The 115,343-nt window shown below is 42.1% G+C and carries 82 protein-coding genes, 4 pseudogenes and 2 riboswitches (2 of these 88 running past the window's edge); of the genes and pseudogenes, 14 read left to right on the plus strand and 72 right to left on the minus strand.

The features are described 5' to 3' along the window. Positions 1 to 1,511 carry the 5' portion of an alpha-glucoside-specific PTS transporter subunit IIBC gene (locus C6W21_RS17420; RefSeq protein WP_106051855.1) on the minus strand. It extends 79 nt beyond the left edge of the window, so 1,511 of the gene's 1,590 nt are visible here — the first part of the coding sequence; it begins with the start codon at positions 1,509 to 1,511; its stop codon lies beyond the left edge, outside the window. Positions 1,512 to 1,659: 148 nt separating this feature from the next. Here C6W21_RS17420 and C6W21_RS17425 point away from each other — a divergent pair, with 148 nt between their 5' ends. Continuing rightward, a complete protein-coding gene (locus C6W21_RS17425) occupies positions 1,660 to 2,424 on the plus strand; it encodes a MurR/RpiR family transcriptional regulator (RefSeq protein WP_106051858.1) in 765 nt (254 codons plus the stop codon). A 189-nt stretch (positions 2,425 to 2,613) separates the two neighbouring features. Here C6W21_RS17425 and C6W21_RS17430 read toward each other — a convergent pair. From C6W21_RS17430 to C6W21_RS17440, 3 genes and pseudogenes are all read right to left on the minus strand, one after another. Then, positions 2,614 to 3,063, minus strand: a pseudogene (locus C6W21_RS17430) (SMI1/KNR4 family protein); the annotation flags it as partial. 107 nt (positions 3,064 to 3,170) lie between these two features. Then, complete coding sequence (locus C6W21_RS17435) at positions 3,171 to 4,145, minus strand: tRNA dihydrouridine synthase (protein ID WP_017366774.1); 975 nt, start codon at positions 4,143 to 4,145, stop codon at positions 3,171 to 3,173. Positions 4,146 to 4,560: 415 nt separating this feature from the next. Next, complete coding sequence (locus tag C6W21_RS17440; protein ID WP_106051862.1) at positions 4,561 to 5,688, minus strand: Rap family tetratricopeptide repeat protein; 1,128 nt, start codon at positions 5,686 to 5,688, stop codon at positions 4,561 to 4,563. A 364-nt stretch (positions 5,689 to 6,052) separates the two neighbouring features. Between C6W21_RS17440 and C6W21_RS17445 the strand changes: the two genes are divergently transcribed. Continuing rightward, positions 6,053 to 6,625 (plus strand): hypothetical protein, encoded by a 573-nt coding sequence (locus C6W21_RS17445; protein WP_106051866.1) that lies wholly within the window; start codon positions 6,053 to 6,055, stop codon positions 6,623 to 6,625. A 246-nt stretch (positions 6,626 to 6,871) separates the two neighbouring features. Here C6W21_RS17445 and rlmD read toward each other — a convergent pair whose 3' ends face one another. Together rlmD and C6W21_RS17455 are read right to left on the minus strand one after the other, a co-directional pair. After that, complete coding sequence (gene rlmD, locus C6W21_RS17450; RefSeq protein WP_106052118.1) at positions 6,872 to 8,251, minus strand: 23S rRNA (uracil(1939)-C(5))-methyltransferase RlmD; 1,380 nt, start codon at positions 8,249 to 8,251, stop codon at positions 6,872 to 6,874. A gap of 60 nt (positions 8,252 to 8,311) precedes the next feature. Continuing rightward, complete coding sequence (locus C6W21_RS17455; protein WP_034664632.1) at positions 8,312 to 9,220, minus strand: diacylglycerol kinase; 909 nt, start codon at positions 9,218 to 9,220, stop codon at positions 8,312 to 8,314. A 181-nt stretch (positions 9,221 to 9,401) separates the two neighbouring features. Between C6W21_RS17455 and C6W21_RS17460 the strand changes: the two are divergent. Continuing rightward, positions 9,402 to 10,374 (plus strand): annotated as a pseudogene (locus C6W21_RS17460) (nucleoside hydrolase). Between the two features lie 13 nt (positions 10,375 to 10,387). On the opposite strand, the gene C6W21_RS17465 reads toward C6W21_RS17460, so the two are convergent. Beyond that, positions 10,388 to 13,612, minus strand: coding sequence for an efflux RND transporter permease subunit (locus C6W21_RS17465; RefSeq protein ID WP_106051871.1), 3,225 nt, complete (start codon positions 13,610 to 13,612; stop codon positions 10,388 to 10,390). A 131-nt stretch (positions 13,613 to 13,743) separates the two neighbouring features. On the opposite strand from C6W21_RS17465, the gene C6W21_RS17470 reads away from it, so the two are divergent. Then, positions 13,744 to 14,589 carry a TetR/AcrR family transcriptional regulator gene (locus C6W21_RS17470; protein ID WP_106051874.1) on the plus strand — a complete coding sequence of 282 codons (846 nt, stop codon included), beginning with the start codon at positions 13,744 to 13,746 and terminating at the stop codon, positions 14,587 to 14,589. 187 nt (positions 14,590 to 14,776) lie between these two features. On the opposite strand, the gene gatB is transcribed toward C6W21_RS17470, so the two are convergent. From gatB to gatC, 3 genes are read right to left on the minus strand one after another with little or no spacing between them, the layout of a single operon-like run. Beyond that, positions 14,777 to 16,207: an Asp-tRNA(Asn)/Glu-tRNA(Gln) amidotransferase subunit GatB gene (gene gatB / locus C6W21_RS17475; RefSeq protein ID WP_060700090.1), complete on the minus strand. Its 1,431-nt coding sequence runs from the start codon at positions 16,205 to 16,207 to the stop codon at positions 14,777 to 14,779. A gap of 13 nt (positions 16,208 to 16,220) precedes the next feature. Beyond that, positions 16,221 to 17,678: an Asp-tRNA(Asn)/Glu-tRNA(Gln) amidotransferase subunit GatA gene (gatA, locus tag C6W21_RS17480; protein WP_034664650.1), complete on the minus strand. Its 1,458-nt coding sequence runs from the start codon at positions 17,676 to 17,678 to the stop codon at positions 16,221 to 16,223. 14 nt (positions 17,679 to 17,692) lie between these two features. Next, complete coding sequence (gene gatC / locus C6W21_RS17485; protein WP_003213898.1) at positions 17,693 to 17,983, minus strand: Asp-tRNA(Asn)/Glu-tRNA(Gln) amidotransferase subunit GatC; 291 nt, start codon at positions 17,981 to 17,983, stop codon at positions 17,693 to 17,695. A 409-nt stretch (positions 17,984 to 18,392) separates the two neighbouring features. Between gatC and putP the strand changes: the two genes are divergently transcribed. The 3 genes from putP to C6W21_RS17500 all read left to right on the plus strand — a co-directional run bounded on the left by putP (position 18,393) and on the right by C6W21_RS17500 (position 22,255). Further along, positions 18,393 to 19,874 (plus strand): sodium/proline symporter PutP, encoded by a 1,482-nt coding sequence (gene putP / locus C6W21_RS17490; RefSeq protein ID WP_012009183.1) that lies wholly within the window; start codon positions 18,393 to 18,395, stop codon positions 19,872 to 19,874. 168 nt (positions 19,875 to 20,042) lie between these two features. Next, positions 20,043 to 20,735, plus strand: coding sequence for an MgtC/SapB family protein (locus C6W21_RS17495; RefSeq protein WP_034664661.1), 693 nt, complete (start codon positions 20,043 to 20,045; stop codon positions 20,733 to 20,735). Between the two features lie 113 nt (positions 20,736 to 20,848). Further along, entirely contained in the window at positions 20,849 to 22,255 is a 1,407-nt protein-coding gene (locus C6W21_RS17500) for an alkaline phosphatase (RefSeq protein ID WP_106051878.1), read from the plus strand. A 42-nt stretch (positions 22,256 to 22,297) separates the two neighbouring features. On the opposite strand, the gene C6W21_RS17505 is transcribed toward C6W21_RS17500, so the two are convergent. The 21 genes and pseudogenes from C6W21_RS17505 to pcrB form a co-directional block, all read right to left on the minus strand. Then, a complete protein-coding gene (locus C6W21_RS17505) occupies positions 22,298 to 23,305 on the minus strand; it encodes a phosphotransferase enzyme family protein (RefSeq protein WP_106051882.1) in 1,008 nt (335 codons plus the stop codon). Next, positions 23,298 to 29,705 (minus strand): type I polyketide synthase, encoded by a 6,408-nt coding sequence (locus C6W21_RS17510; protein WP_106056784.1) that lies wholly within the window; start codon positions 29,703 to 29,705, stop codon positions 23,298 to 23,300. Before C6W21_RS17510 ends, C6W21_RS17505 begins: the two co-directional genes overlap by 8 nt. Beyond that, positions 29,698 to 36,930 carry a type I polyketide synthase gene (locus C6W21_RS17515; protein WP_223260996.1) on the minus strand — a complete coding sequence of 2,411 codons (7,233 nt, stop codon included), beginning with the start codon at positions 36,928 to 36,930 and terminating at the stop codon, positions 29,698 to 29,700. The genes C6W21_RS17510 and C6W21_RS17515 overlap by 8 nt, the downstream gene beginning before the upstream one ends. Positions 36,931 to 36,948: 18 nt before the next feature. Then, the gene (locus tag C6W21_RS17520) at positions 36,949 to 41,454 is read right to left on the minus strand and encodes an SDR family NAD(P)-dependent oxidoreductase (protein ID WP_106056788.1); all 4,506 of its coding nucleotides are present in this window, start codon (positions 41,452 to 41,454) and stop codon (positions 36,949 to 36,951) included. Further along, positions 41,447 to 44,116, minus strand: coding sequence for a non-ribosomal peptide synthetase (locus C6W21_RS17525; protein WP_106056790.1), 2,670 nt, complete (start codon positions 44,114 to 44,116; stop codon positions 41,447 to 41,449). The genes C6W21_RS17520 and C6W21_RS17525 overlap by 8 nt, the downstream gene beginning before the upstream one ends. A 20-nt stretch (positions 44,117 to 44,136) precedes the next feature. Next, entirely contained in the window at positions 44,137 to 53,226 is a 9,090-nt protein-coding gene (locus C6W21_RS17530; RefSeq protein WP_106056792.1) for a hybrid non-ribosomal peptide synthetase/type I polyketide synthase, read from the minus strand. 19 nt (positions 53,227 to 53,245) lie between these two features. Beyond that, entirely contained in the window at positions 53,246 to 54,388 is a 1,143-nt protein-coding gene (locus C6W21_RS17535) for an acyl-CoA dehydrogenase family protein (protein ID WP_106051905.1), read from the minus strand. Continuing rightward, positions 54,375 to 54,644, minus strand: a complete 270-nt coding sequence (locus C6W21_RS17540; RefSeq protein ID WP_034664694.1) for an acyl carrier protein — start codon at positions 54,642 to 54,644, stop codon at positions 54,375 to 54,377. The genes C6W21_RS17535 and C6W21_RS17540 overlap by 14 nt, the downstream gene beginning before the upstream one ends. A 27-nt stretch (positions 54,645 to 54,671) precedes the next feature. Further along, complete coding sequence (locus C6W21_RS17545; RefSeq protein ID WP_106051909.1) at positions 54,672 to 55,727, minus strand: HAD-IIIC family phosphatase; 1,056 nt, start codon at positions 55,725 to 55,727, stop codon at positions 54,672 to 54,674. Positions 55,728 to 55,741: 14 nt separating this feature from the next. Then, entirely contained in the window at positions 55,742 to 56,599 is an 858-nt protein-coding gene (locus tag C6W21_RS17550; RefSeq protein WP_106051914.1) for a 3-hydroxyacyl-CoA dehydrogenase family protein, read from the minus strand. Next, a complete protein-coding gene (locus tag C6W21_RS17555) occupies positions 56,596 to 57,306 on the minus strand; it encodes a thioesterase II family protein (RefSeq protein ID WP_095286019.1) in 711 nt (236 codons plus the stop codon). Before C6W21_RS17555 ends, C6W21_RS17550 begins: the two co-directional genes overlap by 4 nt. Beyond that, positions 57,303 to 58,283: a C39 family peptidase gene (locus C6W21_RS17560; RefSeq protein ID WP_106051916.1), complete on the minus strand. Its 981-nt coding sequence runs from the start codon at positions 58,281 to 58,283 to the stop codon at positions 57,303 to 57,305. Before C6W21_RS17560 ends, C6W21_RS17555 begins: the two co-directional genes overlap by 4 nt. Then, positions 58,246 to 59,787, minus strand: a complete 1,542-nt coding sequence (locus C6W21_RS17565) for a serine hydrolase domain-containing protein (protein WP_106056794.1) — start codon at positions 59,785 to 59,787, stop codon at positions 58,246 to 58,248. Before C6W21_RS17565 ends, C6W21_RS17560 begins: the two co-directional genes overlap by 38 nt. Continuing rightward, positions 59,784 to 61,715, minus strand: a complete 1,932-nt coding sequence (locus C6W21_RS19520) for a condensation domain-containing protein (protein ID WP_411266047.1) — start codon at positions 61,713 to 61,715, stop codon at positions 59,784 to 59,786. Before C6W21_RS19520 ends, C6W21_RS17565 begins: the two co-directional genes overlap by 4 nt. Next, positions 61,692 to 62,969 (minus strand): annotated as a pseudogene (locus C6W21_RS19525) (non-ribosomal peptide synthetase); the annotation flags it as partial. The gene C6W21_RS19520 and the pseudogene C6W21_RS19525, both read right to left, overlap by 24 nt. After that, positions 62,964 to 64,253, minus strand: a pseudogene (locus C6W21_RS19530) (condensation domain-containing protein); the annotation flags it as partial. The pseudogenes C6W21_RS19530 and C6W21_RS19525, both read right to left, overlap by 6 nt. A 91-nt stretch (positions 64,254 to 64,344) precedes the next feature. Further along, entirely contained in the window at positions 64,345 to 65,544 is a 1,200-nt protein-coding gene (locus C6W21_RS17575; protein ID WP_223249626.1) for an MFS transporter, read from the minus strand. A 133-nt stretch (positions 65,545 to 65,677) separates the two neighbouring features. Then, positions 65,678 to 66,865: a CamS family sex pheromone protein gene (locus C6W21_RS17580; RefSeq protein ID WP_106051930.1), complete on the minus strand. Its 1,188-nt coding sequence runs from the start codon at positions 66,863 to 66,865 to the stop codon at positions 65,678 to 65,680. 15 nt (positions 66,866 to 66,880) lie between these two features. Further along, complete coding sequence (gene ligA / locus C6W21_RS17585; RefSeq protein WP_106056797.1) at positions 66,881 to 68,887, minus strand: NAD-dependent DNA ligase LigA; 2,007 nt, start codon at positions 68,885 to 68,887, stop codon at positions 66,881 to 66,883. A gap of 44 nt (positions 68,888 to 68,931) precedes the next feature. Continuing rightward, positions 68,932 to 71,154: a DNA helicase PcrA gene (pcrA, locus tag C6W21_RS17590; RefSeq protein WP_106051936.1), complete on the minus strand. Its 2,223-nt coding sequence runs from the start codon at positions 71,152 to 71,154 to the stop codon at positions 68,932 to 68,934. Positions 71,155 to 71,211: 57 nt separating this feature from the next. Next, a complete protein-coding gene (gene pcrB / locus C6W21_RS17595; RefSeq protein WP_106051938.1) occupies positions 71,212 to 71,904 on the minus strand; it encodes a heptaprenylglyceryl phosphate synthase in 693 nt (230 codons plus the stop codon). A gap of 282 nt (positions 71,905 to 72,186) precedes the next feature. On the opposite strand from pcrB, the gene C6W21_RS17600 reads away from it, so the two are divergent. After that, the gene (locus C6W21_RS17600) at positions 72,187 to 72,579 is read left to right on the plus strand and encodes a DUF2283 domain-containing protein (RefSeq protein ID WP_106051940.1); all 393 of its coding nucleotides are present in this window, start codon (positions 72,187 to 72,189) and stop codon (positions 72,577 to 72,579) included. Between the two features lies 1 nt (position 72,580). Here C6W21_RS17600 and C6W21_RS17605 read toward each other — a convergent pair whose 3' ends face one another. Then, a complete protein-coding gene (locus C6W21_RS17605) occupies positions 72,581 to 72,811 on the minus strand; it encodes a hypothetical protein (protein WP_003214314.1) in 231 nt (76 codons plus the stop codon). Between the two features lie 139 nt (positions 72,812 to 72,950). Between C6W21_RS17605 and C6W21_RS17610 the strand changes: the two genes are divergently transcribed. After that, the gene (locus C6W21_RS17610; protein ID WP_106051942.1) at positions 72,951 to 74,531 is read left to right on the plus strand and encodes an FMN-binding glutamate synthase family protein; all 1,581 of its coding nucleotides are present in this window, start codon (positions 72,951 to 72,953) and stop codon (positions 74,529 to 74,531) included. A 241-nt stretch (positions 74,532 to 74,772) separates the two neighbouring features. Here C6W21_RS17610 and C6W21_RS17615 read toward each other — a convergent pair whose 3' ends face one another. Continuing rightward, positions 74,773 to 75,087: a YerC/YecD family TrpR-related protein gene (locus tag C6W21_RS17615; RefSeq protein ID WP_003214053.1), complete on the minus strand. Its 315-nt coding sequence runs from the start codon at positions 75,085 to 75,087 to the stop codon at positions 74,773 to 74,775. A 522-nt stretch (positions 75,088 to 75,609) separates the two neighbouring features. Next, on the minus strand, positions 75,610 to 77,352 hold the full coding sequence (locus C6W21_RS17620) for an adenine deaminase C-terminal domain-containing protein (protein WP_106051944.1): 1,743 nt from the start codon (positions 77,350 to 77,352) through the stop codon (positions 75,610 to 75,612). Positions 77,353 to 77,476: 124 nt separating this feature from the next. Here C6W21_RS17620 and C6W21_RS17625 point away from each other — a divergent pair, with 124 nt between their 5' ends. After that, positions 77,477 to 77,698: a YgaP family membrane protein gene (locus C6W21_RS17625; protein ID WP_060595694.1), complete on the plus strand. Its 222-nt coding sequence runs from the start codon at positions 77,477 to 77,479 to the stop codon at positions 77,696 to 77,698. A 40-nt stretch (positions 77,699 to 77,738) separates the two neighbouring features. Here the strand turns inward: C6W21_RS17625 and C6W21_RS17630 are convergent, their stop codons facing one another. The 4 genes from C6W21_RS17630 to C6W21_RS17645 are packed head-to-tail and all read right to left on the minus strand — an operon-like array spanning position 77,739 to position 81,723. After that, entirely contained in the window at positions 77,739 to 79,004 is a 1,266-nt protein-coding gene (locus C6W21_RS17630; protein ID WP_106056799.1) for a peptidase, read from the minus strand. Between the two features lie 14 nt (positions 79,005 to 79,018). After that, positions 79,019 to 79,684: a 3-oxoacid CoA-transferase subunit B gene (locus C6W21_RS17635; protein ID WP_106056801.1), complete on the minus strand. Its 666-nt coding sequence runs from the start codon at positions 79,682 to 79,684 to the stop codon at positions 79,019 to 79,021. Then, a complete protein-coding gene (locus C6W21_RS17640; protein ID WP_106051949.1) occupies positions 79,660 to 80,346 on the minus strand; it encodes a CoA transferase subunit A in 687 nt (228 codons plus the stop codon). Before C6W21_RS17640 ends, C6W21_RS17635 begins: the two co-directional genes overlap by 25 nt. A 12-nt stretch (positions 80,347 to 80,358) precedes the next feature. After that, positions 80,359 to 81,723, minus strand: coding sequence for an aspartate aminotransferase family protein (locus tag C6W21_RS17645; protein ID WP_106051951.1), 1,365 nt, complete (start codon positions 81,721 to 81,723; stop codon positions 80,359 to 80,361). Between the two features lie 190 nt (positions 81,724 to 81,913). On the opposite strand from C6W21_RS17645, the gene C6W21_RS17650 reads away from it, so the two are divergent. Next, a complete protein-coding gene (locus tag C6W21_RS17650; protein WP_106051953.1) occupies positions 81,914 to 83,572 on the plus strand; it encodes a PucR family transcriptional regulator in 1,659 nt (552 codons plus the stop codon). Here C6W21_RS17650 and ablB read toward each other — a convergent pair. The 21 genes from ablB to C6W21_RS17750 all read right to left on the minus strand — a co-directional run bounded on the left by ablB (position 83,567) and on the right by C6W21_RS17750 (position 103,000). Further along, on the minus strand, positions 83,567 to 84,412 hold the full coding sequence (gene ablB / locus C6W21_RS17655) for a putative beta-lysine N-acetyltransferase (RefSeq protein WP_106051955.1): 846 nt from the start codon (positions 84,410 to 84,412) through the stop codon (positions 83,567 to 83,569). The genes C6W21_RS17650 and ablB overlap by 6 nt on opposite strands. 22 nt (positions 84,413 to 84,434) lie before the next feature. Next, entirely contained in the window at positions 84,435 to 84,626 is a 192-nt protein-coding gene (locus C6W21_RS17660; RefSeq protein WP_106051957.1) for a hypothetical protein, read from the minus strand. A 113-nt stretch (positions 84,627 to 84,739) separates the two neighbouring features. After that, positions 84,740 to 86,014 (minus strand): phosphoribosylamine--glycine ligase, encoded by a 1,275-nt coding sequence (gene purD / locus C6W21_RS17665; RefSeq protein WP_106051959.1) that lies wholly within the window; start codon positions 86,012 to 86,014, stop codon positions 84,740 to 84,742. A gap of 12 nt (positions 86,015 to 86,026) precedes the next feature. Further along, positions 86,027 to 87,565, minus strand: coding sequence for a bifunctional phosphoribosylaminoimidazolecarboxamide formyltransferase/IMP cyclohydrolase (gene purH / locus C6W21_RS17670; RefSeq protein ID WP_106051961.1), 1,539 nt, complete (start codon positions 87,563 to 87,565; stop codon positions 86,027 to 86,029). 15 nt (positions 87,566 to 87,580) lie between these two features. Continuing rightward, positions 87,581 to 88,150: a phosphoribosylglycinamide formyltransferase gene (purN, locus tag C6W21_RS17675; protein ID WP_106051963.1), complete on the minus strand. Its 570-nt coding sequence runs from the start codon at positions 88,148 to 88,150 to the stop codon at positions 87,581 to 87,583. Further along, on the minus strand, positions 88,147 to 89,187 hold the full coding sequence (gene purM / locus C6W21_RS17680) for a phosphoribosylformylglycinamidine cyclo-ligase (RefSeq protein ID WP_106051965.1): 1,041 nt from the start codon (positions 89,185 to 89,187) through the stop codon (positions 88,147 to 88,149). The genes purN and purM overlap by 4 nt, the downstream gene beginning before the upstream one ends. Before the next feature lie 95 nt (positions 89,188 to 89,282). Next, entirely contained in the window at positions 89,283 to 90,713 is a 1,431-nt protein-coding gene (gene purF, locus C6W21_RS17685) for an amidophosphoribosyltransferase (protein ID WP_106051967.1), read from the minus strand. After that, a complete protein-coding gene (gene purL, locus C6W21_RS17690; protein ID WP_106051969.1) occupies positions 90,689 to 92,920 on the minus strand; it encodes a phosphoribosylformylglycinamidine synthase subunit PurL in 2,232 nt (743 codons plus the stop codon). The genes purF and purL overlap by 25 nt, the downstream gene beginning before the upstream one ends. Continuing rightward, positions 92,904 to 93,587 carry a phosphoribosylformylglycinamidine synthase subunit PurQ gene (purQ, locus tag C6W21_RS17695; protein ID WP_106051971.1) on the minus strand — a complete coding sequence of 228 codons (684 nt, stop codon included), beginning with the start codon at positions 93,585 to 93,587 and terminating at the stop codon, positions 92,904 to 92,906. The genes purL and purQ overlap by 17 nt, the downstream gene beginning before the upstream one ends. After that, complete coding sequence (gene purS / locus C6W21_RS17700; protein WP_003214349.1) at positions 93,584 to 93,838, minus strand: phosphoribosylformylglycinamidine synthase subunit PurS; 255 nt, start codon at positions 93,836 to 93,838, stop codon at positions 93,584 to 93,586. The genes purQ and purS overlap by 4 nt, the downstream gene beginning before the upstream one ends. Next, positions 93,831 to 94,553, minus strand: a complete 723-nt coding sequence (gene purC, locus C6W21_RS17705) for a phosphoribosylaminoimidazolesuccinocarboxamide synthase (protein WP_106051973.1) — start codon at positions 94,551 to 94,553, stop codon at positions 93,831 to 93,833. Before purC ends, purS begins: the two co-directional genes overlap by 8 nt. A gap of 72 nt (positions 94,554 to 94,625) precedes the next feature. Beyond that, positions 94,626 to 95,921: an adenylosuccinate lyase gene (gene purB / locus C6W21_RS17710; protein ID WP_106051975.1), complete on the minus strand. Its 1,296-nt coding sequence runs from the start codon at positions 95,919 to 95,921 to the stop codon at positions 94,626 to 94,628. Continuing rightward, a complete protein-coding gene (purK, locus tag C6W21_RS17715; protein WP_106051977.1) occupies positions 95,918 to 97,060 on the minus strand; it encodes a 5-(carboxyamino)imidazole ribonucleotide synthase in 1,143 nt (380 codons plus the stop codon). Before purK ends, purB begins: the two co-directional genes overlap by 4 nt. Then, entirely contained in the window at positions 97,053 to 97,541 is a 489-nt protein-coding gene (gene purE, locus C6W21_RS17720) for a 5-(carboxyamino)imidazole ribonucleotide mutase (protein ID WP_106052120.1), read from the minus strand. Before purE ends, purK begins: the two co-directional genes overlap by 8 nt. Positions 97,542 to 97,710: 169 nt before the next feature. Then, positions 97,711 to 97,812: riboswitch (purine riboswitch) on the minus strand. 79 nt (positions 97,813 to 97,891) lie between these two features. Next, entirely contained in the window at positions 97,892 to 98,092 is a 201-nt protein-coding gene (locus C6W21_RS17725; protein WP_099727399.1) for an NETI motif-containing protein, read from the minus strand. Further along, positions 98,089 to 98,643, minus strand: coding sequence for a DUF2179 domain-containing protein (locus tag C6W21_RS17730; protein ID WP_003214176.1), 555 nt, complete (start codon positions 98,641 to 98,643; stop codon positions 98,089 to 98,091). The genes C6W21_RS17725 and C6W21_RS17730 overlap by 4 nt, the downstream gene beginning before the upstream one ends. 202 nt (positions 98,644 to 98,845) lie before the next feature. Next, a complete protein-coding gene (locus tag C6W21_RS17735) occupies positions 98,846 to 99,637 on the minus strand; it encodes a hypothetical protein (protein ID WP_106056803.1) in 792 nt (263 codons plus the stop codon). A gap of 216 nt (positions 99,638 to 99,853) precedes the next feature. Next, entirely contained in the window at positions 99,854 to 100,036 is a 183-nt protein-coding gene (locus tag C6W21_RS17740) for a YezD family protein (protein WP_034282845.1), read from the minus strand. 11 nt (positions 100,037 to 100,047) lie between these two features. After that, entirely contained in the window at positions 100,048 to 100,209 is a 162-nt protein-coding gene (locus C6W21_RS19105; protein ID WP_166644707.1) for a hypothetical protein, read from the minus strand. Between the two features lie 206 nt (positions 100,210 to 100,415). Continuing rightward, positions 100,416 to 101,741, minus strand: a complete 1,326-nt coding sequence (locus tag C6W21_RS17745) for an NCS2 family permease (protein ID WP_106056805.1) — start codon at positions 101,739 to 101,741, stop codon at positions 100,416 to 100,418. A 145-nt stretch (positions 101,742 to 101,886) separates the two neighbouring features. After that, a riboswitch (purine riboswitch) is annotated at positions 101,887 to 101,988 on the minus strand. Positions 101,989 to 102,103: 115 nt separating this feature from the next. Next, a complete protein-coding gene (locus C6W21_RS17750; RefSeq protein ID WP_106056807.1) occupies positions 102,104 to 103,000 on the minus strand; it encodes a LysR family transcriptional regulator in 897 nt (298 codons plus the stop codon). Between the two features lie 101 nt (positions 103,001 to 103,101). Between C6W21_RS17750 and C6W21_RS17755 the strand changes: the two genes are divergently transcribed. Next, positions 103,102 to 104,289, plus strand: coding sequence for an MFS transporter (locus tag C6W21_RS17755; protein WP_106051987.1), 1,188 nt, complete (start codon positions 103,102 to 103,104; stop codon positions 104,287 to 104,289). 18 nt (positions 104,290 to 104,307) lie between these two features. Here the strand turns inward: C6W21_RS17755 and C6W21_RS17760 are convergent, their stop codons facing one another. Both C6W21_RS17760 and C6W21_RS17765 read right to left on the minus strand, forming a co-directional pair. After that, positions 104,308 to 105,753, minus strand: coding sequence for a DUF4179 domain-containing protein (locus C6W21_RS17760; RefSeq protein ID WP_106051989.1), 1,446 nt, complete (start codon positions 105,751 to 105,753; stop codon positions 104,308 to 104,310). Continuing rightward, a complete protein-coding gene (locus tag C6W21_RS17765; RefSeq protein ID WP_106051991.1) occupies positions 105,722 to 106,267 on the minus strand; it encodes a sigma-70 family RNA polymerase sigma factor in 546 nt (181 codons plus the stop codon). Before C6W21_RS17765 ends, C6W21_RS17760 begins: the two co-directional genes overlap by 32 nt. Before the next feature lie 179 nt (positions 106,268 to 106,446). Between C6W21_RS17765 and C6W21_RS17770 the strand changes: the two genes are divergently transcribed. Next, positions 106,447 to 106,620 carry a Fe3+ hydroxamate ABC transporter substrate-binding protein gene (locus tag C6W21_RS17770; protein ID WP_106051993.1) on the plus strand — a complete coding sequence of 58 codons (174 nt, stop codon included), beginning with the start codon at positions 106,447 to 106,449 and terminating at the stop codon, positions 106,618 to 106,620. 44 nt (positions 106,621 to 106,664) lie between these two features. On the opposite strand, the gene C6W21_RS17775 is transcribed toward C6W21_RS17770, so the two are convergent. Further along, the gene (locus C6W21_RS17775) at positions 106,665 to 107,234 is read right to left on the minus strand and encodes a hypothetical protein (RefSeq protein WP_106051995.1); all 570 of its coding nucleotides are present in this window, start codon (positions 107,232 to 107,234) and stop codon (positions 106,665 to 106,667) included. 137 nt (positions 107,235 to 107,371) lie between these two features. Here C6W21_RS17775 and C6W21_RS17780 point away from each other — a divergent pair, with 137 nt between their 5' ends. Beyond that, positions 107,372 to 107,944: a GNAT family N-acetyltransferase gene (locus C6W21_RS17780; protein WP_106051997.1), complete on the plus strand. Its 573-nt coding sequence runs from the start codon at positions 107,372 to 107,374 to the stop codon at positions 107,942 to 107,944. Positions 107,945 to 108,037: 93 nt separating this feature from the next. Here the strand turns inward: C6W21_RS17780 and C6W21_RS17785 are convergent, their stop codons facing one another. From C6W21_RS17785 to C6W21_RS17805, 10 genes are all read right to left on the minus strand, one after another. Continuing rightward, complete coding sequence (locus tag C6W21_RS17785) at positions 108,038 to 108,328, minus strand: YfzA family protein (RefSeq protein WP_106051999.1); 291 nt, start codon at positions 108,326 to 108,328, stop codon at positions 108,038 to 108,040. A gap of 171 nt (positions 108,329 to 108,499) precedes the next feature. Further along, positions 108,500 to 108,637 (minus strand): class III lanthipeptide, encoded by a 138-nt coding sequence (locus C6W21_RS19535; RefSeq protein ID WP_181286159.1) that lies wholly within the window; start codon positions 108,635 to 108,637, stop codon positions 108,500 to 108,502. 67 nt (positions 108,638 to 108,704) lie between these two features. Beyond that, on the minus strand, positions 108,705 to 109,343 hold the full coding sequence (locus C6W21_RS17790; RefSeq protein ID WP_106052002.1) for an ABC-2 transporter permease: 639 nt from the start codon (positions 109,341 to 109,343) through the stop codon (positions 108,705 to 108,707). Continuing rightward, positions 109,340 to 110,197, minus strand: a complete 858-nt coding sequence (locus C6W21_RS17795; RefSeq protein ID WP_106029992.1) for an ABC transporter ATP-binding protein — start codon at positions 110,195 to 110,197, stop codon at positions 109,340 to 109,342. The genes C6W21_RS17790 and C6W21_RS17795 overlap by 4 nt, the downstream gene beginning before the upstream one ends. 130 nt (positions 110,198 to 110,327) lie before the next feature. Next, entirely contained in the window at positions 110,328 to 110,462 is a 135-nt protein-coding gene (locus C6W21_RS19115; RefSeq protein ID WP_317615088.1) for a class III lanthipeptide, read from the minus strand. Between the two features lie 14 nt (positions 110,463 to 110,476). Then, positions 110,477 to 110,593: a class III lanthipeptide gene (locus tag C6W21_RS19120; protein ID WP_189282668.1), complete on the minus strand. Its 117-nt coding sequence runs from the start codon at positions 110,591 to 110,593 to the stop codon at positions 110,477 to 110,479. A 39-nt stretch (positions 110,594 to 110,632) separates the two neighbouring features. Next, a complete protein-coding gene (locus C6W21_RS19125; protein ID WP_189282669.1) occupies positions 110,633 to 110,752 on the minus strand; it encodes a class III lanthipeptide in 120 nt (39 codons plus the stop codon). Between the two features lie 59 nt (positions 110,753 to 110,811). Further along, positions 110,812 to 110,931 carry a class III lanthipeptide gene (locus C6W21_RS19540; protein WP_189282670.1) on the minus strand — a complete coding sequence of 40 codons (120 nt, stop codon included), beginning with the start codon at positions 110,929 to 110,931 and terminating at the stop codon, positions 110,812 to 110,814. Positions 110,932 to 110,991: 60 nt separating this feature from the next. Further along, positions 110,992 to 113,601 (minus strand): class III lanthionine synthetase LanKC, encoded by a 2,610-nt coding sequence (gene lanKC, locus C6W21_RS17800; protein ID WP_106052005.1) that lies wholly within the window; start codon positions 113,599 to 113,601, stop codon positions 110,992 to 110,994. A 37-nt stretch (positions 113,602 to 113,638) separates the two neighbouring features. Continuing rightward, on the minus strand, positions 113,639 to 115,343 hold the 3' portion of the coding sequence (locus tag C6W21_RS17805; RefSeq protein ID WP_106052009.1) for an ABC transporter ATP-binding protein. Its footprint extends 59 nt past the window's final position; only the last 1,705 of its 1,764 coding nucleotides appear in the window; the start codon falls outside the window, past its right edge; the stop codon is at positions 113,639 to 113,641.

Genomic DNA, 115,343 nt, shown 5'->3' on the forward strand with positions numbered 1-115,343 from the left:
CCACTCTTAGCCATTCCGTGTGCCATCTTATGTTTTGTAAAGTATTCCCTATCTTTCACCAAGCTAGGGTCAATCACTGTAATACGCAGACGCGTGGCACAGTTTGTCACATCTTTAATGTTTTCTTTACCGCCAAGGCCTTCTAAGAAATAAACGGCTTTCTCTTCATACTCAGACGCATAAACGGGCGCTTCCTTTTTGTCATGAGCTTTTTTATTAGCATTCTCATAATCTTGTTTTGTATATAGTCTAGTCTCCTCCTCATGTTTTCGTCCTGGTAATGGAATATCAAATTTCACAATCATCCATCTAAATATGACAAAATACAATGCTGTAAATAGAAGTCCCATCATGGCTTGGATCAGATAAATCCCTCCATGATTTGAAGAGAGCGGAATCCAGTTCAATGCAGCTATCTCAATAAGCCCGGAACCCATCATTCCGACAACACCAAACATATTCATGATTGTCACCATGGTGGCTCCAAGAAGTGCATGTATTACAAATAAATAAGGTGCGAGAAATAGAAATGTAAATTCAAGTGGTTCTGTAATTCCGGCAAATATTGCTGTTAATGTGGCGGGTAACACCAATGCCAAAACCTTTTTTCTATTTTCATTCGGGGTAGAAAAATACATCGCTAGAGCTATCCCTAAACAGCCGAACATCTTAATATTTCCATGCAGTAAAAATCCGTATGGATAAAGATTTTTCAAATCGGAAGTTGAGGTCGCAAATTCATTTAAGTGAGCAATCCAATATGGTTTTAACCCCCCATCTACAGCCGCTGGACCAAACTCAAAAGGTGTATAAATAAAATGGTGAAGTCCTGTTGGAATTAACACCCTTTCCAAGAAATGAAACAGCCAGACACCAATATAACCGGACTGTGACATGAACCCTTGGAGAGATTGAATTCCCTGCTGAACATAGGGCCATACAAAAGCAACGATAAAAGCAATAGGAATCATCACAAAGAATCCGATGATGACAACAAATACAAGACCCTGGAAAATGCCTAGCATTTCAGGCAGCTTTTGATCATAAAAACGATTATGGATCCAAATCACGATTCCAGATATCATCACCGCACCAATGATACTTGTATCCAGTGTAGGTATACCCGCAATTTCTTTTACACCCGCTACGTTCTCGACACCTTGCGATAAATCTACACCAAAAGTGGACGGCCAAAGTGTCAAAATAGCATAAATATAATTGTTAAACACAAGATAAATCATCAAAGCTGCGAGCGTAGCACGTGCTTGCGCTTTTTTTGCAAGAGAGATGGGCAAGCCAATCACAAATGCCAGCTCCATATGATTGAAAATCGTCCATCCCCCGCTTTCAATCAGTGCCCAAACCTTATACCACATCGTACCTTCTGCAGCCATTTCCCCCATAATCGCTGGATTCTTACATAAAGTCGCAAGGCCAACAACAATACCAAAAAATGCGAATAAAAGTACAGGAACTACCATAGCACTGCCAAATCGCTTGATTGCATTCATAAGCATAACCCCTTTGTTTGATCCATAAGACCACTGTAAAGGGAGCGCTTACAAAAACCAATAGGTTTGACGTATTTAGAAATCAAGTTGTAACATTAGATTATATTTTCACAGGAAGAAAATATTTTCATGTTGGAGGGCACATCGCATGATATTGGACAAGCTGGTAAATGAATACTTCGAAGATTTAAATAAGAATGACCTGCACATTATTAAAACGATTCACGATCACCTTGAAGAAATGAAGACAATGAAAATTCAGGATCTTGCTCATTATGCTCATACTTCCATCTCATCCATCCATCGGCTTGCCAAGAAAATAGGTTTCGACGGCTACAGTGACTTAAAGTCTTATGTGAAATTAAATAATCTTACTGAAGAAACAACACAAGATTTAATGAAGCTGCTCGATCAAGATATCCAGCAGACGAGGAAATATATGGAGCAGCTGGACTTTCATCAATTAAATCAACTGATTGATCGCGCACCGTATATTTATATTTATGGTACAGGAACAGCACAGCTCGATTTGGCCAATGATGTACAACGACAGTTATGGTCCCTGCATAAGAAATCTCAAGTTTTACGAAGTAAGCGAGACTTAACAGATGGAATCGTTGAATTTGGTGAGGATGACCTTTTATTTATTATTTCTTTATCAGGAGAATCGAAGAATTTAGATGAAATCATTCAACTGGTGAAAACAAGACATATCAAATTTATCAGCATGACCACATTGAGGAATAACCTCCTTGCACAAAATGCCATGTTTAACATCTATGTAAGCAGCACCCCGTTTCCCTTGTATAACAAAGTGGACAACTCCAGCTTTCTGCCATTTTACATTGTGGCAGATATTATTGTTAGGAAATTTAGTGAGTGGAAATGGAACCAATTGAATAATAGGACTTAAAAATAACAGGTACAGTTTTGGAGTGAAATGGTGAAAGAATCCATATTGCTTCACAAAAAAAGAGAGACACTTTTGTCTCTCTCAAAAAACACCAAAACATTTTTCTGAAATAAGTGATGACTGCGACCTTCTGTCTAACAGATTTGATGTAACATATCTATTTGCGGCTGTCTTTTCCTATTAATGTTATTCAGCCGTATAATGCCCAGCAAGCAGTTCATCAAACGAATTCGCTAATTTGAAATCTGTCTCATATTCTAAATCAAAGTAATGAACCGGTGGATGTTCTTTTGTTTCTCTATAGTCCAATGCGATCCACGTATGTCCATCACCACAGATGAGCACAAGCCCCTCAGGCAATTCCCATTCTTCTATTAAATAATCACTATCCATGATGCCTTCGCCTTTGGCAATTCCTCTTAAATGATCAAATGACACATGATCCTCTGCCCATCCATTCGGTTGATCCGTTGGAAAAGCGTTATGCAGGGTATAACCGCCATTTTGTTCAAGGATGAGCTTCTTATATGTATCCGGCAGCATGACACCTAGCTTCTTTTCCGCTTTTGCAATTCCTTTTTCATTAATTTTCTTAAATGTTTCTTCACTTTCTATGTCTTTATCCCAAAATGATTTCAAATAAAATACCTCCAATTGTTATTTCTATCTCATTTTACCATTTGAGTGAACTAGTTTAATAGTCCTATTTATAAAAAAAGAGAAGGGCTTCCCCTCCTCTTTTTGAATCATGATTGTTCTTGATTTCTCGCTTCAAATTCATCTAGCATTGCACGCACTTCATCTGTTGATGATGTGTTCATTAATTGATTTCTTAGGAAACTCGCTCCTCTGAATCCTTTTACATAAATCTTAAAGAATCGATGCAGTGCCTTGAATGGACGCAAACCTAGTGAGGAGTATTGATCATGAAGATCAAGATGCAACCTTAAAAGCCCTAGCAGCTCATCACTCGTATGCTCCTTCGGCTCTTTTTCAAAAGCAAATGGGTTATGGAAAATCCCGCGCCCAATCATCACACCGTCCACTCCATACTGCTCAGCGAGCTTTAAGCCTGTTTGACGATCAGGAATATCACCATTAATCGTCAAAAGAGTATCAGGTGCTACTTCATCACGAAGTTTTTTAATCTCAGGAATGAGCTCCCAATGCGCATCCACCTGGCTCATTTCCTTTCTTGTACGAAGGTGGATCGATAAATTCACAATGTCTTGCTCCAATATGTGTCTGAGCCAACCGCGCCATTCATCGACCTCTGTAAAACCAAGTCTCGTTTTCACACTGACAGGTAATCCCCCAGCTTTTGCAGCCTGAATCAGCTCTGCCGCAACGTCTGGGCGAAGAATCAAGCCACTGCCCTTCCCGTTTTGCGTGACATTCGGAACAGGACAGCCCATATTAATATCAAGCCCCTGAAACCCTAACTCCGCCATTCCAATGCTCATTTGTCTAAAGTTCTCAGGCTTGTCTCCCCAAATATGAGCAACAATTGGCTGCTCATCCTCTGTAAACGTTAAACGCCCTTTCACACTTTGAATGCCATCAGGGTGACAATAGCTCTCACTGTTCGTAAACTCTGTGAAAAACACATCCGGTCTCGCCGCCTCACTCACAACATGACGAAACACAACATCTGTCACTTCTTCCATTGGTGCTAATATAAAAAATGGCCGTGGTAAATCACGCCAGAAATTTTTACTCATCTTTCATCCAATTCCTCTCATGACATAGCGCCTTAAAGGGCATGTCCTTCTATAAAATCTTTCAGCAATTTTTATCATTATATACTTTAGTAAGGATTCAACGCAAAAGGAGCGTAAAATGAACATTAACAAAATACGATCAGCACTATATAAAATATCAAAAATTTGAGGAGACGTAAACGTTGTTCAAAAAGGTACTACTGGGAAACTTGTCATGCGACGGGTAGTAGGTAAAGCATCCGCTAAACTAATGAAAAAGATATTCAAATAAAAAAAGCCCTATGCAGGGGCTTTTTTTATATTGTAATTGCCTTTTCTGTTACATGATAAGTTTTAGAAGTAATGATTTTATCAAGTGACCAACCGGCAGCGAATAACACAGAAAAAATTGTTAAACTGATAAATAACTTTTTCATTATAACGCCTCCGCCATTTTTAGTATTTGTTGTTGAGCTTTAATGGTCTTTTTTAGATATTCTCTATTCAATTCAAAATTCCCTTTTTGATAATGATAATCTGCAAGTTTTTCTGATAACTCTGCAACATCTTGCCATAGAAGTTTACTTTCTAAATAACCGAGGCTTTCTTTTATCTCCAATTGATTATACTCTTCAAAAAGTGCATAAATGATTTTTAATTTAGCTATATATTCTTGATCGTCTGCAAGGTTTGCTCTATTTATGCCACAAATAAAATATTGATTTCCTTTATCTTTTTTACCTTGTTCGTAGAATACCCATGACAACATATAAAGAGTTCTAATTCCCGAAACCGTTTCGGCGTGTTCTTTAATTTGAATTGAATTTTGAAATTCATTCTCTGCGGTTTCAATTTTCCCAGCTCTCTTTTTTACTAATCCTATATTATGATGTATTACACCAATGATTCTTCGTGCTGTATCCTCTTTAAGCTCTTGAGCCAAACTCAAGGCTTCCCGATAATAAGATTCTGCCTCATCTAAGCGGTATAAGTCGTACATATTCGCTCCAAATTTGATATTACAACCGACTACTTTCGCTTTGTAAAACTCGCTTGTTGAATACATTTCTTTTGCTTTTTCCAAATGGTTTAATGATACGAAATGTTGATCAATGCGATAATAAGCATCAGCCAGTTTATAATGAAATTCCGCTCTTTCTATATCATCAGGTACATTCTTTAAATGTTCTTCAGCAATCTTATAAAAATTTATAGCAGCAACATAATTTTTGTGATGGAATTCGTGCATACCTCTAAAGAAGTTTGAATAGTAGTCAAGCGTTCCTTTGACATGGGGTTGTTTGTTCTCTATTTCTTTGAGTAAGTTGGGTAAAGTGGGGCGTTGTTGATTCATTTCAATAGGCTCAAGACTCTCAAGCATGAGTCGATGCCTAAACTCCATTAATTGATAATAAAGTAGTAAATCTTGATCCTCTTCCATGTTCTCTATTTCTCTTTCAACCTGTTCTTTTAAAATCTCTGCATCCGGCACGCTGAATGTTCTTATAAATCTATACCAATCATTTATCAAGATACCAACTTGAGAAGAAAGAATTTTCTCCACTCCCGCTATCCCCTTCCTTAATATCCCTTATAATGACACATATTATCATTTTCGGTATGACTCCACACCGAAAAGAAACCGCAATTATTTCATAAATGAAATCGACACTTAGAAATATCACATTATAAAAATAGTACAAAAATATCTTTCAACCTTAATAAGGATATTGTTACGATTTTTGTGTATTTTATAGAAAGGAGTGATTATTTTATAGTAAAGACCTATATGGATAAAGGAGAAAAGTGGACAGAAAAACAGTTCACTATGCTTTTATTAAAAGTTGCTAAAACTTTGGCAAAATTCATTATTAATCTTCTTTAAATAAACAATAAGTGCTAAATAGCGCTTTTTTATGGAGGTATTCATGTCTTTTTCTTACGTGATTTCATTGACTTTTTTAATACTCCTATTAGTGTCTATCATATTCTATACTTTTTTAAGGAAGAAAAACGTTGTAGATGAAGCCCCTGGCGCTATTGTTGCCATTCTTCTTATTTTACTAATATTTTTTTCCCTTAGTATCGTTATTGCCCTTCCAACTGCCATGCTCTATTTAGTCACATTGGGAGTGAATTTTCTTTTCGGTGAATACATCACTTATGATTCTTTCTTCTCTTTGATCACCTTTTCATTGTTAGTCAGCATCATCGTAGTTTTTTGGTCATTTATCGTTTTATTTATAGGGAAAGGAATCACTTTTTTGTTAAAGGTCCCAAAATGGATAACTTATATTTCAGAATTTTTTGCTTCGTGGGCTCTTATTTACTTCTCGATTAAATATGTACTAAATTTGGAGAAAATTGAAGTTTCTATATGGGGGAATGGTGTATTAATTTTATCTTTCTTTGTTAGCTTTTTATACATTGGCCTTGATATCATATCCTCTGCGCTGGATCAAAAAAATAAGAACATAGAAGAAGAACCTCCTATCCATTAATGGAGATGGGGTTATATTCATTTCATAGCTTTTTCTATCTATATTCATATGTCTATAGAGCTTTATTTTAATAGCATTTCTAACAAATTACGGAAGTTAGATAAAACTACTTTTCAAAGAGAAATCCATTCGTTTTACCTACTTCCGTTTGACTCCTCAAATTACAAGAGTGAATTTTTTATTCTAACGGAGGGGAAGCAAAAATATCCCGATATCGATATTTTTCACGAAATCGGGACATCTCAATTACTGATGAATCACAAGACTTGCCACGCACTCCACATGACTCGTATGCGGAAACATATCCACAGGCTGCACTTCCTCTGTCACATACCCGCCATCTTCAAGAATACGCAAATCACGAGCTAGCGTCCCGGGATTACAAGACACATACACAACACGGTTTGGTTTCATCTTTAAAATGGTGTCAAGCAGTGCTTCGTCACAGCCTTTTCTTGGCGGATCGACGACGAGGGTATCTGCTTTGATGCCTTCTTTGTACCAGTTTGGGATGACGGCTTCTGCTTCGCCGACTGCGAATTCGACGTTGTTGATCCCGTTTAAGGCAGCGTTGCGTTTTGCATCTTCAATCGCTTCTGGCACAATTTCCACGCCATATACTCTGCCTGCTTTTTGTGCGAGAAATAAGGAAATCGTACCGATTCCGCAGTAGGCATCGATGACGGTTTCTTCGCCTTGCAGCTCTGCATATTCAAGCGCTTTATCATAAAGCACCTTTGTTTGAGCTGGATTCACTTGATAAAACGAGCGGGCTGAAATAGCAAATTTGATGTCGCCAATCGTGTCATAAATGTATTCTTCTCCCCATAAAACAGTCGTTTCGTCTCCGAAAATGACATTTGTTTTCTTTGAATTCACGTTTTGCACAATTGACCGAACATGTGGGAATCGTGTTATCATCTGCTCAATCACCTGCTGCTTTTGCGGAAAGTCAGCCGTTCTAGTGACAAACACAACCATCATTTCACCTGTTGCAATGCCGTAGCGAACCATCACATGTCGCAGCCAGCCTTTGTGCCGCTCTTCGTTATATGCTTTCATGCCAAACGCATTGCATATGTCTTTTACTGCCTGTACCACTTCGTCATTTTCTGATTGCTGGATCAAACATTTTTCCATATCGATGATTTCATGGGTACGCTGCTGATAAAATCCTGCAACAAGTCCGCCTTCCCGTTCGCCAACTGGAACTTGTGCTTTGTTTCGATAATTCCAAGGGTCTTCCATGCCGAGTACAGGATGAACTTTTACACGGCTCATATCAAGCTTACCGATCCGCTCTAATACGTCCTTTACTTGTTTCTGCTTAAATAGCAGCTGGCCTTCATAGCTCATATGCTGAATTTGACAGCCTCCGCACTGCTTGTAGATAGGACATGGCGCATCTTGCCTGTGCTGACTTTCCTTTGTCAGCTCCATGAGTCGCCCAAAAGCAAATCCTTTTTTGACACGTGTGACTTTGATTTTCCCTTGCTCGTCAGGCAGGGCATTCGGTACAAAGACAGGGAACCCTTCAATTTTCGCTACACCTGCACCTTCGTGCGTTAAGTCTTCGAAGGTTACATTGTAGTATTCATTCTTTTCAACAGGCGGTTTCATTTTCACCAATTTTATCACCTCATTTGCAAAGAAAAACTTGGCGCCATAAGGAACCAAGTTCAATCTCTACCCTATTTTTTCAGCTGTTGCTTTTGGCACTATAAATTCAATATGACGATACAGGTTTTCAAATTCACCTGGCAGCATGCCGCCGAATTCGCCATCTAAATTTAATTGCATTTTATCTTTTACATCTACCTTCACGCGATTCGCTTTTGCGTAGATGACATTGTTATCATGAATATGCTCGCCTCGCAGTGCAAGGCTGACTACTCGAATGGCTTCTGCTAAATTGACCTTCTTTAAAATAATCAGGTCAAACATTCCATCATCTAAAATGGAATCTGGCGCTAGCTTTTCAAAGCCGCCTACTGAATTTGTGAGTGAAACAAGAAACAGCATGATTTCTCCATGAAACAATTTGCCGTCATATTCAATTTCGACTTCTGTCGGGCGGATAGAAGGAAGCATCTCCATGCCTTTTAAATAATAAGCAAGCTGTCCGAGCATTGTCTTCAGCTTACTAGGCACTTCATAGGTGAGCTCTGTTAACCGGCCGCCGCCTGCAATATTAATAAAATAATGGCCATTGACTTTACCGATATCAAGCGGCTTCGCTACACCATCAATAATGGCATCTGTCGCTTTTAAAACACCTTCTCGTGGAATTCCAAGTGCTCTTGCGAAGTCATTTGTTGTTCCAACAGGAATGATTCCTAGTTTTGGTCTTTTTTCAAGCGGTGCTAGTCCGTTGACGACTTCATTGATCGTGCCGTCTCCACCTGCTGCTACAATTAAATCAAAGTCTCTCTGTGCAGCTTTTTCGGCTGCTTGTGTCGCATCTCCTGCACATGTCGTCGCATGACAAGATGTTTCATAGCCAGCTTGTTCAAATTTTTGCAAAACCTGCGGCAAATTCTTCTTGAAGAGTTCACGCCCAGATGTCGGATTGTATATAATTCGAGCACGTTTCATTCATCATCATCCTATATTCATTATGCAATCTATTTTCACCACTAACAACCTTTAATTATACTATGAGATTTGAAAATGGCAACAGAACAACACCCTAATATGAGAAATCTCCTGCCACATTTCCCTAAGCAAGAAAGCATTCTGATAAGATAAAAGAAAACGCTGTAAAGGATGATATACGATGAAAAAACCTGTCTATTTTAATCATGACGGCGGTGTTGATGACCTTGTCTCGTTATTTCTTCTCCTTCAGATGGAACATCTGAAAGTGATCGGGACGTCTGTGATTCCTGCTGATTGTTATTTAGAGAGAGCCTGCTCTCAGTGCGTCTCAAAAAATCATTGATCGATTTAGCCCATATGAAATTGAAGTCGCTGCTTCAAATTCTAGAGGCGTCAATCCTTTTCCAAAAGAGTGGCGCATGCATGCTTTTTATGTAGATGCCTTACCTATTTTAAACGAGAAAGGCACTGTTGATACAAAAGTATCCAAGCTTCCAGCCCACCTTCATCTAATTGAAACGGTTAAAAAGGCAGCAGAACCTGTCACGCTGCTCTTTACAGGTCCGCTCACAGACCTTGCTCGCGCCTTAGAAGAAGATCCTTCAATCTCTAATAAAATTGAAAAATTGGTATGGATGGGCGGTACGTTCCTTGAAAAAGGCAATGTCGAAGAACCCGAGCATGATGGGACAGCAGAATGGAATGCCTTTTGGGACCCTTATGCTGTCAGCACTGTCTTCAAGGAACGCTTTCCTATTGAAATGGTCGCACTTGAAAGCACGAATCAAGTTCCGCTTACACTAGATGTGCGTCAGCGCTGGGCTTCCCTTCGTTCTCATATTGGAATAGATTTTATCGGACAGTGCTACGCCTTTTGTCCACCGCTCATTCATCATGAAACGAATTCGACGTATTACTTATGGGACGTGCTGACTACGATGACTCTTGCTTCTTCATCATTTACCCGTTCAAAAGAAGTGAATGCGATCGTTTATACTGAGACGCCAAAGCAAGGACGCACAGAAGAGCATCCAGATGGAAAGTCACTACAAGTGATTGACCATGTCAATCGTGATGCCTTTTTCCACGCATTTGAAGGTCTCATGAGAAAAGCTGTTTGTCAGATTTCAAATAAAAAACCCCGCCAATGAGCGGGGCTTCCTCTTATTCTTCTTCAGCGTACTTTTTCTTACGTCTGAACTTGCTTAAAATTTCATACACGATTGGGACGATGACCAATGTGAGAAGTGTAGAACTTGTTAAACCGCCAATTACGGTGACACCAAGTCCTTTTGATACGATCTGGCTTCCGCCTTCAAATCCTAATGCGAGTGGCAGCAGTGCACCGATCGTTGCAAGTGCCGTCATTAAGATTGGACGTAATCTTATTGTTCCTGCTTCAAGTAAAGCCTCTCTTGTTGAAAGACCTTCTTTTTCTTTATGAATCACTCGGTCAATCAAGACGATCGCATTTGTCACAACAATTCCGATCAGCATGAGCAGTCCAATCATGGCGTTTAAGCTGATGGTTTCTTTTGCTAAAAACAATCCAACGAGTGCGCCAATAATTGTAAATGGAAGTGAGAAGAGAATCGCAAATGGTGCAAGACCTCCGCCAAATGTGATGACGAGAACGAGGTACACAATGGCAATCGCTGCGAGCATTGCGAGACCAAGCTGTGTAAAGGATTCCTCAATATCCGCACTTACGCCGCCTGTGTCAATCGTTACGCCAGATTTCAAATCAAGCTTGTCGACTTTCTTCTGAACATCCTGCGTCACACTTGAGACGTTGTCTGTTGTCATGTCACCAGACACTTCTGCGTAGATTTTCCCATCACGTTTTGTCACCGTATTTGCTGTCGTACCATCTTTTACTTTTACGACATCACCAATTCGGACTTCTTGCCCTGTTGGTGTTGTGATCTTTTTATTTTCTAAATCTTTTTTGCTCTTATATTCATCTTTTTCAGTTTGAAGCTTCACATCTAGTTCTTTGCCGTCCTCTGTAACTTTCGTCAGTGTTGTTTCACTATTTTGAGGGGCAATCGCTTGAGCGATTTGTGAAGCAGTTAGACCCAGCTTCGCCAGTTTTTCTTGATCTGCATTAAACGTATATTCGTCGTATTTCTCAGATAAGCTTGTGCTGACATTTTTCAGGTTTTTCTCATCTTTTAAGATGTTCTCGACATCTTTTACTGTGCCTTCAATATCGCTTACTTTGTCACCGTAGACATAGTACGTTACTGTATTGCTTGCGCCAGCAGATGAGAAGTCTTGTGATTTCCATTCCCCTTTAGACGTTTTGTCTTGCAGGGCTTTGACCACTTTATCTTTTTCTTTATCAAAGTTTGGCGTGTCTTCATCATATTGTACGAAGAATAACGCACCGTTAGAGTTGCCGCCTACACTTGCTGTCAGGGCATTTGAAGAGCCTAGTGAATATTGAACAGTATTGACATGGTCACGTTTGATCAAATATTCTTCTGCTTTTTTCGTTTCATCGATAGCTTGTTCTCTCGTTTGTCCAGGTTCAGGTGTATAAGTCACCATCGCCGTCTTCTCTGCTTCCTGTGGTAAGAAGCTGACACCGACAAGGGGTGCTAAGAATAAGCTTCCGACAAGCATAAGAATGGCAATTCCTGATGTGATCCATTTGTGGTTCAGTGTCCAATTGAGTATACGTCTATAACCGCCAGCAAGCTTACTTGGTTTATGCTCTTTTACTTTTTTCGCTGTGCCGTACAGGTCCTTTTTAAATAGACTGTGTGCCATCATTGGAACAATCGTAATGGCGACAAGCAGTGATGCAAGTAAAGCAAACACAATCGTTAGAGCAAATGGGATGAATAGTTCACCAATCATTCCACCTACTAATGCTAACGGTAAGAATACCGCAATGGTAACAATTGTCGAAGACATGATTGGGATAAACATTTCTTTTGTGGCTTCTCTGACGAGTGCTTTGCCTTTTAACGGTTCATCCTTTAACGCCATTCGCCGATAGATATTTTCTATGACCACAATCGAGTCATCGACCACACGTCCAATGGCGACGGTCATGGCACCAAGCGTCATGATATTTAATGTAATATCCAGCTGATTTAATAATAAAACAGCAATCAACAGAGATAACGGAATGGAGATGACCGAAATTAATGTTGATTTGATATCTCGAAGGAACAATAGGATGATAATGATCGCAAAGATTGCTCCGATGATTGCCTTGTTTAGCATTGTGCTGACAGACTCTTTAATCGGCTCTGCTTGATCATATGTCGTGCTGACTTTAATTCCTTTGTTGTCTTTTTTGAATTTCTCAAGCTCTTTTGTCACTTCTTCTGCCACACTCACGGTGTTGGCATCAGAGCCTTTGACAATTTGCAGACCAATGCTGTCTTTTCCATTCGTTCTAGAGATCGATTCTGCATCTTTCACGACTTTAATATCCGCAATTTCAGAAAGCTTGATCGTCGGCAGCTCTACAGATTGACCGCTTGCTGCACCTCCACCAGTTTGCTGCTGAGCTGCTGCTTGCTGTTGACTAGCATTTCCAGCCTGCTGCTCTGCACCTTGCGCACCTGGGTTTCCAGCGCCGCTAGATGGTGCTCCAGCTCCAGCGCTTCCCGCAACGCCGCTTGCATTTGGTGTGACAGGGATTCGCATGTTTTTCAAATCTTTGACGCTTAAAATATTGCCGTCCACGACAACTGATTTTTGTTTGTTGCCAAATGTGTATAGACCTAATGGTACGTTGACATCAGAGCCTTTGATCATGTTTTGGACGGTTTCTTCATCTAAACCGTATTCTTTCAATTTCTTTTGTTTAAAAGAAAATTCCACTTCTTTGATTTGCTGTCCTGAAGCTTCGACAGAAGAGACACCATCTAATCCTTCAAGAGAAGGAACAAGGTCGTTTTCTACTTTCTGTGTAAGGTCTTCTAATGATTCTTTATCACCAGAGACACTGAGTGCTAAGATTGGAATCGCGTTGATGCTAAAGCGTGCGATTTTTGGTTTTTCTGCATTTTCCGGAAAATTGATATTAGTAATGGCATCTTCAATTTCCTTCTTTGCTTCATCCATGTCTTTGTTGTAATCGTACTCGACTTGAATGGATGATGCATTTTCAAAAGAATTAGAAGTGACCACCTTGACCCCATTGAGGTTTTGAATAGACTTCTCAATTGGGTCGGTCACCTTATCTGATACTTCGTCCGGCGTTGCGCCAGGATACGTTGTAGAAACCGTAATGACTGGAGTGTTGATATTCGGGATTGATTCTTGTTTCATATTCAATCCGGCATATAGACCAGCAACTGTTACGATAATCGTCATGAGCCATACAGCGAACTTATTCTTTAATACAAAATTGATGATCGAATTCATTATGTCCTCCATTTTCCTTTATGTATTGACTGACTGGTCATTCTATATCATAATAAACGGTGATATACAATGCCGTCAACCATTTCACTTGCGTTTGACGTAACATTCTAAAGCTGAAGGGGCCTTATTTCATGAACGAAAAAAAAGAAAAAATCATTAAAGCAAGCATTCAGTTGTTTGCGAAAAAAGGTTTTTCTTCTACGACCATTCAGGAAATTGCAGATGAGTGCGGAATATCAAAAGGCGCATTTTATTTACATTTCAAATCAAAAGAACAGCTTTTCAATCGAGCCTTTGAATATTATATCGACACTTCAATGCAAAGTATTGAAACGATTCGAAAAGAGAATCAGCATCTCGCGCCGAGAAAGATCTTCCAGAAACAAATCGCTGAACAGTTTCAGCATTTTGCAGAGAACAAGGATTTTATCATTTTGATCCTCAGCGAGAACATTATTCCAGAAAATCAGCAAATTAAAAAGTATTCAAAAACTGTGAAAAAGCAAATGAATGATGAAATTCAAATTTCCATCTTGACCACTTATGGACAGGAGATCGAACCATATATAACTGACCTGTCAGTCATGATTCAAGGAATCATCCAATCGTATGTGCAGGTCCTACTTTTACAAGATCAGATGCAATTATCATTTGATGAGCTCTCTTCCTTTATACTCGAACGATTCGATGATTTGGTCCAAGGCTTGCTTCGTTCTCAGACGAAACCGATCTTAAAGCCAACCATTTGGGATGATGAAGCGCCGAGTGCTGCTTCCCTTCAAGAGGAGCTTCGTTTGTTAAAGCTTGAGCATCTGCTTTCTGATGATACCCTTGTATCCATTGAAGTCATTGAAGAAGAACTGGCGAAAGCTGAGCCTCGTAAGCCAGTCATTCAAGGGATGCTGACGAATTTAGAAAAGTGTGAGGACCCGGCTGTCTTAAAGGTAGTGGAACAATTGAAGCTGTTTCTTCAATAACATTACGTGCTGTTTTTCCGGTTAGTTCACCTTTATCCCCCTTCGAATGTGCACTTTCGCTTATGCTTCATTATAAGAAAAGAATCTCCGAATTGATATACGGCGGTGGTCTGAATCTATGATAAGACCCTGTCATTTCAAGCAAAAAAACCGCCTCTTCTCATGAGACGGTTTTTGCTATTTCTAATTAGCGTTTTTTGATTTCTTCTAGGAGAATCTTGTTGACCATCGGCGGGTTTGCTTGTCCCTTCGATGCTTTCATGATTTGTCCGACTAAGAAACCAATCGCGCGGTCTTTTCCATTTTTAAAGTCTTCGATGGATTGCGGGTTGTTATCAAGTGCTTCTGTGACAAGTTTGAGCAGTGCACCTTCGTCTGAAATTTGGACAAGTCCTTTTTCTTTGACGATTGTTTCTGCGTCTCCCCCATTTTCAATCAGCTCTTTGAATACCTTTTTGGCAATCTTAGAGGAAATTGTTCCTTTTTCAATGAGCTGGATCATGCCAGCCAGCCCTTGCGGCGTTAGCTTTGTATCTTCCAGCTCTTTTTGAGCTGAGTTTAAGTAGGCAGATACTTCACCCATCAGCCAGTTTGAAGCTTGCTTCGCTTCTGCACCTTCTGAAATGGTTGCTTCAAAGAAATCAGACATTTCCTTTGTCAGCGTCAGCACCATGGCATCATATGCAGGAAGTCCAAGCTCATCGATGTAGCGTTTGCGGCGCTCGTCTGGAAGCTCTGGAATGGATGCTCTTACGCGTTCTTTCCACTCGTCATCAATGTATAGCTCCACCAAATCTGGTTCTGGGAAGTAGCGGTAATCATCAGAGCCCTCTTTGACACGCATCAGGATCGTCTTTTTAGACGCTTCGTCATAGCGGCGCGTTTCCTGCTCGATCAAGCCGCCAGAAAGCAATACTTGCTCTTGGCGTTTCTCTTCGAATTCAAGGCCCTTTTGTACGAAAGCGAATGAGTTCAAGTTCTTAAGCTCTGTCTTTGTACCAAACTCTTCACGGCCGATCGGACGAAGGGAAATATTGGCATCACAGCGAAGTGAGCCTTCTTCCATCTTACAGTCAGATACGCCTGTATATTGAATAATGGATTTTAGTTTTTCTAAGTAAGCATACGCTTCTTCTGGAGTGCGAATGTCGGGCTCAGATACGATTTCAACAAGCGGTGTGCCTTGACGGTTGAAATCGACAAGTGAGTAACCGTCGCCTGTGTGCGTCAGTTTACCTGCATCCTCTTCCAAATGGAGACGCGTAATACCAATTCGTTTTGTTTTGCCGTCTACTTCAATTTCAATCCAGCCGTTTTCACCGATTGGTTTATCAAATTGAGAAATTTGATACGCCTTTGGGTTATCAGGATAGAAGTAGTTTTTACGATCAAATTTTGTATCTGTTGCGATCTCACAGTTCAGCGCCATTGCCGCTTTCATCGCAAAGTTTACCGCTTCTTTGTTCAATACAGGCAGTACGCCAGGATATCCAAGGTCGATGACACTTGTTTGCGTGTTGGCAGCTGCACCAAAAGGTGTCGGCGAGCTGGAGAAAATTTTTGATTGTGTTTTTAGCTCAACGTGGACTTCAAGTCCAATTACCGTTTCAAAGTTCATTCTGATTCACCCCTTACAGTTCAGGTTTTGCTTTATGATGATCTGTTGCTTGCTCGAAAGCGTGAGCGACGCGGTAAACCGTTCCTTCATCAAAGTGCTTACCGATGATTTGCAGTCCTAACGGAAGACCGTTTGCAAATCCACAAGGCACACTGATTCCAGGAACACCTGCAAGATTCACAGGGATCGTTAAAATATCGTTCGCGTACATAGTCAATGGATCGCTTGTCTTTTCACCAATGTTAAATGCAGGAGTTGGCGTTGTTGGCCCTACAATGACATCATACTTTTCAAAAACATCTTCAAAGTCTTTTTTGATCAATGTACGGACTTTTTGCGCCTTCTTATAGTATGCATCATAATATCCTGAGCTAAGAGCGAATGTACCCAGCATAATGCGGCGTTTCACTTCGTTTCCAAAGCCTTCAGAACGTGTATTTTTATATAAATCAATCAGGTTGTCTGCGTTATCTGTACGGTAGCCATAGCGGATGCCGTCAAAGCGCGCAAGGTTCGCAGATGCTTCTGAAGAAGACAGTAAGTAGTAAGTCGCAAGCGCATATTTAGAATGCGGGAGAGACACTTCTTCCCATGTTGCACCAAGTCCTTCTAATACTTTTAACGCTTTAAGAACAGACTCTTTTGCTTCTTCGCCAACACCTTCTCCAAGGTATTCTTTTGGCACTGCAATTTTCATGCCTTTGATGTCGCCAGTTAATGAAGAAAGAAAATCTGGGACGTCGACATTTGCGCTCGTTGCGTCCATTTGATCGACACCAGCAATCGCTTGAAGAACGTATGCATTGTCCTCTACGTTACGCGTAATCGGCCCAATCTGATCTAATGAAGAAGCAAATGCGATTAAGCCGTATCTAGACACACGGCCATATGTCGGCTTCAGTCCCACAACGCCGCAGAATGATGCCGGCTGGCGTATCGAACCGCCTGTATCTGATCCAAGTGAGAATGGTACTTCTCCTGCTGCAACAGAAGCAGCTGAGCCACCACTTGATCCACCTGGAACAGTGTTCAAATTCCATGGGTTTTTTGTTGCTTTGTAGCCTGAGTTCTCTGTAGAAGATCCCATCGCAAATTCGTCCATATTTAATTTACCAATTGTGACTGCTTCCGCATCTCTCAGACGATTGACAACCGTTGCATCATAAATAGGATCAAAGTTTTGCAGGATTTTACTTGATGCTGTTGTACGTAAATCCTTTGTGACGATATTATCTTTCACACCGATTGGCATACCGAACAATAGACCAAGCTCGTCCTTTTCACCAACTGCCTCGTCCAATTCCTTTGCATACGCACGAGCTTTCTCTTCGTCCAGTGCAAGGAATGCTTGTACTTTCCCGTCTACTTCATTGATTCGTTTATAAGACTCGTCCACTAAATCAGAAACAGACAGTTCCTTTTTATGTAAAAGCTCTTTTAATTCAGAAATTTTGTGATCAAACAGTGACATGTCTCAGGCCTCCTTTAGTCCAAAATTGATGGCACACGAATATAGCCGTCTTTATGATCAGGCGCGTTTTTGATGACTGCCTCAATGGAAAGACCTTTATTCGGAACATCTTCTCTCATGACGTTTTTCATTTTTAATACGTGTGTTGTTGGTTCAACGTTTTCCGTATCTACCTCGTTTAACTGCTCTGCAAATGAAATGATGCTATCAAGCTGTTCAGTAAACATCTCAGCTTCTTCTTCTGTAATTGCAAGCCGTGCCAAATGCGCCACGTGCTTTACTTCTTCTATTGAAATTCTAGACATGCAGGTTCACCTCCAAAAATGATACGTGTTCGTGGTCATGATCATAAGTCATATACACTTTATCATATCAAATTTTACTGTTCTAAAGCAACTTTGCAAAGGCTTGAGAAGGGAGCTATTCACCCAATTACCTTTTAAAACTAGAAAGTATGAAAATCATTTGTATCAGGAATTGATTATTTTTCAGAAATTTTTTCTTTTAAATATATTTGGTAGCGCTTACATATAGATTCTCATCAATAATTCACGCATTTTTTTATGTGAGAAAGAAGTTTAAGAAGGTTGATCAGCAGGGAATACTCTGATAGGTTAAGTAACCATAGCAGTGAGCAGACAGACGAATCGGATGTTCTGTGTATATTTCGAATGAGGTGATGTCAAATTAATACGAAAAAGGTGATATGGAAACATGAGTATTGAGATTGGAATTTCTCTATCTATTTATTTTATTGGAATGCTGGCCATTGGCTGGTATGCATTTAGAAAAACAAATGACTTGAATGATTATATGTTGGGCGGACGCGGGCTGGGTCCTTACGTGACAGCTCTATCTGCTGGTGCTTCAGATATGAGCGGGTGGATGCTCATGGGACTTCCAGGCGCGATGTATACAACAGGGCTTTCGTCAGGATGGCTTGCTGTTGGTTTGATTAGTGGAGCTTACTTGAATTATCTATTTTTAGCTCCGCGCTTACGATCGTATACTGAGGTTGCTGATGATGCGATTACCATTCCAGACTTTTTTGACAAACGATTTAAAGATTCTTCTACTTTATTAAAAGCTGTCTCAGCTGTCATTATTATGATTTTCTTTACACTGTACACCTCATCAGGTATGGTATCTGGCGGACGTTTATTCGAATCTGCGTTTGGTGCGAATTATATGTTTGGTTTAATTTTAACCTCTAGTATCGTGATCCTATACACTTTATTCGGCGGCTTTTTGGCAGTTAGTTTAACTGATTTTGTTCAAGGGGCCATTATGTTTTTAGCATTAGTGCTCGTGCCGATCGTTGCCTTTACTCAATTAGGTGGTCCAATTGCCACGTATCAAGATATACAACAAATTGATCCAAAATTGCTTGATATATTCAGAGGAACGAGCGTCATTGGCATTATTTCCTTCTTAGCATGGGGGCTTGGTTACTTTGGACAGCCGCACATCATTGTTCGATTTATGGCCATTACGACCGTAAAAGATTTAAAGCCAGCACGTCGTATCGGTATGAGCTGGATGATTGTGTCTGTCATTGGTTCACTGTCTGTTGGATTAGTCGGTGTCGCTTATGTACATGAGACTAGTACCACTTTAGCAGACCCAGAAACCATCTTTATTGTGTTTTCTAAGGTGTTATTCCATCCGTATATTACTGGATTTTTACTCTCTGCCATTTTAGCTGCGATTATGAGTTCGATTTCTTCACAGCTGCTCGTGACTGCAAGTGCAATGACAGAGGATTTATACCGGACCTTCTTTAGAAGGAAAGCGTCAGACAAAGAACTGGTGATGATTGGACGTATGTCTGTACTAGTCGTTGCCATTATCGCGCTTTGTCTTTCACTTAATCCAAGTGATACCATTCTTGACCTTGTTGGTTATGCTTGGGCAGGCTTTGGATCTTCATTTGGTCCAGTTATCCTTCTATGCCTATATTGGAAGCGTATGAACCATCACGGTGCACTAGCAGGAATGGTTGTAGGAGCAGTTGTTGTCTTAACATGGATTTCAACTGGCTTGAATAATACAACTGGCTTGTACGAAATGGTTCCCGGATTTATTTTGAGTGGTTTGACTGCCATCATTGTCAGCCTCTTGACCAATAAACCATCTAAAGCTTCTAAGAAGCTTTTTACCAAAATGGAAAATCATCTTGAAGAAGAAACAAAATAAAGAACATGAAGGGTCATCTGCCTTATGCGGATGACTCTCTTTTTTAAATAAAATAAAAAGCTTTTCTTTCTTCTGATTCTGAATAAAATAAGAGTTGTGCAGCCATATGGGCTGTGAGAAGATCATATACATGATGTGAAACGTACATGAAGTGAAGGAGCGATACGCATGTTTTGGACAATTGAATGGGATACGGTCTTAAAATTAGCCGTGGCCACCTTAATCGGTTTGATTATCGGGCTTGAACGAGAGCTGAAGAAAAAGCCCCTCGGCTTAAAAACGTGTATTGTCATTGCTGTCAGCTCCTGCGTATTAACCATCATCAGCATTGATGCAGCCTACAATTTCCCTCGAGTCTCTAAGCTTCAAATGGACCCACTCAGGTTACCGGCGCAAATTATATCTGGTGTTGGTTTTATTGGAGCAGGTGTGATTCTGCGAAAAAGCAATGATGTCATCTCAGGTCTCACGACTTCTGCGATGATCTGGGGAGCAGCAGGACTTGGGGTTGCAACAGGTGCAGGATTTTATAAAGAAGCCTTCCTCAGTCTTTTCTTTATTCTGATCAGTGTCGAATTTCTACCATGGCTCTTCCAGCGGATCGGACCGATTCGCTTACAAGAAAAAGAAATCCGCATCAGAATGTCTCTTTCTGATCGAAACCGCATGACGGATATTTTAAAAGAAATGAAAGCCCTCAATATTCGCATTCATTCTGTTCGAATTGATGATTTAACAGAAAAGAACTATCCGATTATGGAAGTTCGCGTACGCGTGCATAAAGATCGCTATACAACCGATGTGTACTTTGATATTAAAGATCTAGAAGGCGTCGTTGGCGTGAAGTGTGATACGGTATAAAAGTTGATGAGACAAAAGTCTCATCAACTTTTTTTATAGGAAAAGGGGTTGAACCATCGCCTTCATTCAAATAAAATACAAATTATGAAATAAATGATAAAAGGGGATTTTTCATGGGCTCTATGGATCGTAAAAATCGTATTTTTCTTATGAGTGGGATTCTAGCGGTACTCGTCTTATCTGCTTTATTGACCTCACATGATGTCACTCCCGTATCAACAAATGCAGTAGACAAGAAACAAACGAAAACACCAAAAAATATTATTTTTATCGTTGGCGATGGAATGGGGATGCCCGTGATCAAAGCCTACCGCACATTCAAGCAGGAAAAACATGCTTCTACAAAAGCACAAACCGTCTGGGACCCGTATTTAGTCGGGATGCAGACCACACATCCAGATGATCCTCGAGATAATATTACCGACTCAGCTGCCGCAGCCACGGCCATGGCGACTGGGAAAAAGACATACAATGATGCCATCGCCGTCAACCATGAAAAAAAACCTCTTAGAAGCGTCGTCGAAGCAGCAAAGGAAGCAAAAATGAAAACAGCCTTTGTTGTCTCATCTGACATCACCGATGCAACACCTGCCGCTTTTGGCACACATAACGTCTCCCGAAAAAACAAAGAACAAATTGCAGACCACTTTTTTGATGAGAAAATAGGCGGAGAGCACAAAGTTGATATCCTTCTAGGTGGCGGAATGCAATATTTTGACCGAAAAGACCGTGATCTTGTGCAAGAATTTAAGAAGAGCGGGTATTCCATTCTGCGATCAAAAGATGATTTAACCTCTCAATCATCTTCGAAAATGCTCGGCTTATTCCAAGAGGACGAGCTGGATCGAGCCATCGATCGTCCAAAGCATGTGCCTACTTTAAAAGACATGACGCAGGCAGCATTAGCCCAATTAAATCAAGACAATCCGCATGGATTTTTCATGCTGCTTGAAGGCAGTACCATTGATTCTGCTGGACATGAAAATGATGTGGTCGGCGCAATGAGTGAGATGGAGGATTTTGAGAAAGCAGTTCAAGCGGCTCTTCAATTCGCTAAAAAGGATCAAGAAACCCTCGTTGTCATCACAGCAGATCATGCGACTGGCGGCTTTTCGTTTGGCGCAGATGGTATGACTAGTGAGACCGGCTATAAATGGGACCCAGCACCCATTCTAGCTGCAAAGAAAACGCCTGTGTATATGGCAAAGAAAATTGCAGGCGGCCAATCTGTACGTGATGTCCTTCACACCAATATTGATTTCGCGCTCACAAAAGAGGAAATCTCACAGGTGGAGAAAGCGGCAAAATCAGGGAAGGCCAGTACGATTCAACTCAGCATTCAACATATCTTTGATCAGCGTTCTTTCTCAGGCTGGACAACCTTTGCCCATACAGGTGAGGATGTCCCTGTCTATGCATATGGACCTGGTAAAGCAGCATTTCAAGGCTGGATCGATAATACAAAGCAAGGAAAGAACCTGTTTCACATCATTGAATCACCATCCACCTATCGCCCTTAAAAAAACAATCCCCGCCTCATCACATAGGCGGGGATTTTCATTTTAAGATTGACTTAGCTTTGTAAAGTCAAACGTCGTAATCGGTGCTGCTTGCTCAATGTCGGAGCGGAAGCCAGCGAGCATGGCCTTCTCTTCTTCTCCGATGGTAGCCAAATCAAATGCTTGATGCAGCAAGCCATAGATCAGCATGTGACGTAAGCGAAGGAAGTCAGGAATGTAGGCAAGCCACTCATCCCCAAGCTCATTCTCTTCACGATAGCCTTTAAGAAATTGCTTCATAAAGTTTCCTGCAAAAGCAGCTTTGTCTTCGTATGGAATCACTGGGTACCACAACACATTGTATAGCAAAATGCTAATGTCATTCATAAACCAGTTGTACCCGATATCATCGAAATCAAAGGTCGTAATTTTCCCTTGATCCCAGTGGAAGTTTCCGTGATGAAGATCCGCATGAACCAATCCGTACGTATCCTGGTTTTTCGGAAGCTTTGCCAGCTTTTCCATCAACCGATCCGCTTGTTCAAACACAATGGTCTGATCGGCCGGGACATACTTACGCAGTTTTAGCTGCTCCTCTTCATCCCACTCTTGTCTTTTATAACTTGGGTCTGACAGCTGATAGCTTTTTGTCAGTTTATGCATGCGGCCTGTGTACTGTCCAAGGGCATAAAATAATTCATCGTTCCAGTCTGCCTCTTCAACTTTATGGCCTGGTGCTTTTTCATAGACTCGAAGTAAAAATGAACCGCCTTGCCCATCGTCTACTTGCTCGATATCACGGCCATTTAATGAAGCAATTGGTTTCGCTACCGAAAGTCCGCCTTTTGCTAAGTGATGGAGCCATTCCATTTCACCTAAAATATAATCAGGTGATCTGCGGATGGTATGGGTAATTTTTAAAATGAAAGACTCTCCGTCTTTTTTCAGTTCATACACATAGTTTTCTGCATCTGCGATAAAATGGATGTCACTTCGCTGGACCCCGTATAAATGAGTGGCCTCATCTAAAATTTTTGATTCTTCATATATGGCTTTTACATCTTTATGCATGCTGATTCTCCCTCTTCATATATTTTGCTAATTCTCGAATGGTGTGTTTTTCAGCAAAATTCAAATCATCAACATACCAACCCTTCTTTTCAATCTCTACTTCCATTTTGACAGCAAGTAAAGAATTTCCTCCTAGATCGAAAAAGTCGTTGTCAATTCCTACTTTTTCCACATGAAGAATGTCACACCAAATATCAAAAAGCAGTGCCTCGCGTTCATTGGTTGGCTGTGCATAAAGTCCATGATCCTGTACAAGTTCCGTCTTTAATAATGCACGAAGACCTTCTTGATCATGTACCTTAAGGGCTTTTACATAACCGCTGTGCAGCGTTTGATCTGGTTGAACCGTTTCCCATGTATAACCTTTAGAAGCTGAATGACTTTCTGCCTCCACCCTTTGATCCTCTATTTCTTCTGCCGAGTGCTGACGAGATGACAATTGGTCGACGATCTCAATGTGATTGCTCAGTGAATCAATTTCTTCCACTTGTATACGATATGTTTGCTGCCCCTCAACCTCCTGCATCTGGTGCTCTTTCATAAATGACTTGAACAGCTCATTACGTCCAGTCGATGCAAACGTAAATTCAATGGAAGAAAGCTGGTGCTGACGGCTGTATTCAGCGAGCCATGTCAGACATTTTTGCTCAATCCCTTTCCCTAGAGCACGGCAGCTTAGCATCCATGCATCAATTTTCAAGGTGTCGTCTGCATGATGAGCCAAGATAGCCCCTACAATCCCTTCATGACTAAAGCGATCCGCTGCCTCAATGACCCAGCCCTGGACATGCTCATTTTCCATCCGCTCTCTCAGCTGATGTTCATCAAAGCGCTGATCATTTAAGCGGAATTGGTTAATACGACTGCTCATTTGCGCCACGCGGGCAAGGTGCTCTTCTCCCCACTCTGTTACACTCATGGTCAAATTTAAATCTTGTAAAAATTGCTCCATTGACGGCGACTCTGCTTTCTCTTTTTGACGAGCCTTTTCAGCCTTGTAGCTCGTTGTTCGTCCTCTATCTTCATCTGTGACATCATAGCGGTCGAATGCCCAAGCATGCTGAGCGAATAATGGAATCGCTTTTTCATTGGCAGGTAACAGCAGCGTCATTACTTCAGGCAGCTCTTCATTCATACGCAAGCACTGAGCTGGATCATCGTCTAAGAAAATAAACTGAGATAATGAAAGGTTCAGAGAATCTGCCATCTCTTTTAGATGTGCCGGTTTACTTTCCCAATTGATGCGCCAGTCGACGATATCGTCTTTTTGCAGGATCATATCTGGGTGGTTTTCAAACACGCGCCACACATCTTCTTCATTGTTCCTGCTGCTTAAGACAAGCAGGAGCCCTTCTTGCTGCTTTTGTTTTAAAAAGCGCTGAAGCATTTGATGTTCTGGCGTAATGTCGATGCCTTCCACACCGTCTTCTGAAACGACACCTCTCCAAAGCGTATGATCACAGTCAATGGCCGCTACCTTAAATGGTGCACCTTGCCATGCAATGATCTCGCGTGCGACTTTTGTACCGATGGCTCCACAAAAGACTTCAGTGAATGGGAGGTGTGCGGCTTGCTCTCCTTTTTCATCAAAGATGTCATCCATCTGAAATTGCTGAGCAAGCTGACGACAATCGATCAACTGAACACCGCCTATCTCAGATAATTGAGCAATCCACTCTTGTTCCACGTCTTGCAGGGTGTCTTTAAGAGCAGCACTTATCGGCAGAATCCCAACAAAATATAGGTTATGTTTCGTTTTTGATTTCAGAACGTTTGCAAGTTCTTCAGCATGCTCTGAAGCCAGTTTTTTCTTTTCTTCCAGTGAAAGATGAGCTGGACCAGTGATATCCTCTAAACGAATGAGCAGAAGGTTCGCACCGTTTTTCTTCTGTGAAATAAGACTGCGCTCATTTAGTAATTCCTGATATACCTGTCCATACGGTGCAAATTGAACATCAAGCTGCACATCAAACTGCTTGGTCCAGTACTGAATATAAGGTGCGACTGGATCTGCTGTAAATGTCGAGCTGACTGTCAGTACGAGCGGTGCTTTTTCCTCTGCACGCTCCCTTTTCTCTTTTGCTGCTTGTTCTTCTTCCTGTGAAAGCACATCGAAATCCTTGAGCAGTTGATCAGGTGTTCGAACAGCCTGTTCGACCAGGTGCTGGAAGTGGTTGACGAAAGCTTGCATCGTCTCATGTTTAAACAGCGCAAGATTGTATTGAAGCACGCACTTTAATTCACCCGTTACCTCTCTGACAACATCCATTTTCATATCGAGTTTGGAAATTCCCTTTGCAAACTCATGTGTTTCAAATGTCAGTCCATCGGCTTCAATTTTAATATTCGGATCGTACTCATTATGATAGATGAGCATCGTATCAAAGAATGGATTGCGATGCGGTCTTGTTTTTGGATTCAGATGCTCAACCATTTGGTCAAATGGGTACTCTTGATGGTCATACGCATCAAGCAGCACTTGCTTTGTCTGAGCCAATTGCTCTGTAAAGGTTGCTTCTTGTACCATGTCTAGTTTAATTGGCAGGAAGTTCGTAAACATGCCAATTGTATGCTCGATATCTGCATGACGTCTTCCAGCCACAAGTGAACCGACAATCAGTTCCTGCTGATCCGCATAACGTGAGAGCAGCAGCCCATAGAGCTGGAACAAGATGACGTTATTTGTCAGCTGATACCGTTCAGCGAGCTGTTCAATTTTCTCAACGATGTGCGGTTCAATATTAAATTTGATCGCTCTTCCTAAGAAGGATTGTTCCTTCCGTTCAAAATCATATGGCATTGTCAAAGTTGGCACATTTGAGCCAATTTGCTGCTTCCAATAATCCTGCTGCTTTTGAAACATTTCGCTGCGGAAATATTTATCTTGCCATTGTGCATAATCTTTATATTGAACGGTCAGTTCCGGCAAGGTTTCCCCTCGATAGAGCTCAGTAAATTCTTTAATAAAGATGTTCATGCTTGCTCCATCGGCCACAATATTATGCATATCGACTAATAAGAGATGATCATGTGCTGCGATTTTCACAAAACGCACACGGATCAATGGTGCAGCCTTTAAGTCAAATGGACGAATGAATTCATCGATTTGTGCTTCTAATCCATCTTCATCAGCCTCTGTCATTTCAACAGCAAACTGGAAATCATCATGGACCCGCTGAACCGGTTCTCCATCTTTTAATTCAAAGGTCGTTCGCAAGGTTTCATGACGATCAATTAATTGCTTGAAGGTCTGCTCAAAGCGCTCGACGTCAATTTCACCTTTACATCTTAGTGCCATCGGCATGTTATATGAGGTCACTTGACCAATACGCTGATGAATGAGGAATGTCCGTCTTTGAGCAGCAGATAATGGATACGTATCTTTCTTTTCCACTGGTTCAATCTTGAAATATTGATGCTTCTCTGCCTTTTCGATGAATGCTTGTAGCTTTTCAATCGTCGGATTGTTGAACATGTCTGTGAGCGTAAGTTCTACACCAAACTCTTTGTGAATTTGAGAAATCAGACCGGTCGCATTTAACGAATGTCCGCCAAGCTCAAAGAAGTGGTCGTCTCTTTCTACCTTTTCGATTCCTAAAATGTCTTTCCACATCCGCTTTAGTGTTGCTTCAATGTCGCTTGTTGCAATGGCTTGTCCTTGATTGCTTTCTTCTGTTTCCTGCCCCTTGTTTTCCTTCGGCACAACCATTTGAACACCTGAAGACGAGGATAGTGCCGATGTATCTACCTTTTCAATCCAATATCTTTGTCGTTCAAATGGATAGGTCGGCAAGGATACTTTTTGATTTGATGTCTGATTTCGTAATTTTGTCCAGTCAACCGGCACCCCTTGAAGCCAGATGTCACCCAGCCTGCCCAGCAGATAGCGATCGTCTGCTGCCTCTTCTTTCGGGTGACGCATTAATGGAATCGGCTGCTGATGGTGTTCCTTTGAGGCTTGGCGAATAAAGGCGCTTAACGTATTCCCCGGCCCGACTTCAATGAAAATAGGATCAAGCTCCGTTAATAATGTCTCCGCTCCATCACGGAAACGTACCGCTTGCCGCAAGTGATCAGCCCAATATGCCGGGTCTTGCACTGCTTCATGATCAATCCACGTACCTGTGACGTTAGAAATATACGGGATAGACGGCGCATTCAATTGATACTCAGCTACCTTTTCTTTGAATGATGGCAGGATGTCAGCCATCATTTTAGAATGGAAGGCATGAGAGGTGTGAAGCTTTCTACACCCATGTCCAGCAGCCTCCAGCTTCTCAGCAAGTGCATCAATAGCTGACGTCTCACCTGACACTACACATAACTCAGGACCATTTACTGCTGCAAGTGAAAGATCATCTGTTAAATATGGCAGCACGTTCTGTTCACTCAAAGGAACGCTCAGCATAGAGCCTTTTGGAAGCTGGCTGATGAGCTGTCCGCGATAAGACACGAGATCTACGGCATCTTCAACAGATAGTAAACCAGATACGGCAGCAGCTGTGTATTCTCCAATACTGTGACCGATCATCGCCTGCGGTTTGACGCCAAAATGAATCAGCAATTTAGCCAAAGCGTATTCCATACTAAATAGAAGCGGCTGCGTATATTCTGTTTGGTTGATCAGTTGATCATCACTTGCTTCTGTTGAGAATAAAATGCTGAATGGGTCAACTGAGACATGCTGTTTGAATTGATTCAAGCATTGATTCAGCGCTTCCTTAAAGACTGGATACTTGTCATAAAGCTGACGCCCCATGTCTACATACTGAGATCCTTGGCCTGGGAAAAGAAAGACGACTGGCCGGCTCGATGTTTGGGAGCTGGCCGTCTTGACCACCTCTTTTGACCTTTGATTCAGCGCCTGTAACATGTCAGCCGTGTTACTTCCAAGAATGACACGTTTATGCGGAAAATGATGGCGCCCTGTTTGTAGCGTATAGGCAACGTCACTTAGACGAACTTGCTGCTGATGCTGGAGTAAATAGTTCGCAAGGCGACCCGTCATTTTCTCAAGAGCTGCTGGTGTTTTGGCAGATAATAAAAGAAGTTCACTATCCTCAGGGCTATCTGCGGCGACACGTGTAGCAGGTGCTTCTTCTAAAATGACATGAGCATTTGTTCCACCAATCCCAAATGAGCTTACACCTGCCCGGCGAGGAGATTCCTGCTTGCTCCATGGCGTCAATTCGGTATTTACAACGAAAGGCGAATTGGCAAATTCAATTTTTTCATTCGGCGTTTCAAAATGAATCGTCGGCGGAATCACTTGATGCTTTAAGCTTAAAACGGTTTTAATAAAGCCCGCGACACCTGACGCATCATTCAAATGACCAACATTTGATTTGACAGAACCAATGCGGCAAAAGCCTTTTTTATCTGTATCAAATGCTTGCTTGAGCGCTTCAATTTCGATCGGATCTCCGAGGGTTGTCCCGGTTCCATGTGCTTCAATGTACGAAATGGTTTCAGGTTCCACCTCAGCCATTCGAAGTGCTGTCTTAATCGCTGATACTTGACCTTTCGTACTCGGCGCTGTATATCCTACTTTTCTATTTCCGTCATTATTAATAGATGATCCTTTAATGACAGCATAAATGTGATCGCCGTCTTCAATGGCATCCTCTAAATTTTTTAAAATAACCGCTCCTGCACCATCACCAAAAACGGTTCCATCGGCTTTGTTATCAAAGACGCGGCAATGTCCGTCAGATGAATGGATCATGCCTTCTTGATACAGATAGCCCGATTTTTGCGGCAGGCGAATGGACACGCCGCCTGCAACAGCCATATGACAGTCGCCGCTTAATAAAGCCTGAACGGCTAAATGAATCGACACCATTGAAGTCGAGCAGGCGGTTTGCACCACCATACTCGGTCCCTTCAGATTTAATTTATATGAAATCATCGTCGCTAAATAATCACGCATATTCAGAACTGCAGCTTCCAGTGTTTTCGAATCCTCACCTTGAGCCGCCCCTTGAAGTGCTCTCATGACCCATTCTGTATTGATCCCTGCACCTGTATAAAGACCAATTTGCCCTTTATATTCAAACGGATCGTACCCAGCATCTTCAAGCGCTGTCCACACACATTCATGAAACAGTCTAAACTGTGGGTCCATCATGGCCGCTTCCTTTGGTGTATAGTCAAAGAAATCTGCATCAAATAAATCAACATCATCTAGCATCCCTTTTGCTTTGACAAAACGGGGGTTTTTCAATAAAGCTTCATCTGTACCTTCACGCCGTAATTCTTCCTCTGTAAAAAAAGAGATGGTTTCTTTTCCCTTTTTCAGATTCTCCCAGTACTCTTCTACATTTTTGGCCCCTGGAAAACGACCTGCAAGACCGATAACAGCAATTTCTGCGCCATGATAGTGATTCGTTGTATCATTCATTCTCGATTCCGCCTCTCAATCTTTTATTCCGTTGCTGTTTAAAACGAGCTCTTCGATCACCTGAAGTGACGACGGCCAGTTCTTCTTCCATCGTTTCTTCCTTCGAGTCCTCAGAAGGCTGGATATATTTTGCAAGCTCTGCAACAGATGGGTACGTAAACAACGTCACAACCGCTTCATTTGTTTGAAGTGCTTGATTTAACCGATTGGTGACTTGAACAATATCCAGCGAGGTTGCGCCGAGATCAAAGAAGTTGTCGTGAATGCCCACTTGTTCCATGCCCATAAAATCCTGCCATACTTGACAGATCGCTTTTTCAGTTTCATTGCGAGGAGCCACATAGGGATTGCCCAGCTCTGGTCTTTCGTGCTTAGACACTTCATATGAATCCTCATCCGCTGCGGCCTTTGACTCTAGTGACAGCCATTGATCTATCCGTTCATCAAGATTTCCTGTGGACACGAGCATATGTCGATTCTGCCGGCTAGACAGAATATACTGGAACAGCTCAGCACCCTCTTCTGGTAAAATCGCAAGCTCATTGATCGATTCACCAATTGTGGATTCTAGCTCACCCCAGAAATTCCACGCATCCCAGTTCACACACATCCACGGGGTTTGACTATGTTGATTAAGTCTAGCTGCAAATGCATCCATATATAAGTTAGCCGCTGAGTAAGCGGAGAATCCTAAGCCCCCAAGCAATGCACTAATGGAAGAAAAGAGAAGACAAAAATCTGCTTGTTCTTGTTCCAGCAGCTGCTCTAGCACATCGAGCCCTTTCACCTTTGATTGGAATTGATCCTCTCCCTGCGCCAGTGTAGAAGGGATTTCTTTGATTGCACGGAAGGATGTACTTCCTGGTAATCCTGCCGCATGGAATACACCGTGAACGCCGCCATGCTTTTTGCGAATGGCATCAAATACACCTTTCATCTGATCCAGATCTCCTGCATTCGCCTGCACCGCTTCTACTGTTGCACCTAATCGTTCGAGCTCAAGCACCTTCTCAATTCTCGTGCGCTGCGCTTCATCGGCATTTACTTGTTGAACGTATGACGCCCATTCATTTCTTGGCGGCAATGACGTTCTTCCAGTTAAATAAAGATGTACATTTCCTTCCTTCGCCAGCATCTTTGATAGAACAAATCCGATGCCGCCTAAACCTCCTGTGATCAGATACACACCATTTGGCCTGATCATCTTCGGAAGTCTATCTTCTTTTTGGAGCGGCAAATGTTTGTAGCTCTGCACCCAGCGCTTTCGATGACGATACGCCACAAGCTGGTCCTTTCCAGGCTGCATGATTTCCTGCACAATAAGATCGACAAGTACTTGTTCCTTCCAAGACATGACTTCTGGCACATCTTCCACATCAATATTCCAGCATTTGATATGATGGTATTCCTGTGAAATCACTTTACACGGTCCAAGCATTGCACTTTTCTCTGCACATATCGTCTCATTACCTGTGACTGGCTGAATTCCGCTAGTGATCGTAAACAGACGGCATTCTCGAATATTTTTTTGGGCAGCAATCGCTTGAGATAAGAAAATTAAGCTGTAATAGCCTTTTTCAATGTGCGCCTGAAAAGCGGCTTGACGATTCGAGTTGTCATCTTCTTTCGCAGCTTCCCATAAATGCAGAATCCGATGGATATTGATACCTCTATGAGACAATGAATCTAGCATGTTACGGTAGTGCTGGCCTTCTGCCGGATTGATCGTAAACGATTGATCTAGCTCTTGATAAGCTTCACCCTTTGTGACAGAAATGATCTTGATACCTTGTTGCTTAAATGAATGGGTAAACAGTTCATGAAAAGCATCCTGTTCCCTGAAAATGAGCCACGTTTGTTCTTCTGTTTCTTTTTCGAAAACTGGTTTTAGCGGCTGCTGCTCCCATGAAGGCAGGTAGAACCATTCCTCCATCTCTTTCTTCTTCGTTTCCTTAGGAGCGGATAGCTGCGGAGAAGCGGGCTTTCCTGCCTCAACCCAATATCGCTTACGCTCGAATGGATAGGTCGGCAGCGATACGAGCTGACGCTCCTCTTGAGTTGGATGTTGCTGCGCTTTGACCTCGTAACCGCCTGCCCATAGCTCTCCTATTCTTTTTAAGAAATATGCATGGTCATCCGCTTGTTCCCTTGTATGCCTCACCATATTCAGAACATCATGATGAGACTCTTTGTTTTCATGACGTTTCGCTAGTGCCGTCAAGCTGTTTCCAGGCCCAACTTCTATGAGCGCTCGTACTTCATCGGTTAACAGCTGAGATAGACCTTCATGAAAACGAACGGTTCCACGCAAGTGGTTCGTCCAATAAGATGCTGTCATCACCTCTTCATTTGTCGCCCAGGTGCCTGTCACATTCGATATAAACGGAATCTTCGGCTCATGCAATTCTACTTTCTCTACGAATTGTTGAAACGCCTCAAGCATCGGCTCCATCATATAGGAATGAAAGGCATGAGAAGTATGGAGCTGTCTTGTGACAATTCCTTTGTCTTGCAGTTTCTTTTCAAATGCAGCGATATGCTCTTCTCTTCCAGAAACGACACAAAGGTCTTTTGCATTGACAGCAGCAACAGAAAGCGATTCATCGATCATTGAGACGAGCTCTTCCTCGGGTAATTGCACACTAAGCATCGCGCCTTTTTCCATGTCTTGCATCAATCTGCCTCTTGCCATTACGAGTGTTAATGCAGACTCCAGAGAAAAGACCCCTGACAAACAAGCGGCAACGTATTCGCCGATACTGTGTCCAATCATTGATTCTGGCTCAACACCGCTATGCTGAAGCAATTTTGCTAATGCATACTCAAATATAAAGAGAAGCGGCTGGGCATTTGACGTTTTTGTGATGTCTTCGTTCGTTTCATTCTCGGAAAAAACAATGCCCTTTAAATCCACTTGCTCCGTTTCCATTACATATTTAAAGCATCTATCTACTTCCCATTTGAAGACTGGTTCTGCATCGTATAATCCGTGCATCATACCAGCATACTGAGCGCCTTGACCCGAAAACATAAAGGTCGCTTTACGCCATTTTTTGCTTCGGAACACACTCGTTTCAAGCTGTTTCTGCTGCATCCATTCATCAGCAGACGCGAGCACGATGGCTTTTCTGTATGGAAATTGCTTTCTGCCATACCGTAATGTATAAGCAATATCTTCAAGCGGGACTTGAGGATGCTGGATCACATACTGCTTTAATTGCTCTGTCATTTTCGCTAAAGCAGTATCCGTTTTTGCTGATAAGACGAGCAGCTGCTTTTGGTTAGAAGCTGGTTTTTGCTTCGCCTGTATGCCTTCTTCTATGATCATATGGGCATTCGTTCCGCCGATACCAAAAGAGCTAACTCCCGCTCTTCTCGGACCATCTGTTTCCTTCCAATACAACGCCTTTTGATTCACATAAAACGGTGTATCTTTGAAAGGGATCTCCTGATTGGGTGATTCATAATGAATGGTTGGCGGGATCGTTTTATGCTGGAGGGCCAAAATGGCTTTAAACAGACCTGCAATCCCTGCCGCACTATTTAAGTGGCCGACATTACTTTTCACAGAACCGATCGGAATCGTCAGCGGATCTGTCCCTTTGAACACTTGACTAAGGGCAGATACCTCAATTGGATCTCCCATTTTTGTCCCCGTACCATGTGCTTCTACATAACCAATGGATGCGGGATCGATACCTGATTTTTCATACGTTTCTTTTAAAACCTCTGCCTGTCCTTCCACACTCGGAGCGGTAAAACCAGCTTTTCGGCTGCCATCATTGTTCACACCAACTCCTTTGATGACCGCATGAATCGGGTTGCCGTCTCTCATCGCATCTTCATAACGTTTGAGCAAAACAATCCCCGCTCCATCTCCAAAAATGGTTCCGCTCGCCTCTTGGTCAAACGGACGGCAATGTCCATCTTTTGATTGAATCATCCCATCTTGATAGATGTAGCCGATATTTTCTGGAGAGCTGACCGTCACACCGCCAGCCAGTGCTGCATCACATTCTTGATTCAATAATGCTTGACAGGCCATGCCAATGTTGACAAGTGAGGTCGAACAAGCTGTCTGCATGGTCACACTAGGCCCGTGTAAATTCAATTTATAAGAAAGCTGCGTACTAAAGAACTCACGATCATTTAACAGCATTGCGCTGAATTGCTCAGTTGCTTCCATTTGATGGGCAAAGCGCGTCAGCCACTCATGATTTGGACTCGTTCCTGTATAAACACCAATTTTCCCTCCCATTCGATCAGGGTCACAGCCAGCATCCTCCAGCGCCTCCCAAGCACATTCATGCAAAAGCCTGAACTGCGGATCCATTAGCTCTGCCTCTCTAGCAGAATAGTTGAAGAAGTCTGCATCAAAGCCTTCGATCTCTTGTAAACGGCCTTTTGCTCCAATGAAATTCGGATGCTGATAAACAGACGCATCCAGCCCTGCTTCCTTGAGCTCTTCTTCTGTGAAAAAGTGAATCATTTCCTCGCCATTCACAAGACGCTGCCAAAAGTCTTCTAGCGACGAAGCTCCTGGAAATCTTCCAGCCATTCCGACAATCGCAATATCCGTATGCTCCTGTGACGTGTTCTTTACTGGGCGAGAAGCAGGCGTTTGAATCTGTTCCGACTGTTCTTCAAACAAATATTCAGCAAGGCTTGCCACTGTAGCAAACCGATACAATTGAACAGTGTCAATTTGTTGATCCATTCGCTCAGATATTTTCGCTGCAAGCTGAGATATATCAAGTGATGTCGCACCAAATTCAAAAAATGGCGATTCATCATCCATTTGATCAAATCCAAAATGAGTTTGCACAATGTCGTGAATATCTTTTTGTAAAGAAGCGAGCGAAGTAAAAACACGCTTTTCATTCTGCGGCTTTTGCGTTTCAATGGCTGCCAGCGTATTTGTTTGTGCAGAGAAATCCGTTTTATGAAATGGATACCCAGGTAGCGGAATGCGCTGCCTGTTGTTCTCCTCTGTTAAAGGAAAGGCTAAGCCGACACCCATTTCCCAAAGTACACCGGCGATTTGAAGAATGTTTCCATCAAGTGGTTCGGTTGTTTTTTCTACTCCCTTTTCATTCACAATGCTTTGTTTTATTGAAAGATCAATGATCAAGGCTGTTGATTCTTGCTCAATCATTGGCGATATTTCAGGTTGATCCATATCAAGGAAACGCTTTGCAGACGATGGGTGGAAAGTGGTTAGTTCCTCCCCGGTTTGCTGCAAGTAAACAGGCTGTTTTAGTGTCCTCTGAGGCAGGGAAGCCAGCCTTTGATTCACCGTCTCGGTGTCATGAAGATGGTATACAATAGATGCCGCATCTTTTAGCTCAAGCCCGCCTGCTGCATATAAAGCTGTCCAGACTCCGCTGCCTTCTCCAATCCATTCATCTGGTTCAATTCCGAGTGACCTTAGCATGTTGGCAAAAGCCGATGTCATGATGAGCATTGCCACTTCTGATTGACTGCTTTGTTTGGAATGGAACAGCTTGTCTTTTTTGATAGGTACCACGGATTGGACGAGGCTCATGAATCGATCCACTTCTGTTTTGAAAGAATGATCTTTCTCATACAGCTTGATGTAATCACGTAAACCTGCCTCATGGTACCCGGTCAGCCTCATGCTGATCCGTTTATAAAGAAGACTTTCTCTGCCTGCTGTCTCTTCATTCAGCACTTGTAGCTGCTCTAATAATTCATCCCGCGTGGAACAGACAAACGCTTTTCGATATTTGAAGGCTTTTCTTCCACTTTGTAAGGTATAAGCCGCTTCACCAAGTGAGAGGTCAGGATATGAGGAGACATATTCCTTCAAGTTCTTTGTCATGTTCTTCATGTCATGCGTTGATCTAGCTGACAGCACGATTAATTCTTTGGACGAGGCCGTGCTATTTGCTTTTCTTGGCTTCGCCTCTTCTAAGATGACATGAGCATTTGCTCCCCCTATACCAAAAGCACTGACTCCAGCTCTCCTTGGCAAATGAGATGTCTTCCACTCCTCTTTGTCTGTCCCAACATAAAATGGGGTTTGATCAAATGAAATGCGGTGATTCGGTTTCTCAAAGTGCGGCATCGGGGCAAATTGACGATGATGCAGCATCATGACTGTTTTGATAAAACCAGCTACGCCGCTTGCGGCATCTAAATGCCCAATATTGGCTTTGACTGATCCAATCCGGCAATAGCCTTGTTGATCTGTTTGAAAAGCACGAGTAAGCGCCTCAATCTCAATCGGATCTCCAACAGGCGTCCCCGTTCCATGTGCTTCGATATAAGAAATCGTCTCTGGTTCTGTCTCAGCCATTTCTAACGCAGATTCAATGACACTTGCCTGTCCACTCACACTTGGGGCTGTATAGCCGACTTTATTGCTTCCATCATTGTTCGTTGCAGATCCTTTTACGACAGCATAAATAAAATCTCCGTCTTCTATCGCATCTTTCAATCGTTTTAGCGCAACCACGCCTGCACCTTCACCAAAAATGGTTCCTTTTGCTTTTTCATCAAACGGACGGCAATGACCATCAGGAGAATAAATCATTCCTTCTTGGTATTGATATCCTGTGATTTGCGGCTGATGGAGTGTGACACCTCCTGCTAACGCAAGGTCACATTCACCGCCGATTAATCCTTGACAGGCCATATGGATAGCAACAAGCGACGTGGAGCAAGCCGTTTGTACCGATACGCTTGGACCTTTTAGATTTAATTTATAAGCAATCCGCGAAGCAAAGGACGGGTCATTGAGATGCATGATTTGAAACACATCTTCGCTCTTTGCAAGTGACGACATATGCTGCCCCATCCACGATAGATTGCTAGATGCCCCGGCATAAAGACCAATTAATCCTTCGTATTGCTCTGGCTCATAGCCTGCATCCTCTAGCGCATGCCATGTGCATTCATGCATCAATCGAATTTGCGGATCCATAATGGATGCCTCTCGCGGAGAGTAGCCAAAAAAGTCTGCATCAAATGATGATGCATGTTGTAAAAATGGCTTTGCCTTCACATAATCAGAACGTTTTAGCAGCGTCTCATCTACACCCGCTGCCTTTAATTCTTCATCAGTGAAAAACGTAACGGATTCTTTCCCTTGCGATACATTTTCCCAAAACGCTTGCACATTCGGTGCTCCGGGAAACGTACCTGCTAATCCTACAACTGCAATTTCAAGTCCAGATTCGGTCCATTGCTCTTGATCAGACATACGCTGCATTTCTCCCATCTATTTTCGTTTTAATCTCTGTTTACGGCGGTTTTTCCCATCTGCCATCGCCTGTTTACGGAGATTAGATGATTCAGTGACAGCTTGCTTTTCTTCCTTTACCCCATGTATCTTCTTCAGTTCGGCAGCCAATGACGCGATGGTCGGGTGGCTATACATCATGACCACCGGAACCTCTATACCATAAACTGATTTAATATGACCGCTCATCTGCAGCAAATCAAGGGATGTCGCACCCATTTCAAAGAAATTCTCATTCACATCCGGCTCATGAGGAAAAAAGGAGCTAAGTACATCACTCAATGATGCTTCTAGACGATCATCTATGACCTGCGCTATTTGTTGAGACGGCTCTTCTTCCTGCTGCATAGGTGTTAAGCGATGTTTCATTCTCTCACCCATGTCCTGAACGGAAACAAGAATTTGCGGATAATCTAGACGCAGCACTTCCTGGAAGGCCTTTATCCCTTGTTCTGGCGAAATTCCCACCTGCTCCTCAAGTGCCATCATGTCATTGACTTTGGCAGCCAATGCTGAGTCGTGTGCCATACCGACTTTTTCCCAGCGATCCCAGTTTAAAGAAATCACTGGCTTCCCTTCCTGCCTCTTCGCATGAGCAAAGCTGTCCATAAAAGCATTGGAAGCCGCATAAGCCACTTGTCCAGCCGCTCCAAGAAAGGACACTAGGGAGGAACAAAGCAAAAAGAAGTCAAGCGTTTCATCCTTGAGTGCTTCATTCAGCACGTAGGTCCCGTTGATTTTTGCCTGACACATGCGAATTTCATCGTCTGCTGTTCTTGCTTGGATGATCTTCCCATCTGCCTCTCCTGCCGCATGAATGACACCGTGTAAATCACCAAATGACGTATGAGCCAGCTGGACTGCTTTCTGCACAGCGTCTTTATCTGACACATCACCGTGTACAGTTTGTACATCAGCTCCTAACTCTTCAAGAGTCATCAGCTTTTTCACGGTCTCAGCTTCTTTCCCATCTGCATCACGCAGCTCCTGCCATGCAGAGCGTTCACGTATTTGTACTCGGCTCATGAACACAAGTTTCGCTTGATACGTTTCTGCTAAATGTTGAGCTAGTGTGAAGCCAATGCCCCCCATACCGCCGGTCAGGAGGTAAACACCATGAGTCCTGAAAGCCTGCTTGGACGATTCCTCTTTGCTTAAAGATGTGCTTGAAGCTTTTCGAACCCACCTGCTGTTCACCCGATACGCCACGACCGCATCTTGATCGTGCATTGCAACCTCGTATGAAAGAAAGAGCGGCCAATCCGCCTTTGTTTCCTGACATAAATCAATGTGCTGACACGCAATATGCTGATATTCTTGAGGAATGGTCAGAGCTAGTCCAGTACATGTTGCTTGAAGAGGATTGACCTTCTCCATCCCGATTACATCATGCGCTTGGTTTGTCACGAGATGAAGACGCAAGGTTGTGTTATGATGCTGGCTGATCAGCCTGACGAGATCGAGCACAGATAAGTAGTTTGGCTGATCATCGGTATCTTCTGTTAGTTCATCATGCATCCAGATGATCTCTTCCGGTATAAATCCAGATTGCTGCAGTTCAGCCATCACCCACTCTAAGTGTGACAGCATATGAACGTCAGCCTTCATCAACTGGTCATTTTCTTTGATCGTATGATCACTTTGACAGACGCTGACAACCTCTGCATGCCGCTCTTTCAAATAGGCGCCAATATGGCCATTTTTCTCAAAAACCAAGATACGCTTCCCTTGATGATGCTGCTCTTTTAGTACAGGTGTAGAGCGCTCCCATACCGGAATGTAAAACCAGTCTTGAAAATCAGCGGAGAGTTTCTCCCCCTTTTCTGATGGCGCTAAAGCGGTCATCAGCTGATCCGCTTTAAACTGCGGAGAGGGGAATATTTGATGCTCAAATGGATATGTTGGCAGTGACACTCGATATGGGGCCTTTTCTTTTCTGACAGCGCTCCAGTTCGGTTCCACTCCGAAAGTCCAAAGCTTCCCTATGGCCTTTTTCATATATTCATCATCAGCAGCTTGTTCTTTTGGATGTCGCACCAATGAAACAGCCGCTGCTTTGTTCACATCATAGTCATCATGTCGTCTCACAAATTGAGTCAACGTATGACCTGGCCCCACTTCAATGAAAACCACTTCTCCGAGTCCAAGTAACGTCTCTAATCCTTGACTAAATAAAACAGGCTGCCTAATATGAGATGCCCAGTAATCAGGCGATAAGGCTTGCTCATTTGTTAACCAGCTGCCTGTCACATTCGAAAGAATCGGTACCTTGCCCTGCTGATAGGTGATCTCTGAGAGAACGTCCTTAAACTGTTTGGACGCTTCAGCCATCATACTTGTATGAAAGGCGTGAGAGGTTTTCAGCTTTTGGACAGAAGCTCCTCTTTTTTCAGCTTGTGCGAGGTAGATCTGTAACTGTTCTGAAGGACCGGAAACAACGGATAATTGTGAGCTATTCACCGCAGAAAGCTCGACACCTTCTGGAAGATCATGTTCAATCTCTTCGGCAGGGAGTGACACTCCGGCCATTTCACCTGGAGGCATTTTTTGCATCAAACTGCCTCTTTTTAAAACGATCCGGATGGCATCTTCAAGGTTGATCATACCGGCCACGCAGGCAGCCGTAATTTCTCCAATACTATGACCAATGAAATAATGCGGACGTATGCCTAGTCCCATCAGCTTCGATGCGAGCGCATACTCAAAACTAAACAAGATGATTTGTGTATATGATGTTTGCTGCATGAGTTGTTCTGCTTTTATGAACTCTTCTTCGGTTGTTGGATATAAGACGTTCTCGATCTCAACACCTGATAAGGATAAAATGATGGCAAAACATTTCTGAAGCATTTGTTTAAATTCAAGGTCTTTCTCATATAAATCCTTGCCCATATTCACATACTGAGCACCTTGTCCAGAAAACATCCAAACGACTGCAGGCTGTTGAAAGGCCTTTTGCGGCTGTCCGGCTGACTGGAATGTGCGGCCCGGACTTGCAAGAAAAGCTTGTCGATAAGGAAAATGCTTTCGTCCCTCTTGCAGGGTAAAGGCAGCATCGGATAGCGTGACATGCTTTTGTTCTTTTAAATAAGATGTCATTTGTTCAGCAGACGTTTGAACCGCTTGCTTCGATCGTGCCGAAATCACCATTAGTTCATGATCTCTTTCTACTGACGGTTTGTCGGCGGCGGGTGCCTCTTCCATGATCAGGTGTACATTCGTTCCACCAACTCCAAATGAACTGACCCCGGCACGCAGCGGCTGCTCTGGTTTCGTCCATGGTACGGGTGTTGTATTTACATAAAATGGGCTTGATTCAAAATCAATTTTCGGATTCGTTTTTTTATAATGAAGGCTAGGCGGCAGTATCTGATGGTACAGACTAAGCGTTGTCTTGATAAAACCTGCAATCCCTGCGGCTGAGTCAAGATGACCAATATTGGTTTTCACAGACCCAATCGCACAAAACTGTTTTTTATCCGTTTGAAAAGCTTGCTTAAGTGATTCAATTTCAACTGGATCTCCAAGAGTCGTACCTGTGCCATGTGCTTCAATATAAGATATACTCTCAGCTTCTACACGACTGATGTTGAGCGCCTTTTTAATCACTTCGCTTTGTCCTTCTATACTTGGTGCTGTGTAGCCAACTTTCCGCCCGCCGTCATTGTTATAGGCTGAACCTTTAATCACGCCATAGATATGGTCCTTATCCTTTAGTGCCTGCTTTAATGATTTGAGCACAACAACTCCACAGCCCTCACCGCCAACGGTTCCTTCTGCCTGTTCATCAAAAGCCCGGCAGTGCCCATCCGGCGACATGATCATGCCCTCTTGATACATGTATCCTTTTTTGTGAGGGGTCGTAATGGTGACGCCGCCGGCGAGTGCCATTTTACATTCTCCAGTAATCAGGGCGCGCGCCGCCATATGAATGGCAGTCAAAGAGGAGGAACAAGCTGTATCAACAGCTACGCTCGGTCCCTTCAAATTCAATTTGTAGGATACCTTTGTATTCATGAAATCTTTATCTGTTAACTGAACAGCCGCAAATTGTTCAGATGAGTGATTCGTTCTCATCAGCATGGAAGCAGCTTGCCAAAATAAATTAGCAGAAGCAGCTCCAAATAAACCAATCGGCTCCTGATAGGTTTCAGGGTTATAGCCTGCATCTTCAAGGGATTCCCACGCCACCTCATGAAACATGCGGATCTGCGGGTCCATTACTTCTGCCTCACGCTGTGAATAACCAAAGAAATCCGCATCAAAGTGATCATGCTGATCTACTGCTCCTTTGGCACGTACATACTGCTCATGGTCTAATGCTTCTTTCTCAACCCCTGCCTCAAGCAGCTCTTCCTTCGAAAAGAACGTAATGGACTCTCTTCCATTTGCAAGGTTGTCCCAAAAGTGATGAATATTCTTTGCTCCCGGAAAACGGCAGGCCATCCCAACCACTGCAACCTCTAATCCTGTGAACTTACTCATCTATCATCCCGCCTAACAGTTGTGCGGCACTTTCTAAGTCATCCGCTTCATTTTCTCCATCATCTTCCATTTGTTTCTCTTGCCCTGATGCTTTGTTTTTTAATTGAGCAGCTATTTGCGAAACAGTTGTATATTGGAACAGCTCCATCACTGTCAGCTCCTGCTGAAATTCCTCTTTCACTTTATTGGACAGCTCAACGATATTAAAAGAGTTCCCGCCTAAATCGAAAAACGGTTCATCTAATCGAATGTGAGAAGCAGGGACTTGTAAAATAGATGCGAAAATGCGAACAAGCTTCTGCTCTGTTTCATTATGGGCTTGAATGGTCAACGGCTCTTGATTGTCTGCCGCCTGATCTTCTGGACTCGGCAGTGCTTGGATATCCAATTTCCCTGATAGATTCAAAGGAAATTGCTCTATTTGAATGACATGCCTCGGCACCATATAACCTGGTAATCTTTCACTTAAAGACTGACGAAGCACACGCTGATCTATCGCTTGTTTTGCCATCATATATGCGCAAATGTATTGGTCCTGATCCTTTGTTTCCTTAGGAATGACAATGACATCTTGAATCAGTCCTTGCATGTTCGGGTCATCAAGAATGGCTCTGCGGATCTCCTCGAGCTCAATTCGATATCCTCTGATTTTCACTTGGCCATCGTTTCTTTTAGCAAATTCTATCAATCCATCAAACCGCCATCGTGCAAGGTCTCCCGTACCGTATAACAACCCGCTGCTCAGCTCTGGTTTTTTGATAAATTTCTCCTTGCTCAGATCAGGGTGATTGATGTACCCACGACCTACACCATCGCCTGCTATATATAGTTCGCCAAAGACGCCAATCGGAACTGGCTCCCCTTGCGCGTCACATATGAAAATATGCTCATTCGGCATCGGCTGCCCAATAGGAATGACTTGTTCGTCCCAGTCATGTGGAATCAAAAAGGATGATGACTGTACCGTACATTCAGTCGGCCCATACGCATTAATCATGATCGGTTTTTCACCTAATACATGCTGTAAAAATTGATCCATCAGCTCTTTTGTGAACACCTCTCCGCCCACCAGCAGCATGTTCAAAGCAGGCAGATCTTGTTTCGATTGCCCTGCTGCCTTGTTCATCAGCTTTAGATGAGAGGGTGTCACATCTGACAGCTGAATGTGGTTTTCTTGGTAAAACGACCATAACGCATGCCCATCCATACGGACTTCATCTTTGGCAATATGCAGCGTATGCCCGAGGAGCAATGCCGGGAACAATGTTTGAACAGACGCATCAAAAATGTGTGAAGCCAGCATCCCTACTTGCAAAGGATCAGGGAGCAGGTCAAAAAAGCGCGTTTTCATCCCATATACCAAATTAATGACATGACGATGTTCAATAACGACTCCTTTCGGATGCCCTGTCGTACCTGATGTATACAGGACATACGCCATATCCGAAGGCAAGATAGACCAAGTCAGATTCTCTTTTATTGGTGATTCTTGAAGCATGTATTGAATCACATGAACCTCGACATCCAATCCTTCATGTCCTTCTGCATCCGAGACAATAGCTGCAGCGCCGCTGTTTTTGAGCATATACCGAATTCTTTCAATCGGCAGATGGACATCAATCGGTAAATAAGCATAGCCAGCCTTTAAGATGCCAAGAATGGCAATGACCAGTTCAGCGGACCGGTTCATTCTGAGACCAACTGGAGTCTCACGTGTCATCTCACTTTGAGACAGTCTAAGCGCAATGCGATCCGATAAATCATCTACCTCTTCATATGTATAGGAGGTGGTGCCAAACACAACGGCCGTTCGTGCTGGATGCAATTGGACTTGTTCTTGAAATAACGACACAATATCACGATCCACTGGATAAGCGAGCGACTCTCCTTGAAACGAATCAAACAGCTGACTTTTCTCCATATCAGATAAAAATGAGTGTGTGCTCATCGCTTGTTCAGGCGTTTTGAGACATTGCTCTGTGAGTGTCATGAAATGTCTGGAGAACTGCTCCATCATTTGATCGTCATAAATGGAAGCATCCCAATGAACTTCAGTATGAAGGTGATCTTGTTCTTTCTTCCAAACAATGAGCACATCCGCATGCAGCTGCTCTCGGTCAGCATGCCCATGCAATGTCTCAAACGCACATGCCAGATTGACACGCTTCTTGTCATCTCCTACTGAATGCCAAAGCTCATCCATTAAAATATGAACAGGATAGTTTTGATGACGCACTGCCTCCTGAAACGATTGTTTCACAGCCTCTAGCCCTGCACTAAAGCTCATATGAGGCTCTATCTCTGCCTTAAGCGGCAGCATATGATTAATGGCTGATTGATTGGCAGACTGTTCCATTGTAGGAACAGTCACCATCAACTCAGTTTTTCCGCTATAACGTTGAAGCAAGCCAAAAGCAGCTGTGGTCAGCACGATAAACAGGCGCAAATCAGAATTTCCACATAATTGCTTTAACGAATGGTTCATAGCCACCGGGAAGGACGAATGAAGCGATCGGTTCATTGCAGCAGAATGGGCTTGTGAAACCGTATGAGGAATACGGCCATCCAGTTGGACACCTGATAAGACAGATGTCCAGTAGGCTCTTTCTAACGCCCTTTCCTTCGCCGCTGCTTTCAGTTGAAAATCATCATGTTCAATCACTCTTCCATTCACCTCTTTACTTATATTTTTAAGTCATCTAATTCGAAAAGAGATACGTCGTCTAATTGCTTGAATGAAGAAGTCAGTTCGATTTCCTCTATTCTCACAGCATCTGCTGAAACAGCCCGCATGATGTCTTTCAGCAAGCCGGCAATCCGCTCTATGGTTTCCTCTGTGAAAAGCTCGGTATTATATTCAATCGTTGAAGAAAGACCGTCTTCCTGTTCATACGCAATCCAGAGTAAATCAAATCTCGACGTTCCTGTCTCATACGGATAATCACTAAAGGTTAAACCGCCTACCTTCAGTTCTGGCTGATTCATATTTTGCAAGGCAAACACAGCATCAAACAATAGATTCCGGCTGACACTCCGGCTTAATTGGAGGTCTTGTACCATTTGTTCATATTGATATTCTTGATGTCCGAAATCACCGATGACATGTGCCTTCACATCCTGTAGGAATTGCTGGTACGTTAGCTCTGCTTTAGGATATAAACGAAGTGGCAGCATATTGACAAAGATACCGATGACTTGCTGCAGCTCCTCTTGTTTTCTGCCTGCTACCGGAACACCGACCGTGATATCTGATTGTCCGCTTAATTTATGAAGCAAAATCTGATATACACTTAACAGACCCATAAACAGCGTAGCGTCTTCCTTTAAAATCACCTGCTTAAACGCGTTCAGCTCCGCTTCTTCTATACGGAATGTATAATGTCCGCCGCGGAATTGTCTCACCTCTGGCCGGTCGAAATCTGTTGGCAGATCAAGTAGCGGAGCACCCTCTAACCGGTTTTTCCAGTAATCACTCGAATCTTTCAGTGCTTCAGACGCAAGCATGTCATTTTGCCATTCTGAAAAATCTTTATATTGCAGAGCGAGGGGCTCAAGCGTCCTGCCGTCATATAACTGCATAAAATCGTTGACCAAAATATCTTGAGAAAGACCGTCTGAGATAATGTGATGCATGTCCAGCATGAGCACGAATTCCTCTTCTGCCAGCTTCATCACACCGACTCTCATCAATGGAGCCTCACTTAACGTAAAGGCAGTCAAAAATTGTTCAATCACTTGTTTCTGACCTTCCTCAGATCCTTGTGTCGATCCCTTTGTGAGGTCAAACAATCTGACTGCAAAGGGTACCTCTTCTTCAATCTTTTGATAAGGGACGCCATTCTCTAGTACAAACGCTGTCCGCAAGCTTTCGTGTCTCTTAATGAGCTGCTGAAATGCCCATTCCAATCTGCTGATATCAAGCTTTCCTTTGATTCGTCCCGCTTTAAACTCGTTGTATCCTGTGCTGTTTACATCCATTTGCTGCATGAGATACAACCGTTTTTGCGCAGACGACAGAGGATAATGCTCCTTCACTTCGGCTTTTTCAATCGCATGATAAGCAGCAGTATCTGCTTGGTCGATATATGCTGCCATTAATCGTATCGTAGGTATTTGGAAAAATTGTGGCAGCGTCAGCTCTACACTAAATGCACGATGAATGATGCCAATGAAGGTAATCGCCTTTAGAGAATCTCCACCCATTTCAAAGAAATGATCATCTATGCCAATTTCATCAATTTTAAAGAATGCTTGCCAATGTTGACTTAATTCCTTCTCCAGCTCCGTTTCAGGTGCCGCATAATTCGTTGAAAGCGCTGGCCGAGAATACAAGTTTCCATCTTGTACATGCTCTCCGCCGCTCTCTTCTTCACGAGATAAACGGTCTACATATCGGTGAATACGGTCATGTAAAGAGGTTGTCGAAATAACCATTTGTTCCACTTGATCCAGTGAAAGCAATCGTTCAAAGATCATTCTTCCTTCTTTTTCTGTAATTAACGTTTCGGTAACATCATCTCCGATTGGAAGATCGAGCTGCTTCCCCTGCTCAAATTCCCAGCCGTCAAAGCTAATGACAGACCACTGTGTTTCTGAACGTAGATTGCGTTCATACACGTACGCATCGATGAAATGATTCACAGCTGTATAGGCTGTAAAACCGAGCCCGCCCAAGATCGGTGACAAAGATGACAGGACAAAACAGAAATCAAGGGATCGATCACCTAAGGCGGCATCAAGATGATGTACACCATTCATCTTCGCTTCAAAATGCGGCTCCGAAAATGTGACATCTGTTTGCTCCATCACCCGGAAAGATTGGTCGCCTGTCACTCCAGCTGCATAAATCACACCGTCGATCTGTCCATATGACGCATCCACTGTGTTGATCAATTGCTGGATATCTTCCTTGTGACGAACATCTACTTTCTGTATGAGAACGTCTGCGCCCGTCTCTTCCAGTGCCATTACCTTTTGTATTTTTCTCTTTGTTGGATCCTGTTCATCATGCGTAGACAGCCATTCTTGCCATCTGCTTCTATCAGGGAGTCCAGATCTGCTCGTTAAGATCAATGTTCCCTGCGTTTGCTCAGCTAAAGTCTGGGCGATATTCAATCCAATAAACCCAAGTCCACCAATTAAAATGTATACCCCATCTTTTTTAGCTAAATGAGCATGTCCAGTTTCGGGAACTGAACCTTTCGCATACTTTTTCACATATCGTTTATTTCGCCGATAGACCGTGAGAAGCTGTCCATACGCTCGATCTAGCTCATCGCTTATTTGCTTCAGCAATCTTTTTTCCTGAACCCCATTTTCCACCGGGCGATCAATATCAAGAATGCGGTAACGCAAGTTCGGTGTTTCTTGTGAAATAACCATGGCAGGTCCTAGATGGATCGCTTTTTCAGGATAAAGTACAGGCTCCCCGCCAACGGCATACGTCAATGAGGAAAGAACTGTAATCGATACCTTTTGGTCCAAAACATATTTTTTCAATGCCTGGCCGATATAAAGCAAGGAGTAATAAGCATCTTGCTGCGTTTGCTTCACCCATTCTTCTTCCGTGTGAGATGGCTGTCGTTCTGAAAGCCCCCATAGATGGAAAACTTCTGACACGTTGATTTCGTCATCTGCCAGATTTGATATGAGCCTTTCATAATCAGATGGCTCATATGACCGAATGGTATAGCTTTTTTCGTCATGCTTCGTAAATTCATTTCCTTTATGAACCACTACGAACTCGTTCCGTTTCGTCAGGAGCTCAGCTGCAACCTTCTCTCCGAAAGCAGATGGATCTGCAAACAACAGCAAGGCTCCGCCAGACGCATCTTCTGATGGCACGCAAGGTAAAAGATCCGCTTCCCAATGAGGGGTATAGAACCATTCATCCATTTGCTGCTTTCGTCCAGACTGCTTTGGTTTTTCGTGCTCTACACGATCTGCGGCATCATACCAATAGGAGGTTTGATCAAACGCATACGTTGGGAGCGGCATTTTCCGCGGCTGACGGTTTAGATGGAACCTGTCCCAATCGATGGATAATCCGTTTGTCCATAGACGGCCAATTTGACCAAGTAAAAATTCAGTATCCGTCACATCTTGTTTTGCATGTCTGAGCACATGACATACATGCTGATTCAAGCCGTTCAGCGACCGGTTGACCATCACGCTTAAATCTTGCCCTGGTCCAATCTCAATTAATTGAATATTGTCCTCTTGTAAAATATTTGTGATGCCTTCAGCAAAGCGAACTGTATCGGTCATATGCCTTTTCCAATAAGACATCTCTTTCGCACTCGTATCTGTCATCCAATCTCCTGACAAATTCGAAATGAATGGAATACGAAGCGACTTGGCTTTCATATGCTTTAATTTTTCTCCGAATTGCTCCGCTGCCTCCTTCATGACATGTGAGTGGGCAGCAATGGTTCCACCTAACCGCATACACATCAATCTGTTGCTTTTCAGCTCTTGTTCAAATTCACTTATCGCCTCTTCTAGACCTGACACGATACATGAAGAATCATTGACAACCGCGAGAGAAATATCTTTTGGAAGCATCGGTTTTAGCTCTGCCTCAGGTAATGGAACACTCATCATGACGCCAGCTGGTGACGATTGCATAGCGTTCGCACGATAGGCGACCATGGACATTGCGTCCTTTAAGCTGAATAACCCTGATATAGCGGCTGCCGTTAATTCGCCAAAGCTATAGCCGATCATTGCATCAGGACGAATCCCCCATTCAATGAAGAGCATGGATAAGGCATATTCAATGGCAAAAATGGCTGGCTGTGCATATTGAGTACTTGCCAATTTTTCGCGCGCCTTTTCTGTTTCAGCCGCTAATGGGTAAAGAATACGGGCAAGACTTCGCCCCGCTGCTTCTTCATATGCTTGAAAACAAGCATCCATTTGCTTCTTAAAGTAAGGCTCTTCCCGGTACAAATCTAAACCCAAATTGAGATATTGATTGCCTTGTCCAGAAAACATAAAAATAATCTTTTGTTTCTCCACATGCGAATGCATGAGCTTTCCAATGCCTTTGCCTTGCTTTTCTGTTAATACTCTTAGAGCATCTTCTCTGCTTGCCGCAACAAATGCCTGACGGAAACCAAAGGATTGTCTTCCTGTTTGCAGAGTATAAGCTGCGTCTGCCAAATTGATAGAAGGCGTGTTTTCTATTTGGTTTACGAGTTGGTCTTTCATCCGTTCCAAGCTCGTTTTGCTCTTTGCTGAAAGAACAAGCAGCTCAGCAGAACGAGGCATTTGCTGACGATCTCTTTGTGGTGTTTCTTCTAATATGACATGTGCATTGGTTCCACCCATTCCAAATGAGCTCACCCCTGCCCGGCGCAAATGTGAAGCTGGCTGCTTCCAGTCGGTCAGCTCAGTGTTGACAAAGAAAGGGCTATGCTCAAATGCAATGTTTTCATTGGCTTTTTTGAAGTGAAGACTAGGTACAAATGTGTGATGCTGAAGCGAAAGCACAGCTTTGATCAAGCCAGCTGCTCCTGCCGCTGCATCTAAATGTCCAATATTTGTTTTCACAGACCCAATACGGCAAAATTGTTTTTTCTCTGTGTTGAAAGCCTTTGTGAGCGCCTCTATTTCAATCGGATCACCAAGTGATGTGCCAGTTCCATGTGTTTCTACATACTCAATCGTATCTGGTGAAACATCTGCTTGATGCAGGGCATCCTGAATGACACGTGTCTGTCCTTCAACGCTTGGAGCATTGAAACCAACCTTTTGATCACCATCATTGTTGATGGCAGAGCCTTTAATGACCGCATAAATATGGTCACCATCTTCTATGGCTTCACTCAGTGCTTTTAAAGCAACAAGACCAACACCATCTCCGCCAACCGTTCCATCTGCTTGATCGTCAAAGGCGCGGCAATGGCCATCGCTTGATTTCACCATGTTCTGCTGATAAACGTAGCCTGATTTCACTGGGTGCAGGATCGACACACCTCCCGCAAGTGCTACATCTGAATCACCATTTGCAATGGATTGACAGGCCAAATGCAAGGCGACCAAAGAAGTCGAACAAGCGGTTTGCAGCGTGAGCGCCGGTCCTTTCAAATTCAATTTATGGGCAATTCTTGTACTTACGGTATACGTATCATTGAGTGAACCCACTTCAAACAGCTCTGACATGCTGCTGTCAAGGGAAGCTGCAAAACGCTGAATCCATTGAAAGTTCGATGTGGATCCAGTAAACAACCCGACCTTCCCCGTATAATCTTCCTGCACATACCCCGCATCTTCCAGCGCCTTATATGCGTATTCATGCAGGAGGCGTATTTGAGGATCCATCATTTCTGCCTGACCTGGCGAATAGCCGAAGAAGGATGCATCAAATAAATCAGGTCCATCAATGACACCTTTTGCCCTTACATAATCGGATCGTTCGAAGGTTTGACGGTCAATACCAGCTTCAAGCAGTTCTTCATCGGAAAAGAAGGAAATCGATTCTTCTCCATTCTTCAAATTTCGCCAAAATGCCTCAACATTTTTCGCACCAGGGAATTTACCGGCCATTCCAATAATGGCAATCGGCTCATTGGCTTTTCTTGTCTTTTGTTTCGCAGGCTGCGTGCCTGCCGCTACCTGCTCTGAATCGCCGGTTAAATATGCGGCAAGCTCTCTAATCGTTGGACGGCGGAACATTTCGACCATTGGAATGCTTTGATTCAATTGCTTAGCGAGCTGTTGATTGACGTGGATTAAGTTGAGTGAATGCCCGCCAATGTCAAAGAATTTGTCATGAACACTTACCTCATCTAAGCCGAGGACTTTTTTCCAAATGTCTTGAATGACTTTCTCAGTATCAGAAAGATGGTCAGCGCCCGCCTGTTTTTTCGTTTGCTGCGCCTGTTTCAAAGCAGGTAAAGCTCGTTTATCTAGTTTGCCATTGGCAGTCAGCGGCATATCGTCCAATTGAACAAAGTGAGTTGGGATCATATAATCCGGCAGCTGATCAGACAACGCTTGCTTCATTTCAGCTTGATCAAGTATGGCTGTCGTGACAACATATGCGGCCAAACATGGTGTACCGGAAGCATCTGGCTTTACAACAACAGCTGCTGCTTTTATTCCTGGCTGTTCATTCAGCCAAAATTCAATTTCACCTGTTTCAATACGATAGCCTCTCAGCTTCACTTGATCATCATTTCGACCTAAAAATTGAATGAGCCCATTAGGCAGAATACGAGCTGCATCACCTGTTTTATAAATTTTTTCATCTGGCTGGAAAGGGTGGTCGACAAACCTTTCTTCGGTCAGTTCTGGGCGATTCAAATAGCCTTTTGCTACACCTTTCCCGCCAATATATAACTCACCGACTGTTCCTTCCGGCATGAGATTCATATGTCTGTCAAAAAGAAGAATATCTGTATGCTGTGCAGGCTTTCCAATCGGTACATACACGTCTTGATCAAGATCCTGGTCATATCGATGAATCATGCAGCCAACCACCGTTTCAGTTGGTCCATATTCATTCACAATTTCAATTGGCTGCGGGAAGGACTGCTGAATGGATTTCGCTAAGGATGTTTCCAGCTGTTCTCCGCCTAAAATGAAGCATTTCATTTGGCTGTCTGGGAAAGACAAATGCTTAATAAACTGTAAATGAGATGGTGTCAGTTTCATCACATGTACGCGATTATCTTTTATGATGTCTTCGACGAGCAGCTGCCGGTTTTCATGGTGATAAATCATGATGGTGTTTCCTGAAATGAGCGGCGTGAAAATAGAAGTAACCGTCAGGTCAAAGGACAGTGAAGTATACAAAGCAAAATGCCTTGTTTCTCCTCGAACATATACTTGTTTCGCCCAATCAATATAGTTGGCTAAGCCAAGATGATGAATGAGTACACCTTTAGGTCTTCCTGTCGTACCTGATGTATAAATGCAGTAGGCTGTTTGGTCTGAGGTGATGGCTTCTGCCAAGTTGTCTGATGGTCCGGTGTATAGATCCGGCTGTGTGATATCAATTTTTTCTCCATGATAGGCATAGGTGAGCCCTTTAATTGGATGGGTTAAGAGCCATTCTACTCCGCTGTCTTCTAATAGATATTCTATTCGTTCCTGCGGGTATTCAGGATCAATCGGCACGTAAGCACCGCCAGCTTTTAAGATCGCTAAGCATGCTATCACCATTTCAATGGAATGCTCTGCTAAAATGCCGACACGCTGCTCCTGTTTGACTCCTTTGTTTTGTAAATAATGTGCGAGCTGATTCACTCTCTTGTTGAGTTGTTCATATGTAACCGTCGTATCGCCAAACTCAACTGCGGCTGCCGCTGGCGTTCGTTCCACTTGTGCTTCAAATAGGTCAATCACCGTTGGCTCATGGCTAGATGTTGCCCCGCCATATTGCTGAAAGACCGCTAACTGCTTTTCTTTCTCTTCTTCTGATAGCAGCTGGAGCTGAGCAGCAGTTTTGTGCGGATGAGCACAGGCATCAGACAGGAGATGAAGAAAATGCTGACACCACTTTTCGATCTGTTCAGCTGAAAAGCTGACAGGGTTATACACCAATGAAAAGTGCAGCTGATCATCAAATGCCTGGACACTAAGCGTGAGATCGAATTCTGTCTGCTCTGTCATCTCAAATCCACGAATACGAATTGGCTGATCGTTTTTCGTGAGCATTTGATCTAATGGATAGTTTTCAATGACAACGATTGAATCAAATAACGATTGCTCTGCTGTCATTCCTGCATATTTCTTTAAGTCAGATAGCGGGGTATGTTCATATTCATTTCTTACAGCTATCTCACGGCTCACTTCCTGCATCTGTTCAAGAATCGGCCGCTCCTGTTCGAATGAGACTCGCAGCGGTAATGTATTAATGAACAGCCCTGTCATCTTTTCAATATGTGGAACATCCGCATTTCTCCCTGATACTGTTGTCCCAAAGACAATATCATCTTGATTGGCATACTTAGATAGCAAAACTCCCCACAGCGTATACATCACAGATGCCAGCGTCACGTCATATTGTTTCGTGAATTTGCTCAGGCGCTCCGCAATGGAAGTATCCACTTGATGTTCATATTGATGAAAAACTTCTGAATTTTCATATGCGCCGCTTGACTTCGGAAGCAGTTCTGCATAATTCCAGCCGTTGAAAACATTTTTCCAATAGGCGGCTTGTGCTTCTGTCTGTTGAAGGTTTTTCTGCTGCCATTTGACAAATGACTGGTAGGACGGTCTTTGTTCAAGAAGAGGTTTGTCCCCATTCGATAAGCGCTCATATGCACTCATCCAATCACTTAATACAATCCCAAGGCTCCATCCGTCCAATAAAATGTGATGGAAGCTAATGAGAACCCAGCTGACTTCCTCATTCACTTCACATAACGTCAGTCGAAATGGGACTTCCTGCAGATCAAAACGTTCTTCTCGGTTCTGTGCCGTCACCTCCTCTTTCAGTACATGAAGAGGCTCCTTAGCTTGTGTCAAATCACGATATCGAATGTCTGGCTGATGCTCCTTCAGCACAATTTGTACTGGTCTTGCGAGTTCCTGCCATCTGAACAATGTTCTAAGCATTTCATGCTGTTTGGTGACATTCATCCATGATTGTTCAAACATGTCTCGATCTATCGGTCCGTCTATTTCGATCAGCAGTTGTTCAAAATAAGCTGTTCCGTTCGGCTCCATTAAATGATGAAACAGCAGTCCCTCTTGGATCGTAGTGATACCTAACATATTTTCAATGTTCTGTTTATCCAGCTTCTGCGGCTGTAAAGCCATGGGATCATCTCCTTTCTCTCTAAGAATGTTTCACGAAATAATGGCGTAAACCATAGTTAGCAATAACCTGCTGCTGAATTTGCGAAGTCCCTTCAATAATTTCAAGCACCTTCGCTTCACGATATAGTCTTGAAGCTGAGTTTTCCCGGCTAAATCCACTTCCGCCATGAATTTGGACATTTGTATTTGTAATGTCAACAGCGATTTTAGAGGTGAAATATTTTGCAATGGATGTTTCTGTGATCGCATCAGGATGATTCGCTTCTCTCATTTCCCCAGCCTTTAGGCATAAGGCTCTCGCTGCATGGAGCTGGGTGACCGCATCTCCGATCATGCCTTTGATCATTTGATGCTTGTACAATTTCTCATTAAATTGTGTTCTTTTACGTGAATACGTAACAAGAGAATCAACGGCTTCTTGTGCAATGGCAAGCCCTGCCCAAGCGACACTGTATCTTCCATGGTCTAATGCGAGTGACACCACGTGGTTAAATCCGCCCCCAACTGGTCCTAAGACACAGTCTTCATGCACCTGGACATGATCGAGGGTGATTTCCGCTAAATATGACGCTCGGTTGGCCATCATTCCTGTAATTCTCTCAATCTCTACACCCGGCTGATCTCGATCGACAAGGAATGCCGTGACTTGTTCACCGTCTCTTGCAATCACAATAAAGAAATCTGCAATCGCTCCAAAGGAAATCCACTTTTTCTTCCCATTTAATACATAGGATTGTCCTTTCTTTTGATAGCTTGTTTCAACATGATTGGCATCTGAACCAATATTCGGCTCTGACAAAGCAAAGGCACCGATTTTTTCTCCTTTAGCTAATTCAACGAGCCAGCCTTGTTTTTGGTCTTCTGTCCCGTAACGAAGAATGGCTTCTCCTACGAGTGAATTCACTGTCAATAATGTCCGTACATTACAGCAAGCTTTCCCCACTTGTTCCGTGAACTGTCCATATGCTATTGGATCAAGCCCCAGCCCTTGATAGGAAGACGGGATACCTGCTGCCAAGTAGCCTCTTTTTGCCATATCTCGAATGAGCGACTCTGGCAAATGTTCTGTCTCATCGAATTCATTGGCAAATGGACGGATATGTTCATCGCAATACTGTCGTATTTCTTCAATGGCGTTGAGCGTTTGTTCAGCTGTTTTCATGAAGAGCCGCCCCCTGTTGTTTTCTCTCAATTAAGGCGACAATGCGATTGACCGTACTAAAATGAGCAATGTCGAGGTCTTCGTTGTCTAATTGGAAGTGAAAATCATGTTCGATATAGTTCACTAGTTTCATCGCAAATAGAGAATTGACAAAACCTTGTTCAAAAATATGATCATCATTTCCAAGCTCAATCTCCTCATCAAATACCACTAGGTTTTGCTCGATATAGGCTCTTACTTGTTCGTGTAGGTTCATGATTTAATCTCCTCGCTTTTCACTTTTTTATTGTTTGGCTGGGTCTTTCTGATGTAATTCAATGTTGACATCTACGTATTCTGGGAAAGGCTGAATCATGCTTAAATCGTTTTCAAACAAGATATAGCCATCCTCCCCCTTCTCGATTTCTTTGAAATTGGCAAACTTATATGTGATATACATCATGCGGTTTCGGTCGGTTTGTTTAAAGTCAGCCACAAGCCGTTTTCCCCGCTTTTTCGCTTCTTGCAAAATCGTTGTGAGTAAAATGGTCCCGACACCACGAGACATGACGCGGCAAGACATAAGCAGCAGTTTGACATGCCAGGTGTCACCTATTTCTTCTATTAAAGAGAGTCCAATTTTCCCATAGGAACCGAATTTATCTTCAAGTTCACAGACAAGCAGTAAGTGAGAGTCTGATTGACGGAAGAAATCTAGCTCTTCATAATCGTAGGTTTTCCCGCTCGCATTTAATTGATTGGTACGGACGGTCAGTTCTTCGGCTCGCTGGAGGTCTTGTTCTCCTGCTTCTGATATCACGAATTTCATATGTAAAGACGCCAAAAATTTCTCAGGCGGCCCTTCATATTTCTCTTCTTCTTGCTGCCTTTGATCCGCTTCTAAGTACATTCTTCTGCGTCGTTTCGCATCTTCTGTGATAAAGACTGGACGCAGCCGATCATCAGTGAGTAATGACATATAATCCACTGCATCCCAGCACGTAATCTCTGGATGAACAGCCTTCACTTCCTCTCGTTCAAATGGCTGATCATCAATAAAGAGAATGGTATCTTTATGAATATTTAGGTGCTCGCTGATTCTCTCTAAAGAACTAGATTTGGCATTCCAATGAATCTCTGGATAGAGAAAGAAATGCTCGATCCCAAAGGCGGAGAGCTTTTCCCTCACGGCTGCTTCATCATTCCGGCTTGCAATAGAAAGAAGGATACCGCGCTCATCTAATTCTGTTAGTACTTCCTTCATCGAAGGCTTTAATGTCACTTCATCTGATTCAAGTAAAATTCCATCCCATAATGTATGATCTAAATCCCAGACAACACACTTGATTTGCTTAGCCATTTGTTTTTCTCCTCTCACATGTCATATTGGAAAAAGCCTTTACCTGATTTTTTGCCGTACTCGCCTGCGTCGACCATTTTGACAAGTAAAGGACATGGACGGAACTTCGGATCTTTGTAGCTCTCGTATAAAACAAGCAATGAATTCAAAATCGTATCAAGACCAATTAAGTCCCCTGTCGCAAGTGGTCCCATTTTATGGCCGAAACCCCCGCGGAAAATTTTATCGACATCTGCTGGTGTGGCGACTTGATCTTGCACAGCCCAAATCGCTTCATTGATTGTCAGCATAAGCACACGGTTGGAAACAAATCCCGGAAAATCATGCACCACAACAGGTGTTTTATCAAACGATTTCAAGAACCCTTTTGCCGTTTCAACTGTGTCATCAGAAGTTGCTTTTCCTCTAATTACTTCAACCAATGCTTTAAGAGGAACAGGGTTCATAAAGTGCGCCCCAATGACCTTCTCAGGGTGATGCATAAGGGACCCTACTTTTGTAATCGAAATACAGCTCGTGTTTACAAAATAGATGGTTTCTCTCGCACAAATATCTCGCAGCTTTTCATAAATAGGTTTTTTAATCTCCCAATCTTCCGTCACATTTTCAATGACGATATGTGCGTCATGTAAGCCTTCAAGTGAAGTCGACAGCTGGATTTGGGACAATACATCTTCTAAAGACACTGAGATTTTCTTCTTTCTCACAAATTGAACCAATTGATAGGTCTTCTTGATTTTTTCCAGCGCTTCATTTAGCTTTTCTTCTGTGACATCAACTAATGTGACTTGATAGCCATTTGCTGAAAGGTCTAATGCCATATCAGCCCCCATCACACCTGCTCCAATCACGCCTACGTGCTTCGTGTTCATTTCTCCAACACTCCAATTCGTTTTAAAATGACATTGATTTTTTCTACGACTTCATTTGTTAATGAATGAATAAAAAAGTGATCTCCATCGAATTCAAAAAACGCACAATCTTCGCTTGTATATTGATCCCAATCGTCTAAATCAAACAGCACAGAAGGCAAATCACGTGTACCATAAAAAATAGAAATTGGACAAGCAGCTGGAACGACTTCATCACACAGATAGGTCTCCAAAAGCTGAAAGTCTGCTCTTAAAATCGGCAGAAAGAAATCAAGCACTGCATGGTTATCGGCAAGTTCCTCAGGAACGCCTCCCATCGCTATGATCGCCTCTTTTAGTTTGGAATCTGACAGTTGATGATAGACTTTCTTTTCTGGAATATGTGGTGGAAAGCGCCCAGAATAAAAGACATGGACAGGCTCTTTGTTTAACCTTGTTTTCATTCTTTTTTGTAATTCATACGCAAGGACGGCTCCCATACTATGACCGAAAATGGCATAGGGCTCTCCTTCTTTTAAGGAGGAGGACGCCTGTACATAAAGATCATCTGCGACCTGCTGTAAATCGGTTAGTACAGGCTCTGTCATTCTTGTCCCGTGCCCAGGGAGTTCAAGGGCATGAATTTCTATCGACCGGTCTATATAAGATTTCCACGTACTGAATACGGTACTGGCTCCACCTGCGTACGGTAAGCAAAATAACTTCACGACACGCCACACTCCCTTTTGCATTTGATTGCCAACGCTTCCAGCCAGTGTTTTTCATCATGGATGATTTGTTCTAAAGAAGCTTTGATATTGGCTTTGTACCTACTAGACATCTCACCTGAAAAAAGGAGTTTTGCTGCCTGATGCCTCGCTTTCTCCCATTCTGCTAAAATACGTTCCATCCATCCCACCAGCTCAGGTAGATCGCCTTTGATGAGATTCAACCGATACAGCTCCACTTTCTTCGTATTGATGATCTGATTGAACGACGCCACGAGCTTCTCGATATCATCCCATTGCCGAAACTGCTCATAAAATGTTTCAAGAGCTGTGATTCCTTTTTCTATTACGTCTATCTGACCATGCATATTTCTCAGGAAATAAGTCGTTTTTTGATCAAATAATTCAGTCGAAAGCTTGTCCGGTTCAAAGTAGAAGGACGCATAGGAATGAAATTGATCATTCGGCTGAAAATGATCATGAAAGGTGTCATACCCTTTCTGTACATCTCCAAAAGACAGCACTTGATGCTCATAAGACAAATTATCTAAATGCCGATTCTCTAATACTTGAAAGGTTTGCTGATTTTCATCGAAACCCGTAATTAAAATTGAATGACGGCTATGGGTTGTCAAATACTCTTTTCTGCCTCGCTGAACGTAGGGGTCTACCCAAACAATTACCGGGCGGTCACGCATCACATCTTGTTTGACCTTTTCAATAAGATTGGCACAATACGTCATTTTTTCGACTTGAATGCCTTGTAAATTCATAATCTTTTCTGGATCGTGTGCCGACATCCAGTCAATCTGCAGCAAGCCGTCCTCTGTAAGCCCGTAGGCAAATTGATCATTTAATAAGTATGGAGCGACTTCTTGATTATGCAGCTTCACAATTGGAAAAAAGCAATTGAAGAAACAGCTTCGATAAAACAAATCATTATAAGGATGAATGCCCGAAATCTGTTTGACGGTCATCTTTTTGTCCTCTCTTTCCAGCAGTAGATGTCACCATAAATCCTTTGATGAAACCAATCGTACAAAACCAAGTGAAAAACAAATAATAAGAAATCGCTAATTCAATGAGAGAGGAAGGTCCCCATACAAAAGTCATTTTCCAAGGCAGCCCATTAAAAGCTAGCTGCGCAACAATCATTGGAAGGAGCAATATCCCAATTAGCAACAGCACCCAGCCGATACTTTTCAGCCAGACGTCAAGTGACATGTCCCTGCGAACGAAAGCGCCGTTTCTTACACGCTTTTTCCACTTGATAAATCGAACGACGGACACAATTTGCAGAAAAATAAAGAGACATGTCGCTGCTAAACTCAATTGATCAATGAGCTGAAAAGGATCCATTGATGACTCTGCTTCTTCATTTGTACCCGCGATCGTTTTGGCAATAAGACGTGCCGTTTGCTCTGTGTAGCTGCTATTCATATTTGCTAACACTCCGATAGCAATACCTTCTTTTGGCTGGATCAGAAAAAATGATGAATAGTTTGGATTAGAGCCTGCATGAAAAAGCGATGCCACCTGCCCATGCGCTTTTTCTATATACCAGCCGGCATTGTAATAGACATGCTTCCCTTCTTCTGGGACATTCACAGTTAAGTGATCCGGATTTTTTACAAAACGAGACCAAGTTGAATCGGTCAATTGATATTGCAGCCAAGTCCCCACATCCTGACTATTCATCACAATATAGCCTGCAGGGGTGTTGCCTCGATATTCTGGTGCTTCATAAGCATGCGGAGCAAGGAATTGCAGTTTAAACCCTTCTGAGACAACACCGGATGTCATGCGTTTTAGCCCAGCCTCCGTTTGGTCAAGATGATGCCTTTTAAACAGTCCTTTCATATATGCCTCATATGACGTTCCTGTTACATTTTCAATGATGAGACCAAGGACATCATAGTTGATGGTGGCATATTCAAAGGAGCTGCCTGGCTTGCGATTAAGCTCGATTGATTTCAGCTGATGAACTGTTTTTTTCAACGCATCCTTTGCAGTATCAGGCTGGATAAGCGCAATGGATTGAAAGGGAATGCCGCTTGTGTGATGCATTAATTGCTCCACCGTCAAACGCTGAGGCTTTCCATGGTATGTTGGAAAAAAACCTGGAATATAGCTGCTCACTGGATCTTTTAAATGAAGTTTCCCTTGCTTCTCTAACTCCATAATAGCAAGGGCGGTAAATGCCTTTGATGTAGAACCAATTTCAAAGAAAGTACTCGCTTTCACTTGCTTCTTTTTCTTTCGATCCGCATAACCAAAGCCTTTTTGGTACACCACTTCGTCCTTTTTCACAACCACAGCGGACATGCCTGGAATGCGCCCAAGCTCCATCTGTTCCTCTATCACTTGATCAATGGCTTTAGATGAAATTACTGCTTTTGCATGTGTCCCCCCGGCAAAGCTGCTTATCCATAAGACCGATAATAAAAATGAAATGTAGATAACATGCTGATTTTTCCTCATGTAAATAATGAATCCATTTCTTCAAGAGACATATCCACTGTTTCAAAATCAGACGGTGTAAATTCGATTCCTTCCTTCTCTAAGCAATGCTGTACCAGACGCTCAATTTGCCGTTCTACCTCTTGTAATAGCTGAGTCATATCTGTTTCACACAGCTGTTTTTCACTGAAAGAAAGATGAAAAATCAGCTGACCGCCCTTGATGGTAGCGACCATATCGATGACGGTTGTTAAAGGATTATCCAATGACGAATCAATCCCCGATGTAAAGTAAGACATCTCATAATCAGATGATTGTTTCAGCACTTGATCAATTTCACCTAGATAGTTAAAGCGTAATTGCGGTGCTGAATGAGGAGGAAGCTGCCTATTGATGAGTGACAACAGCCCATAGTCTGCACCTTTATTTGGCACTTCACGTATCGTTTCTTTGACAGTCCGTATGTGATCTGAGAGAGATTCAGAGACATGAACATTCACAGGGTACATGGTGGTGAACCAGCCGAACGTTCTAGATACATCGATATCTTCCTCTACAGCATCCCTGCCATGACCTTCTAATTCCAAAGAAATCCGCTTTTGATTCGTTTGCTGATAACAAGCTTGCGTCAAGGCTGAAATTAACAGTTCGTGAGGCTGCGTTTGATACGCTTTATTCGCTTGATTGGTCAATTGATTCGTGAGCTCCACTGATAATGCTTTGGTTAATTTGACTTCGTCTCTGATATACCCCTCATTTGAAGAAACTTGATACAGAGGCTGAATATCCTGCACCGCTTTTTGCCAATAGCTGAGCGACTCTTTTACTTCCTCTGATACTGCATACTCGTTCACCCGCTCTGTAAATGTTTGATAGGAATGGGTTTTAGGCGGAAGTACTTCAGCTGTGACCTTCTCTGCATGCAATAATTGAATCAAGTCCTCCACAAGAATTTGCCATGACATACCATCAGCTAAAAGATGATGGGCGGTAAAAATGAGATGTGATTGAGAAGCAGTTTGACAAAGCGCTGCCTGAATCAATGGTCCTTGATAAAGATGAGTTCTTTGCTTGACCTGACACCCTGCTTCTTGTAGCGCTTCTTCCACATTCTCTTCTGACAATGCCGTGAAATCGTGGATCATCAGCGGAATATCGTGAACGTCTTCATCATAATAGAGTGTATTTGTTGCCTCATGTACTTTTAACCTTAAACCGTCGTGATGAATGACCAACTCTTTTAAAGCATCCTGCACGATTCTTTCATCCATCTTTTTCTTTGAATGAACAATGATGGATTGATGCCAGAAATGTTCATCTTTTAACCGCTGGGACCAGAACCATTCGATGATTGGGATCGATTTCACATCGCCCGCAGCCTGCTCTTGTGAAATATGTAAGACTGGTTCCTGCTGAACGACTTGTGCCATTTCTCGAAAAATGGGATACGTAAAAAGATCTTTGGTTTTTAAATAGAGTCCTTTGTCTTTTAACTTCGCAATAAATTGAATCGCCTTAATGGAGTCACCGCCAAGCTGATAAAAATGATCAGCCGGTTCGATCGTTTCATGCCCTAAGATGTCTTTTGCTGTATCTACTATGATCTCTTCGATGTCCGCTGTTTCCTTGGACCATTCAACGGCTGTTTCCACTTGAGACAGCAATGGATCAGGCAGTGCTGTCCGATTGATTTTTCCGTTTTGAGTAAGCGGGAGCTCATCTAGTACAACAAAATAGGCAGGTACCATATAAGCTGGAAGCTGATCTGATAATTTCCTTCTAAGTAAAAAGGACGTCAGCTCTTTTTCTTTCAATTCAATATAAGCAGCCAGCTGTTTTTCCCCAGATTCATCGGTTAGATCAATGACAGCTGCTTTATCAACTTCTTCAAGTGCCATAAGCGCAAGTTCAATTTCACCCAGCTCAATTCGGTAGCCTCGCAGCTTGATTTGATGATCAATCCTGCCAATGTATTCTATCTTTCCATCATTTGCTCGTTTGGCTATATCACCTGTTCGATACATGCGGCGGTCGTTTACAAAAGGATTGGGCAGAAAGCGCGATTCATGCAAATCAGGTCTTTGCCAATATCCTCTTCCAACACCCGCGCCTGAAATATATATTTCTCCTACTGTCCCTGGCAGCACGGCTTGCTGATTCTCATCTAAAAGGTAAATCTCTGTATTTGGCATTGGCACACCAATTGACACCGATGTCCCTCCATCCTCTTGATGGAATTGATGAATCATACAGCCAACGGTTGCTTCAGTTGGTCCATATTCATTAAAGATGGATATCCTTCCATCACTTGCCTCTGTGATTCTTTTGGCCAAAGCGGTCGATAATTGTTCTCCTCCCACAATCATCCGTTTCACAACTGATTGAGACAGTGCAGCATCTGTTAACAGTGCCATATGAGCTGGTGTCAGCTTGATGACTTTTGCTTTTTGATCAGACAAAATATGTTCTAATAAAAAGCCTGGTTGATCCTCTTGACGATAGATCACCACTGTACTGCCAATAACCAATGGCGTATAAATGGATGTCACGGTTAAATCAAATGCAATGGATGAATACAAGGCAAAATGATCATCTGATGAATCAGTATAGTGTGTTTTGGCAGACATGATATAGTTCACTAAGCTTCGGTGCTCAATCATGACTCCCTTTGGATGGCCTGTAGAGCCAGACGTATAAATCATATATGCGACGTCTTCAGCATCCCCAATGAATGGATGTACCGCATCATACTGATCCAACTGATCCCACACGTTGTAGATATTGTACGTATCGCCATTAAAATGGTATGCAGATGCGTCATCTGTGAAAAACAGCTTTGCCTGGCTGTCATCCAAAATAAACTGAATACGTTCCTGCGGATACTCAGGATCAATCGGCACATAAGCACCTCCAGCCTTTAAAATCCCCAGCAGCAGCACTATAAGTTCTGGTGAATGATTCATACATACTGCAACAAAGTCATGCCTCTGTAAGCCATGTGTTTGTAGGAAATGCGCCATTCGATTGGTTTTTCTCTCAAGATCACTGTATGTCATGATACGATTTCCGTCCTGAAGCGCGATTCGATCAGGGGAAGTCTTTGACATGTCTGTGATCAATTCATGGATTTTTTGTTTCTGTGGAAATAGCACGCCTGTGTCGTTCCATTGATATAGCTCTCGATGTTCCTCGTCTTCTGTCATAAGAAGTACGTCTTTTATCAGCTGCTTTGGCTGGGCGAGTATGGTTTCGACAAAGAGAAGCATTCTTTCGTGTAGAAAGTCGATGTCTACATTGCTGTAATCTGAGATCTTGTAGTCATATTGAAGCTCGATTTGCCCTTTTTCATCCCATTCTTTCACAGCAACTTGTAAGCCATATGGCTGGAAGCCATTGTAAAGCTCTATGTATTCAACTTTGTATCCTTCCATCTCCTGCACCATATTTGTGCTGTAGGAGTTGATATAGATTTGAAAAAGCTGATCATATCCTGCTTTGGCAAGCTCTAAATCTTTGACAAGTGCATCATAGGGATAACGCTGATGAAGGAAGTAAGCCTTATAGCTTTTTTGAACGTCTGTCAGACTTTCTAACAAAGAGAGATGAGGATCAATCTTCATTCGATATGGCATTGTACTGACGGTCATACCGGAAGTGGCTTTTTCCTTTTGTCCGGAACGATTGAGAACTGGCGTCCCAATAATAAAATCTTTTTGCTGGTATCTTTTATGTAAGTAAACGAAGAGTCCTAAAGTAAATAAAGAATTGATTGAACAATGATGGGCATCTATAAATTCATAGATTCGTTCTGAGAGTTGTCGATCAAGGTAATGGCTGTGCCGATGGCCTTTGATTTGGTCAGTTCCCTGTACCAAATAACTATCAGACACATCAGATAATGCTTCTTTCCAAAATTTCTGATCTTTTTTAAATCTTGGGGAGTTCATATATTTTGATTCTTTATCAATAAATACAGAATGATTGTCTGCTTCTTGTTCGATAGAGGAGCTTTGGGTAAGAGCAGTGTAAAGCTGGCTAATTTTATCGATGATTACTTTCATCGACCATCCATCTGCTACTGTATGATGGCATTTGATGAAATAACCGGATTGTTGTTCACCGATTTTTAGTACAGCAAATTCGGCGAGAGAGGTTTCTGTTAATTGAAATGGTGTTTTGAAGGCTTTTTCGGCCCATTCTAGCATGTCTTCATGTGTGGAAAACTCATAGGTAGGAATAGGGTTATCGGCGTTTGGATCAACGTATTGAAGCGTCTCACCATCTTTCTCTACTAGCTTGAGACGAAGAGATTCAGTCATCATGATACAAGATGCAATGGCCTGCTTCAGTTTATCGAGCTGCAACGGCCCATTGACGAAAATGATACCGCCAATATGATTGATCGGTGTTTCTGGATAAAATGTTTCCATGTTCATCACGCGCCGCTGCGGATGTGTTAATGGCCAATATACTAAACTACTAGTCAATTACGCCACCTCTACTTTTCATATAGTTAACATTTCTACGAACATATTAAATCATATAACAGTATTTTTGTAAATAATTGAGATAAAATGTCTAAATTTGTTCATTTTTTAATCTAGACGCTAGGAAAGCCGACACAGTAAACAAGGCAACGTTTATAAAAAAGACGACTCTTGCCCCAAAGAGATCGGTCATGGTGCTCATAACGAGGATGGACATTCCGTATATAAAAGTTGATAGTGTATGTTGAGCTGATAGTATTTTAGGCAATTCAATTTCACTCAATGTATCTTGTACATAGGTACGAATGGAAATGCTGCGAAGCTGAAAAGCTGGCCCTAATAAAAAAACAAACAACAAACTCATCCATGCTGAATGATTCAATCCTAAACAAAGGGTTAGCACAGCTACGATCACCGAACTGTAAAAAATGTGATCAAACAAACGCTGTTCCACATGCTTTGCGAACCGCAGTACGAGCAGGCCGCCTAGAATGGTTCCGCCAAAATAGCTTGCGTTAATAAAGCCCCACCATGTTTCAGGCTGGTGTAAGACTTCAGTGACATACACAAGGATAATGGCACCAGTCCAAATACTTCTACCACTCATGGATAGCATTTCTAAAATCGTTAATGTTCGAATAGTTGGCTTTTCATACATGAGCTTCCACCCTGAAAAGACCCTTGTACCAAATGATTCAGACTGTTGCTCTTGTTTAGCTACAGCCCCAGTATCAATGATAAAGAGCATAGATATGAGCGACAAACTATATAAAACAAGTGTCGTCAATAGGAGAAACTGCGGTCCAAGAATGCCAATAAACAGCCCTCCTAAAAGCCAGCCTAATAAAAGGACAATTTGATCAGAAGTTAAGATATAGCTATTGGCTTTTAGTAAAAAGTTCTTTTCTACTAGACGTGGGATCATCGAATTTCGAACGGGAATGGTTCCTCCATCTATCAAAGAAAGGAAAAATACAATGATAAAAAAGAGAGGAATAGTAAAAGTTGATAGTTGTAGAATATAAATGAAAATTAAGCAACCGAAGAAAGCAATTTGACACATTTGCAAATAGATAATGAGTCTTTTCAGCTTAAATTGATACATAAAGAAAGGAATGAGTACCGCTCCAAGTGCTTGTCCAACAAACTGCGAGACAGCCACCATTGAAGCAATCAGTGTAGAATTTGTTAATTGATATGTCAGGATGGTCAGAACGAGGACATATAGCGAATCCCCAAAATTAGCTAGGGATTGTCCCCCTAATAAAAAGTAAAATGATTTATTTTTCATATTGATCTCCATTTTCTCTTCATTATAACCCATAATAATACATTATTTTCTACACTTCTACTTTTTATAACAATATATTCATAATTTGATACATTTTTCCTAATTTAAAAAACCGCCAAAAGGCGGTTTTTATTTAGTCATATATATGGACGGTTGGTTCTTTGTCTTCAGCATTTTTCGTGATCAGGGCTTCTTGTTGATCAGAAGATGTAATGTTAATTTCGATATTGGTACTCTTATAGTAATCCATGACTTCACCTGTTAAATATTGCGTGAAGGCTACAACTTCCGTTTTTCCGTAGAACTGCATTGGAATTTCGACTTTCATTTTTTGCAGGTTGCCGTTTTTGTAAAAGCCTTTTCCTACGACTCCGGTGTAATTCGGGAAGTAGTCTTCGACTTTTGTTTTGAAGCGGTCAAAACGCTCGGAATCATCTTTGTAATTGCCTTTCGCATTATCTGAAGGGAAGAAGACATTCTCCTCTTTGATCGTATCCCAATTGCCGATATCAGCTGAGCCTGCTTTCACATCCGTTTTTGCGATAAAGTTTCCTGGAACGATAGATGATTTTGGTGCTTGCTTATAAAGTGCAATCATGACAGGCACTTTTTGCAGTCCATCCATTTGACGAATTCGCTTGATCACTTGTTCAGCGATTTTTTCACCTTCTGCCAAAAGTTTCTTTGAACTTTTCGATGAATCGATGGTCACCTCTTGCTGCGGGTCACCGATATTTTCACGGTAATAATAAACAGAGTTCAGCGCAAGTCCAATCACAACTCCGCCAAGCTGTAAGCTGTTTTTATCTTTCCGAATTAAGTAATTATGCTCTAGCATCGAAGCTAAGTAAATTGGACTATTTTCATTTTTAGACTTTGTTGAACCTGAGCTTGGAAGAGCAGGGTTTAAGCCGAGATTCTTAAAGTCTTTATCTTCTTTTTCTGCCTTTTTCAGATCACTGCCTGTTTTTTTGCGCGCCAGCCAGTTGAGAACTGTGTCCTCATCTAAATGCTGTCCTTCTTGGAAAAGATAGTCGTTTGTATTAAATGACTCTGTTGCAAGGCGCATGAGTCCTGTTTCAAATTCATCGATGTCCAGGCGTGTGTTGAGACGCTCTGCTGTTAATCCTCTCGCAGCCCCTTGTTTAAACGGCAGCACCATTTTGTAATAGGAGTCAGAGATATTGTACATCGGGATGATGGCTGTTTCCTTCGTTTCATCCGTTTTTTGTGTGACCTCTTCTTCTTCCTTTCCCCCAAAAGGTGCACACGCTGACAATACCAGTGTGAGCATTGTCAGCAGCAATAACAACTTTTTCAATAGAAAACACTCCTCTTATTTCTTTAGCTCCTCGAGCATTTTAGCTTCGTCCCAAATTTCAATATTGAGTTCTTCTGCCTTTGTCAGCTTACTTCCCGCTGCTTCTCCGGCAATGACTAAATCTGTTTTTTTACTCACACTACCTGCCAGCTTGCCGCCTAATGCTTCGATCGCTGCTTTTGCATCGTTTCGAGCCATTTCTTCTAATTTCCCTGTCAGCACAATGGTTTTGCCTGCAAAATAGGAATCACTTTCTTCTGCCTTCACCGGCTTTGGCCCTGTGTAGGTCATATTGACCCCAAGCTCTTTTAGTTCATTTAGCAGGTTGAGTATTTCTTCTTTCTCAAAGTACGTGACGACGGCATCAGCCATTTTTTCACCGATTTCATCGACTTCGAGTAATTGTTCTTTCGTCGCTTGCTTTAATTGATCGATGTCGCCGAAATGCATCGCCAAGGTCTTTGCCGCTTTAGAGCCAATAAATCGTATACCGAGTCCAAATAGTAAACGCTCTAGAGAGTTTTCTTTCGATTGCTCAATCGAACGCAGTAAATTGTCGACAGATTTTTCGCCCATTCGCTCAAGCTGAATGAGCTCTTCTTTCGTTAATCGGTAAAGATCGGACACACGAGAGACAAGCTGTTCTTGGAAAAGCTGTGTAATGACCCGCTCGCCAAGCCCATCAATGTTCATTGCATTACGGGAAACAAAATGAATGAGTCCCTCACGTATTTGGGCAGGGCATTCTGGATTGATGCAACGCAAAGCCACTTCGCCTTCAATTCTCACCAGCTCACTATGACACTCCGGGCATTCAGTCGGCATGTGAAACGGCTTTTCTTCTCCTGTACGCTGATCGATCAGTACGCCTGCGACTTCTGGAATAATATCGCCCGCTTTTTTCACAATCACTTGATCAAAAAGGCGAATATCCTTTTCTTTGATCAAATCTTCATTATGAAGGGAAGCACGCTGCACTGTCGTCCCTGCTACTTTGACAGGCTCAAGAATCGCTGTTGGTGTGATGACACCTGTACGCCCGACACTTAGTTCAATATCAAGCAGCTTTGTCACGACCTCTTCAGCTGGAAACTTGTACGCAACAGCCCAGCGGGGACTTTTGGCTGTAAAGCCGAGCTCTTCCTGCTGAGCTAATGAATCGACTTTGATGACAATTCCATCGATTTCATATGAAAAATCGGCACGCTTCGTTTTTAGTGTTTCAATGAGGTCAATCACTTCTTCAATCGTTTGGCACATCCGTCTTTCTTTGTTCGTTTTAAAGCCAAGTTCGTCGAGAAGGTCAAGCCCTTCGCTTTGCGATTCAACACCGATTTCATCAAGCTCCGCTATACTGTAGACGAAGATATCAAGGTTTCGTTTCGCCGCAATTTTCGTGTCAAGCTGACGAAGCGAGCCTGCCGCCGCATTACGCGGGTTCGCAAACGGCTCTTCTTCGTTTTGTATTCTTTTTTCATTTAATGCTTCAAAAGAAGGTTTTGGCATAAATGCCTCGCCTCTCACTTCAATCGACAGAGGACGTTTGATTTTGAGCGGGATGGAACGAATGGTTTTGAGGTTTTCAGTAATATCCTCACCCGTAGTCCCATCTCCACGTGTGGCACCTCGGACAAACACGCCATTTTCATAACGGAGAGAAACAGCGAGTCCGTCAATTTTCAGCTCGACATTGTATGCGATATCGTCACCGACTGCTTGACGAACCCGGCGGTCAAAATCAAGAAGGTCCTGTTCATTAAACGCATTCCCGAGGCTGAGCATCGGTGTGCCGTGGCGCACTTTTTGGAAGGCGTCTAACACAGCGCCTCCTACTCTTTGTGAGGGGGAGTCCGCTGCTTTTAAATCAGGGTGCTCTTCCTCTAAAGAGATCAGCTCACGCATCCGCGCATCATATTCAGCGTCAGGAACACTTGGACGATCAAGTGTATGATATTCGTAGTTGTATTGATTCAAAATCTGGTGCAGTTCCTCGATCCGGCGTTTCGCTGCTTCTTTATCCATCTGCTTCTTCCTTTCAATTCATCCGTTTTATAAGTCCTATCGGTTTATTGCTTCTCAATTGGCGCAAATGCTGCGAGAAGACGCTTAATGCCTGTAGGGCTTGGGAAGGCAATATCAAGCTCTGTGCTGTCTCCGCTGCCTTTTACACTCACAACCGTTCCAACGCCCCATTTTTTATGAGCCGCTTTATCACCCACAGCCCAGCCAATACTTCCGCCGCCTGTGTTTTGAATGGTTTGAGTTTGCGGACGTGAGACAGGTCCCCGTCTTTGCGGTCTTTCTCTTGTTTGGCCAAACGGTGTTTTCGTTTCTTTCTTCTCATTTAGGTTGTCCAATAAATCAGCTGGTATTTCTCGAATGAATCTTGATTCAAGGTTCATGTTTGTCCGGCCGAAGAGTGTTCTCATCTTGGCACTTGATAAATAAAGCTCTTCTTCAGCGCGTGTGATGCCTACATAGGCAAGACGGCGCTCCTCTTCCATCTCTGCATCTTCCATTAATGAACGGCTGTGCGGGAAGACACCTTCCTCCATGCCCATTAAGAAAACAACAGGAAACTCTAGACCTTTTGCGGCGTGAAGAGTCATTAAGATGACGGCATCCTGATCTTCTTCCTCATTCTCATCCAGCTTATCAATGTCTGCGACGAGGGCGAGATCTGTCAGGAAGGTCACGAGAGATTTATCTTCATTTTGTTCTTCAAAGTTCTTAGTCACGGAGAGAAACTCGTCAATATTTTCTAAACGGCTTTGTGCCTCAATCGTTTTTTCGACCTTCAGTGCTTCACGATAGCCTGTTTTCTCTAGGATTTCTTCTGTTAATTCTGTGACAGATAAATAATCCTGCATATTTGTCATTTGATCAATGAGCTGTTTGAACTCATCAAGCGCATTGGCTGCCCTTGCACTGAGTCCAATGAAATCCACCTGACCAAGCGCTTCAAACATAGACAGGTCATTCATCTCTGCATAAGCAGCAATTTTATCAACAGATGTTGCACCGATTCCGCGCTTTGGTACATTGACAATTCGTGCAAAACTAATATCGTCATTTGGGTTTGCTACTAAGCGTAAGTACGCCAAAATGTCCTTGATCTCTTTCCTGTCATAGAACTTTGTACCGCCGACAATGTTGTATTGAATGTTTGACTTCAATAATGTTTCCTCTATGACACGAGACTGGGCATTGGTCCGATAAAGGATCGCAAAATCGGATAATTTACGTTTACCGCTCTGATAAAGTTGATGAATCTTTCCAGCGACAAATTGTCCTTCACCGAATTCATTATCTGCACGGTAATAGGCAATCTTCGCTCCTTCATCATTTTCCGTCCAAAGATTTTTTGGCTTACGGTTTGCATTGTTTTGGATGACCGTATTTGCGGCATTCAAAATGCGTTTCGTCGATCTGTAATTTTGCTCAAGCAGAATCACTTCACTGGACGGATAATCTTTTTCAAAGGAGAGAATGTTTGTAATATCCGCTCCGCGCCAACGGTAAATGGACTGATCCGAGTCACCGACAACACATATATTTTGAAAGCGCTGAGCAAGCAGTTTCACAAGCATGTACTGCGCTCTGTTCGTATCCTGATACTCATCGACATGAATGTATTGGAATTTCCGCTGATAGTGTTCTAATACTTCAGGGATCCGCTCAAACAGACGAATCGTCATCATAATGAGATCATCAAAATCGAGTGATTGGTTTTTGAGTAACCGTTTTTGATAATCTGTGTAGACGTCACTGACCACTTGATCATAGAAATCACCGGCTGTTTTGGCATATTCCTCTGCGTCAATGAGTTCGTTTTTTGCACTGCTGATTGATCCTAAAATGCTGCGTGGATCGAACTTTTTAGGATCGATATTTCGTTCTTTTAATATGTTTTTAATCACTGAAAGCTGATCAGATGTGTCTAATATAGAGAAGTTGCGATTCACACCAATACGGTCAATATCTCGTCGTAAAATGCGCACACACATGCTGTGGAACGTAGAGATCCAAATGTCATCCGCACCAGGCCCTAAAATGGCTTGGACACGCTCACGCATTTCACGTGCTGCCTTATTTGTAAACGTAATCGCTAAAATGTTCCACGGAGCCACATGCTTTTCTGCCATTAAGTAGGCGATTCGGTGTGTGAGCACCCGCGTTTTTCCGCTTCCTGCTCCTGCCATCAAGAGTAGCGGACCGTCTGTTGCTTTGACCGCTTCTTTTTGCGCGTCATTCAGCCCTTCTAATAGATGATTCGATATTTTATTCATTCCATTCACCGCCAATTCGAACTTATGTTCTATTTTAACCCGTTTCGTCTTGTTTGACTATGATGACTTTTTGACTGCGCCCACTGTCTTTAATGCTTCTTTGAAATTGTCATAAATGACGTTTCCTACAACAACCACGTCTGCATGCTGCGCAAAGTCTGCTGCCTGCTTTGCGTTTTCAATGCCCCCGCCATAAAAAAGAACCGTTTCAGAAAGCACTGCTTTCGTTTCTTTCACAAGCTCTATATCTCCAAGCGTTCCGCTGTATTCTAGATAAAAAATGGGTAGCTTCATCAAATGCTCTGCCACTCTTGCATATGCCCTTACGTCATCGATATCCAGCGCTGTATTTGCCTCTGTGAGCTTGGCCGCTTTACACTCTTCATTTAAAATCACATAGCCTTCAGGCACAATCTCTTCCATTGACATCAAATCACCGAATTCCTTCATCGCGTCCTTGTGAAGCCCAACAATCCAGTCAGGATGAGAGCTGTTTAAGACGGTCGGGATGAAATACAGATCGAAGCCCGGCACAATCATCTCATGTGTTGAGATTTCGAGCACACAAGGCACAAGAAACCGGCGGACCTTTGACATCAATTGGAGCACATTGTCCTCTGTCACATTGTCACTGCCGCCAATCAATATGGCATCAGTACCAGATTCACAAATCGCCTCCAGCTGTTCATCGGATATTTCTTTATTTGGATCGAGTTTAAAGACATGCTTCCACTCGGTAACATCATACATGAAAAACGTTCCTCCATTCGTTTCATTCCATTTAAATATTATAACAAAATCAGTGACCGCAAAAAATGGGTAACCTCCTTCACCTAAAAGTTTCATTCTTTTGAAAATGAACGATTTTAACTCTAGATGAGGCTAATGGAGACTATGTGAAAAGATTCACTTCAAGAGGAGCTGAGGGAGATCAATATATTGATACTGAACTGAAATGCGAGCTGCTTCGTCTCATCACATGATATTATACAATAAAGGAACATTTTACTATCTAATAAGCAGGTGAATGATTTGAAAAGAAACATCACATATGATCAAACGATCGACATCGGATACATTGATCTCATCCCGCCTGGAATCGGGACAATCAAAGAAACCATTGAATTAGACGTGAATGAATGTGTGAACGCAGATATCGACAAACAGGGACGAGTGGCTGGACTGGAGTTATTTGCAGAAGAAGCCGAGGTTTTGAAGCATGCACCCGTTTATGAGGACGAGCTTTCGTTGCGTTTTACGGATCAGGAAGTTCTCTCAACCTATCATTTGTCAGGCATTGAATTTCAATTCTCGACGCTTGATCACAATGGGCTGATCGGTTTTACCATTGTCGAACCGCTTCGATATAACGTCAAAAGAAAGACAAGAAAAAACCGTTTTGAATGGTCAAAACGGTTTTTTTAAACTATTGTCTTACTTCATTGAAATAATGGACGGATGTCATAGCCCCTTCATCGACCATCTTGTTGTCTTGAATATCTAATGGATCAGGGTGTCCGGCCTTTTCAGGAATCTTTTCATCTGAGCGGAACATGCTTGCCCATTTTTTGAGATGCTGTTTATTTTTTACTGCTAATAACACTGCACCACCAACCCCTAATCCTGCAAGTACATACGCATTTGGACGCTTATTCATGTATGTTCCCTCCCCTTATGATCTTATTTGTAAGTTACCCCGCCTTTTCATTTCTAAACGTCACAATATGTTGAAGTGGTTTCTCTTTCAATGAAAAGTGGAATAACAACAGCAATGAAAGAGAAAAGAGGGGATCTTCGTGACAACCACTTTAATTGTCATTGCCGCACTGTTTGTTATTTGTTTGATCACGCCAATTATTTTATTGATCTGGATTTGGATGAGAGATGAAAAACAGGAAGAGCACTCTGTCCTGCGAAATTATCCGGTCATTGGAAAGCTCCGGTTTATTTTTGAAAAAATAGGCCCTGAGCTTCGCCAATATCTGTTTCTAAATGATCGAGAGGAGCTTCCTTTCTCAAGAAGAGAATACGAGCAAGCTGTCATGTCTGGAAAGTACAAAAGCCGGACGATGGGCTTTGGATCAAAACGTGATTTTGACAAGCCTGGTTATTATATCCGTAATGTCCTGTTTCCGAAGCAGCGAGATGAATTACGCATCGATCAATCTGAAAAAATCCAAACAAAAGTGTATCAGATTGATCAAGACAATTTACTGCGAAGAAGTGAACATACCAAAGGGGTCGAAGCAAAACCTTACTATCTCCATCAAGATGATGTACAAGTGATTGGCGAACACACATGTCACAAGCCTTTCCGTGTAAAAGGGTTGATTGGTCAATCTGCCATGAGCTATGGCTCTTTAGGCGACAGAGCGATCACAGCTCTATCCTCTGGATTAAAAATGGCCGGCGGTACGTGGATGAACACAGGTGAAGGCGGGCTTTCCCCATATCACCTCAAAGGCGGAGCCGATATTATTTGCCAGATTGGTCCCGGTCTATTTGGTGTCAGAACCGAAGATGGCGCTTTTTCCTTTGAAGAATTTAAGAAAAAAAGCGAGCACGAGGAAGTCAAAGCCTTTGAGCTGAAGCTGGCACAAGGAGCAAAAACACGCGGCGGCCATATTGACGGGGAAAAGGTCACTGAAGAAATTGCAAATATCCGTAAATTGCCGCCTCACCAATCCATTGACAGTCCAAACCGATTTGAGATGTTCCACTCCATTCCTGATATGTTTGATTTCATTGAACAGCTGCGAAGTATAGGCGGAAAGCCTGTTGGCATCAAGCTTGTTGTCGGACATAAAGAAAACATTGAAGAGCTTGCAGCGTATATGAAAAAAAGCGGAAAGCATCCTGATTTCATTACAGTGGATGGCGGAGAAGGCGGCACTGGGGCATCCTTTCATGAATTGGCAGATTCCGCAGGACTGCCGATTTTCACGGCTCTCCCAATGGTTCATCAAATATTGAAAGAATACGGTGTCAGAGATCAGGTCAAACTCTTTGCTTCTGGCAAACTTCTCTCACCTGATAAAATTGCGATTGCCCTTTCCATGGGTGCTGATTTTGTAAATATCGCACGGGGACTCATGTTTTCAGTTGGATGCATTCGCGCCCAAGTGTGCCACACGAATAAATGCCCAGTCGGGGTCGCCACAACTGATCCAAAGCTGCAAAAGGGTTTATCGATTGAAGAAAAGAAATATCGAGTATGCAATTATATCCTGTCTCTTAGAGAAGGTTTGTTTAACTTATCCGCAGCCGCTGGAATTGAATCTCCCATTCATTTTAATGAACAACATATTATCTACAGACAAGAAAATGGCCAGACAAGTGAAGTGCCGATGTTCTCAGGGACACAGTCATCTGTCTAGTTTAAAAAAGGGTGCGTTTTCGCACCTTTTTTTCGTTGACATTTTGGCTCAATCACATATAAAGAACTTAGACAAATGACAGGAAATGGAGAGATGGAGGATGCGTGAGCTTATAGGCGAGCTAAAATAAAAAACAGGACCGCTTGATAGCCAGTCCTTGCTTGTCTTTTCAGCGCACTCCATAAAAAAACTGTAAACAACTCCATTCTTGTTGAAAAGGATTGTTTACAGTGAAAGCTGCTTATTTTGTTTCGTCATTTGCCTGCTGTTCTGCTACACGGTCAAGTGCCATTGTATAGGCATCATTTCCGTAGTTCAAGCAGCGTTTGACACGTGAGATGGTTGCAGTGCTCGCACCTGTTTCCGTCTCAATTTTATGATACGTGTTCCCCTCGCGAAGCATACGCGCTACTTCAAGACGCTGTGATAAAGATTGGATTTCATTGATGGTACACAAATCATCAAAGAATCGATAGCATTCTTCCAGGTCTTTAAGGGATAAGATGGAGTTGAATAACTGATCTAAGCTTTTGCCCCTTAATTTATCAATTTGCATCTTTATACATCTTCTCCTTTACTATTGGCACACCGCTTCGCACGACATTCTATGAAGAAAAGCGGTATCTTTCCTGACTAATTTTTTTCAACCTCAGCAATGAGCTTTGAACGAATCATGACAGGTTGGGTTCTACACTGGAAATGCCGTCATTTCTTTCGTAAGCCGAAGCTTCTTTATCGTATACAAATTCGACAAGTTCTGTCATTTTCCTTGTTCGACAATCTGACAAACTTGTTTGCTTCCAATATCAAGATCACTTCTGCTTGATTAGGTCTGCCCTAAAATACAGGTTGTGCGGAAAGCTCGGCGAGACCTCAAATATGCGCCCCGCCTCGCTCAATTATTCAAAATATGTTGGTCGGCCAGCGTAACCGGCAAATTCATTTTTCAATTAGGGCATTTCACTCGTCATGTCAAAGCCCTCTGCTTCAACGCAGCGAAGAGATCCATTGCTCACTTCTGCCCTATAACAGCTGTCAGAAATGTGGCAAAGATGATACAGTTCCACTCTGTTATATTTTAACGCATTATAGACGGAAAGAGTACAGTTTTTTTCATGACATCAAATATTCCTCTTGGTGTCACTCGAATATACGGCAAATGGGTACTTTGGAAAAAGACAAGTGTATCAATTGGGCAATCAAATGGATAGCCTCGCTCAATGAGCAGCTCGCGTAATGTTTGTATCTGCTGAAGAACAGTCTCAAACGGTTCAGCCGATGCACAGCCTGATAATTGCAGCGGGATTTCGTGCAAAATTTTCCCGTTCTCTGTGAGGACGATCCCCCCGCCGATTTCTTTCATTCGCTTATGTGCCAGCATCATATCCTCTTTATTTTTCCCAATCACTAAAATGTCACCCGTGAGCGAAAATGAACTGACAAAGCCCTGCACTCTGTTTGCAAAGCCTTTGAGCATCGTATTCACACGCCACTCGCCTTTTCGATCAATCAGGCTAAAGAAACTTTGATCATGGTCACAGGACAGCTGGTTCACGGAGTTATCAATCTCCACTGTATAAGGCTCCATGATGACAGCATTTCTCATTTTGACACCTAGTGGCATGGAAAATTGCAAATCACTCGTCGTCAGATCATAGCCTAAATCTAATGGAACAAGCCCGCCATTTTCCCATTTAGTTTCTTGAAATTGATGCTGGTTCTCGCCATCTAATTTGAGAATAACCCCTTTAGATATCACCGTTTCAGGATTTGGGTTCATTGGATCATCTAAAATATTCAAAGAAGCCAGCCGGCCGGGACCGACAACGCCTAATAGGTCATCAATTTGATAGTATTTCGCAATGTTAAAGGTCGCCATATTGTACGCATCGATGATAGGCACGCCTTCTTCAAGGGCAATTGAAATCAAACGATTAATCATACCTTGCTCATAAAAATGAGGCGCAGCTCCGTCTGTTGTATAGAAAAAGTGATCATAGTGCCTAAAATCACGCTCGTGCAGTTCTCTTAAAATGTTTACTAAATCTGGGCGGATGGAAGAATGACGAAGTGAGACATGATAGCCAAGGGTCAAGCGTTTTAGCACATCGTCCGCATTCATCGCTTCATGATCGCTGTCCGCACCAAACAGCTTCATTTTTGTTAGCGTTTTCTCGGAAGCTCCGGGGAAATGCCCTTCAATTCGTTTCCTCTGCTTCTTCGTTTCTTGCATGCAATATAAAATGAGATCATCACCGTCCATCAATCTTGGCCAGCTTGTTAATTCGCCGCCTTGAAGGACATCAGGATGATCAATCCATTCCTTCCGGTAGTTGATAGGAAGCATCTCATCTTCATATCTGACTTCAGTTTGAAGATCATATCTAGACCACCAGAAATACTGAAATGGCTGCTGTTTTAATTCACACAGAGTGGAAAGCGCTTTCTTTTCATTGCTCTGCAAAAGAAGAAATAAGTTATCGCTGACCATCGTTGTTGTGCCAAATTGAGACACATATTCTGCAAGTGATTGGGGATTATAAATATGGAACGGATGCGCGTGAGGCTCTATAAACCCAGGCACAATGTGTTTCCCTTCACAATCAATCACACGTTTAGCTGATTTATTTTGAGGAAGCTCTGCTCCGACATAAACAATTCGATCATCATGTATCCAAATATTTGCCTTCACCCATTGTTTCAAAAATGGGTTTAGCACGAGTCCATTCGTTAAAAGGAGTGTTGGAACTATTTTTGAGTCGACTACATCGATTTGTGTGCGGATGTCATTGTTTCTCCAATTAAAAGTACGTTCGGACATTCACATACTCTCCTTCATTTGTATTAGCCCTATCGTAACATAACGAACCACGTTACGCATTAATGAAACGTTACAATTTCTTGAAATCACACTTAAAATATTTAAAAAAGGAGATTCACCTTCAATGAAACCTAATCTCGGCTTAATGGAAGCGCTTATTCGAATTGCCTGCGGAATGACAATATGTACTGTGGCTGGTTCTTTATATGCTAGAAAACCATGGAGTAAAATGCTGCTTTTCAGCATCATGTGCGGCGGGATGAAGCTGGCATCTGGCATTCTTCGTTTTTGTCCAGTGACGTATATGTGTGAGCAGCAGGACACACATAAAGAGAAGGCTGAGTGAGACAGCCTTCTTTTTTTGCAATTATTTTCCGCCTCTTTCATCACTCCGCTGCTTCACACCATTCCACCATCGTACCTACGATAATTTCTGCTGCTTCAATCACATGCTCAATGTCGATGGATTCATTCGGAAAATGGGCAAGCTCTGTTGTTCCAGGTCCGAATACGATGATCGGGATACCTGCCGCCTGTGAGAGTAATCCGCCGTCTGTTCCCCAAGGAGCGGCTTCGATCTTTGGCGGCTCCTTCTTGACCGCTTCATATTGTTCCTTCAATAGACCTAAAAGTGGATGATTCGCATCGATTGAGCCTGGAAGCCACCTTGCACCAAACCATTCGACCTCGACAGGGTGATCTTTGAACCATTCATCCTTTTCCCCGAGTGCCGTCATCCAATTTTCTAATTCCTTCTCTGCCTGCTCAACCGTCTCACCTGGCATCACACCAAGTCTGCCCTCCATTGTGACTAGATCCGCTACAGAGGACGGCCAATCACCACCTTGAATTTTCCCCATGTTGATGGGGATCGGAATCGGGATATGCTGAAATAATGGCTCGGTGATGCGTTGATTTCGTTCTTCTTCAAGTGCGGCTACATGCGAAAGAACGATCATACTCTTTTCAATAGCGGAAACACCGTGATATCTTGTTCCGCCATGAGCTGCCCTTCCTTTAATATGAAGTCTGAACCATTTAGATCCCTGCTGAATCGGAAAGATTTTCATATGACTTGGCTCTGGAATGATGGCCGCATCTGCTGTATACCCTCTCAGTATGGCTGCAAGGGTGCCTGCGCCGCCGCTCTCTTCTTCGACAACACTATGAAACACGACATCTCCTTTCAGCGGAATCTGAAGCGCATGCAATGCCTCTAGTGCAAAGAGTAAAGAAACGTTTCCGCCTTTCATATCTGTTGCCCCGCGTCCATAAAGTCTCCCATTTATGATATGCCCGCTGTAGGGCGGATATGTCCATTGTTTCGTATCTCCTGCTGGAACAACATCCACGTGCCCATTTAATAAAATAGACTTGCCGCCCCCTTTCCCCTTCAATCGTCCGGCGACATTGGGACTTCCTTTAAAGGAACGCCTCGGGGAATAGAAATACGGATGTTCCAGCAGGTCTTCTCCGCCAATGTCCCAAACATCTATATCAAAACCAATAGCGGACAGCTTATTTGCTACGATTTGCTGCACGACTTGTTCATTCCCTTGAGTGCTTTCACATTGCACCATTTGCTGAAGAAGCGCAATCGCTTCATCTTGGTGCTCTCTCATCCAGCTTCTGATACGTGTAATTGGCTGCAAGTCAGTCATCCTTTCTACACAACAGATTTGACATCAGACGCTAAAATTAATGGGGCCTCGGTCGCCCTTATGACATCTTCCGGCTGAAACGGCGGCATGACTTCACGTAAAATCAGCAGCTGTGATTTGACCTCAATGACTGCCATATCCGTAATAATCAGATCCACACATGACTTAGCGGTTAAGGGCAGCGTGCAGGCTGATTTCACCTTTGATTCACCGTGTTTATCAAGGTGGCTCATCACCACCACAACCTTTTTCGCCTTTTGCGCAAGCTCAATCGCTCCGCCCATCCCGGGTACTCGTTTCCCCGGCACAATCCAATTCGCAAGATCACCCTGACTGCTGACTTCAAGTGCACCTAAAATGGTCATATCCAGCATGCCCTTTCGAATGATACCAAAAGCAGTCGTGCTGTCCATGTATGAACCGCCTTTTGCTAACGTAATGGGGAAACCGCCGGCATTGCACAAATTCGGATCTTCTTCTCCTTGTGCTGGTGAGGCGCCTGCTCCCATAATGCCGTTTTCTGCATGAAGCCACACGCTGTAATGCGCTGGGATATATTCAGCCGCAAGTGTCGGGATGCCGATCCCTAAATTAACAATCATGCCATCTTCAATTTCCTGCGCCGCACGTTTGGCTATGCGGTGTCTTAAATCGATGTCTCCCATGCCCATGTCCAGTTCACTCCTTTTGATTGCACGATCTGGTTCACAAATACGCCTGGTGTCACGATTTCCTCTGGATGAAGACTGCCCACAGGCACAATCTCTTCTACTTCTGCAATCGTCCAGTCTCCTGCCATCGCCACAATCGGGTTTGTATTCCGTGCACTTTTATCAAAAATCAGATTTCCTGCTTCGTCTGCTTTGAGGGCATTTACAATGGCAATATCCGCTGTCAGCGCAGGCTCAAGGATATATGTTTTTCCGTTTAACGGCACGAGCTGCTTTTCATCGAGATTGAGGCTATCCATGCCGACATCTGTCACAATGCCTGCCAAGCCCATCCCGCCTGCTCGTATTTTTTCTGCTAGAATGCCCTGCGGGTAAAAATGCACGTCTAGTGTACCTGCCTGCATTTTCTGTCCGGCTATTGGATTTGAGCCAATATGAGAGGCAATGATCTTCTTGACTCTTCCTTCTGTGATCAGCCTGCCAACACCTATTTGCGGGAAGCCTGCATCGTTTCCGATCAATGTCAGATCTTTGATATTGGCTTCTAGGATGGCGTCAATCAATGATGGAGGGGACCCTACACCGCCAAATCCGCCAAACATGATGGTCATGCCGTCCCTAAAATGCGTGATCACTTCATCTAAATTCGCTGTTTTGTTCATCATCTTTCCTCCCTACATCGCAGATGGGAAAAACCCTCGATTGATGACTTCTTGTTCGACCTGCGTGATTGTCTGCTCAAATAATTGAATGAGTTCATCCATCTCCTGCTGCGTGATGGAAAGCGGCGGTGCAATCATGACCGCCGCACCTCCCACTCCATCCTCTCCAGCGCTTGCTGGGTAAACAAGCAAGCCATTTTGCTTGGCTGTCTCAACGACTAAATGCGTCATTTGAGCATGGGCAGGAAATGGTGTTTTCGATAAGCGGTCTGCGACAAACTCAATGCCAATGAGCAGTCCCTTTCCTCTCACATCTCCTATGATGAAATGGTTTGTTTGCAAATCCTTTAAAGCATTCATTAAATATCGGCCAGACAGATCCGCTCGGTCAGGAAGCTGATGTTTTTTCATATATCGAATGACAGCCAGTGAGACGGCTGCTGAAAGCGGGTTGCCGCTATAGGTGTGACCTGCCATCACAGAACCTGAACCGCTGAGAATCGGTGCGATGACATGATCTGCTGAGACGGCTGCCGCAATCGGTGAATAGCCGGCACTCATGCCTTTGCCGAGAACCATAATATCTGGGACGACGCCCCAATGTTCCATGGCAAACATTTTCCCAGTTCGTCCAAAGCCTGTCATGACTTCGTCTGCAATCATCAAAATATCGTTTTCCTCACAGACACGCTTCATCGCTTCAAAATACCCGTCTGGCGGTACAAGCGCCGCTCCCGCTGCTCCAACAATCGGCTCTGCAATAAAAGCGGCAATCTTCTCTTTTCCTATACGCTGAATGACGGTTTTAAATTCCTGGACATACCATTCAACCTGCTTGCCCTCTTCCTTTGGCAGCCATGAACGATAGCTGTATGGCGGAGACAGCACCGGGTGCTTTTCGAGCAATGGTTCAAAGCGCTCTCTCCTTGCAATATGTCCTGACATCGACAGCGCACCGAGTGTGATGCCGTGATAACTCATCCATCTTGAGATAATGTGATTTTTCTCAGCCTTCCCCTGCTCCTGCCAATGCTGAATAGCAATTTTCATGGCAGTCTCCGTTGCCTCTGATCCGCTTCCGACAAAAAAAGACCAGTTCAGGTTACCTGGACAAAGCGTACTCAATTCATAGGCAAGTTCTTCTGCTGGTTCATTTGTAAATTGTGATCTGTACGTAAAGGTCACCTTTTCCGCTTGCTCGGTCATGGCATCAATGATCTCCCGTATGCCATGTCCAATACTTGCCGTGACAGCCCCCGATGAGCCGTCTATATATTTTTTTCCGTCCCGATCATATAAATAAATTCCCTCTCCTTTCACAGCCACAGGATAATGCTGATTCAACATCGGTTTGATTAAATAATCCCGGATCTCCACTTTGCCATTCCTCCCTCTCTCGTCAGCAGCTGCATCTTTCTTTTTCATGAATCGCAAGAAAATTTTGTATACTTGTTATAAGATTAGCTTAATCAAGAGGGCAGTCATCCTCCATTCGCCACATGCCCGAATTTCACACGCATTTTTTATACATCGTGTATAAGAGTGTTCAAAAGGAGGTCATGAGTCTATGGCGATTCTCGTCAAAGATGCACTCTCGCTCGATATCATGAAGGGAACAAAGCTGCTTGCTGGAGAAAATGGACTGGATCGCCTCATTCAGTGGGTGACCATCGTGGAAATAATCGAAGACACTTCGAGGCTTTCCGAAGGGGAATTACTCGTCACAACCGGATTTGGACTTGCAGACAATCAAGAAAGACGCGTCCGCCTTGAAGAATTGATTCAATCTCAAAGGCTATCAGCCATCGCCATTTATAAAGGCGTCTACTTAACGGACATTCCAACATCACTCATTCAAGCGGCGAAAAATAGCAGCATCCCGCTCATTGAGATTCCGCCGCACATCAATTTCTCAGACATTACAAAAGCCGTCCTAGAACAAATCGTGAGCAGTCAACTCCATCAGCTTAAATATTCCTCAGCCATTCATCAAAGACTGACCCAATTAAATGTAAGTAATAAAAATGTGACGCAAATTACTGATGAACTGGCACATCTCACTGCGGCCAACATCGTCGTGCTTGATGTCTTTTTACATCAAACAGCGGCTCATCTCATAAAAGATGAAGTGACATACTCTCCTGCTTTTGGCTTTCTAACAGATCGTGAACCAATTGAAACCATGCCCCTTCTTAAGCAGGCAGAGGAGAAAGGGCGGCTCGTCTATGACACGTGCGGAGCGTTTGTCCTCGCCGCATGTCCGGTGATTGCGATGGGTGATATTTTTGGGTTTATTGTGGCTTTAAAGAAAAAGGATACGTGGCATCATCTCGACGCGATTGCCATCGAGCATGCCGGGGCAGTGTATGCGATTGAATGGCTGAAGCAAAAGGCCATTCAAGATACAGAAAACCAAATGCAGGGACATTTGTTAGATGATATTTTGCAGCAGCAATACACAGAAGAAAGCTATGTGGTCGAACAAGCAACAAAGCTGCAATATGATATGAGCGAGGAGCAGGTGGTTATCTACTTTCAATTCCATCATCAGCACACACAGCTCGATCACCAAATGATGCAGCGTCTCTCTCAGTTACTTACGTCGATCTTTGAACGCAGACATATTCCTTTTTTACTAAAGACAAGGCTCGATTCCATTTTTGTCCTGACACCAGCAGGAAAAAAAGCGTTTCAAGAAGCGGAGTGGTATCGCGCAGCAGAGGAGTGCCGGAGCACTTGGTCTTATTTTTTCCCCGTCCATCCGATTGTCATTGGCATCGGGAGAGCCTATGACCAGATCAGTCTCTTTGCAAAAAGCGCGAAGGAAGCGCAGTATGCAGCAAGGCTTCTTCCGCTTTTAAAAACAGACGAAAGCATCATTCATTATCAAAAGCTCGGCTTATATGGCATGCTTCTTGAAATGAATGAAGCCGGTATGAATTTGCATGACTTTTACGTGGAGCTGTTAAGTCCTTTGCTTTATACGAAAAAACAAGGGGCTGACCTGATCCATACACTCGAAGTGTATTTGGCACACAATGAAAATATTCAAAAATCTGCGGGAGAATTGTTTATTCACAGACATACATTAAGCTACCGGCTGAAACAGATTGAAACGAGAACAGGCTGCAGCCTCAAATCCACTGATGATCGGATGAAGCTGCAGCTCAGTATCATGGCGTACCGCCTATCTGGTCTACTTGATCAGATGAGAACCATTTCATGATTCATTCGGCGTTTTGACCCATAGATTCATATCTTCAATTTTGTCAAAAATATAGCAATTGTTTTGGAAGCGCCCGGTATACGTATAGCCGAGCTGATAAAACACTTGATTCATTCCATAGGACAGTGCACGTGCAAGAGAATAAAAGACATAGATATGCATCGACTGGAGTTCTTTTTCAAGTGCTAGAATCAAATGATGCATGAATCCTAGTTTTCTATATGATGGAAGGGTCGCACAATCTGTTAATTCCGCATGACCATACGACGCATTAACTTCAGCGGATGCCGCACTCACAATGTGTCCGTCATGTTCAACAACATAAAAGACAGTCCCTTCCGCCATTACCTTTTGAATATAATCTGGCTCGTTCATTGGCGTAGGATACGTTTCAAAGACCGTATCATAGAGCTTTGCCAGCTTGTGCACATCCTTCTTATCGGCTTTCCTCATCACATACTCATCCTGCCACGCGCCTTGGTCTTTTTTGATCTCCTTCGCTTGAATGGATGCGACGATCTCATCTTCCTCCAGCCAATACGAACTGTTCATTCGATCCTCAGTGAGAAAAAGCGACATGCCGTACGCATCACTTCCAAGGAAATAATGAGAAAACACGCCTTCAAGCCGAAAGCCTTTTTCTAAAAAAAGCGGCACATGCTCACGCCTTACTTTCACAATGACCTTAGAAGCCTTGCAGTCTGAGGCCTCCTGAAGAACTGATTGAATCACATCCCGCACCCTGCCACTATAGTCATCTAATCGGATTCGTTCATTAAATGGATCAATACAGATCAAGGCAGAAAAACGCTCGTTTGCAAGTTTCTTCAATTGCACCATACACTCATTCCTCTCTTATGAATCAGTTAATAATGAACTTCCAAATGGATGAGACAATCGCCATGCTCACCAATATAGACATGCTCATATACATCATGGCTGATCTCTTTTTGACTTTGTTTTGCTTTCTTGCTTCATTCATGATGAGATTTGAGAACACCACAAATACAATAAGTAATACGATTGCAAATAGAATAATTCCTTGAATGACCATACTGCCTCCTCATCAACTCGTAATCCCATACTACTTCTTCATATTCAATCGGCATCCCTTCTCATGAACAAAAAACACCTTTCCATCTCATCAGATAGAAAGGTGTTTTTTGATTAAACAGATTTCCCCGCAGCCTTCAGCGCACGGGCGCCAATGTCACGGCGATAAAATAGACCTGGCTGCATGATTTCTTCAACGGCTTCATACACTCTTGATCTTGCCGCTTCAAATGTGTCATCAAATGCAGTCACATTCGCTACACGGCCGCCATTTGTGACGAATTGATCGTTTTCTTTTTTTGTTCCTGCGTGGAAGGTCACGACATCAGAAACAGTTGTTTGCAAAGCACCGATCGGTGTGCCTTTTGCGTAGGCCTCTGGGTATCCTTCTGAAGCAAGAACCACACTGACAGCCGCAGTGTCTTTCCACTGTAAGTCCACATCTTTTCCATCTAGAATATCGAGGAATACTTGGACTAGATCTGATTCAAGACGAGGGAGTACCACCTGCGTTTCAGGGTCGCCAAAGCGTGCATTGAACTCAATGACCTTTGAGCCTTCTGGTGTCAGCATTAAGCCTGCATATAAAATGCCTGTAAACGGACGCTCTTCCTGCACCATTGCGCGAGCCGCCGGTTTGACGACATCTTCCACCGCTTTTTGGACGACTTCATCTGAAATTTGCGGAACTGGTGAATAAGCACCCATCCCGCCGGTATTCGGCCCTTTGTCATCTTCGAATGCCCGTTTGTGATCCTGCGCAATCACCATTGGGTACACCTTTTCTCCATTGACAAAGGCCATCAGTGAAAATTCTTCCCCTGTTAAAAACTCCTCGATAACGACAGATGCACTTGCATCGCCAAACTTTTCATCCTCTAAAAAGTCGTGCAGACAGTTGACCGCCTCTTCAAGTGTCATAGCGACTGTCACGCCTTTTCCTGCTGCGAGACCATCTGCTTTAATGACAATTGGGGCGCCCTTTTCTTCCACATATGCCTTCGCTTCTTCAAACGATGTGAAGGTGGCATAAGCGGCTGTCGGGATATCATAATTTTTCATTAAGTCTTTTGCAAATTCCTTTGAGCCCTCAATAACCGCAGCTTTTGCATTTGGTCCAAATACCTTTAGACCTGCCTCTTCAAATGCATCGACGACACCTGCAATTAAAGGAACCTCTGGACCGACAATCGTTAAGCCGATTTCATTATCTTTTGCAAAACGAATTAATGCCTCATGATCGCCTTCGTCGATCGGTACAAGCTTCACAGCGTCTGTCATTCCATCATTGCCGGGTGCGACAAATACTTGGCTGACAAGTTCACTTTGGTTTACTTTCCATGCGATGGTATGCTCTCTTCCACCTCTGCCGATAATTAATACGTTCACACTGTCATCCCCTTAATGTTTGAAATGTCTAACGCCAGTGAAGACCATGGCGATGCCGTATTCATCTGCTTTTTGAATCGATTCTTCATCACGAATAGATCCGCCTGGCTGTATGATCGCTGTCACGCCTGCCTTTGCAGCAGCTTCCACTGTATCGCCCATTGGGAAGAATGCATCAGAGCCTAGTGCGCTTCCTTTCGCTTTTTCACCTGCTTGTTCAATCGCAATGTTCGCTGAGCCCACACGGTTCATCTGACCAGCGCCGATACCTGCTGTCATTTGATCTTTTGCGAGGACAATGGCATTTGATTTCACATGCTTGACGACTTTCCATGCAAGCTTTAAGTCTTTCCATTCGTCTTCTGTTGGTTCTCTTTTTGTTGGAATAGAGATGGTTGCTTCCTCTAAGCCGTACGTATCAATATCCTGCACGAGCAGTCCGCCATGGACACTTGTTAGCTGCTTTTCTTTTTTCTCAAGATCCGCTTCTACATCTAGTGTTAATAGACGAAGATTCTTTTTAGCTGTTAACACGTCAAGTGCTTCTTGGCTAAACGATGGGGCGATGACAATTTCTAAGAAAATCGTATGCAGCACGTCAGCCGTTTGTTTGTCTACTTCACGGTTAAGCGCCACAATGCCGCCAAAAATAGAGGTTTCATCTGCTTTGAATGCACGATCAAAGGCTTCTGCAATCGTTTCTCCTGTACCAACGCCGCACGGGTTCATATGCTTCACAGCGACAGCCGCTGGCTCCGTAAATTCACGTACGATCTGAAGAGCAGCATCTGCATCTTTGATATTGTTGTAAGAAAGTTCTTTTCCGTGTAATTGCGTTGCAGTAGCTAAAGAGCCTTTGCTTGGAAGAGCATTTTCATAGAAAGTCGCCGCTTGGTGCGGGTTTTCTCCATAACGAAGAGATTGTTTTTTCTCAAACGTGACGGTGAACTGCTCTGGCTCTGTTTCGCCAACATAGTTCGTTAAATAATCCGCAATGAGGGCATCGTAAGCAGCTGTATGACGGAATACCTTCGCCGCAAGCTCGCGTTTTTTCTCTAGTGATACGCCGCCTTCTTTAATCTGCTGTACGACGGTATCATAATCACGAGGATCGACAATCACTGTGACGTCTTGGTGGTTTTTTGATGCCGCACGAAGCATTCCCGGTCCGCCAATATCAATGTTTTCAATCGCTTCTTCATACGTCACATCGTCTTTTGAGATCGTCTCTTTGAAAGGATAGAGATTCACGACAACAAGATCAATCGGCTGAATGCCGTGCTTTTCAATCTGTGCCATATGCTCATCGTTTTCTCTCACTGCCAAAAGTCCACCATGAATGTTCGGGTGAAGCGTTTTGAGTCGTCCGTCCATGATTTCAGGGAATCCAGTGACTTCAGAAATCCCAATGACATCAATGCCGTTCTCTTGAAGAAGCTTATGTGTACCTCCAGTTGAAATCACTTCAACGCCAAGTTCTGTTAATTCTTTCACAAAAGGTACAAGATTCGTTTTATCGGAAACACTGATTAATGCGCGTTTGATCGTCATGCCTTCGTCACCTCATTAAGATAATTCTAAAAGTGATTTGATCACTTTTGGATATAGTGTGTGTTCTAGTTCATGCATTCTTTTTTCAATCGATTCAAGCTCTTCACCTTGTTCAATATAAATCGCCGCTTGGTCAATAATCGGACCTGTATCCATACCTTCATCGACAAAATGGACGGTGATGCCTGCCACTTTGACACCTGCTTGATAGGCTTGTCCAATGGCATCAAGTCCTGGGAAGGCTGGCAGCAAGGATGGGTGGATATTCACAATTTTCCCTCTATACGCTTCAAGTAATGTCGGACCGATCAGTCTCATATATCCAGCAAGGAAAACCCATTCTACTTCATGAAGCCTGAGCTGTTCGATGATCGTTTGTTCAAAAGCGGCTTTATTCGGGAAAGCCTTCGGGGTAAAAGCAAAGGAGGGAATGCCCTCTTTCTCAGCTCGTTCCAGCACCTTTGCACCCGGTTTATCACAAATCACAATGGCGGCCTCTGCCTGCCACTCTTCTTCTTTTAACGTATCTATAATGGCTTGAAAGTTCGTCCCGCTTCCAGAGGCGAAGATCGCAAACTTCTTCATGAGAGGCTTCCACCGCCGAATGTGACACCTTCTCCTTTTTGAACACGTCCGATGAGAAATGCTTTCTCTCCATCTTGTTCAAGTTCACTGATCACATCTACAAGATCGTCTTCTTTTACAGCTAGGACAAAGCCAATGCCCATATTAAACACGTTGAACATCTCTTCTGACTTCAACAGTCCTTTTTCTTGAATGAAGGAGAAAATAGGCGGTACTGGCCATGAACCGTTATCAATTTCAACGCCAAGTCCTTCAGGCAGCATACGCGGTAAATTCTCGATAAAACCGCCGCCTGTCACATGTGCCATGCCATCAACTTTGCCGGCTTTTACTTGTTTGAGAACGGGCTTCACATAAATTTTTGTCGGTTCAAGAAGCTCTTCGCCAAGCGGTCTTGTAAAAGGTTCATACGTTTGATGCAGGTCAAGAGCAGCGTCTTCCAGCAAGACTTTACGAACGAGAGAGTAGCCATTGCTATGAATTCCGCTTGAGCTAAGTCCAATGAGCAAATGTCCCTCTTTGATGCTGTCTCCTGTCACGATTTCATCCTTTTCAACGACACCTACCGAAAAACCAGCAATATCATATTCTTCTTCTGTGTAAAGACCTGGCATCTCGGCTGTCTCACCGCCGACAAGTGCTGAACCAGACTGCTCACAGCCGTCAGCCACACCTTTGACAATGGATTCAATTTTTAGCGGATCTGCTTTTCCAACGGCTAAGTAATCTAAGAAAAAGAGCGGTTCTGCCCCTTGTGCAAGCACATCGTTGACACACATTGCCACGGCATCGACGCCGATCGTATCGTGTTTATCCATTAAAAAGGCAAGCTTTAATTTCGTTCCGACACCATCTGTTCCTGAAACAAGAACGGGCTTTTTGTATGGCAGCTCAGATAGATCAAACATACCGCCAAATCCACCTAGAGCGCCCATGACACCTGCTCGTTTTGTACGTTCTACGTGTGTTTTCATTCGTTTGACGGCTTCGTATCCTGCTTCGATGTCGACACCGGCGTTTTTATATGCTTCTGACATCCCATTCACTCCTTTTAGCTGCTGCTTTCCATGTATTTTCGGCAGAATGAAAGAGCAGCATATCAACTCATCTTTACTGCTGCTCCATTATTCAATTATTTTGTCAGGACTGTTTCCTTCACATGTGGAAGAACCGTATCTTCATAAATTTCAGTCGGGTATTTCCCAGTAAAGCATGCTAAACACTGACCGCGCTGCGGATCATCATACTTCCTGCCAATCCCGTCCATTAAACCGTCTACAGATAAAAATGCAATGGTGTCTGCACCGATTTCCTGTCTAATTTCTTCCACTGAATGAGAAGAAGCAATCAGCTCTTCGTGTGTGGACGTATCAATTCCATAAAAACATGGATGCGCGATTGGCGGTGAACTAATGCGTACATGGACTTCCGTCGCACCCGCTTCTCTGAGCATCGTGACAATTCTGCGGCTCGTTGTCCCGCGTACGATGGAATCATCCACCATGACAACACGCTTTCCTTCGACAACCCCGCGCACAGCAGACAGCTTCATACGTACGCCCTGCTCACGCAATGCTTGAGATGGCTGAATAAACGTCCGTCCGACATAACGATTTTTAATTAACCCAAGCTCATACGGAATACCTGTTGCTTCGGCATATCCAATCGCTGCAGAAATACTGGAATCTGGTACACCTGTCACAACATCTGCTTCGACATGCGCCTCTTCGGCAAGCTTTTTGCCAAGATTCTTTCTCGCACTATGCACATTGATGCCGTTGATATTGCTGTCAGGTCTTGAGAAATAAATGTATTCCATGCTGCACATGCTGCGGTTAATATTCATCGAGAAGCGCTCCGATTTCAAGCCTTCATCATTAATGATCAGCATTTCACCAGGCTCCACATCACGTAAATATGTGGCGCCGACGACATCAAATGCACATGTTTCAGAAGCGACGACATAAGCATCTCCAAGCATACCAAGTGAAAGCGGGCGTAAGCCGTTCGGATCAAGTGCCACAATCATTTCTGTTTCCGTCATGATTAAGAAAGCATATGCTCCTTTAAGCATGGACAGAGCATTTTTGATCTGCTCCTTCAATTCAACATGCCCGCTGCGCTTAATTAAATGAGCCAGCACTTCGGTATCAGAAGAGGTCTGGAAAATGCTCCCTTGGTTCTCTAGCTGCTGCTTTAATTGCGTGGCATTCACTAAGTTCCCATTATGAGCAAGGGCAAGACTGCCGTTGTTTTGCGAGCGGAAGAAGAGGGGCTGCACATTTTCAAAGCCGCCTCCGCCTGCTGTCGCATACCGAACATGTCCGATCGCCCCTTTTCCTTTCAAATCCTTTAGCTCACCGTTTTGAAAGACTTCCGTAATCAGTCCAAGGCCTTTGTGTGACGTCAGGTTCTCACCATCTGTTGCAATGATTCCCGCACCTTCTTGTCCTCGGTGCTGAAGGCTATGCAATCCGTAATATGTGATTTGCGGGGCTTCTTCGTGTCCCCAAACCCCAAAGACACCACACTCTTCGTTTAAGCCTCTGATTTCAGCAAGCATGGGATCGCTCCTTTCCATGCACGTTCAAGCTCGTTGACCGCTGCATGAATCCATTGTTGTCCTTCTTGATTTTTGACGGTAAATACACCATCATTTGTGACCGTTCCGACTTCTTTCGCATCTTTGACAGCCGCCGCAAACGCTTCGCGGTGCTCAGGTTTGACTGTGACAACAAAACGTGACTGTGTTTCACTGAATAGTGAAGCTTCGCTGTTTAAATCGATTTGGATATCAGCGCCAAGACCGTCTGTTCCAAATGTACTTTCAGCAAGTGCTACACCAAGTCCGCCTTCAGACACATCGTGTGCTGATTGAACGAGACCGTTTTGAATCGCGGCTAGAAGGGCTTCCTGACGCGTCAGCTCTACATCCAAATCAATTTCTGGTGCTTTTCCGTAAATACGGCCTTCTGTCATCTTTTGAAGCTCACTGCCTGCGAATTCTTCCTTCGTCTCACCAATGACGAAAATCACATCGCCAGCCTGCTGGAACGATTGGGTCGTAATATGAGCAGTATCTTCAACCAATCCAACCATTCCAATGACTGGTGTTGGGTAAATCGCTGTTCCATTTGATTCGTTATATAAAGAGACGTTCCCACCGATAACTGGTGTGCTTAGCGTGCGGCATGCTTCGCTAATCCCATCAGCAGATTTTTCAATTTGCCAGAAAATTTCTGGTTTCTCTGGGTTACCGAAGTTCAGGTTATCTGTCACTGCAAGCGGACGAGCGCCTGAGCAGACAATGTTACGTGCTGCTTCAGCGACTGCGATTTTCCCGCCAACCTCTGGATCAAGGTAGAGATAGCGTGCGTTACAATCTGTTGTCATCGCTAAGGCTTTTTTCGTTCCGCGGATTCTTAAAACGCCCGCATCAGAGCCTGGTGCAACGACCGTGTTTGTCCGAACCATGTAGTCATACTGATCATAAACCCATTCTTTACTTGCAATCGTTGGCTGCTGAAGGAGCTGCTTTAACGTTTGGGCTGCATCTGTGATGGCTGGAGCTTCAACTTTTGTTTCTAAAAACTCACGATAGTATGCAGGCTCACTTGACGGCTTGTGATAAACCGGTGCTTCTTCTGCAAGAGCGTCAACAGGAAGCTCACATACCACTTCACCTTGATGGAGTAAACGAAGCATTTTATCGTCTGTCACATGACCGACTGATACCGCTTCAAGATCGTATTTTTCGAAAATATCAATGATTTCTTGCTCACGGCCTTTTTCAATGACCAGAAGCATTCTCTCTTGAGATTCAGACAGCATCATTTCGTATGCTGACATGCCTGTTTCACGCTGCGGAATGAGGTCTAGGTTCATCTCGATTCCAGAACCTGCTTTACTTGCCATTTCCGCGCTTGAGCTTGTTAAGCCAGCCGCTCCCATATCTTGAATCCCAACGAGCGCATCGTTTTTGATCACTTCAAGGCACGCTTCAAGCAGTAGCTTTTCCATGAATGGATCGCCGACTTGAACCGCTGAACGTTTTTCTTCTGATTCATCAGAAAATTCTTCAGACGCAAATGTTGCACCGTGAATACCGTCACGTCCCGTTTTAGCACCAACGTACATCACCGTGTTGCCGACACCTTTTGCCTGCCCTTTTTTGATGTCCTCATGGTTGATTAATCCAACACACATCGCATTTACGAGCGGATTTCCTTCATAGCTTTGATCAAAATGAACTTCTCCGCCGACTGTAGGAATTCCGATACAGTTTCCATAGCCTGCGATCCCTGCCACTACTTCTTCAAACAAGTACTTCACGCGCGGTGAAGTCAGTTCACCAAAACGAAGAGAGTTTAATACAGCAATTGGACGCGCACCCATGGAGAATACATCACGGATAATTCCGCCGACACCTGTAGCTGCTCCTTGATACGGTTCAATCGCAGATGGATGGTTATGTGATTCGATTTTAAATACAACCGCTTGGTTGTCTCCAATATCAACGATTCCAGCGCCTTCCCCAGGACCTTGAAGAACATGCTCTCCTTTTGTCGGGAATTTGCTTAAGACAGGCTTTGAGTTTTTATAACTGCAATGCTCTGACCACATCACAGAAAAAATGCCCGTTTCTGTGTAGTTTGGCAACCTGCCAATAATGGATTCGATTAAAGCGAATTCTTCATCACTCAATCCCATTTGCTGATACAATTTCTCTTCTTTAATTTGCTTGTGACTTGGTTCAAGCAGTAGTGACATGAGTGTCCCTCCAATTTTTCACGATAGATTGAAACAATTTGAGTCCGTCTGCGCTGCCTAGTAATGAATCAACCGCGCGCTCAGGGTGCGGCATCATGCCGAGTACATTGCCCTCTTCATTCGTTATACCTGCAATTCGATTGACACTGCCGTTAATATCGTCTCCGTAAGTGAAAGCGATTTGGCCATTTTGAATGAGCTTCGCTAAAGTGTCTTCATCACAGTAGAAGTTGCCTTCACCGTGCGCTACAGGAATCGTAATGGATTCGCCTTTTTGATAGCCGCTTGTAAATTGCGTTTCGCTGTTCTCTACAATGAGTTCAACTGGACGACAGATAAATTTCAAGTCTTTATTTCGTCTCATCGCACCTGGAAGAATGCCAAGCTCCTGAAGAATTTGGAACCCATTACAAACACCAAGAACAGGCTTTCCTTCCGCAGCTGCTTTTTTCACCGCCGGCATGATGTTTGAGAAGCGGGCAATCGCACCACATCTTAAGTAATCCCCATAAGAGAAACCGCCTGGTACGAGTACACCGTCAAATCCGTCTAGACTCGTTTCGTCGTGCCATACATATTCAACTTGTTCACCTAACTCATCTTGAATCGCATGGTACATATCGATATCACAGTTAGAGCCAGGCAAGACGATCACTGCAAACTTCACTGTGCGACAACCTCCTCCACCTCATAGCGGTAATCTTCAATCACCGTGTTGGCCAGTAATTTTTCACACATTTCTTTGACGACTGTGTCTAAATCACGATCTGATTTTTCAATGACAAGCTCCATGTATTTCCCGATACGGACATCCTTTACTTCCTGATAAGACATGCTGTGCAAGGCGTGCTGCACGGCACTTCCTTGTGGATCAAGAACGCTCTCTTTTAAGCTGACAAAAATTTTCACTTTATACATGTTTATGGCCTCCAAGTCTTTTGAAAATTTCTTCGTATGCATTCGTCAAGCCGCCCAGGTTTCGTCTGAACACGTCTTTATCAAGCTTTTCGTTTGTGTCTTTGTCCCAAAGCCTGCACGTATCAGGTGAAATCTCATCAGCTAGCAAAATACGATTCTCGTGATCTATTCCGAATTCAAGCTTGAAATCAATTAAATTCACATGGCAGTCTGAGAAGATTTGCTTTAACTCTTCATTCACTTGTCTTGTGATCTGTTTCATTTCCTCGACCTGCTCTGGTGTCGCTGCATCTAAAATGCGAATATGATCTTCTGTAATGAGCGGATCGCCGAGTGCATCATCTTTGTAGTAAAACTCGATTAATGGTGTATCCAGTTTTGTTCCCTCTGGAATGCCAAGGCGCTTTGACATACTGCCTGCCACTACATTTCGTACAACGACTTCAAGCGGAACAATCTGCACCTTTTGAATGAGCTGTTCTGTTTCAGAGAGTCGTTTCACAAAGTGATTGTTGATCCCTTTCTCATGCAGCATTTGAAAGATTAAGCTTGAAATTTCGTTATTCAGTCTGCCTTTTCCTTCGATTTCAGCTTTCTTTTCGCCGTTAAATGCTGTCGCTGAGTCTTTATATTCGACATATAAAATATGCTCGTCATCGGTCTGATAGATTTTTTTCGCTTTGCCTTCGTAGAGAAGTTCTTGTTTCACAGTCATTCAGGTTGGCCTCCTAATTTGAATGTTGGCAATTTTCAGGATTGGGCACCTGACAAGCAGGCGGCCCATTTCTTACGCAAGACCTAGACGTTCGAAAATCATATCGACATTTTTCAAGTGATAGTTGTAATCGAAGCAGTCAGCGATTTGTTCAGGTGTTAAGCGTGATGTGATTTTTTCCTCCGCTTCTACTAATGAACGGAATGGCACCTGCTTTTCCCACGCTTCCATCGCCTTTGGCTGAACCGTATCATATGCCTCTTCACGTGCCATGCCTGTATCGATTAATGCAAGAAGAACGCGCTGTGAGTAAATCAAGCCAAGTGTGCGGTCCATGTTGCGTTTCATGTTCTCAGGGAAGACCGTCAAGTTCTTCACGATGTTTGAGAAACGGTTCAGCATATAGTTCAGTGCAATCGTTGCATCTGGTAAAATGATGCGCTCAGCAGAGGAATGAGAAATATCACGCTCATGCCAAAGCGGTACATTTTCATAAGCTGTCAGCATATATCCACGGATGACGCGGGCAATTCCCGTCATATTTTCAGAGCCGATTGGGTTCCGTTTATGCGGCATCGCTGATGATCCTTTTTGTCCTTTTGCAAAGAACTCTTCTACTTCACGTGTTTCACTCTTTTGAAGTCCACGAATTTCAACAGCGAATTTCTCAATGCTTGTTGCGACGAGCGCAAGAGTAGCCATGTAATCTGCATGACGGTCACGCTGCAAGGTTTGGGTTGAAATTGGTGCAGCTTTGATGCCAAGCTTCTCACATACATATTGCTCAACAAACGGGTCGATGTTCGCATATGTGCCAACAGCACCAGAAATTTTACCGTATTCGATGCCAGCTTTTGCTTGTTTAAAACGTTCTAGGTTACGCTTCATTTCTTCGTACCAAAGAGCAAGCTTCAGACCAAATGTTGTCGGTTCAGCGTGTACACCATGTGTTCGGCCCATCATGACGGTATATTTGTGCTCTTTTGCTTTTTCTTTTAGGATGTCAACAAATCTCTCAATGTCCTTGAGCAAGATATCGTTCGCCTGTTTTAATAGATATGAAAGCGCCGTATCCACTACGTCTGTAGATGTTAACCCGTAATGAACCCACTTTCTTTCTTCTCCTAGAGATTCAGATACAGCACGCGTAAAGGCAACCACGTCGTGGCGCGTGTCTTGTTCAATCTCTAGAATACGATCAATATCAAAGCTTGCATTCTTGCGCATGGTCACAACGTCTTCTTTCGGAATAACGCCAAGCTCTGCCCAAGCTTCACAAGCAAGAATTTCTACTTCAAGCCATGCATTAAATTTGTTTCCCTCTGTCCAGATTGCTGACATTTCTGGTCGTGCGTAACGTTCGATCATTTCCCGTTTCCTCCATCTCTTTCAGTCCATATCTTTGTGATGTTTGTCATCCATTCATTATCGAGCTGTTTCATAAATGTCATATGCCCCATTTTGCGGCCGGCTTTTACTTCATGCTTTCCATATAGATAAAGTTTCGCTTCTTTGAGAAGCTCAGGATGCTCTTTTGGGATGTCCACTTCATCGCCTAATAAGTTCACCATCATGCCCTCTGATAAAAGGGCTGTACCGCCAAGCGGCAAACCGCATATCGCGCGAATATGCTGTTCAAACTGACTCGTCTCACATAAATCGAGCGTATAATGACCAGAATTATGCGGGCGCGGCGCCAGTTCATTGACGAGCAGCTCTCCCTCGTTTGTCAGGAACAGTTCTACAGCAAGTGTACCGACTAGCCCCAGCTTTTCAGCCAGTGTCGTTGCCAGTTCTTTTGCCTTCTTCTGAATGCGTTCCTCTATCCTTGCAGGCACAATGCTTTGGAACAAAATGTTGTGCTTATGAATGTTCTCAGCGACTGGGAATACCGCAATCTCCCCATGAATAGAACGAGTGACGATGACCGAGAGCTCCATTTGAAATGGGACCCAGCTTTCTAAAATACATGTCCCATGTGTAAGCAATGCAGCTGCTTCATGAAGCTGTCCTTTTTCCTTGATCACGTACTGTCCTTTTCCGTCGTAGCCGCCTCTGCATGTTTTCAGCACGGCTGGCAAATCAAGCACAGCCACTGCGTCTTCCAGCTCTTTTTCATCATGAATGATGCGATAAGGTGCGACTTCACAGCCTGCGTCTACAATCCCTTTTTTCTCCGTTTCACGATTTTGAGTTAAAAGAAGAAGTTCACTTCCTTGCGGTAAATTTGCTTCTTCCTTCAATTGATTAAGTGCATTATAATCAATATTTTCAAATTCATATGTCACGACATCGCTGATTTCTGCCAGCTGTCGAATCGCTTCGAGGTCACTATATGCACCTGTGATTTCTGTATCAGCAACCTGTCCACAAGGAGATTGTGTGACTGGGTCTAAGACAGCTGCCCGGTATCCCATTTGCTTTGCGCTGACGGCCATATATCTGCCAAGCTGTCCTCCGCCGATAATACCGATGGTTGCGTTAGGAAAAATGGTCTGCTTAGCCAAGCTGATCACTGCTTTCTAGTACAGTCTGTTTTGTTTGCTCTCTTCTTTCTTCAAGGCGAGCAGCGACTGTTTCATCAAATGCTGAAATCATTTGCGCGGCAAGAAGCCCTGCATTTGTTGCACCGGCTTTGCCAATCGCCACTGTCGCAACTGGTACACCGCCTGGCATTTGAACGATGGATAATAAGGAATCCAGCCCATTTAGTGCTTTTGATTGTACGGGCACACCAATGACCGGCAGTGTCGTTTTTGCTGCGACCATCCCCGGTAAATGTGCTGCGCCTCCAGCACCGGCAATGATGACTTTTAGTCCTTTACCTCTTGCTTCTGTCGCATATTCAAACATCAAGTCAGGTGTCCGGTGTGCCGATACCACCTGTTTTTCATACGGAATGTCTAATTCCTCTAAGATATCGCACGCATTTTTCATTGTTTCCCAATCAGATGTACTTCCCATGATGACACCTACAAGCGGCTTCATTTTGTCCCCACCTTTAAGCTGATATTCGATTTTGTATCGTTTGACACGCTTCCCAAACCTAAGCAGCTTGTCAAACGCCGAACAAAAAAGCCCGATTTGCATTGCATTGTTAGGAAGCAACACAAACCGGGCCATGGTAAGCGCTGTTCGCTTTTGAAACGCCATGTCAGTTTTGTTCACTATCCTGCATAGTCCAGTCATTTACGGTAACTGGGTAGAAACTTATGGGCCCTATTCCCAAGATTATATGAGGTTCGTGTTTTGATTTCATGTTTATCTTAACAACGGATGTTCATGATGTCAACGGATTTATCGAACAATCTATGAAGTCGTCGTTTTAATGTTCGTGTTTAGACTATTTTTCCTTCAAATACGATTTTTTTCCCAATCGGAATGATCTGAATCGACCCATTTTCCTTCTTTTCCTGAAAGATCGGCTCCTCCATTCGACGGACAGGCGAATAGCCTTCCTCTGCCATCTGGGACAACACTTGGTCGATCGTCATGTTGTCTTCCACGTAGAATTTCTTCTTCTTTGGTTTTGCGGTCATTCTTTAATTCTCCTTTTCTTCACAGCCTTCACCCAGAAGCCGCCGTGAATCGATTTGGGCTCATATGAGATGATAAACGCCTTTGAATCAAGCGTTTTAATCGTTTCATATAATTGCAGTTCATATTTTCTCGGTGTTAAAATTTGCATTGCTGACCGGTCTCCTTCAAGACCGCCTGCTGCCCAGGTGGTGACACCATATCCTTTTTCTCTCAATTGTCTTGGGAGATCGACATCTAATTCTTTTGTGATCACGTTAACAGTTGTGTAGCCAAGTGCCAGCTTCTCTTCAATTTTCATCCCGACAATGATCCCCATCCCATAACCTAGCGCATACGCAATGACATTTTGGATTTGATCTAAGTTATCAAGTACGATACTTAATCCAATCACATAAATAAGCATTTCAATCGTACCAGCAAATGCTGCTGCGTACCGTCTTCCTTTCATTGTTAAAATCAATCGCATGGTGGAGAAAGAGACATAGACAATATTAATGACTAAAATGATCAAAACCATGGTGAACGCATTGGATAAAAGTTGTTGAAGCACGATTCGAACCCCCTGCACTAAAAATCAAATAAAGCACCCCATATTCTACTAGAGAACATACCTTGATACAATCAAATTTGCGCGAGAAAAACACATATATCTTTCGACAACAAAGGTGGTCTTTGTTACCAAGAGTTTACCCGTTTTTTCCTCTTCTCAACATGAAAACCCCCTTTTTCAAAAAAGGAGGCTTTCAGTGTGTTTATCCAAATCGAACAGGCACAAGTGAAGGAATCAAATACTCTCCGACAATGCTCCAGAACAGTGCAATGATGACAAGCTCCACCAATAAAAAGACCCAGCCCGCATACATCAAATCTCCGCGCATCGCTTCATGGTCTGATTGAATCGAGCGAAAAAGCACGACCGCAATCAACTGGAGACCGAAAAACATCATCACAGATAAAATGACCGTCACATATGGAATATTCATCATGGCAAATACAAGCCAAAGGATGGATAAAACCAAAACTGGCACAAGGGCGGCACCAAACTTCATGATCACTTCTTTCAGTGATATGTTTCCTTTTAGCATGTACTTTCCGAGTAACCAGACGGTAAGCATCATCAATGTCAACAGGATGAGTGTAAAGACCGCTATCCTCAAAAAGGCGTCACCAAAAGAGTAATGAATGCCAAAGCCTAATAAACGGGTCTTTGACGCCTTTAATTGAACATAGTTGCCTAAAGCAAAAAATACGCTGAATAACACAATCGAAATCCAGGCGTACTTCATGCGTAATGTTTCCGCTTGGTTTATTGCTCGACTCGGTGATTTTAACATCGCAAGTCCATATGAGCCATAGCGCTTAAACGCGCCTCCTACACCTTGCAGTATACGCTGTATAGCTGAACGCTCATCATCCGCTGATTTTGAGGTTCTTCCTCGTTTTGCAGCGCTGCGGCTGAGGCGGGATTGCCTTGTTTCTTGATCTATTGATGACTCTTCGTTTTTCTTTTCAGATGTCCCCTGATCTTGATCTTTCTCTAACATCTCATATCAACTCCTATCCAATCCTTACAGGCTCAAGTAAATGATCTGTTCGGATGACTCCTCTTAAAGTAGCGGAGTCTCTCTATTCAGTCAAGATTCCTTGACGTTCATACGAATAGACGGATAAAAGGCAGCAGAGGTTTTAAAACGGACAGAAAATAAGACAAAACAAAAAAGCTGACGGCCTCCATCAGCTTTTTATCACGTTGCAATCCGTCATGAACGATAGTGGCTCCGCTTTCCTTGCTGGACCCGGAGATTCTCCTGATGAGCGGGGAACCGAGTCTTTTTGGTCGTATCGACCTGTGTAATATGTCCATTATGAATGGTGATGACCACTGATCCATAGTCGATCCCTTTTAAGGCAGATAAAATATAATTCAGCTTTTGTTCATCCATCGCTCATCCCCCTATTTTTGTTTTCGCTCTTTTAAATAGAGAACCTCATTTTCCAGCTCATGAATCGTATAATGCATGAGCGCTTCCTGCTTTTCTTCATGCCCCCATAAAAGGAGCTTTTGAATCAGCACCTGCTTTTTTCGTTCAATCACCTGTCGAAGCCAGCGTGACAAAAGACATCTCCTCCCCTTTTGAATGTCTGCAAGAAAAAAAGGCACCCTGAAACCTTCTATTAAAAAAGGAAATCAAAGCGCCTTTGGTGATCCAATCAGCGAATTATGTCTTTTTATCATAAACACATAATTCCTATAAGTCAACTATGTTTTGATTTTTTTAACAAAAAAACAGCAGCTTCCATGAGCTGCTGTTTCATGTTCAATTAATGATTTAAGAAAACAAAATATAGAATAAAGATGACAAACAATCCGTACATAATTGGATGCACTTCTTTCGCTTTCCCTTTAAAGATCATCGTAATCGGGTAGAAAATAAAGCCAACCGCGATCCCTGTTGCAATACTGTATGTCAGTGGCATCATAATCATCGTTAAGAAAGCTGGTACCGCAATTTCAAAACGATCCCATGCAATCTTCGCCAGCGGAGCGACCATCAGTGCACCGACAATGATTAAAGCAGGTGCTGTCACATTCTTTGTAACGATGGATAAAAGTGGTGAGAAGAACATCGCAAGCAAGAAGAAAATACCTGTGACGACAGCTGCAAAACCAGAACGCGCACCAGCAGCAACACCTGAGCTAGATTCAACATAAGATGTTGTTGTAGATGTACCAAGAATAGAACCTACAACAATAGAAGAAGAATCCGCCAGAAGCGCTCTTCCTGCACGAGGAAGCTCATTATTTTTCATTAAACCAGCCTGCGTTGCCACAGCCACAAGTGTACCAGCTGTATCAAAGAATCCAACGAATAGGAACGTTAAAATCACGACAAGCATTTGAATGGAGAAAATTTCTGGCAAGTGAATCAAGGCCTGACCAAAGGTTGGAGACAAGCTTGGAATACTTCCCACAATTTGAGATGGTACTGGCACAAGACCAAAAATCATCCCTGCAATAGCTGTCAAAAGCATCCCAATGAAGACACCTGCATTCACTCGAAGTACCATTAAAATGACCGTCACAACGATACCAAATACTGTCAACAGGACAGGACCGCTATGAATGTTCCCAATCGAAACGAGCGTATTATCATTATTGGCGATAATGCCAGAGCCTTGTAGACCAACAAACGTAATGAACAAACCAATACCTGCACCAACTGCCAGCTTCAGCTCAGCTGGAATGGCATTGATGATTTTTTCACGGAAACCTGTTAAAGAAAGAGCAACGAAAATCAATCCTGAAACAAACACACCTGAAAGTGCAGCTTCCCATTTGATGCCCATGCCAAGCACAACCGAAAAGGCGAAGAACGCATTCAGACCCATACCGGGTGCAATCGCAATCGGATACCTGGCGATCAACCCCATCAGAATACACCCTGCAGCAGAAGCTAACGCCGTCGCTGTAAAGACTGCCCCCTGATCAATTCGTAATTTATCTGGAAAATCCGGCACAGACACTAATGCAAGTGTGATCGGATTAACAAACAGAATGTAAGCCATCGACAAAAATGTGGTTAAACCACCGATGATCTCTCTGCGGTAATTCGTACCTAACTCATCAAACTGAAAAAACTGTTTCAAAGCCAACTGACTCCCTTCATGTCCTTTTGCTTTAGTCTGTCCCATTCACAAGTCAAATAAAAAACGCCCCAATAGTTTTGGGACGCTTGACTACAAGTGTGAATTCAGACTGTGACATAAAACAAGAACAATGCATGATTTATATCAAACGAGTGTGAATTGACGTAGTCAAGCCATTTACGGTAGCTTGGTAGAAACTTGCGGGCCATATCCCCGCGATTATACGACTTCTATCTATTTGATTTCTGTGTCTATTGTACCAACTTCATTTTTAAAACACAATACGAAAAGCGAACATTTTTCAAAGAAATGTCCGCTTCATTCGTCTTATTACACGAATTTGGAAATTCATATCTAGTTCTTTATACACCCTTCCCCAAATCCTTCTCTTTTGCAAAAACCGCTTCGGCTACATGGAAAAACTCTTTCACTGCCGGAGAAGCTTGGGAGAGAGACGGACAGGCGAGCGCAACCTCACGATGATGAGAGACATTCAACTGGCGAATATGCACAAGCTGCTGCGTTTTTAAAAATAACTCAGGGCCTATTGTGACACCAAGTCCTTCCCCGACCATACGGGCAATGGTCGTACAATCATGAACTTCAAATAAAACAGCTGGCTTCATTTGCGCCTCCGAAAAAATACCTTCTACATGTGATTGATACATGCCAGTCGGCATAATAAATGGTTCACCCGCCAAATCTGTTATATCTACAATGGGCTGCTGTTCATATCGATGATTTGGGTGATAGGCGACGACCATCTCATCTTTCATAAGCGGCAGTAAATCAAAGGCTTCATCCGCATGGCCTTTCACAACAAATCCAACATCAATGATGCCAGAATCCAGCCACTCCAATATTTCTTCATACGTTCCCTCATAGAATTTAAATTCGATTTTTGGATGTTTTTTCTGATAGCTCACAAGCAGCTTAGGCAATAAACAAGAAGAGGCACTGGCAAATGTGCCGATACGAATCATACCTGTTTCAATATTTTTCGTTAGCGCAATTTCCTGCTGGATCTTCTCCACTCTATTTAACACTTCTCTAATATGCGGGAGAAGGGTTTGACCGATGTCTGTCAGCATAATGCCCTTTTTTCGATCACGAATGAATAAAGACACACCCCACTCCGTTTCTAAACTCGCCACTGCATGACTCACGGCGGACTGCGTCATATTTAATGCTTCAGCTGCTGCGGTAAAACTGCCAAGCTCCACCACTTTGGCGATAATATCAAAGCGAACAAAGCTCATGAGTATTCACTCATCTCCTTCATGAAAAACATCAATTTTACTTATGTTAGCACGGAATTTAAACTAAATACAACGTATCAAAACGAAGGAAGGGTTCAAACATGAAAAACACATCACATCAGCTATTGATTATTCTTTTAGCTGTCGGTTCATTTGTCACAGGCACTTCAGAATTCGTCGTGTCAGGCATTCTAGATATCATTGCTGTTGATTTACACATCTCCATTCCTGCTGCCGGGCAGCTTATCACCGTTTACTCTCTCTTTTATGCAGTAGGCGCTCTCTTTTTAGTCATGGCAACATCAAAATTGAACCGAAAAAAGGTTCTGTTAGCGGCTATTGTTGTGTTTATTTTAGGCAATGTGGTCGCCTTTTTTAGCCATCACTTTGTGCTGCTCCTGCTATCCCGAGTCATCATGGCCATGAGCGGCGGTTTATATATTGTGGTCGCCACGAATTATGCAGCGCAGATCGCCCCGCCAGAAAAAAAGGGAAGTGCGATGGCAACGGTCATAACTGGTTTTACAGTTTCACTCGTACTTGGTGTCCCTATTGGCACATTTCTATCAGGTCATGTGGATTGGCACTATATTTTTCTCATCATTGCGCTAGGTACTGCTTGTCTCTTGATCCTGCTTTATCAATTACTGCCACGCATGGAGGGACATTCACATCTACCATTGAAGCAGCAATTACATCTCCTTCAAGATAGCAGAGTGATCAGCGGCTTAGCTACGACCGTCTTTTGGATCTTAGGCTACACAATGGTATTCGCTTATATCTCGCCTTTATTACGACAGACCGCTGGCTTCTCTCTTGAAATGACAAGTATCGCCTTACTCATTTTAGGAATCGCTGCTTTTATAGGCTCACGATTTGGCGGCTTCGCCGTTGATCAATGGGGGCCAAACCGAACCATCTCGATCAGCATCATGATCCAGATGTTCGCTCTCTTTGCCTTATTCTTTACGCAATTTTCTACAATTAGCGTCTTGATCACGCTTGCCATATGGGGCATCGCTACATGGACGACAACTCCAGCGAAGCAGTTTTACCTCATCGCTCTAAAACCCCAAGCATCAGAAACCGTGCTGAGTTTTAATACAGCGATTATGAATATCGGCATGATGCTCGGATCGTCAATTGGCGGTGTAATTATTCAATATACAAACGTAACAAATTTAAGCTGGATTGGCGGATTAGCCAGCTTTGTTGCGTTCATGTTGATTCGGTACTCGTTCCATCGTAATCGACTGGTCCAAAAGCAGACCAAAAGCGAACATGTATAACCATGTTCGCTCTTTTATTTATTGACTAGCGTTTGATGTTTCTTTTTTGACTGGAATGGTTACCTTTATCGCTTTCTGTGGCGCCAACATATTCAGTTCTGACAAATCAAGATAAAGCCCATATTCTTTAAAAGAAAAATGGTTTAATGATAAAGTCTCTAGATTCTTATCATCAAATTCAAAGGTGGATTGCATGGAAGCTGTCTTTAAATTCGTCATCTCCGCATGGTTCCCCTTCAAATAATATCCGCTTTCATAGTCTGCTTGTGGATCGGGCCATGATTTCATCTTTTCAACATCGCCTAATCCAATGAATTCACCTATATTCTCCATCACATCCTGATCTAATTCTTTTTGATCTACTCCAGTAAATTGATAATCAACAATCACAGAACGGTCTTTTTGCTCTATCTTATTGATTTTGATTCCGATGCCATGGTGTTTTGTTTTGAACTGAACAGGCAGCTTTGTCTGAAGAGGAATAATGTGGCTGTATTCTCGTTCGTTTCTCACATCCGTGTAAAATGTCAATTCAGTCGCCTTTGGATTAATCGGTTGATTCAAAATCGTCAAATGATCTTTTCTAGTTTTGTCAGAAGTCAGTTGTTTTTTTCTTAAAACGGTTCCAATCTCAAGCTCATACTCATTCCCTAAATTATCTTTCATTCCATCTATACTGACTTTATCATCTTTGGCAAAACCATTGTAATCAATGGCATATTGAATAGCAGAGCCATTCACTCCATTTTCTACCTTTACGTTTCTTATTTGATAACGTCCATTTAAAATAGACACGTCTTTTTGTCCCGCTAATAAAGTGGTTTTTTGCTTGACCACAGGTAACTTGAAGCGCCAATTTCCTACAATATCCCCAATCTTCGAAATAACAAGCGGTACTTGTTGACCTTGTTTGATCGTTTGTCCATTTGTATAGACTTCCGTCTGCCCAACATAGCGGCCATCTTTTAATTTTTTTAACTCTGTTTTATCAAAATTCAGTTGAAAGTTTCCATCGATTTTTTCTGGATTCACTCTAAACGATACAAAATCTTCTTTTGTATGGAAATTCTCCACAGTAAACGTATAAACAAGCCGCCCGGCATCATAGTACACACTGTTTACTTTCACAGTAACCCCTCTTGATTCAGCCCCCTCATTGACATGCTTCACCAAATCACTCTGAAAAAGAGACATTCCTACTTTATCGTGAAACATCATATAAAACTGTCCAATAATCGGGACACGTGCCATCGCTGTATTAAGAGAAGGAAAAAGGAAGCCTGATGAAAAATAAAGAACGATCAGTAAGATGACAGAGTATATTGGCGTTCTCCAATTCCATGTGAACCAACGTCTTTTCTTTTCCGCTTTCACATCTCCTATTGCTTGGCGAACCGCAGAAGTTACTTCTACCATTGGTACTTCAATCTCATCATAAAGCTTTTTCATTTCTTTTCGTTTCATCGACACTCTCCTCCTTTTCCAATGTTTGCTTTAATAACTTTCTTGCGCGATACAAATGAGTTTTGACCGTTCCTTCAGGCATACCCATCTGCTGAGAAATCATCGAAATCGAATAATCTTGAAAATAAAATAGCTGAATCACAATCTGGTATTGCTCGTCTAACACATCAAGTGCATGTTTTAAATCTAGCTTGTCTTCCAAAAAATCATTCCGCTCAACGCTTTCGTGCTGCTGATCAAACGGAACAACATCTTGCTGCTTTTTCTTCATCGCAAAAATTGTATGAATCAAAATCCGAGTCAGCCAGCTAGAAAAATAAGCTGGTTCTTTCAAGCCAGATAGATGCTTAAACGCTTTAAATACCGTCTCCTGAACAGCATCTAACGAATCCTCTTTATTTCTTGTGTAGAGAAAAGCCGTTTTATATAAACGCTCCTGATACATCAGCATTAATTTCTCAAATGCCGGGACATTCCCTTTTTGTGCTTTTTTAATTAGACGCACTTGCTTCATCTCACTCACACCTCCTACACCTGTTAGAGCAGGCTTTCTCTCAAACGGTTTCAACAAATGGACATTTCTTTTACTTAGCATATGTCGGACAAAAATAGAAAAAGTGAAGAATGGAGTCGAAAGAACAAATTGAATATTTGATATAATGGAAGAAATATCTACAAAAAGGAGTATGTCGATTGTTTCGATTCGAAGAACCTACGTGTGCTAGCTGTAAGAAAAAGATAGAAGGAAACGAAGAAGTGTACGTCAAGCTGGTCTATCCAAAGAGACGAGGGATGACAGAGGTGAAGGCTTGGCTGAGGAATGAAGGGGTTTTTTATTGTAAGGCATGTTATGAAAAAACAACATAAAAACGAGCATTTCAATAGAATGCTCGTTTTTACTTTCTACTATTTCACTCCCGTTTACTACGAAGTTCAATGAGTGCTAGTGTATTGTTATTGAAAAAGAACTCCAAAATGATACCGTTTGATTGATCTTGATATTGTATACCTTTGCTATATCCTTCGACAAACCAGAGCTTCTTGAATTGATCTCCATATGTTTGTATCACAGATGAATAATCTTCTCCAATTTTAACTCCCTTAGATGTTTGAAGGTTTTTTTGTTTTGACTGATTGTAAATAGATATAACTCGATGATGTTGATCAACTGATACTAAAAAATCTTGATTTTCTTTTTCCATATAGACCGTCTGTTTAGGATGAGAGAATTGAGTATTCTCCACAAAATTATGATCTCCCTTGAATGTTTGACCGATCTTAAAATGACCTATCGATTCATCTGTTAAAGTGATAGAGTGAAAATTAAAAAACATTGATATCCAAACAACTAGTACGGTTCCTCCTAAAACAGAACCTACTATCACTAAAACTTTAGAACGAATGATTCCCTTTTTAAATAAATAAATCACTAAAGATACGGTGATCATCATGATACAAATCATGATCAAAAAAATGCCCATTCCTCTTATCCTCTTTTTCTTTTGTATAATTCGAATGTAAATGATTCCCTCGATATAAATTCATATTATATCAGAGCATTCCACAAATTGTACCAATACAGGTATAATTTAAATAAAATAAACAATAGGAGATACATATGACTAGACATAAGCTGATATTTCCACAAACATTTCCAACGATACATACCGAAAGATTGATCTTAAAAAAAGCAACGATCGAAGATGCTGAGGATATGCACATCTATTTATCCAATGAAACCGTGTGCCGATACATGGGTATTGATGCTCATGAAACCCTCGAAGACACAAAAGGAGAAATCAAGTGGTATGACAATATCTTCAAAGAACAAACTGGCCTCCGGTGGGGCATTTCTCTAAAAGACAATCCAGCCATTATCGGCAGCTGCGGCTTTCTCAATCTAGAAAAACAGCACTGCCGAACGGAAATTGGCTATGAATTGCATCAGGATCATTGGAGAAAAGGCATCATGAGTGAGGCAATTGCTGCGGTGTTACGATATGGGTTTCAGGAAATGAACCTGAATCGGATTGAAGCGATTATTGATCCTGAAAATACATCTTCTATAAAATTAGTTGAAATGCTCTATTTTGTAAAAGAGGGGTTATTAAGAGAGTACGAGCTAGGTCAAAAGGGGTTTGTTAATGTGTGTATGTATTCTATTCTAAAAATGGAATTCAACAGATTATAACAGATGAAGAATAAGGAAAAATCCCTCTATTAAAAAAACTAATAGCGGGATTCAGAGTTAGCATAACGTATTTCTCGTTTTTCTAATAAATATTTATCCATTTCGAATATCTTTCATAATACCTGTTGTCATATGTATAATTGTAATTGCCCCAAAAAAAATGGTAAACAGATTATACCAAGGAGTTTCATAAAAGGTAAAATACCTTTGATATAAATCTAAATTCACAATATTTTCAATAAACGTACCATTGATCCCCCTCATGTTAGGACCAATTCCGGTTCTCTCTACAAACATAATGTATAGCTGTGATGCAATAAAAGCTAAAAAGGTGTGAAACCAACTGCGTTTGATCAAAGAACGCTGACTGTTTTTTTTGTCCACATCTTCACACTCCCTTCTGTATGACTGACTAGTAAGAATGTATCTTTAATCTTTCTTTTTAGCTCACTTCTTTTACTTACAATAAAATTTCTTACATTTGGACAAATCATCATAATGGGCTAATTTTCAAATTTTCCTTTTTCAAAAAACTCACAAAGAAATTAGATTGCGTTACGATGCATGATTATCACAATGGTTACTCAGGAGTGAAATGAAAGTAGTGGGAATTACTGTGATTGTTGTTATTGTTGGTCCTATTTCTGGTTGCTCTTCATTGTTAAGTTGTTGTAATTCTAATACCTTTTTCATTATTATTCCTCCAAATTTTATTGATGAATAAATTCACCAGTTTTTATTCATGATTATTTTATCCATTTTAAAATTCTTTACGTTTAACAAGCGAACACGAGATTAGATATGAAATGATTAAAAAGAAAACTGATAACCCAAAAAACACGACTGAAAATATCATGTCAGCAATTCTATTCGGTTCTAGTACAAGCTTAGCCACAAAAGCTAACGAGAAAAACACACCAAAAGAAAAACCCAAACTATATATGGTTATCGAATCAGATTTTTCAATTCCTAATTTATATGTCAAAGGATATAGCATAGCACCCACACATATAATTAATCCTAATCCTCTCAATATTTGGTTGTAATATTCAAAGGTTAATGTAGGAAATAATAAAAGATCAATTGAAAAAAATAAACCAAAACTTAAAAGAAAACTTAAAGTTATTAAAATTAAAAATGTAATGTACTTAGCCTTAACTAAATTTGTTCTTTTAACCGGTAACGTAAATGAAAATTTGTCCCAACCAGATTTCACATCATATTTTAGTATTTCAAATGATTTTACAGGAATAATTAAAAAGGGTAACAAGACAGCTACTTTAAATACAATATCACTTTTTGTAAATAAAAGGAATAACATACATAATGTAGAGAGGATGATGGCGGTTTTAATTCCTTTTTGTATAATGTAAATATCGTTTAAAATTAACCCTTTCATATTCTTTTTCCTCTTAATAACATTAATGTTATTTCATTAAGTGAGGAATTTTTCCGAAAAAAGCGATCAGGAATTACTTTATCATTTGATACAAGTACTTCTATCAAATCTTTGTTTTTATAAGTATAGGCAAGTGCTATCTCTTTAACCATTTCTAAGTCCTTTGATTTACATTCTAAAATAGAATAGTCATCAAGAAGTTTGCTTTTACTAATATCTAATAGAATTTCACCGGACTTTATAAATATAAGATGATCAGCGATTAACTCTATATCACTAATAATGTGCGAAGATAGCAAAATTGAACATTCATTATTCTTTACGTAATCCTTTAAGATAGTCAAAACTTCATCTCTACTAACAGGATCTAGTCCGGAGGTTGCTTCATCTAGTAATAACAACTTTGCATTATGGGAAAGTGCTACAGAAATAGACAACTTCATAGACATTCCTCGCGAGAGTTTACCTACTAATCCATTCTTAGGTAATGAAAATAAATCTATATACTTAAAAAACTTTTCATTATCCCATTGGCGATAGATGTTGGATAATACCTTTGATAATTGAGTAATACTTATGTTTTCTGAAAAATTATTATTATCAAAAACAACACCTATGTTCTCTTTTATCGAAATATCATTATGCGGTTCTACTTTATCAAAGATTTTAATCGTTCCATTTTGTTTTTTTAATGAGCTTAATATCGTCCCAAAAGTTGAGGTTTTGCCGGCACCATTTTCCCCAATAAAGCCAACAATTGAAGACTTAGGAATCTTAAATGATATATCTCTTAATTGAAAATCGGAATGAGAGTACTTTTTTGAAACCTTTTGAACTTCTAATACGTATTCCACTCTATTCACCTTTCTTAATAAACAGGAAAAGGATTTACTATCCTTTTCCTAGTTTTTCAGATTGACTTCAATTATAATTGACATTTCAAATTTTTTACATGTGAAATTCGAACTTATTTTTTTGCTTTTTTTAGCAATTGTTACTAACTGTTGAACTTCCCACTAATGTGGTAAAAATCGTATACCATCTTTCAGGCTCTACTTCAGAATTCTCTGTTAATTGTTGTAATTTCAATACATCTTTCATTATTATCCCTCTTTTCATTATGAGTAAATTTTTTAGCAGTTATTGCTAATGGTTGAGCTCCCCACTAATGTGGTGAAAATCGTATACCACGCCTCTGGACTTACTTCAGAATCTTCATTTAATTGCTGGAGTTTTAAAACTTCATTCATAACTATCCCCCACATTTAGAAATTATTTTATTACCGATATTATTTGCAGTTATTGCTAACCGTTGAACTTCCCACTAATGTTGTGAAAATCGTATACCATCTCTCTGGTTCTACTTCAGAACCTTCTGTTAATTGTTGAAGTTTTAAAACATCTTTCATCCTTTCTCACCTCCTTTCAAGGATAATATAGACTTTATAGTTCAACTAGATATTATCAATTAACAGTGATTACTAATTGTTGATAATGTGACTGAAATGGTTGTAATAGTGAACCACACTTCCTCATTTTTCGTTTCGGTATTCTCTGTTAATTGTTGAAGTTTTAAAACATCTTTCATATTTTCACCCCTCCATAAATCAAATTGTTTAGTTTAAATCTCAAAGTCACTTAAAATAAATCAAATGAGTTTTTTCACGTCACTTTCAAATAAATTCCCTCTAGTTTTCTCTAAAAATTGATCAACATGAATAATCGGCAACCAATACATAGGGTTTGAATATTGAAGTGATTTTATGCCCAATATGATTCCTGCACTTCCAGAATAAAAATCATCTGATAAGCGATAACAAAAATTTCCCGGAAACAAAATTTGATCATCTTTATATATAAGAAATAATTCTAATTTTCTCTTTACCAGATCTATTTCATCTGATAACATTTGTTTATTTTTAATCATTGATGGAATTAAAAGAAAACTGCCCACTCCATCGAAAAGTCCTCCACTAAATGCACATCTAACTTTATTTAAATTAATGATTTTCTCCATCTCTAATTCAAATAGATCGCTTGAATTTATATAGTTCAAGTACCAAATAGCAACTCCAATTCCTATGGAACCTCCTGATAAATAAGGTAGCAATCGATGATTATCATCAAATGTTTGCAAAGTGTTTGTGCTAGAATCCACTTTACACCTTTTCAGGTCTCTATTTATATATTCGAGCGATTTTAGATAGTAGTCTCTTTTCTTAGTAATTGAGAACAAAGCTGTATAAAATAAAGATATTCCTGACCACCCATCAATTAATCCAATAGGAACACCCGTCCAATCTGTCGATGTCAATTTAATTTCTTCCCTTACTTTGTTTTCAATAATATTTGCTATCTCTTCACAAATAACTAAGTATTCTGATTTATTTTCTTCTAAATACAAACTGATTAATGATAATCCTATTCCAGGCAAACCTGATCTTAATGACATATCATTCAAACTAGAGTATTCAATTTTTCTGAATAACTTTTTTGCCTCCTCTTTGTAACCTAGTTCATATAAAATGACTCCAATACCTGCTTTTCCTGTAAACAATCCATCCTCTTCAAAATGATTCAAGTTTTTAATTAAAACATTGGAAACCCATTCAATCACTTGTGTATTTAAACTTCCAGATCTAGATAAAGCTAAAATTGATCCTGTTCCACCTGTAAGTATATTAAATTTTCCGTCTGGGTTAACAAACTGTCTAACATCCCCATGAACCAAAGAACTATCAAGCAAAAGATTGTTTTCTATTCCATTTCTCAGACCACTAATAATTGTTGAAATATCATTCTTTTTTGTCATTTCCGTGCGAATATTCTGTTGAAATGTTTGCTCTTTAGTTTCTGATAGTTCTTCATCACATTCTTTTTCTATATTCAAAACAAATTCATAAACCTCTTTTCCGAATTCACGTTCTATCCAATTTCTATGTGTATTTTTAATACTCGGTTCTAAGTCCGTAACAGGGCCAATAGGTAAAATGCAAAAGTGCAAAATTTTCTTGATAGCATACCAATCTCGTTCTTTATGATTTTTATTCTTCACATGAGTAAAACCGATTGTTTGCAAAGTACTTTTTTCTTCAAGTTTTGCACTAGCTGCTGACTCAAAGTCAATAATTTTCACATCCAAATCAGGTGTAATCATTATATTTAACGGCTGTAAGTCTCCCATGCCAATATCTCTTTCATGCATTTGTTTAACTGTGGTGATTAACTTATTTAAAATGATTTTTACTTTCCTGATATATGCATCTTTATCGTTTTCCAAGTTGAATGGATAGTTTACTGCACACCAAGATTGTAAAGTTAAACCTTCTATAAATTCTTCAACAAGAAACACATGCTTCCATGTTTTAAAATAATCAACAACATTCACTACTCCACTAATATCTGCAAGCTTAGTCAGAGCATCATATTCAATGTTCAAACGATCAATAGCATCATTATATTCTCCATCCAGACCTACCTTTGGTCTTCCTTCTTTAATGACCACACTTTTTTGATCCAATTTCCTTATACCTGTGTATATCCCACCTCCATTATTAAATCTAAGAACGCCTTGAAAGTCATAACCATTAAATTTCTCACTTTCTTCATTTTCATGGGAAATATTTATTGAATCTAAATATTGATCTAACTCCTTTACAAATTCGGGAACTTTATAATATGGTTGTCTGTTATCTAGAATGAGATTTCCCTGTTCATCCTTTATACAAAGTTCACCTTTTTCGTTATAAATATTTTTGAAAGCCCCATATCTATAATATATGTTGCTATCTTTCCATGATTTATCATTAAGAATATATGGGCCATTCTCGTACCCTCGTAACTCTTCATACAAATCGTTGAGCAATTGTAAAAACTCTTTATCTGTTGGGGGGTATATCGCTATAAACTTTCCCGAAGAGATTCTATTTCCATGCTTTGAATTTAAATTGAATAACGTCTGCTTGTCCTTAATATGCTTAAAAGCAACTTTTCTCTTAAACAATAATTTGCTTACCACTTTTAAAATATCTTGTGCATCATTTATTGTCGCACTTATATGTATTTTCCATCCTTGTTCTTTTATACTAATGCTAGGGTTAGAATAATAAATCCATGGTGAATTCTCTTCTATTGTTATCTTGTAACCTTTAGGTAAGTTATCAATCTCGTAAGGTCTGCTTGGAATTAAAGATTTTTTCTCTACATAATAATTAGAATCATCACTCATGTGCTGAAAATAAACAAATTTCTTATCCATCTTAATGTTCTCCTTACTCAATTATGTCATTTTTTTATTAACTGCTTTCTTGCAGATCATTTTTTGTTTCTTTAAACTGTTGCTCACAAAATTGACGATAAAGTTGATGGTTATTTTTTAATTCGTGATGCTTCCCGTTCCCTGTTACCTCCCCATTCTCCATAAAAATAATGTTATCGGCGTTAATAATAGTTGATAATCTATGTGCTATTACAATAGATGTTCTACCTTTTATGATTTTCACCATCGCTTCATTTACGAATTTTTCTGATTGACTATCTAAATTTGAAGTAGCTTCATCTAAAAAAATAATTTTTGGATCTTTTAGAAACATCCTTGCAATAGCAATTCTTTGCTGTTGTCCACCAGATAAATTCAGACCTTTTTCTCCAATATCAGTATCTAATCCATTTGTAAATTTTTTCACAAACTCCCATGCGTACGCCGATTTACAAGCATCGATTATTTTTTCTTCGTCTGGAATTTCATTTAAACCAAAGAGAAGATTCTCTCTTATTGTTCCACTTATTAAACTATGATCTTGTGATACATATCCGATTTGATTGCGCCAAGACTTTAGCGAAAATGTTTCTATATCTTTCCCATCCATAAAAATTGTTCCACTAGTTGGTTTATAATATCGTTCCAATAGAGAAATTAGAGTTGTTTTACCACTACCACTCGGTCCCACTAATGCATTTGTAGTTCCACCCTTGATAGTTAAATTAATATTTTTCAGTGAAAATGTGTGATTCTCACTGTAATAAAATCTTAAATCTCTAATGACTAAATCATTATTGGTTATAGTTAAATCTTCACCTTCACTTTGCACTTCTTCACTTTCAGACAATAGTTGAGAAACCCTTTCAGTTGCTCCAATAGTTTTTTGTAATTGAGTGAAAAACAAACCAAAATTTGTAATTGGTCCTATGACATAAAATATAAGTGTTAAAAATGCAATAAATGTTCCTGGACTTAAATCTCCATTAGCTAATTTAACCCCGCCCACCATAATAATGGTGACTATGATGATCATCATAATTAAATTAATTACTGGATTAACTAAGACCATCCATTTCGCTTGTTTTAAACTAATATTCTGTAACCTTTCAATATCTTGACTTCCTTTTTGAATTTGAAATTCCTCTGCTGTTGAAGATTTCACCAATTTAATCGCTGAGATTGTTTCAACAGCTCGTACATTTAAATTTCCTGTTAAAGTCTGAGTTAATTTTGAGAGTTTTGCTAATATTTTTCCTAATGGGATAAAGAATATTAAATAGAGTGGGATTGCAACAATAATGATCAATGTTAATTGCCAATCATAATAAAATAACCAAAATCCACAAAATAAAATCATTAAGATTGCGTTTACAAATTGTGAAAATGAATTACTAACCAAGTTATAAATCACAGAAGTATCATTTACAAACCTACTGGCTATATCTGCTGAACGGTTTTTGTCGTAAAAACCAATCGGTAATTTTACTATTTTCCTCCACAATAATATTCTGAGATTCGCTACTACCTTCAGTCCTTCAACACTCAACATATAACTACCAATCGCTCCTAAAATAGCACTAGATAAAAATATTCCGATTAAAGCGGTTAAATCCAAAGAGTGAATAGTGTTCGTAGAATTATATGAATCTATTATTTTCTTCAAAAAATGTGGTACTAAAGTTGAAGCAGTTGCACTTATTGCAGTTAAAATCATTGCAATGATAAACAGATTTATGCTG

It is taken from the genome of Bacillus sp. NMCN1 (genome assembly GCF_002998085.1).
Lineage (GTDB): Bacteria > Bacillota > Bacilli > Bacillales > Bacillaceae > Bacillus.

Coding starts and splice junctions, on each gene's coding strand:
- C6W21_RS17425 (WP_106051858.1), top strand. CDS start 1,660: ATGATATTGGACAAGCTGGTAAATGAATACTTCGAAGATTTAAATAAG.
- C6W21_RS17435 (WP_017366774.1), bottom strand. CDS start 4,145: ATGAGTAAAAATTTCTGGCGTGATTTACCACGGCCATTTTTTATATTA.
- C6W21_RS17445 (WP_106051866.1), top strand. CDS start 6,053: ATGTCTTTTTCTTACGTGATTTCATTGACTTTTTTAATACTCCTATTA.
- C6W21_RS17455 (WP_034664632.1), bottom strand. CDS start 9,220: ATGAAACGTGCTCGAATTATATACAATCCGACATCTGGGCGTGAACTC.
- C6W21_RS17465 (WP_106051871.1), bottom strand. CDS start 13,612: ATGAATTCGATCATCAATTTTGTATTAAAGAATAAGTTCGCTGTATGG.
- C6W21_RS17470 (WP_106051874.1), top strand. CDS start 13,744: ATGAACGAAAAAAAAGAAAAAATCATTAAAGCAAGCATTCAGTTGTTT.
- gatB (WP_060700090.1), bottom strand. CDS start 16,207: ATGAACTTTGAAACGGTAATTGGACTTGAAGTCCACGTTGAGCTAAAA.
- gatA (WP_034664650.1), bottom strand. CDS start 17,678: ATGTCACTGTTTGATCACAAAATTTCTGAATTAAAAGAGCTTTTACAT.
- gatC (WP_003213898.1), bottom strand. CDS start 17,983: ATGTCTAGAATTTCAATAGAAGAAGTAAAGCACGTGGCGCATTTGGCA.
- putP (WP_012009183.1), top strand. CDS start 18,393: ATGAGTATTGAGATTGGAATTTCTCTATCTATTTATTTTATTGGAATG.
- C6W21_RS17495 (WP_034664661.1), top strand. CDS start 20,043: ATGTTTTGGACAATTGAATGGGATACGGTCTTAAAATTAGCCGTGGCC.
- C6W21_RS17500 (WP_106051878.1), top strand. CDS start 20,849: ATGGGCTCTATGGATCGTAAAAATCGTATTTTTCTTATGAGTGGGATT.
- C6W21_RS17505 (WP_106051882.1), bottom strand. CDS start 23,305: ATGCATAAAGATGTAAAAGCCATATATGAAGAATCAAAAATTTTAGAT.
- C6W21_RS17510 (WP_106056784.1), bottom strand. CDS start 29,705: ATGAATGATACAACGAATCACTATCATGGCGCAGAAATTGCTGTTATC.
- C6W21_RS17515 (WP_223260996.1), bottom strand. CDS start 36,930: ATGTCTGATCAAGAGCAATGGACCGAATCTGGACTTGAAATTGCAGTT.
- C6W21_RS17520 (WP_106056788.1), bottom strand. CDS start 41,454: ATGAGTAAGTTCACAGGATTAGAGGTTGCAGTGGTTGGGATGGCCTGC.
- C6W21_RS17530 (WP_106056792.1), bottom strand. CDS start 53,226: ATGGCTTTACAGCCGCAGAAGCTGGATAAACAGAACATTGAAAATATG.
- C6W21_RS17535 (WP_106051905.1), bottom strand. CDS start 54,388: ATGAAAACAGCTGAACAAACGCTCAACGCCATTGAAGAAATACGACAG.
- C6W21_RS17540 (WP_034664694.1), bottom strand. CDS start 54,644: ATGAACCTACACGAACAAGTAAGAGCCTATATCGAGCAAAACCTAGTG.
- C6W21_RS17545 (WP_106051909.1), bottom strand. CDS start 55,727: ATGGCTAAGCAAATCAAGTGTGTTGTCTGGGATTTAGATCATACATTA.
- C6W21_RS17550 (WP_106051914.1), bottom strand. CDS start 56,599: ATGAACACGAAGCACGTAGGCGTGATTGGAGCAGGTGTGATGGGGGCT.
- C6W21_RS17560 (WP_106051916.1), bottom strand. CDS start 58,283: ATGACCGTCAAACAGATTTCGGGCATTCATCCTTATAATGATTTGTTT.
- C6W21_RS17565 (WP_106056794.1), bottom strand. CDS start 59,787: ATGAGGAAAAATCAGCATGTTATCTACATTTCATTTTTATTATCGGTC.
- C6W21_RS17575 (WP_223249626.1), bottom strand. CDS start 65,544: ATGAAAAATAAATCATTTTACTTTTTATTAGGGGGACAATCCCTAGCT.
- ligA (WP_106056797.1), bottom strand. CDS start 68,887: ATGGATAAAGAAGCAGCGAAACGCCGGATCGAGGAACTGCACCAGATT.
- pcrA (WP_106051936.1), bottom strand. CDS start 71,154: ATGAATAAAATATCGAATCATCTATTAGAAGGGCTGAATGACGCGCAA.
- pcrB (WP_106051938.1), bottom strand. CDS start 71,904: ATGTATGATGTTACCGAGTGGAAGCATGTCTTTAAACTCGATCCAAAT.
- C6W21_RS17605 (WP_003214314.1), bottom strand. CDS start 72,811: ATGAATAAGCGTCCAAATGCGTATGTACTTGCAGGATTAGGGGTTGGT.
- C6W21_RS17615 (WP_003214053.1), bottom strand. CDS start 75,087: ATGCAAATTGATAAATTAAGGGGCAAAAGCTTAGATCAGTTATTCAAC.
- C6W21_RS17620 (WP_106051944.1), bottom strand. CDS start 77,352: ATGTCCGAACGTACTTTTAATTGGAGAAACAATGACATCCGCACACAA.
- C6W21_RS17625 (WP_060595694.1), top strand. CDS start 77,477: ATGAAACCTAATCTCGGCTTAATGGAAGCGCTTATTCGAATTGCCTGC.
- C6W21_RS17635 (WP_106056801.1), bottom strand. CDS start 79,684: ATGGGCATGGGAGACATCGATTTAAGACACCGCATAGCCAAACGTGCG.
- C6W21_RS17640 (WP_106051949.1), bottom strand. CDS start 80,346: ATGAACAAAACAGCGAATTTAGATGAAGTGATCACGCATTTTAGGGAC.
- C6W21_RS17650 (WP_106051953.1), top strand. CDS start 81,914: ATGGCGATTCTCGTCAAAGATGCACTCTCGCTCGATATCATGAAGGGA.
- ablB (WP_106051955.1), bottom strand. CDS start 84,412: ATGGTGCAATTGAAGAAACTTGCAAACGAGCGTTTTTCTGCCTTGATC.
- C6W21_RS17660 (WP_106051957.1), bottom strand. CDS start 84,626: ATGGTCATTCAAGGAATTATTCTATTTGCAATCGTATTACTTATTGTA.
- purH (WP_106051961.1), bottom strand. CDS start 87,565: ATGACGATCAAACGCGCATTAATCAGTGTTTCCGATAAAACGAATCTT.
- purN (WP_106051963.1), bottom strand. CDS start 88,150: ATGAAGAAGTTTGCGATCTTCGCCTCTGGAAGCGGGACGAACTTTCAA.
- purM (WP_106051965.1), bottom strand. CDS start 89,187: ATGTCAGAAGCATATAAAAACGCCGGTGTCGACATCGAAGCAGGATAC.
- purF (WP_106051967.1), bottom strand. CDS start 90,713: ATGCTTGCTGAAATCAGAGGCTTAAACGAAGAGTGTGGTGTCTTTGGG.
- purL (WP_106051969.1), bottom strand. CDS start 92,920: ATGTCACTACTGCTTGAACCAAGTCACAAGCAAATTAAAGAAGAGAAA.
- purS (WP_003214349.1), bottom strand. CDS start 93,838: ATGTATAAAGTGAAAATTTTTGTCAGCTTAAAAGAGAGCGTTCTTGAT.
- purC (WP_106051973.1), bottom strand. CDS start 94,553: ATGACTGTGAAACAAGAACTTCTCTACGAAGGCAAAGCGAAAAAAATC.
- purB (WP_106051975.1), bottom strand. CDS start 95,921: ATGATCGAACGTTACGCACGACCAGAAATGTCAGCAATCTGGACAGAG.
- purE (WP_106052120.1), bottom strand. CDS start 97,541: ATGAAGCCGCTTGTAGGTGTCATCATGGGAAGTACATCTGATTGGGAA.
- C6W21_RS17725 (WP_099727399.1), bottom strand. CDS start 98,092: ATGACCGCAAAACCAAAGAAGAAGAAATTCTACGTGGAAGACAACATG.
- C6W21_RS17735 (WP_106056803.1), bottom strand. CDS start 99,637: ATGTTAGAGAAAGATCAAGATCAGGGGACATCTGAAAAGAAAAACGAA.
- C6W21_RS17740 (WP_034282845.1), bottom strand. CDS start 100,036: ATGGATGAACAAAAGCTGAATTATATTTTATCTGCCTTAAAAGGGATC.
- C6W21_RS17750 (WP_106056807.1), bottom strand. CDS start 103,000: ATGAGCTTTGTTCGCTTTGATATTATCGCCAAAGTGGTGGAGCTTGGC.
- C6W21_RS17755 (WP_106051987.1), top strand. CDS start 103,102: ATGAAAAACACATCACATCAGCTATTGATTATTCTTTTAGCTGTCGGT.
- C6W21_RS17760 (WP_106051989.1), bottom strand. CDS start 105,753: ATGAAACGAAAAGAAATGAAAAAGCTTTATGATGAGATTGAAGTACCA.
- C6W21_RS17765 (WP_106051991.1), bottom strand. CDS start 106,267: ATGAAGCAAGTGCGTCTAATTAAAAAAGCACAAAAAGGGAATGTCCCG.
- C6W21_RS17775 (WP_106051995.1), bottom strand. CDS start 107,234: ATGGGCATTTTTTTGATCATGATTTGTATCATGATGATCACCGTATCT.
- C6W21_RS17780 (WP_106051997.1), top strand. CDS start 107,372: ATGACTAGACATAAGCTGATATTTCCACAAACATTTCCAACGATACAT.
- C6W21_RS19535 (WP_181286159.1), bottom strand. CDS start 108,637: ATGAAAAAGGTATTAGAATTACAACAACTTAACAATGAAGAGCAACCA.
- C6W21_RS17790 (WP_106052002.1), bottom strand. CDS start 109,343: ATGAAAGGGTTAATTTTAAACGATATTTACATTATACAAAAAGGAATT.
- C6W21_RS19115 (WP_317615088.1), bottom strand. CDS start 110,462: ATGAAAAGAGGGATAATAATGAAAGATGTATTGAAATTACAACAATTA.
- C6W21_RS19120 (WP_189282668.1), bottom strand. CDS start 110,593: ATGAATGAAGTTTTAAAACTCCAGCAATTAAATGAAGATTCTGAAGTA.
- C6W21_RS19125 (WP_189282669.1), bottom strand. CDS start 110,752: ATGAAAGATGTTTTAAAACTTCAACAATTAACAGAAGGTTCTGAAGTA.
- C6W21_RS19540 (WP_189282670.1), bottom strand. CDS start 110,931: ATGAAAGATGTTTTAAAACTTCAACAATTAACAGAGAATACCGAAACG.
- lanKC (WP_106052005.1), bottom strand. CDS start 113,601: ATGGATAAGAAATTTGTTTATTTTCAGCACATGAGTGATGATTCTAAT.